Source organism: Paraburkholderia sp. RL17-368-BIF-A (assembly GCF_046054045.1).
In the GTDB taxonomy this organism is placed as follows: Bacteria; Pseudomonadota; Gammaproteobacteria; order Burkholderiales; family Burkholderiaceae; genus Paraburkholderia; species Paraburkholderia graminis.
On sequence record NZ_JARESN010000004.1, the window covers coordinates 344,806 to 460,148 of the forward strand.

The following is a 115,343-nucleotide window of genomic DNA, read 5'->3' on the forward strand; positions in this document are numbered from 1 at the left end:
GAGAACCCCCGCGATGGCCGATTCCTATTTTCCCCGCTGGCGCGCACAGCCAGATGCCGTCGAGGGGCGCATCGTCGGCACCGACGAACGCCTTGCCTGGCCGCAGATGTTCGCGATGGGCGTTCAGCACGTCGTCGCGATGTTCGGCTCCACCGTGCTCGCGCCGTTGCTGATGGGCTTCGATCCCAACCTTTGCATCTTCATGTCGGGCATCGGCACGCTGCTGTTCTTCGTGCTGGTCGGCGGCCGCGTGCCGAGTTATCTCGGCTCGAGCTTCGCGTTCATCGGTCTCGTGATCGCGGTCACGGGCTACGGCGGCCACGGGCCGAACATGAACGTTCCCGTTGCGCTGGGCGGCATCATCGCGTGCGGCGTGGTGTATGCGGTCATCGGACTGATCGTGTCGGCGGTCGGCACGCGCTGGATCGAAACGCTGATGCCGCCAGTCGTGACCGGCGCGATTGTCTGCGTGATCGGTTTGAATCTCGCGCCGATTGCCGTGCGCGGCGTGAGCGGCAGCAACTTCGATTCGTGGATGGCGCTCGTCACCGTGCTGTGCGTCGGCGCGGTCGCGGTGTTTGGCCGCGGCATGCTGCAACGCCTGCTGATTCTCGTTGGCCTGCTGATGGCCTACGTGATCTATGCCATCGTGACGAACGGCCTCGGCATGGGCAAGCCAGTCGACTTCTCGATCGTTGCGAACGCTGCGTGGTTCGGCATGCCGCATTTCACGGCGCCCGTGTTCAACATGCAGGCGATGACGCTGCTCGCGCCGATCGCGGTGATCCTCGTCGCCGAAAATCTCGGCCATATCAAGGCGGTCAGTGCGATGACCGGACAGAACCTCGACCGCTATATCGGCCGCGCTTTTCTCGGCGATGGACTCGCGACCGTCGTTTCCGGTTTTGCCGGCGGTACGGGTGTGACCACCTACGCGGAAAATATCGGCGTGATGGCCGTGACCAAAATCTATTCGACGCTCGTGTTCGTGATCGCCGCGTTGATCGCGCTCGTGCTCGGTTTTTCGCCGAAGTTTGGCGCGGTGATCCAGACCATTCCGGGCCCTGTGCTCGGCGGCGTTTCGATTGTCGTGTTCGGCCTGATCGCGGTGACCGGCGCGCGCATCTGGGTCGTCAACAAAGTGGACTTCTCGGATAACCGCAATCTGATCGTGGCCGCGGTCACGCTCGTGCTCGGCGCCGGCGACTTCTCGCTGAAGCTCGGCGGCTTTGGTCTCGGCGGCATCGGCACGGCGACGTTCGGCGCGATCATTCTTTACGCGCTTCTCAGACGGAAGCCGGCGCAAGGGCCGGTGGCCTGATCGTTTCCAGGAGACGACGTTACTTCCAGCGCGCGGTCAGCGCCGTCTCCGACAAATCCACTTCATGCATGAGCTTGTTGAACGTTTCGTCGTTGATGGTCTGATTGCTGCGCAAGCTGAGCAATACCTGGCGCTCGGCACGCATTGCGGAGAGCTTCATGCGAAATTCCAGTGCGTCCGCGCGCCGCGCCATGTCGCGCGGTTCCTGATCTCCGGCGAGTGCCGTCAGCCTGCGGCGATAAATATCCATGACGCGCGCGGTCACGTCGGCGGCATAGGCCGAGGCCGATTCATCGAGATTCGCGCACTCCTTGTCATGCAGATCGTCGACGGCGCGGATCGCCGCTTGCGCCGCCATCGTGCGCGCGAGCGCTTCTTCCGCGGCGTGCGGGTCCTTGCCGCGGCGCCATCCGCGCAGGAGCAACGGCAACGCAATCACGCCGACGACGAGCGACACGAGAATCACACCCGACGCGATAAAGATCGCGAGGTCGCGCCCAGGCAACGCCGCGCCGTCCGGCAACGTTTCGGGCAACGACAACACGCCGGCAAGCGTCACCGCCCCGCGCACGCCGGCAACTGTCGTAACCGCCACGGTGCGCAGCCCCGGCACCGCGTTGACGAGGCCATGCCGCGCTGCGCCGCGGCTCGAAAACCAGCGCAGCAGCCACACCCACGTAAAGCGCAACGCATACAGCGCCACGGCGACGACCGCGATGTAGCCGATCAGGCGTCCCACTTGCGCGTCGCTCGTCTGATGCGCGTCGAGCAATGCGCGGCCGAGAATGTGCGGGAACTGCAGCCCCAGCAGAATGAACACCATGCCGTTGAAGACGAACTCGATCATCATCCACGTATTGTTTGCGCGCAGGCGCGACGAGACCGATCCCGACGTGGCGAGCGTCGTGTAGTTCATCATCATGCCGGCGGCGACCGCCGCGAGAATGCCTGAGAGCTCGAAACGTTCGGCGATCAGGTAGGCGGCGAACGGAATCAGCAGCGTCATCACGACGCCGGGCGCCGGGTCGCCTTCTTCCGTCAGATTGAGAAAGCGCACGGACACGAAGCTGAACAGCCAGCTCACCGCCGCGCCCGTCGCGAGACCGCCGACGGCGATGATCACGAAACTGATCGACGCATCGCGCAATGAAAACACGCCGGTCAACGCAGCGGCGATCGCGAACTTGAGCGCGACGAGGCCGGACGCGTCGTTCATCAACGCTTCGCCTTCGAGAATATGCATCAGCCTGCCCGGCACCTTGCCTTTGCCGGCGATACCCGAGAGCGCGACGGCATCGGTCGGCGAGAGGACCGCGGCGAGTGCGAACGCGACCGGCAGCGGCATCGACGGCACCAGCGCGTGCACGAAGTAGCCGATGGCCAGCACCGTCATGAACACGAGGCCGAGCGCGAGCATCAGGATCGAGCGGCGCGCCATGAAAAATTCGCGCTTCGGGATGCGCCATCCGTCGGCGAACAGCAGCGGCGGAATGAACAGCATCATGAAGATTTCAGGGTCGAACGTGACATGCAGCCCGAGCTTCGGCCATGCGAGCATCGCGCCCATCGCGATTTGCACGAGCGGCAAAGGCAAGGGCAGCAAGCGGGTCACGACACCCGAGGCTGCCACGGCAAGCAGAAGAATCAATACGGTGAAGACGATATCCATCGGTACAGGGCTTAAAAAGACAACGGGGATTATCCGACGGATCGGCGCATCGGAGCCAGGGCGCGCACACGCACGTCCATCGCACCTTAACGGTGCGCGCTCGCCCTCTGGTGGCGCACGCGCCATACCGTCGGTGCAATCTTTCACGCGAGTTACATCGCTATGTGCGCAAGCGTGCGCATGGAGCTTGCTTAAGCCATATCGATGACGCACATTTTGGAGCAATGGCGCCGTGGGTTGTTCGCATCCGCGTTCTGACCGGCCCGGCTCTCGCGTGAGAGGATTGCATGACGATTGCGCAACAGGAAAGAACGGCCGCCGCGCCTCATGGCTTCGACGTCGAAGTGACGTCGGGCCTCGAACGATTTTCGGTGCAGCACGGCGAGCTGACGCTCACGAGCGTGTTTCAACCCATCTTCAGTCTGTCGCACATGCGGGCTGTCGGCTATGAAGGGCTATTGCGCGCGCACGATATGCTCGACCGGCCGGTGTCGCCGCTCGATGTGTTCGGCGAGGCGGCGCGCGTCGGCGACGTGTTGCAACTCGATCGGCTCGCGCAGACGCTGCATCTGGAAAACTTCAAGGTGCTCGGCGCCGAACGCGAGTGGCTCTTTCTCAACGTGCATCCCGGCGCGTTGACCGATCCGTATCTGTCCGCCGCATTGCTCGCCACGCTCAAGCGTCTCGACTTGCCGCCGCGGCGCATCGTGCTCGAAGTGCTCGAGCAGCGCGCGGAAGACCTCGAGCGTCTCGCGGATGCCGTGCGTCAATTCCGCGAGCGCGGCTTTCTGATTGCACTCGACGACTTCGGCGCGGGACACTCGAACGTCGAGCGCATCTGGCAACTCAACCCGGACATCGTGAAGCTCGACCGCATCATGCTGTCGCACGCCGCGCATCGCGCCGACATGGCGACGATCCTGCCGGGCCTCGTCGCGCTGTTGCACGAAGCGGGCAAGCTCGTGCTGATCGAAGGCGTGGAAACCGAGCACGAAGCGCAGATGGCGCTCGCCTGCAACGCCGACTTCGTGCAAGGCTTTTTCTTTGGCCGCCCGAATCCTGGCGCGGCCGACGCGACGCATGCGGCCAGTTGCATCGGCGAACTCACCGAGCGTTATCGCGACCAGACTGAAGCGGGCGAGCGCCGCAATGCGACTCGCCTCGCGCCGTATCTGCGCGCCTTCGAACGCGCGGCCGAGCGGCTTGCGGCCGGCGAGCCGCTGGAAGAAGTGTGCTGGAATTTTCTCGCGCTCGATCACGCCGCGCGCTGCTTTCTGCTCGACGCGAAAGGGCGGCAAGCGGGTCGCAACGTCGTGCTGCGCGCCGACCGCGCGGCGCATGAAACGCGCTTCTTGCCGCTCGCCGACGCACAAGGCGCGAACTGGCTGCGTCGTCCGTACTTTCGCGATGCGATCAATGCACCTGAGCGCGTGCATGTCACGCGTCCGTATCTGTCGATCAACGAGGCGTTGCCGTGCGTGACGTTGTCGGTGGCCACGCAGGTTGGCGGACAAATCTGCGTGCTGTGCGGAGATATCGACTGGGTGGACGAAGAGCGCTTCTGACATCATGTCGTTTTCAACGACACACGGTTGCGCTCATGTCCGTTCTGCTCGAAGTCATTGCCACTACCGTTGCCGACGCGCGGCTCGCCGCGCAGGCGGGCGCTGACCGTCTCGAACTCGTCACCGCGATGGGCGAGGGCGGGCTCACGCCGAGCATCGGTCTGATCGAAGCCGTGGTGAACGCGGTCTCCATTCCCGTCAACGTGATCGTGCGTCCTCACAGCCGCTCGTTTGTCTACGATGCCGACGATCATGCGCTGATGCTGCATGACGTGCGCGCCGTGAAAGCGGCGGGCGCGAACGGCGTGGTGATCGGCATGTTGAACGTTGACGGCGAGATCGATCGCGAACAACTGGCGCGCGCAATCGACGCCGCCGATGGCCTTGCCGTCACCTTCCATCGCGCGTTCGATGAAGTGCGCGATCAGCGAAAAGCGCTGGACGTGCTGCTCGGTTTCGATGCGGTGACGAACGTGCTGACGTCAGGCGCACAGCCTTCCGTACTGAATGCCGAGGCGACGATTCGCGCGCTCGTGCGCCAGGCGTCGGGATCGCATTGCACGGTGCTCGCGGGCGCGGGTCTGACAGTCGATGCAGTCGCCGGCTTCGTGAGCCGTACACAAGTGCAAGCGGTGCACTTTGGGTCGGGCGTGCGTGTGGGCGGCAACGGACTTGCGCCGATCGACATCGACAAAGTTGCGCGAGTCAGGGCATTGCTGAACGCATAAAAAAGCCGCTTCATGTCGACACATGAAGCGGCTTCATCGTTTGCGCAACAGCAAGCGTTGCGCCGGTTTCTACAACGCGTACTACTTCGCGACCACGACCGGAATGCCGCGCAACTGCCCCGCGCCTTTAACATCCTCCAGCGATTTCTTCACCGACGCTCCCGTCGACGCTTCAATCTGCAAGCGCGCCGCGAGTTCACGTTCGCCACGCTTCACGCCTGCGAGATTCGCGAGCTTCACGTGACCGTAACCGCGCACGCGAGCATGCAGATCGGCGAGCTTCGCGACGTCTTCGAGATTGCCGGCGTCGAGCTTGGCAAGCGCGCGCTGTAACGTGGTTTCGTAGTCGTCGGCGAGTTCGCGCTCCATCTTGCGCTCGAGCGTGCGGCCGAACGGATCGAGCATCGTGCCGCGCAGTCCACGCACTTTTGCCAGCACGCCGAGAACCGGCCACATCCATTGACCGAAGGTTTTCTTGGTCGGATTCCCACCGGAATGCGGGCGCGTGAGCGTCGGCGGCGCGAGGTTGAACTTGATGCCGAAGTCCTTGCCCGCGACGCCTTCGAATTGCGCTTCGAGTGCTTCGCGGAAGGCGGCGTCGGTGTGCAGGCGCGCGACTTCGTATTCGTCCTTCACCGCGAGCAAGCGATAAAACGTCGTCGCCACTGCACGCGTCACGCGTTCGCTGCTTGCATCCACCGCATGTTCGGCGCGACGCGCGGCGTCGACCAGCGCGCGATAACGCTTCACATAGCTCGCGCCGCCGTAAGTTTGCAGACGGCCTTCGCGATGCGCGATCAGTTCATCGAGCGTATCGACGCGCACCGTTTGCTTCGCCGCATGCCGCGCCTGCCACAGCGATTCGAGCGCGGCGGGATCGTCGGCGGCAAGACGGCCGATAGAAAACGCGAGTTGATTCATCTGCACCGCGACGTTGTTCAACTCAATCGCACGCATCAACGCGCCGAACGACACGGGCACGAGGCCGAGTTGCCATGCGAAGCCGAGCATCAGAATGTTCGCGCCGATCGTGTCGCCGAGAAAACGCGTGGCGAGCGCCTGCGCGTCGCAGGCGGACATGCGTTCGGCTCCGGCCGCATGACGCATCTTGTCGATCAGCGCGTCGGCGTGCAGCGTCGCGTCCGGGTTCGTGACGAAGGTCGCGTTCGGAATTGCATGCGTGTTGACGACGATGCGCGTGCGCCCATGACGTACCGTTTGCAGTGCGTCGGCGCTTGCGCCCACCACCATGTCGCAGGCGAGCAGCACGTCGGCCTGCTGCGTGTCGATGCGCACCTGGTTCAGCCATTCGTCGCGCGCCGCGAAGCGCACGAACGACAACACCGAGCCGCCCTTTTGCGCGAAGCCCATGAAGTCGAGCACCGACGCGCTCTTGCCTTCCAGATGCGCAGCCATGCTGATCAATGCGCCGACCGTCACGACGCCCGTACCGCCGACGCCCGTCACGAGAATGTCGTACGGCGCGGCGCCGAGCTGCGTGGCGGGCAGCCGCAATGCGTTCACGCGTTCGGTCAGCGCTTGCGGATCGAACGCGACGCCCGCGGCTTTCTTCAGCTTGCCGCCTTCGACCGTCACGAAGCTCGGGCAAAAGCCGTTCACGCACGAATAATCTTTATTGCACGACGATTGATCGATGCGGCGCTTGCGTCCCAACGCGGTTTCAACGGGCTCCACCGACAAACAGTTCGACTGCACGCCGCAATCGCCGCAGCCTTCGCACACTTCCTCGTTGATAAAGAGCCGCTTGTCCGGATCGGGGAATTCGCCTTTTTTCCGGCGACGCCGTTTTTCGGCGGCGCAGGTCTGGTCGTAGATCAGCACGGTCACGCCGTCGGTGTCGCGCAGTTCGCGCTGCACGGCGTCCATTTCGCTGCGGTGATGGAACGTCGTGCCCTTCGGGAAAAGATCGTGATGGCCGTCGTATTTTCCGGGCTCGTCGCTGACCACGACGAAGCGCGATACGCCTTCGGCTTCCACCTGACGCGCGATCTGCGGCACGGAAATGCTGCCGTCGACCGGCTGGCCGCCCGTCATCGCGACCGCGTCGTTATAGAGAATCTTGTACGTGATGGTGGCTTTCGCCGCGACGGCCTGGCGGATCGCGAGAATGCCCGAATGAAAGTACGTGCCGTCGCCGAGATTCTGGAACACGTGGCGCGTTTTCGTGAACATCGAATGCGATGCCCAGTCCACGCCTTCGCCGCCCATCTGAATGAGACCGGTGGTGTCACGCTCCATCCACGAAGCCATGAAGTGACAGCCGATGCCCGCCTGCGCAATCGAACCTTCAGGCACTTTCGTCGATGTATTGTGCGGGCAGCCCGAGCAGAAATACGGCGTGCGCTTCACGCTGTCGGCGGCGTTCGAAAGAATTTGCGGCGCGACCAGATCGACCACGCGCTCGCGGCGATCAAGCGCAGGCTTGTGCTTCGCGAGCCAGTTCGCGAACACAGGCAGAATGCGCGAAGGCCGCAATTCACCGAGCGACGACAGCAGCATGCTGCCGTCTTCCGCATGCTTGCCGATCACGGCCGGCCGCGCACCTTGCGTGCGGTTGTACAGATAGTCTTTGATCTGCTGCTCGATGACCGGGCCTTTCTCCTCGATCACGAGCACTTCGGAAAGACCGTCGACGAACGTATCGATGCGCGTCATTTCCAGCGGAAACGACAAGCCGACCTTGTAGATGCGCACGCCGGCCGCGTCCAGGTCGGCGACGGTCAGATCGAGGCGGCGCAACGTTTCCATCAAGTCGAGATGCGCCTTGCCGCAGGTGACGATGCCCACGTTCGCATGCGGACTCGGCGCGATCCATTTGTCGATGCTATTGGTTCTGGCGAAATGGCGCACGGCGTCGAGTTTCGCGTGCATCCGCGATTCGATGGTGAGGCTCGGCAAGTCGGGCCAGCGGTTATGCAGGCCGCCTGCCGGCGCTTCGAAATCGTGCGGGACGGTCCAGTCGGTTCGCAGCGCATCGAGATCGACGGTCGAGCCCGATTCGACGGTTTCGGAGATCGCCTTGTAGCCGACCCACGCGCCCGAGAAGCGCGACAGCGCCCAGCCGTATAGCCCGAACTCGAGCATGTCGGCGATGTTCGACGGATTCACGACCGGCATGTGCCACGCCATCATCGCGAAGTCGCTTTGATGCGGCATCGACGACGACACGCAGCCGTGATCGTCGCCGGCCACGACCAGCACGCCGCCATGCGGCGACGAGCCGTACGCGTTGCCGTGCTTGAGCGCGTCGCCCGCGCGGTCGACGCCTGGGCCCTTGCCGTACCACATCGCGAACACGCCTTCGACCGTGCGTTCTGGGTCCGCTTCCACGCGCTGCGTGCCGAGCACGGCGGTGCCGCCGAGTTCTTCGTTGATCGCGGGCAGAAAGCGCACGTCGCTCGCTTCGAGCAGTTTCTTCGCCTTCCACAATTGCTGATCGACCATGCCGAGCGGCGAGCCGCGATAGCCGCTGATGAAGCCGGCGGTGTTCATGCCGCGCGCCTGGTCGAGCGCGCGCTGCATCAACGCGAGGCGCACGAGCGCCTGCGTGCCGGTCAGAAAGATGCGGCCGCGGGTCGCGGTGAGATTGTCGGACAGCTTGTAGTCGGCGAGAGCGGGCGTGCCGTCGATGGGCAGGCGAGCGGTCATGGGTGAGTCTCCGTAATTTTGCATTCGCGCGCGCGATGGGGACCGGTGGGAACCACGAAGCCCGCGCAGCGAAAGAGACTCTATTTTTTAGCGCCAATCAGAGTGGATTTTTTCTACTTTCCGCGCATGCACGCGAAGGCGCGCGAAGAGCGCCGCGTTTTGACGCGGTTTTGAGATGGATATGCCACGCGAAGGATGGCTTCGGGTATGCCCTGGGTGCTTCGCCGGGTTATATCGGGCGATTCTCGCCCGCGCTTCGCGTGTTGCTGCTTTGGCCGTTTATCGCCGCTTACGGCCGCACGCTTGCCGCGACAGGCGCTTCGTCGAGCGGCACGATCTCGTCGAAATGCGAGTAGTCGATATGGCTCACGCCGTCCTGCTCGCTCATGATGTCGACGAAACGGTGATGCCAGAAGATCTCGTCGCACGACCACATATGGCGCGCCTGCATGGTTTGCGACGTCGATTCGTCGACGCCTTCGAGCGTCAGCAGCAGCGAGGTGTCGCGCGCCTTCAACGTTTCGGCGGTTTCGCCAAACAGCGGACTCTCTTCGTCGATCACATGCATCAGACTCCAGCCGAGCTTGAACACCGGATGTTGATCGCGCACGAGCGTCAGGTCATGAAGCCGCCGCAATGTGTAGCCTTCGGCCGTGGTTTCACGCCGCAGAATGCGCAGCCGCGCATGCGCTTCGGCGATCACGTTCTGACGTCCGTTGGCCGAGCGCACGATCAGCGTCATGTGGCCGTCGAGCGGCCGGATGACCGCGTAGCGCGCGAACATGATCTTCGCGTGCGGGCGAGAGAAGCGCGCGAATATCAGCCCCGTTGCCAACGCAATGCTCGACATGCCGACGAAGATTTCGAGCGTGGCGATCCAGTGCGCGTAGACCGTTTGCGGATGCATGTCGCCATAACCGACGGTGGCGAGCGTTTCGACACTGAAGAAAAACGCGCCGCCGAAGCCCGTTGGATACAGGTTGGCAATCGGTGCGTCGCCGAGCATGTAGAGCGCGGCGAAGCTCGTGTTGAGCAGCATGAACAGCACCGCGAGCGAGACGAAAAACGTCGGCCAGCGAACCGTTAGCGCGCGGTGATAGAGATCCTGCCAGAACCGCATCGGCATGCCGTGCGCGACGACCACCTGATCCTCGATACGCAGTTCGCGGCTGCCGCGCAAGCGGCGTTTTCGCGCGCGCTCTTCAGCGTCGCCGATGCCGGGAAAACGGTCGGTCGGTTCGGTAGCCATCGCGTGCTCGAGGAATGAAAACGGCGCAAGCGTAGCACGGCGCCTGGCTCGCCGAACGCGGCTTGTGAGTGCGAAGCGCGGCGCGCCGGAAAGCCGCACGCCGCGCCGCGCTTCGCACTCGCAAGCCTTAATGCCGCTTTATGGAAACGCCCGCGGCTTCGGAATGCCCGCGCCGTGTTCGATGTCCTCGACCGCTTGCTGATGCGCGGCCGCGATCGCCTCGGCGGAGTCGCCATAACCGTTGTCGCCGCCGACGGTCGTCCACGGCTTGACCGCTTTCTCGCGATGCCGGATTTCGTACTCGGCGTCCCAGCGCGCGCCGCTGAGTTCGATCGGGCGCACGTGAATCGAGTACACGCCGTAGAGGAACAGCTGTTCAGCCATGATAGCCTCCAACCATTGCGTTCAGGCGGCGCGGCGCGGATGCACGAGCGCGGGCGCCGGTCTGCCTAGAGTTCGATCTCCCCGAGTATGCGATGAGCGAGCGCCTTCGCTTCTTCCAGTGCCTCGCCTGGCGTGGACGACGTAGCCTCGACTTCGTAGACGGTGGTTTCCTGGTCCTCGCTCGCTTCGCCTTCGTCGCGCGCGAGTGTGACTACGCCTTGCCAGGTGTCCCGATCGAGTTCTCTTACCGACGCAGTGGCCGTGTAGATGCCTTTGGTGTAGGTGATGTCCTCCATGGCGTCGCTCCTCGTTCCAAAGGTTGCCGTGTTTTCATGCTAGCACGGCCATCGCGCATCGGCAGAAGCGGCGGCGTGCCGCAGGGCGCAGGCCGCGCGCAACGACAGCGCAACACCAACATAAACCACCCGCGTTACAACAGCGCGACGACTTCATCCAGCGACGGCGCATGCGCGCCCGCATGCCGGCACGCCGCCGCGCCCGCCGCCAGCGCGAACGCCAGATGCTCGGGCCACGCGCGTTGCGAAGCGGTCATCAGGCTGAACAGCAAGCCGCCGATCGACGCGTCGCCCGCGCCGACCGTATCCACCACCTCAACGCGCGGCGGCCGCGCTTCGACCGTCATCGCGCCGTCGATCAGCAGCGCCGTTTCCGGCCCGCGAGTGACGAGGACCGTGGCGCTCGGGTTCATCGAACGCAACTGGGCGAGTGCTTGCGCTTCGTCGTCGGTCTTGAAGAGCAGGCGCAGGTCTTCGTCGGAGACCTTGATGAGATCGGCGAGCGCGGCCATTTTGCGCAGCGTGGGTTCGTAGCCATGCTCCATCAGGTTGCGGTAGTTCGGATCGAAGCTGATCTTCACGCCGCGCGAGCGCAACTCGGCGGCCAATGCCGCGAGCGTATCGCCAAGCGGTTGACGCACGAGACTGATGCAGCCGAAGTGCGCCCACTTCACGCGCTCCATCCAGCCGGCCGGCAGGTGCGCGGGATCGAACGCGAGATCGGCGCCGTTTTCGCCCATGAAGAAGTAGGCGGGCGGATGCGTGCGATGAACGATCGCGAGCAAAGGCGGGCGCTCGACGCGCTGCATGAAGCGCATGTCGAGGCCGGCCGCGACGCTCGCGTCCCACAGCTCGTCGGAGAAATTGTCGACGCCTAGCGAGCCCGCGCACGCGGTCGGCAAGCCGAGCCGCGCCACGCAGCGCGCCACGTTCCAGCCGGCGCCGCCCGGACGCGACAGCCATTGCGAGGCGCCCGTGCGCACGAGGTCGGTGAGGATGTCGCCTGCCGAAACGAAAACCGGCAGTTCGCTGTTCGTGGTTGCGTTTGCGTTTGCGTTGCTCATTTTGCCTGCTCCGTTTGAACGGTTGCAGTGGCTGCGGCCGCGCCGTCGGGCAGCGCGTGCGCGAGCACCTCGTAGCACGCGCCCATCGTGTGATAGTCGGTCTTGCCGGCCGGGCTCTTTTCGTCGCTGTATTTGCGGTTGTCGCAGGTGAGTATGCGATACCAGGCGCCGTATTTGTGATCGACGAAGTGCGTCCAGCTATAGCGCCAGATCTCGTCGTACCAGTCCCAGAAGCGCTCGTTGCCCGTGCGCTTGCCGAGCAGCGCGGCGGTCGCGAAAGTCTCCGCCTGGACCCAGAAGTATTTGTCGTGATCGCAGACGGTGCCGTCGGGGCCGAAGCCGTAGTAGAGGCCGCCGTGGTCTTCGTCCCATGCGTGCGTCATCGCGGCGTCGAACAGTTCGATTGCGCGCGGCAAGAGCCACGGCAACGGACGGTAGCGCTCGAGAATCAGCAGCAGCTTCGCCCATTCCGTTTGATGCCCCGGCTGGAAGCCCCACGGACGAAAAATGTTCGAGCTGTCTTCCTCGTTGTAGTGCCAGTCCACCGACCAGTCCGCATGAAAGTGCTCCCACACGAGACCCTGCGAGAGTTTCGCCTGACGCAGCGTGATGTTCGACGCGACGCGTTCGGCGCGATCCAGATAGACGAGGTGACCGGTCGCTTCATGCGCGGTCAGCAAAGCCTCGGTGGTGTGCATGTTCGCGTTTTGCCCGCGATAGGAACTCACGCGCCATTCGGGCGATGCTTCGTCGGCATAGAGACCCGCGGCGGCGTCCCAGAAGCGGTGCTCCATCAACTCGAAGGTCGCGCCGATCATCGGCTTGGCTTCCTCGATGCCGGCCATGGCCGCATGCGAATACGCGAGCAGCACGAAGGCCAGGCCGTAGCAATGACGCGTGGCGTCGAGCGTGCGCTTTTTGCCGTCGCGCCACTCGATCTCCCAGTCGTAGCCTTCGTGCTGCGCGTCCCAATGGGCGTCGTGCAAAAAGCGCAGACCGTGGCGCGCGTATTCCAGATGCTTCGGGTCGCCAAACTGGCGATACGCCATCGCGTAGTTGAACACGTAGCGGCAACTGCTCACCAGGTGCCGCGTGGTTTTGTCGTAGACGGAACCGTCGTCGCGGAAAAAGTGGAAGAAGCCGCCGCTCGGATCGAGCACGTTGGGCGCGTAAAAGCGCAGCGTGTCCTCGATATGCGAGAGCAGAAACTCACGGCTTCTGAAGCTGGCGACGGGCGGCACGGCGGGGCCGTTCGCGGAATGAGGCGTGGCGGATTGCATCATGGCGTTTTCACCAAAGTACTGGCACGGGCGATGAGATGGACGGGCAAGCGGACTTCCGTTTCGGCGGGCGCGTCTTCGAGCAGCAATTCGACGCCGCGCCGGCCGAGCGCTTCCTTGTCGACGGAGATAGTGGAGAGCGGCGGCGTGGCATGCGCGGCGGCGGGAATGTCGTCGAAGCCGATCACCGCGATGTCCTCCGGCACGCGCACGCCGCGCGCGAAGCAGGCGCGCAGCGCCGCGAGCGCGGCGGCGTCGTTGTAGGCGAATACCGCGTCCGGACGCGGACCGGGCGCATCGAGCAGTTGCTGCATCGCGCGGGCCGCGCCGCTGTCGGGGTCGAGGCCGGCGTCGATCGTCACTTCCAGCGACGGGTCGAACAGCAGCCCCGCTTCGAAAAACGCGCGCCGGTAGCCGAGCGCGCGCTGCGCGATGCTGAAGTGCGCAAGCGATCCGCCGATGAACGCGACGCGCTTGCGCCCCTGTTCGAACAGATGGCGCATGGCGAGCGCGGCGCCCGCGGCGTTGTCGAGATTGACCGAGCGCAGGCCGGGCGCCCACAGGTCGATCAGCACGAGCGGCCGCTGCATCGCGACGAGCGTGGCAAGCGTCTCGGGCTCGACGAAGCCTGCGATGGCGACGGCGTCCGGCGCATGCAGACGCATCTGCTCAATCACGTCTTCGGTCGGGCCGGCAGTCAGCACGGACGGCACGATGCCGCGCTCGCGGCACGCGTCTTCGACACCATGCAGCACATGCGAGAAGAACGGGCTGACGGCGAAGTTGTTGTGCTGCCGATGCAGCAGGAAGGTCAGGCGGCGAATACGCGGACGCAGTTGCGCGGCGTCGTAGCCGAGTTCGCGCGCGGCCTTGACCACGCGCACGCGGGTGGCCTCGGAAAGCCCTGGCTGGTTTTTCAGTGCGCGCGACACGGTGCCGATCGACACGCTGGCCGCGCGCGCGACGTCGCGAATGGTTATCGCCATCGAAGCAGGCGGCCGTGCAAAGGCGGCCGCGCGGTGTTTGGGTCCGGGCGATTGTATAGTAAAACGTAGCCGAAACAGCCTGAAAAAAGCGCTGACCACACCCGTAAATACCCGCATGTACGGGCTATTTGTGAGTTTTTGGTGTTTAGTAAAACTAGCTAAACACGCCCGGGGAAAAGCATTCCGCGGCGCTCTCGCCTCTATGAGCGCTATCAGTCCGTCAGTCTGCGTGCAGCGCGGCTTCCGACTGTCCGCGTAACAACGCCACGCTTTCCTCGGCGCCGATCAGCACGAAGCCGCTCGCTTCCAGCTTCGCGCGCCGCTTGGCCAGCGCCGCGACCGTGGCGATTGCCTCGCTGTTGTAGAGCGACACGCCGTCGGCGGAATCCGGCTCGACGCGCACGCAGCCAATCGCCATCGTCACGAAGCCGAAGAAGGTCGGATTGCCGCGCCTGTCCTCGCCGTGGATGCCCCCGGCCAGACGGTCCGCGGGCGCATAGAAACGCTGCGCGCCTTCGTTGAACGCATGGATCGCGCGCAGCACACGCTCGCGCCAGTCGTCGCTCTGGAACAGGATCAGGAAGTCGTCGCCGCCGACGTGGCCGAGAAAGTCGCGCGTCGGGTCGCAGACGTCGGCGAGCACGGCAGCGGCGAACTTCAGCACTTCGTCGCCTTGCCAGTAGCCGTATTGATCGTTGAAGGGCTTGAAGTGGTTCAGGTCCACATAGCACGCGTAGAAACCCGCGTGGTTGCCGACGAGCCGCGCAATGTGCGAGCTGATCGGAATGTTGCCGGGCAGGAAAGTCAGCGGGTTCGCATAGCGCGCCGCTTCGATGCGCACTTCGGTGACCGCGCGCACCAGGTTTTCGCCGGTGCCGAGCCCCGCGTACTTGCCGTTTTCGGTGATGACGAAGCCATCGGCGAGATAACGCTGGTCGTCGCTTGCGAGCAGCTTGGCCATTTGCTCGACCGTCATGGATTTCTCGATCACGACCGGCGACGCATTCGCGAACAGCAGGCACGGCCGCTTGCCGAACAGCTCGCGGTGATAGGGCAGCGCGTAGCGGTCCATGAAGCTGCGGCGGTTGATCAGCGCGACCGGCTCGTCGTCTTCGACGACGGCGACCGCGTGCAGTTCGGGCAGCCGGTTGAAGAGTTCGAGCACGTCGTTGTTGGTCGCGTGGCGCGGCAGCGCGGGCGCGTGCACGAGCATCTTTTCCGACGCCATGCCGCCCGATGGCGATGCGCCGCCGAGCGTGCGCGTCGCTTCGGGAAACACGGCGATGTGGCCGGCGCGCAGCGCGTCGCGGGCGTCGTCGGTGACCTTGCTGGCCGGCTGCGCATGCGGACGGCCGAAGAAAAAGCCTTGCCCGCAGCCGATTCCCATATCGCGCACGACGATCAGATCCGCTTCGTTCTCGATGCCTTCGGCGACGAGCCGCGCGCCGCTCGCGCTCGCAAAGTGCTGCATCGCGCGAACAGCTTCGAATTTCAGCGGATCGCAGGCGATGTCGTGAATGAAGAAGCGGTCGATCTTCACGACGTCCGGTTGCAGCCGCACCCACAGATTCATGCTGGCGTTCGCGGTGCCGTAATCGTCGAGCGCGAATTGCGCGCCCGCCGTGCGCAGGCAGGCGATCACGGGCAGAAAGGCGCCGACGTCGGGAATCGTGCTTTGCTCCGTCAACTCGATCACGATGCGCTGCGGGTCCACGCCGCGGTGGCGCAACAGCGCGAGCGTTTCGTCGGGCGCGTCGGCCAGGCGCCGCAGCGCGCCCGCGCTGAAGTTGAGGAACAGCTTGCCGTCGCGGCCGAGCTGCGCGAACGCGTCGATGCACGCGCGCGCGGCGGCCTGCTCGAGCTCGATCGTGCAGCCTTCGGCGAGCGCCTGCGAAAAGAGCGCGAACGGCGCTTCGAGCGGCGTGCCGGCCGGGCCGCGGATCAGGCCTTCGTAGCCGAGAATCGCGCCGTCCTCGAAGTCGATGATGGGCTGGAACACGGCGGACAGCTCACGCCGGGCAATCAGTTCGTCGATGCGCGGCGCGGCGGATCGGGAGGGCGAGCGAAGTTGCATGGCAGGTCGGCGTAGCGATGGACCTGCGGCTTAACGACCGCCCATGCGAAGAATTAAGTGAACTTTTGATGAAGCGTTGCACTTGAGTGGTGCGCGAGCGCTGTCCCAGGAATTTTGCGGAATCGGCCTATGCCATCCGGCCGAGGCGACAACCGCGGCGTTTGCGCGTGAAATAGCAAAAAGCCGCGCAAGGCGGCTTTTCGAAAAACGACGCTCAGGGAGGGCGCTTATGAATGTTCTATTTGCATTGCGCGCGTATTCAACGGCGAACTCAGCGGCGAACTCAGCGGCGAGTTCAACGACGAGCCACGGCGGCGGCAGTTTGCCCGCGCGAGGCGGCGCGCGTTTCGCCGCTCATGTCGCGGGCGCCCCAGCGCTGCGCGAGCGCGGCGCACACCATCAACTGGATCTGATGGAACAGCATGAGCGGGAGAACGACTGCGCCCACGGCCTGCGAGGCGAAGATGACCTTGGCCATCGGCACGCCGGCGGCCAGGCTTTTCTTCGAGCCGCAAAAGATGATGGTGATCTGGTCCGCGCGCGAAAAGCCGAGCCGCTTGCTCACGAGAATGGTGACGCCCAGCGCGAGCGCGAGCAGCACCACGCTGATGAGCAGCACGCCGCCGAGGGCGGAGAGCGGAATCTGGTGCCACAGGCCCTCGGTAACGGACTCGCTGAACGCGCCGTACACCACCAGCAGAATCGAGCCCTGGTCGACGAACTTGAGCACGCTGCGATGCCGCTCGATCCATTTGCCGATCAGCGGGCGCAGCAGTTGCCCCGCCACGAACGGCACCAGCAATTGCAGCACGATATTGCCGACGGTGTGCCAAGGGGAGCTACCGCCCGCCGCCTGATTCGTGACGAGGACGCTGACGAGCGCTGGCGTGACGAAGATGCCGAGCAGACTCGAGGCCGACGCGCTGCAAACGGCGGCCGGCACGTTGCCTTTGGCAATGGACGTGAACGCGATAGAGGACTGAACCGTCGACGGCAGCGTGCAGAGGAAGAGGACCCCGGCATAGAGCGCCGGCGTGACAAGTGGCGAAAGGAGCGGTTTAAGCGCGAGGCCGAGCAGCGGAAACAGCGCGAACGTGCTGAGCAGTACGACTATATGCAGACGCCAGTGCGTGGCGCCCGCAACAATCGCTTCCCGCGAAAGCTTCGCGCCGTGTAGGAAGAACAGCAGGCCGACCGCGACGTTCGTGACCCAGTCGAACCCGACGGCGGCCTGCCCGTGAACCGGCAACAGGCTGGCGAATATCACGGTGCCGACGAGGCACAAGGTGAAGTTGTCGGGAAGCAGTTTCGGGCGGGCCATGTCGGATTCTCGAAATCGGTAATGCGGGACTGCACGCAAGGCGCGTGCGCGAAGCGCCGCGGATCAGCGCCAGGGAAAACCAGTATTGTCCTGCGAAAGCGATTGAAAACGCAAATTCATTTGCCGAATCGATTGATGAGTGATGCGCATTCGGAGCCGCGTGCTGTCCACGGTTGGCCGTGAATTCGCAGGCGGTTGTGCATGCGCGAGGCGCACGGTTTCGGCTTTGTCGGTCCCGACATCATGCGCGCAAACAGACCCTTGCCACCCGGTTTCCGCTACGCGTTCCGCGAATGCCAGGAGCGCGATCCGGCACCGCCATAAGGCGGTTTCCGCAAGGGTTATGTCGTAGAAAAACGTCGCAGTAACAAGGTGTTACAACCGCGGGCGAGGCCTAACACTTTTTGGCTCGACACCCTCTGCCGACGACCATAAATTACCGTTCAAAGGCCGTCGGGAATGCCCCGCGCCGCGAGCTTTTCCGCGGCGCCCGCGCCAGTCCCTCAACAAGTCCGCCGCAGCTCGAACGGTGGGCTTCAGGCAAGTCTTCGGGCAAGTGAGTCACGGGTGGACGGGTTGTCGAGAACGAAGCACTGGCTGTGGGGCGCGCTTGTTGTCGCGCTGTGCTCGTTCGCCTACGCCAAAGGGCCGGGCGTTGCCGGTTTCGCCGTCGACAGCTACGGTCATGGCAATTACGTCAATCGCGACGTGGGCGGCGCCTTCCATCGCTCCGGTGTGCCTGTCTCCAACATTCGCCGTGTCGCCGGACCGGGCTCTTATCCCGGCGAAGGCCGCGGCGGAATTCCGTACCCTGGCGTGATCACGCCCGTCAGCGCTGAATCGCGTCCCGGACAGCGGCCGCAGTCCAACCCGCCGGTTCGCTCGGGCTCGATCCGCGCCGACGTCGCGCGATATAACGAAGAACGCAGCTCCATCCGCTCGATCCAGCGCCAGGGCGACGACAGCCGCCCGCCCGAAGCTTCGCCCTACCGTAACTAACTTGCGCTGACGTTGGCCGCTTGCAGCCGGTTTGGCCCGAGGCGTTTACACGCGCACGTCGCATACGCATACAACGTCCGTTGCTCCACGACGTATCCCGCGCATTTCACAAGCAACTCCGCCTTTCAATCCGCTTCGCATCCGCATTACATCTCAATTCTCTTCTCACAAGCATTGAAACGCCTCCGCTCTAGTTGACGTTTCGACGCCACACTTTTTTGAAAACACTCGGCAGCAGACCGTCTCCCGTCGTCAAATCGGGGCGGTTATGCGGCGCTGCGTCATCGGGATGTCATGTGAAGCGTTATTAACCGGCTGGCGTGCCGCGAGCGCTGCCTGGCGCGATTCATTGCGTCTGCCGCGGCACCGCGAAACGGCTTGCACAACGGTCTTTAACAGGCCGATAAACGACGAACCTAATCAGACCGATATACCGGCAATAACGAGCCATGTTTTTGTTTATAAAAATGGTCCGCAAAGATGGTCCCGCCCAGATTGGCTCGATGATCGGACGGACAACAACAATGGTTCGCGCGAGCTTGCCCTTTCGCACAGCCACACCCTTTTTGACAAAGACTGGAGAATCCATGAAAACAAACATCAGCCGTGCGCTGAAGACCACCCTCAAGGCGACCGCATGTGCTGCTTTGCTGGCCGGCGCATCGTCTGCTTTCGCGCAATCGAGCGTGCAGCTTTATGGCCAGGTCGACGAATGGGTCGGCGCGCAGAAATTCCCCGGCGGCAAGACCGCAGTGGGCGTGTCCGGCGGCGGCATGTCGACCTCGTACTGGGGTTTCAAGGGGGCTGAGGACCTGGGCAACGGCTACAAGGCGATCTTCACACTCGAAGGATTTTTCCGCGCGCAAAACGGCCAGTACGGCCGCTTCACCGGCGACAGCACGTTCTCGCGCAACGCCTACGTCGGTATCGAATCGCCGTACGGCACGGTCACGGCCGGCCGTCTGACCACCCATCTGTTCGTGTCGACGATCCTCTTCAACCCGTTCATCGACTCGTACGTTTTCTCGCCGATGGTCTACCACGTCTATCTCGGGCTCGGCACGTTCCCGACGTACTCGACGGACCAGGGCGTGACCGGCGACTCCGGCTGGAATAATGCGGTGCAGTACCAATCGCCGAATTTCAACGGACTGTCGGCAAGCGCGATGTACGCGCTCGGCAACACGACGCAGAACGGCGCGAAGAAGTGGAGCGGCCAGGTGCTGTATTTCCACGGCCCGTTCGCCGCGACCGCCGTCTACCAGTACGTGAACTTCAACAACACGCCGGGCGATCTGGGCAGCTTCGATTCGTCGGGCGTGCCGGGCCTGAAGGCGCAAAGCGTCGCGCAACTCGGCCTGTCGTACGACCTGAAGTACGTGAAGCTGTTCGGTCAGTACATGTACACGCATAACGACCAGACGCTGACGAGCTGGCATGTGAACACGGCGCAAGGCGGCGTGTCGGTGCCGTTCGGGCCGGGCACGGTGATGGCGTCGTACGCGTACTCGCGCGATGGCGGCGGCTTCGACCAGACCCGTCAGACGGCCGCGGTCGGCTACGACTATCCGCTGTCCAAGCGCACCGATGTTTATGCGGCTTATCTGTACGACCACATCAGCAATCAGTCGAGCGGCAACACGTACGGCGTCGGCTTGCGCGCGAAGTTCTAGGCGCGGCTGAAACGCGGGGCGCGGCGGCTCGCTTGTGTCGCTGCGCGCCGAGCGATGTTCGGCGCAGTTAACGTTGCAGTCGAAGTCGCAGCCAGGCTCGCAGTAACCACAAAGCCCGCGTTCTCACCGAACGCGGGCTTTCGTCGTTTTAGCCATCCCGCATTGCTCGCCCGCCGCCTTTCCCCACCGGCTCTTGATAAACCATGCAAAATGACGCCGATTAATTCCTTGAGCGAGCGATTCGATGGACACCCTCGTCAGCATGAAAGTGTTCCGGCAAGTGGTCGAGGTGGGCAGCTTCGTCGGCGCGGCTGAGCGGATGGAAATGTCGGCGGCGATGGCGAGCAAGCATGTCATGCATCTCGAGCAGCAGCTCGGCGCGCGCTTGCTCAATCGCACGACGCGCCGCGTCGCGCCGACCGAGGCGGGCCGTGAATACTACGAGCGCCTGAGTCAGGTGCTCACCGAACTAGAGGAAGCCGAGCAGGTGGTCGGCGCGGCGAGCGTGGTGCCGCAAGGGCGCTTGCGCGTGTCGTCGTTGTCGGCGTTCGGGCTCAGCCACGTGATGGCCGCCGTCGCCGACTACGCCGCGCAGTATCCGCAGGTCACCGTCGACATCACGTTGTCCGACCGCGTGGTCGAGCTGATCGACGAGGGCTTCGACGTTGCGATTCGCGCTTCGCCGAGCGGCATGAAGTCGTCGTCGCTGATTGCCCGGCCGATCGCGATGGCGCATCTGCTGCTGTGCGCGTCGCCCGATTACTTGCGCCGGCGCGGCACGCCCAAAACAGCCGCCGATCTCGCGCGCCACAACTATCTGCAGTACGCGGGCGTGTCGGCGCTCGACGTCCTGCAAACCACGGGCGAAGCGGCGCGTGTGCGCTTGTCCGGCAATCTGATCGTCAACCATCTCGAGGCGCAACGCGTGATGGTGCTGCATGGCGCGGGCATCGCGCTGCTCGGCACTGAGGTGATCGGCGCCGATCTGGCGGAAGGGCGTCTCGTGCCGCTGCTCGTCGATGAAGTGCCGCCGCGCGAGCTGCCGATCCATGTCGTCTACGCAAGCCGCCGCCATTTGTCGGCGAAAGTCCGGTCGTTCGTGGATTTTCTGGCTGACCGCTTCGCGAACGAATCGCTGTGGCCGTCGCTTGAGCAGATCAAGGCGATGGCGGTGAGGTAGCGCCCCCTTTCGCTATACTGGTTGCCAGCACCCGCACACGCAAACAGCGTAACGATTGGGGGAGACATGACCGATCTGTCCTCGCCGCAGCGCGCCGCCAGCCACGAGCTGCCCGCCGGCCGGCGCTTGCGTTTCGTCACTGCCGCAGCCTTGTTCGACGGCCACGACGCGTCGATCAACATCATGCGGCGCATTCTGCAAGCAAGCGGCGTGGAGGTCATCCACCTGGGCCATAACCGTTCCGTCGATGAAGTCGCGACCGCCGCGCTTCAGGAAGACGCAGACGGCGTCGCGGTGTCGAGCTACCAGGGCGGCCACAACGAATACTTCCGCTATCTCGTCGATCTGCTGCGCGCGCGCGGCGGCGAGCGCATCAAGGTGTTCGGCGGCGGAGGCGGCGTGATCGTCCCCGAGGAAATCGTCGCACTGGAACGATACGGCGTCGAAAAAATCTATTCACCGCACGACGGCCAGCGGCTTGGCCTGCAAGGCATGATCGACGACATGATTGGGCGGTGCGCGGCGCTCGCGCGCGAGAGCGCCGCGGCGCGGGGCGGCGCGGTTGGCGCAGTCGGCGAATGGATCGACGGTTTGATGGCTGGACGCACCGAACAGCCCACCGCCATCGCGTTCCGCCACCTCGCCCAACTCATCAGCGCATTCGAAACCGGCGCCGTCACCGCGGCCGAGCGCAGCAAAATCGCGACCCTGGCGCAAGCCGCGCAGATTCCCGTGCTTGGCATCACCGGCACGGGCGGCGCGGGTAAATCGTCGCTGACGGATGAACTGATCCGCCGCTTCCGCCTCGATTACGGCGACGCGCTCACCATTGCCGTGCTCGCCATCGACCCATCGCGCCGCAAGTCGGGCGGCGCGCTGCTGGGCGACCGCATCCGCATGAACGCGATCGGCGATTGGGACGGCGGCGCGCGTGTCTACATGCGCTCGATGGCGACGCGCGAGGCGTCGAGCGAAATCTCGAACGCGCTGCCCGACGCGCTGATGCTCTGCAAGGCGGCGGGCTTCGACCTGATCGTCGTCGAGACGTCGGGTATCGGTCAGGGCGACGCCGCCATCGTGCCGTTCGTCGACGAATCGCTGTACGTGATGACGCCTGAGTTCGGCGCGGCGAGCCAGCTCGAAAAAATCGACATGCTCGATTTCGCCGACTTCGTCGCGATCAACAAGTTCGACCGCAAGGGCGCCGCCGATGCGCTTCGCGACGTCGCGAAGCAGGTACAGCGCAATCGCGGCGAGTTCGCGAAGCCGCCCGACGCGATGCCGGTGTTCGGCACCATCGCTTCGCGTTTCAACGACGACGGCGTGACCGCGCTCTACGTGCATCTCGCGAACGCGTTGCACAAGCATGGCCTGCGCGCGGACGGCGGCGGACGTCTGTCCGCGCGAGCCGACCTGCGGTTTTCGAGCGGCCGTCATGCAATCGTCCCGCCGGCGCGCGTGCGCTATCTCGCGGAAATCGCGCAGACCGTTCACGTTTATCGCGAGCGCGCCGATGCGCAGGCGCGCATCGCGCGTGAACGCTGGCAACTCATCGAAGCGCGCCGAATGCTCGGCGAAGCCGACACGAATGACAACGACACAAACAACGACACAAACGCCAACGCACCCACAGCCCAACTCGACACACTAATCGAGCAACGCACAGCCGCACTAGGCGAACACGAACGCAAGCTGCTCGACGCCTGGCCGCAAACCGTCGCCGCGTATTCCGGCGATGAACACGTCATCCGCATTCGCGACCGCGAGATCCGCACGGCGCTCACGGTCACCACCTTGTCCGGCACACCGATCCGCAAAGTTGCGCTGCCGAAGTTCGTCGATCACGGCGAGATTTTGCGCTGGCTGATGCTCGAGAATCTGCCTGGCTACTTCCCGTTCGCCGCAGGCGTATTCCCATTCCGCCGCGAAAACGAAGACCCGACGCGTATGTTCGCGGGCGAAGGCGATCCGTCGCGCACCAACCGGCGTTTCAAGCTGCTGTCCGAGGGCATGCCGGCCAAGCGTCTTTCCACTGCTTTCGATTCCGTCACGCTGTACGGCGAGGAGCCGCACGAACGGCCGGACATCTACGGCAAGGTGGGCAATTCGGGCGTGTCGGTCGCGACGCTCGACGACATGCACGCGCTCTACGACGGCTTCGATCTGTGCGCGCCGGAAACCTCAGTGTCGATGACGATCAACGGTCCCGCGCCGACCATCCTCGCGATGTTTTTCAACGTCGCGATCGATCAGCAGATCACGCGCAAGCAACACGAACTAGGCCGCGCACTCACCGACGACGAACTCGCCGCGACGCGCCGCATCGCATTGGAAAACGTGCGCGGCACCGTGCAGGCCGACATCCTCAAGGAAGACCAAGGCCAGAACACCTGCATCTTTTCGACGGAATTCAGCCTGAAAGTGATGGGCGATATTCAGGCGTACTTTGTCGAACACGGCGTGCGCAATTTCTATTCGGTGTCGATCTCCGGCTATCACATTGCCGAGGCCGGCGCGAATCCGATCTCGCAACTCGCCTATACGCTCGCCAACGGCTTCACCTATGTCGAGGCGTACCTCGCACGAGGCATGTCGATAGACGACTTCGCGCCGAACCTGTCGTTCTTCTTTTCGAACGGCATGGACCCGGAATACACGGTGCTCGGCCGCGTCGCGCGACGCATCTGGGCAATCGCGATGCGCGAACGCTACGGCGCGAACGAGCGCAGCCAGAAGCTCAAGTATCACGTGCAGACGTCGGGGCGCAGCCTGCATGCGCAGCAGATCGACTTCAACGACATTCGCACCACGCTGCAAGCGCTGATCGCGATCTACGACAACTGCAACTCGCTGCACACCAATGCCTTCGACGAAGCCATCACCACACCCACCGAAGAGTCGGTGCGTCGCGCGGTGGCGATTCAGTTGATCATCAATCGCGAATGGGGACTCGCGAAGAATCAGAACCCGAATCAGGGCAGTTTTGTGATCGACGAATTGACCGATCTCGTCGAAGAAGCGGTGCTCGCCGAGTTCGACCGGCTCACCGAGCGCGGCGGCGTGCTCGGCGCAATGGAGACGGGTTATCAGCGCGGACGCATTCAGGACGAGTCGATGCTGTACGAGCATCGCAAGCATGACGGCTCGTATCCGATCGTGGGTGTGAATACATTCGTGAGCGCGCATCCGCATGAGGCGCCGCAGCCCATCGCGCTCGCCCGTTCCACCGACGAAGAAAAGCAAAGCCAGCTAAAACGCCTGCGCGATTTTCAGGCGCGGCATCGCGAGGCCGCGCCTGCCGCGCTGGAGCGTCTGAAGCGCGCGGTGATCGACGATGAAAACGTCTTTGCGGTGCTGATGGACGTGGTCCGCGTGTGCTCGCTCGGGCAGATCACGCACGCGCTGTTCGAGGTTGGCGGGCAGTATCGGCGGAACATGTAGGCGGGCGAAGCCTGGCGTCAGCGCGCGATGCCGAGGCGCGCCTTCGCGTCGTCGTATTCCTTCGACAAACGCGCGACCAGTTCGCTCACGCTCGGCACGTCGTCCATCAGGCCGACGCCCTGGCCCGCGCCCCAGATGTCTTTCCACGCCTTGGCCTTTTCGTTGGCAAAGTTCATCTTGGTCTTGTCCGATTCCGGCAGCGCATCCGGATCGAGCCCGGCGTTGACGATGCTCTCGCGAATGTAATTGCCATGCACGCCCGTGAACAGGTTCGTGTAGATGATGTCCGACGCCGACGAGCTCACGATAGCCTGCTTGTAGCTCTCCACCGCGTGCGCCTCTTTGGTCGCGATGAAGCGCGTGCCCATGTACGCGAGGTCTGCGCCCATCGCTTGCGCGGCGAGGATCGAGCCGCCGTTCGCGATCGCGCCGGACAGCACGATCGGGCCGTCGAAAATGCGCCGCACTTCGCCGACCAGCGCAAACGGCGACGTGGTGCCCGCATGACCGCCCGCGCCCGACGCCACCAGGATCAAACCGTCGACGCCCGCTTCAAGCGCCTTCTGCGCGTGACGCAAATTGATCACGTCATGCAGCACGATGCCGCCATAGCTGTGCACGGCGTCGACAATTTCTCGCGCCGGCGCGCGCAGGCTCGTGATGAAGATCGGCACCTTGTGTTCGACGCATACGCGCACGTCGTGCTCGAGCCGCGTATTCGATTGATGAACGATCTGGTTGACGGCAATGGGTCCGATGCGCGCGTCGGGATTCGCAGCGCGATGCTCGGCGAGTTGCGCCTGAATCTGCGTGAGCCATTCGTCGAGCAACTCGGCAGGGCGCGCATTCAGCGCCGGGAACGAACCGACGATGCCGGCCTTGCACTGCGCCAGCACGAGCTCGGGATAGCTGACGATGAACATCGGCGAGGCGACGACAGGCAACGCCAGATTTTGCAGAACGGCGGGCAATGCCATAGTGCGAGTCTCCTGATTGACGAGCCGGTGTGCGCGAGGCGCCCGGCTATTTGATGAGTTTAGCGGCATGCGGCGCGCGCCGCGTTGCAGCCGACAGCATGCATAGATGCTGGAACGTTTAAGAACGGTCGTTCGATTATAGGCGAAGCGCTCGCGCCGCGTTCGCCGCATCGTTTAGAACGGTTGGAAGGAGTGTTCAGGTTCTATGCTTGCGTGGGCTATCCCACCGCGTGCGGACACATTGGGCTTTTACAATGCACGCACTCCAAACGACAAGAGACACGGCCATGGCCTTCGAGAATTTCACGCCCTTTCGCGTCGCCGCGGGCGATGCCGATATCTTTGGAGTGAAGGGCGGAGCGGGGCCGCCGCTTCTGCTGCTGCACGGCCATCCGCAATCGCATCTGATCTGGGCGCGCTGCGCCGAGCGACTGGCTCAGCACTTCACGGTCATCGCCACCGATCTGCGCGGCTACGGCGCATCGGGCAAGCCCGCGAGCGACGCGGCGCACACGCCGTATTCCAAACGCGCGATGGCCGCCGATCAGGTCGCCGTGATGCGCCACTTCGGCTTCGAGCGGTTTCTCGTTTGTGCGCACGATCGCGGCGCGCGCGTCGCGCATCGCATGGCGCTCGATCACGCGGATGCCGTCGAGCGTCTGATGCTGCTCGACATCGCGCCGACGCTCGCGATGTACGAAGCCACCGACCGCACGTTCGCCACGCATTACTTCCACTGGTTCTTCCTGATCCAGCCCGAGCCGCTGCCAGAGACGCTGATCGGCGCCAATCCCGCCGCGTATGTCGATGCGGTGATGGGCAGCCGTCATGCTGGTCTCGCGCCGTTCGAACCGGCCTCGCTCGACGCGTATCGCGCGGCGCTCGCGCAACCCGGCGCGGTGCACGCGATGTGCGAGGACTACCGCGCGTCGGCGAGCATCGATCTCGAACACGACCGCGCCGACATCGAACGCGGGCATAAGATTGCTTGCCCATTGCGTGTGCTGTGGGGCGAGAACGGCGTCATCGAAAAGTGCTTCGACGCGCTCGCCGAATGGCGTCATGTCGCGCGCGACGTGAGCGGGCGTTCGCTGCGGTGCGGCCACTATTTGCCGGAAGAGGCGCCGGACGAATTGCTCGCCGAAATGCTGTCCTTCTTTGAAGCGATAGAGCGGTAAAGCGCGAAGGCGGTTGTGCTTCGCGCGCCTAACCAAGCGGCGGCAGCCGCCGCGCCAAGGGCGTCGACTTGACGATTGCCGTGCTGGTCTCCGCGCGCTCGGTGACCTTCGACAGAATCTCGTCAAGCTGATCGATCGTCCGCAGATAAAGACGGCAGATGAAGCAATCGTCGCCCGTCACCTTGTCGCATTCGACGAACTGCGGAATTCGCCGGATCACTTCTTCCACCAGATGCAACTGCCCCGGCAGCGGCTTGACACGCACGATGGCTTGCAGCGTGAAGCCGAGCGCGCGCGGATCGAGTTGCACCGTGAAGCGCTCGATCACGCCTTGCGCCTCGAGCCTGCGGATGCGCTCGGCCGTGCTCGGCGCCGAAAGTCCGACGAGCCGCGCCAGTTCGCTGACCGGGCGGCGCGCATCTTCGGCGAGCGCGGCGAGTAGCGCGCGATCGGTTTCGTCGAGCGGGACAGGCGCTAACGGAGTAAGGCGTTTCGTCATGACGGCCTTCGAATTTTAGGTGGTATGGCGGTATGGCTTAAGTTTATCCATGTATTCGCTCGACCGGATTATTTACACTGCTTGCCATACAGGAATCCATTCGAGGATCGAATCATGGCTTCAAACGACATCCGCCGCGGCGCGGCGGAGATGAGCGTGGCAATGCTGATGTCGGGCACAATCGGCTGGCTGGTCGTGTCGTCGCAGCAAAGCGCATTTAACGTGGTGTTCTTCCGCTGCATTTTCGGTGGCGCGACGCTCGCGCTCGTATGCGCAGTGCTCGGCTTCTTCAGGCGCAAGCTGTTCTCGTGGAAGATGGTTGGCCTCGCGCTGCTCGGCGGCGCGGCGATCGTCGCCAATTGGGTGCTGCTGTTCGCCGCGTATTCGCGTGCGTCGATCTCGATGGCGACGGCCGTCTACAACACGCAACCTTTCATGCTGGTCGCGCTCGGCGCAATCGTGTTTCGCGAGCGGATCAGCGCGTCGACGGTGCTGTGGCTCGTGCTCGCGTTCATTGGGCTCGTGTTCGTCGTGAAGGTCGAGCCCGCGGTGCTCGCCGTGCCGGGGCAGTATCTGGTCGGCATCGGGTATGCGGTCGGCGCGGCGGCGATGTACGCGGTGTCGTCGATCATCACCAAGCATTTGAAGGGCACGCCGCCGCATCTGATCGCGCTGATCCAGGTGTCGCTCGGCGTGGTGATGCTCGCGCCGCTCGTGCGTTTCGACGCGCTGCCGGCCACGGGCGTTCAGTGGCTCGAGCTGGTCGTGCTGGGCGTCGTCAACACCGGGCTCATGTATGTGCTGCTGTATGGCGCGATCCAGAAGCTGCCGACTTCGATGACCGGCGCGCTGTCGTTCATCTATCCGGTGGTCGCGATCATCGTCGACAGAATCGCGTTCGGACAGACGCTTGCGTGGATTCAGGTGCTGGGCGCGGTGCTGATTCTGCTTGCCGCTGCGGGCGTCAATCTCGGCTGGCGGATCGTGCCGCAAAGACGCGCGCCGTCTGTTTGAATGCGGCGCTTTCCTGTTTCAGCCGGAGGCAGCCGATGCAACCGCCCAAATGCTACGGATTGCAAACGAACCACGTTTGTTCATATCAGCGGACTAATGGTTCGCAACGCTAATGTCGGCGCCGGTTTGCGCGCGCCGGCGTGTATGCGGGTTAACAGCCGCCGTCATGCATCTGTAGGGAAATCACTGATGCGGCCGAAAATCGCGCGCGCGTATCATTCGGGCAGACGCTGATCACGTCCGACAGAATTTCCGCCGCTCGCCTTCACAGGTTGAGCGGCTTTCTTTTTGTGGCGGCGGTTTTTGCGTGAGCGCTGCTGCTGCACGTCGCTGCCTTACTTCACTGCACGACTGCATTCCCGGTTGCAGCACTATCGCGCGACGATCCTTTCACCATCCACCGTAAGCGGCCCGTTCCCGGCAGCCAGCTCGTCGACGATCGCTTTGAGAAGCGCCGGCCACTCGACGCGCGGTCTCAGCATCAAGGCCGCCGCGCGCATTGCCGCTGCGCAGTCGAGCATCTCCAGCAACGCCGCGAAGCTCGTTGCGCGCACATCGAGCAGCTTGAAGACGATCAATACCTTCAGCGCATTCTTTGCATTGCGCGCCGGATCGGCCCGCAGCCACGCGAGCCGCGAGAAAGCGCGCTCCAGCGCCTGCTCGACGTTCGTGAAGGGCGCGCCATGACCGGGGATCACGACGCGCACGTCGAGCGCGGCAATCGCCTCGAGCACCGCCTGCTGCTCGGCAAAGCCGCTGTCGCCTTCGAGCTCCGGAAAGATCACGCCGAAGCCGTTTTCCCACAGCGCGTCGGCGCTGATCAGCACGCGTTCGGCCGCGCAGTACAGCATCAGCGAATGCGGATCGTGGCCGGGCGCGCCGAGCACCTGCCAGTCGAGTGCGCCGAGGCGCAGCATCGCGCCCGGCGCGATCGTTCCGGTGAACACAAAGCGCTCGCAGCTCTGCGCGGTCGCGCGGAAAGTCAGACGCGCTTCGTCCCAGTCGCGCACCGCGCCGGCTTCGCAGGCGGGAATGAGCGTGCGGCACGGCCACGTCGTTTGCAACAACGCGTTGCCGCCGCAATGATCCGAATGCAGATGTGTGTTGACGATCAGATCGAGCGGCCGCTCGCCCAGCGCCTGTTGCACGAGCGCACGCGTTTGCTGCGCATGCGTCGCGTAGCCGGTATCGACGAGCGCGGCGCAGTCGTTGTCGATGAGCAGCACATTGTTCGACGACAGCCAGCCGCGCTCGAACACGCGCACTGATGAGGGCAATGCGATGGGCAATGTGGTGGTCAACTCGGTCATAGCGTGCCCGTGTTGATGCTCGCGTCGACGGACGCTTCGGGCTTCGGCATCACGAGAATGGTCGATGCGCCCACAACGGTCACTTCGCCGCGCTGATTCTTGACCGTGCCTTCCAGATGCGTCAGGTCGCCGTGCAGGCTCGGCTTCCAGTAAGCATCGCGCACACGCCATGTCATCACGAGCGTGTCGCCCGCGTGCGCAGCCTTCTTCAGCTTGATATCGAACTCGAGTCCGAGCGGCTGCGCGTAGGTCGAAAAATGCGTGGCGAGAAGCGCCATGAAATGCGCGGTGGGCTGCGTGCCCGACGCGATGAGACCGCCGAATCGGCTTTGCGCGGCATACGCCTCGTCGTGATGCAGCGGGTTCAGATCGTTGACGAGCGTCGCGAACGTTTTCACCGAATCCGCCGACAGCGCGAGCGTCGCGCTAAACGTCTCGCCAATGGTGACAATGCGCGGCGCCGCATTCATCGTTGCACCTTCGCCTGGCGGGCGATCAATTCGGCGCGGCGCGCTTCGAGCGCGTCCCATACCGCGCGTTTTTCGTCGTCGGCGTAGAGCGACCAGCCGGCGATTTCGTCGATGGTGCGCAGGCACCCTTCGCACCAGCCGCTCGACGCGTCCATCCGGCACACGTTGATGCACGGCGACGGCACGCCGCCGCCTGTCGCTGCGTGATCGATTCGCGCTGTCATCGGATTCAGGCCGTCTCGCGCAGCGCCACGTCGACCACCGGCGCGCCCGTCAACGCAATCAGTTCCTGCGCGGTCAGATTGAACACCGCGTGCGGATGACCCGCGGCGGCCCACAGGCTGTCGAGCGCGAGCAGGTCTTCGTCGATCAGCGTGACGGGTTCGACCGCATGCCCGACCGGACACACGCCGCCGATCGCATAGCCGGTTTTTTCGCGGACGAACTTCGCATCCGCGCGGCCAATCTCGCCGACCTGCGCCGCCACTTTTTTTTCATCGACGCGATTTGCGCCGCTCGCGACCACCAGCACCGGCGCGTCGTCTTCGCGGCGGCGAAACAGAATCGACTTCGCGATCTGCGCGACCGAACAGCCGAGACCCGCGGCGGCCTCGGCCGAAGTCTTGCCGGTTTCCGGCAGCATCACGACCCGTCCCGCGTGACCGCGTTCGCGCAGCAGCAGCGCGACACGGCGTGCGGAATCCGGCAATGCGGTGAGGTCGTCGGAGTCGAGAAAAGCGTGGTCCGTCATCGTTTCAGGTCCTGATGGTTTGAGTATCGGTGTTGCGCCTCAAGCATTGCGTTACGTTCGGCTCACACGCAATTGGCGGCTTCGCTGCGTGCCTTCGCAAGCAACGCCTTGCCCGCGCGCGACACGTTCGGCCGGCCGATTGCCGTCGAAATGAAATCGCCGATGCCCACGACTTGCGCGAGGTCGATGCCAGTTTCGATGCCAAGGCCGTTCATCAAGTACAGCACGTCTTCGGTTGCGACGTTGCCCGTTGCGCCCTTCGCATACGGACAGCCGCCGAGCCCGGCCACCGACGCGTGATAAATCTCGATGCCTTCCTGCAACGCCGCGTAGATATTCGCGAGCGCCTGGCCGTAGGTGTCGTGAAAGTGCCCGGACAGACGCTCGCGCGGAAACACGCGGGTCACGGCTTCGAACACTTCGCGCGTGCGCTTGGGCGTACCCACGCCAATCGTATCGGCGATATCGATCTCGTCGCAACCGAGCGCCGCGAAACGTTGCACCACGTCGACCACCGACGCCACCGGCACTTCGCCCTGATACGGACACCCGAGCGCGCACGACACGCTGCCGCGCATGCGCAAGCCGTACTGCTTCGCCGCCTGCGCGACCGGCGCGAATCGCTCGATACTTTCCGCGATGCTGCAATTGATGTTCTTCTGCGAGAACGCTTCGCTCGCCGCGCCGAAGATCACGATCTCGTCGGCGCGCGCGGCGAGCGCACCTTCGAAGCCGCGCAGATTCGGCGTGAGCACCGAATAGATCGTGCCGGGGCGCCGCTCGATGCCGGCCATCACGTCGGCGCCGTCGGCCATTTGCGGCACCCATTTCGGCGACACGAACGACGCCGCTTCGACGTTGCGAAAACCCGCTGCCGCGAGCCGGTTGATCAACTCGATCTTGATCGCCGTCGGCACGAAATCCTTCTCGTTTTGCAGACCGTCACGCGGACCGACTTCGACGATTTTCACTTGCTGGGGTACGGCCATGTTGTGTCTCCTTGACGTGATTGTGACTCCACGCCGTCAATATCCGCGCTCGATATTCACCACGCCGCCGACGGCTTCGCCGCGTTCGAGCGCGAGCATTTTTTGCGCGATCTGCGCGACGCTTTCTTCGCGCAAGGTCAGCGCCGACATGTGCGGCGTGACGGTGATGCGCGGCTCCTGCCAGAACGGATGATCGGGCGGCAACGGCTCCTCCTGAAACACGTCGAGCGTGGCCGCGGCGAGTTGACCGCTTGCGAGCGCGTCGAGCAGATCGGCTTCCACCAGATGCGCGCCGCGTGCAACGTTGATCAGATACGCGCCGCGTGCGAGCTTCGAAAACGTGCGGGTGTTCAGCACGTTCGCGGTATCGGGCGTATGCGGCAGCAGATTGACGAGCACTTTCACGCCGTCGAGAAACGCGTCGAAACGCGCTTCGCCGGCGAACGTCGTAATGCCTTCCACTTGCTTCGCACTGCGGCTGTAGCCGCGCACCGGCATGCCGAATCGCGCGACCGTTTGCGCGACATGTGCGCCCAGCACGCCGAGCCCGAGCACGCCGACCGTGAACGTGTCTCGCGGATGCGGATCGAGCACTTGCCAGCGGCGCTCGCGCTGCAGCGCTTCGTATTCGTCGAAGCGCCGCAGATAACGCAGCACCGCGTGCGTCACATACTCGGCCATTTGCGGCGCCATGCCGGTGTCTTCGAGACGGATCAACGGCGCGTTGGGCGGCAAGGTGCCGGGCTGCTCGCGTTCGAGCGCGAGAATCGCGTCGACGCCCGCGCCCAGATTGAAGATCGCGCGCAAATCGGCGCGGCCGGCCAGCATCTCGCGCGGTGGTCGCCAGACGACCGCGAAATCGGCGGGCGCGGTGTCGCCGGGTTGCCACTCGCGCAAATCGGCTTGCGGCAGCGCGCGCGCAAAGTCATGCAGCCAGGCTGCGGCTTCGGCGTTCGGCATATAGAAGAGGACTTTCATGCGACCTCACCGTTGCACGCGCAACGGCCCCGGTTCACGCTGCGCGCGCGGTGCGGGCGTGGCGGGCGGCGGGGCGGCTGCAAGGCTCGCGACGGCTGCGGCGCGGCGCGCGACGCTGACGACATGAGGGCTCCTCCTTTTATGGGCAGGCTTCATTCTACTTTTTCGCCGACGATCCCGCGCGCTTGCGCACGACCGTCCGCTTTCGGCTTCGCGATCCGCAGATTCAGTCGATAAACAAAGCACAAAAACTTGGTTCGTCCGCGCGACGGGCGGCGGGACAATGACTACCCGGTTTTCCCTTTGCGAGGGACAGACATGCTTTCATGCACCAGATCGCCGTGGCCGCCGCGGCTCGTGACCGTTCCGGGTCTGCACGGCAGCGAGGGCGCACATTGGCAAACGTGGCTCGAACGCCAGTTCGCGCGCTCGTTGCGCGTCGAGCAGGCCGACTGGGATGCACCGGACGTCGCCGGCTGGGCCAACTCGCTGCGCGAGTTGCTCGCGCGCGAACGCGGGCCGTTCGTGCTCGCCGCGCACAGCTTCGGATGTCTTGCTGCCGCGCACGCGTTGCAGCAGGCGTCGTATGCGAACGAAGTGGTCGGCGTGCTCCTCGTCGCGCCCGCGAGCCCGCAAAAGTTCGCGTTTGCCGGATCGTTCGAGGCGCGACGATTGGGTGTGCCGTCCATTCTGATCGGCAGCGAAACCGATCCGTGGATGCCGCTTGCCGGCGCTCGCGAACTGGCGCAGCGTTTCGGCAGTGCGTTCGTCAATCTCGGCGATGCGGGGCACATCAACACCGCAGCCGGATTCGGACCGTGGCCGCGGGCCAAGTATTTCATCGACACGCTCGTGCATTGCGCGGCGCCGCTGCGCTTTCGCGACGAAGCGCTCGAGATCGGGCAGCACGCGCTGGTTTAACGCGCGGGCTCGAGTGCGTTGCTCGGGCCGGCCCGGCTGGCCGCGTATAGGCGATCCGCTAGAATCCCGCTTGATGCTGCGCGTTCGCGCGGCCACAGGTTTTTATCATCGATAGCGGGGACAAGATGGCAGGCAAGACGGGGACTTCACGCTGGTTGGCGGCCGGCTTCACGGCGCTCACGCTCGGCTTCGGCGCTGGCGGCATAGCGGCGGCGCATGCCGAGACGTCGTTGATGAACGTGTCGTACGACGTGACGCGCGAGCTGTACAAGGACATCAACGCGGGCTTCATCGCCGCGTATAAGCAGAAGAGCGGCGAGACGGTGTCGATTCGCCAGTCGCATGGCGCGTCGAGCGCACAGGCGTTGTCGGTATTGCAGGGCTTGCAGGCCGACGTCGTGACGATGAACCAGCCGAACGACATCGACCTCCTCGCGGAAAAAGGCCAACTGGTGCCCGCCAACTGGCGCACGCGTCTGCCGGACGACAGCGCGCCGTACACGACGACGATGGTGTTCCTCGTGCGCAAGGGCAATCCGAAGCACATCAAGGACTGGGACGATCTCGCGAAGCCCGGCGTGCAAGTGGTGATCGCGAATCCGAAGACGTCCGGCAACGGACGCTACACGTACCTCGCCGCGTGGGGTTATCGCAAGCAGCACGGCGGCACCGATGCGCAGGCGCTCGACTTCGAAAAGGCGCTGTTCAGAAACGTGCCGGTGCTCGACACGGGCGGCCGCGGCGCGACGACGACGTTCACGCAACGCGGTATCGGCGACGTGCTGGTCACGTTCGAAAACGAAGTCGCGCTGATGAACAGCGGCGTGGGCGGCGGCAATTTCGAGGCGGTGTATCCGTCGGTGAGCCTGTTGGCCGCACCGCCGGTGTCGATCGTCGACAAGGTGGTCGACAAGCGCGGCACGCGCAAGGAAGCGCAGGCGTATCTCGACTATCTGTGGTCGCCGGCCGCGCAGGAGATCATCGCGCAACATCATCTGCGTCCGCGCGACAAGAACGTGCTTGCGAAACACGCCGCGGAGTTCAAGCCGATCAAGACCTTCACCGTCGAAGAAATGTTCGGTAGCTGGCAGAAAGCGCAGCAGACGCATTTCTCCGACGGCGGGACTTTCGATCAGATCATCGTCGACAGGAAGTGATGCGCTTTACGCGTGTTCGCAGCCGTGCTCGCAGCCGCTCTTGTCGAGCGGCATCTGCTGCGCGGCTTCGGCGCGAATGCCGAGGCGCGCGAGCAGCTTGCGGTCCGCTTCGGCTTGCGGGTTGCTGGTGGTCAGCAACTGATCGCCGTAGAAAATCGAGTTCGCGCCCGCGAGGAAACACATTGCCTGCAACGCCTCGTCCATCTGCTCGCGGCCGGCGGACAGGCGCACCATCGCGCGCGGCATCGTGATGCGCGCAATCGCGATGGTCCGCACGAATTCGAACGGATCGATCGCTTCCGTGCCGGTCAACGGCGTGCCTTCCACTTGCACCAGATTGTTGATCGGCACCGATTCCGGATACGGCTCCATGTTCGCCAGTTGCGCGATCAGGCCCGCACGCTCGCGGCGCGATTCGCCGAGGCCGACAATGCCGCCGCAGCACACGTTGATGCCCGCATCGCGCACGCGTTCCAGCGTGTCGAGACGATCCTGATACGTGCGCGTCGAAATGATCTGGCCGTAAAACTCCGGCGACGTATCCAGATTGTGGTTGTAGTAGTCGAGGCCGGCCTCGCGCAACGCTTGCGCCTGATGCGTCTCGAGCATGCCGAGCGTCACGCAGGTTTCGAGTCCCATCGCCTTCACGCCGCGGATCATGTCCTTGATCGGCTCGAGATGGCGGTCCTTCGGATTGCGCCATGCGGCGCCCATGCAGAAACGCGTCGCGCCGTTTTCCTTCGCGGCTTTCGCGGCGGCGAGCACTTCGTCGACCGGCATCAGCTTGTCGGCTTGCAGGCCCGTGTCGTGATGCACCGACTGCGGACAGTACGCGCAATCTTCCTCGCAGCCGCCGGTCTTGATCGACAGCAGCGTCGACAGTTGCACGGTATTGGCGTCGAAATGCTCGCGATGCGTTTGCTGCGCGCGAAACATCAGGTCGTTGAACGGCAGTTCGTACAGCGCGACGATGTCGGCGACGCGCCAGCGCGCGAGCTGTTTGCCCGCAGCGTCGGCGTTGACATTGGCGTTGGCATTGGCGTTGTTAAGGGCAGCCGTATCAGCGGATGCAGCAGCGATGTTCAGTTGCGTCATGTGGTCGATCCTCATGAGTGGACGTGATGTTCAATTCAGCGCTGCGCGTCGCGCAGCGTTTGCAATAGCCGGTGAATGTCGAGCCGTTCAGCCGCGAGTTCGGGCGATGCCGGGCTCATATGCGGCACGATGCCGAGCAACGGCGCGTGATGTTCGCGCGCGAGATGCTCGCGGATCGACGCGATGTTTTCGTCGGGAAAAGTCATGTCGGGATCGACGCGATTCGCGACCCAGCCGGCAAGCGTGAGTCCGCGCGCGGCGATGGCCTCGGCGGTTAGCAACGCGTGGTTGATGCAGCCAAGGCGCATGCCGACCACCAGCACAACGGGCAGCTTCAGGGCGACGGCGAGGTCGGCCGTGTCGTGCGTCGCCGTCAACGGCACACGAAAGCCGCCGACGCCTTCCACCACGACGACGTCCGCGCGCGTCAACGCTTCGCTATGACACGCGACGATGTGGTCGATGTCGAATGCGACGTTTTCCAGCGCGGCGGCAATATGCGGCGCGGCCGGTTCCTTCAGCAGATACGGCGTGCGCATCGCAGGCGGCAACAGCACGTTGGAGGCCGCGTCGAGCTGGTCCGCGTCTTCGTTATGCAGTTCGCCGTTCACATCGAACGCACCCGCTGCGATCGGCTTCATCGCGGCCGCTTGCAGTCCCTCGCGAACGAAGCCTCGCAATAATGCCGACGACACGAAGGTCTTGCCGATTTCGGTATCCGTGCCGGTGACGAAGAGTGACAGTGCAGTGTTCGCAGACGTCATGCGCTTTGCTCCCCCGCGGCTTGCAAGCCCGCTTCGAGCCGGTCGAGATCCGCATGCGAATGCGCGGCCGATAGCGAAATGCGCAGGCGCGACGTGCCGGCCGGCACAGTCGGCGGACGAATCGCGGGCACCCACAAACCCGCGCGATCGAGCGACGCGGCAATCCCGAGCGTGGCATCGTTCGCGCCGATGATGAGCGGCTGCACGGCGGTATGCGAATCGACGGGAAGCCACGGCGTGGTCTTGAGCATGGCGCGCGTGCGCTCGATCAATTGCCGAAGATGCGCGCGCCGCTCATCGCCTTCGTCGCCGCCGATAATGCGCAGACTCGCCGACACCGCGTGCGCGGCAGCCGGCACCGAAGCCGTGGTGAAAATGTACGGACGCGCGCGTTGCACGAGCCACTCGATCACGGTCCCGTGCGCCACGACGAATGCGCCCGACACGCCCGCCGCCTTGCCTAGCGTGCCGATGGAAATCAGATTCGGCGATCGCAACGCGGCTTCCGCGATCGCACCGCGGCCTTGCGGACCGAGCACGCCGAAACCGTGCGCATCGTCGACGATCAGCCATGCTCCATGCCGCTCCGCAAGTTCGAGAAGACGCGTCAGCGGCGCGATGTCGCCGTCCATGCTGAACACCGTATCGGAGACGATGACCTTCTCGTCCGCGTCCGACGCGTCGAGCATCGCGCTCAGCGCTTCCATATCGCAGTGCGGGTAGATCTGCACGTCGGCTCGCGACAGACGCGCGCCGTCGATCAGCGAGGCATGGTTGAGCGCATCGGAGAACAGCGTCGTGCCGCGGCCCGCGAGCGCGGTGAGCGTCGCGAGATTCGCCATGTAGCCAGTGCTGAAGTACAGCGCGCGCGGCGCATCGACGAATCCGCCGACGAACTCCGCGAGATCGTCTTCGAGTTGCGCGTGTGCGCGCGAGTGGCCGCCGAGCAGATGCGAACCGCCGCTGCCCGCGCCATAGCGTTGTGCGCCTTCGGCGATGGCCGCGATCAACTGCGGATGCGCGGCGAGTCCGAGATAGTCATTGCTCGCAAAGCCGACGATCTCGCGGCCGTCGACCGTCATATGCGCCGCGCACGGCGTGTCGACGGTGCGGCGGCGACGGCGCAGACCGTGTTCGTCGATCTCCTTGAGTCCCTGCGAAAGTTTGTCGAGCAGATGCATTAGCGCAGCTCCGCGAGCGTGGCGTCGAACGTTTCGCGCGTGCGCGAGGCGAGCAGCGCGATCTCTTCGTCGTCGAGAATGTATGGCGGCATCAGGTACACGGTGGTCGAAATGGGGCGCAACAATAGCTCGCGCTGCAAGGCATTTTCGAAGAAGCGGCGCGAAAAGGTTTTGGCATGCTGCTCGTTTTCGATGACTGCGTCGAACGCGAAAATCGTTCCGCAATGGCGCAGATTGCGCACATTCGCGTGTTCCGCGAGCGGCGCGAGTGCGGCCTTCAGCGTTGCCGACTTTTGGGCGTTGACCGCGAGGACGTTGTCGCTCGCGAACAGGTCGAGCGTTGCCAGCGCCGCGCGGCACGCGAGCGGATTGCCGGTGTACGAATGCGAATGCAGAAAGCCGCGAGCCGTGTCGTCGTGATAGAAGGCTTCGAAGATTTCGTCGCGTGAAAGCACGATGGAAAGCGGCAGATAACCGCCGCTAATGCCCTTCGACAGACACAGGAAATCCGGCCAGATGCCGGCCTGTTCGCAAGCGAAGAAAGTGCCCGTGCGGCCGCAGCCGACGGCGATTTCATCGGCGATCAGATGCACGCCGTACTGATCGCACAGCGCACGCAAACCGGCGATGTACGACGCGTCGTGCATCGCCATGCCGGCTGCGCATTGCACGAGCGGCTCGACGATCAGCGCGGCGATTCTGGTGGCGCGTGCTTCGAAGAGCGAACGCACCGCTTCGAGCGCGCGACGCGCGACATCGGCGGCTGTTTCGCCGGGTTGTGCAAGGCGCGCGTCCGGCGAAGCCACGACGTGAGCGTTGCGGATCAGCGGGTCGTAGGCGTCCTTGAACAACGCGACGTCTGTCACGCCGAGCGCGCCGATCGTCTCGCCGTGGTAACTGTTCGCAATGCAGACGAATTCCTGCTTGTCGGCGAAGCCGCGATTGCGCCACGCGTGGAAGCTCATTTTGAGCGCGATTTCGACGGCGGACGCGCCATCCGATGCAAAGAACGCGTGGCCCAGTGTGTGATCGGTGAGCGCGTTGAGGCGCTCGGCGAGTTCGATTGCGGGCTCGTGCGTGCAACCGGCGAGCATCGCGTGCTCGAGCGTGTCGAGCTGATCCTTCAGCGCCGCGTTGATGCGCGGATTTGCGTGGCCGAACAGGTTGACCCACCACGAGCTGATCGCGTCCAGATAGCGATGACCGGACTGGTCATAGAGCCACGCGCCTTGGCCGCGCGCGACGGGGATCAGGGGCAGACGCTCATGATGCTTCATCTGCGTGCAGGGATGCCAGACCGCGCGCAGGCTTCGGGCGATCCAGTCTTCCGTGGATGTGGGTGATGTTGCTGACATTTCCAAGGCGTACTCCAGGGTGCTTTTTTGCGGCCGCCGTGGGTTCTTTTTGTCAGGTTTTTGGGGCGCGGTGCGTCGTGTTTTTCAGCGATGCGCGACCCTACGGCTAGCGTGCGGGGTCGAGATTAGCGGTTTCTTCGGGGCTTTGCACTAGCGGTTTGGCGGCGAATTTCGGCTGCCGGCACGGGGTTCGGCGCTGTTCGTCGCAGGTGATTTGCGTTTTGCCGTGAAGGGCGCAGAAGGGCGGAATTAGCGACGGAAAAGTATTGGGGGGTAGTGGAGCAAAAGATGGGCGCTCGGGGGCCTCGCAATCAGATATGACCTATTTTGTGGCAATCGTTGTGTCGATGCTGACCTTGACGAATCTTGACACATCTGCCTCGCGCGGTTCGGTACGTTACGGCCTTCTTACCAATCCGCAACAGAAAAAAGATGAACCGCAGGGCATTCAGGCTGGTATTCAGCCGGCTAAGGGCAATGCTGGTTGCCGTCGAGGAATCGGCCACGGCAACAGGCAAGGGTAATGGCGAGACCGCTGCAACGAGGCGCGTGCTCGCGACTCCATCCAGCACGCAACAGCACAGCTTCGCGCTGCGAAGCATCGCACTCGCGGCCCTTGTGCTGCTCGGCGCCCTGCCCGCTTTCACCGTAGCGCAGATCGTGCCGGGCGGCGCGAACGCGCCGGGCGTCGTCACGACGCCGAACGGGCTGAATCAGGTGAACATCAACCGGCCCTCCGGCGCGGGTGTGTCGGTCAACACGTACAACCAGTTCGACGTGCAGCAGCGCGGCGCGATCCTGAACAACTCGCCGACGATCGTGCAGACGCAGCAGGCCGGCATGATAAACGGCAATCCGAACTTCGCGCCGGGACAGTCCGCGCGGATCATCGTCAACCAGGTTAATAGCAGCGCGGCGAGCCAGATCAATGGCTATCTGGAAGTCGCTGGACAGAAGGCACAGGTCGTCATCGCCAACGGCTCGGGGATCAGCGTGAATGGTGGCGGCTTCATCAACACGTCGCGCGCGACGCTCACCACCGGCACGCCGAACTACGGCACGGACGGCAGCCTCACCGGGTTTAACGTGAGCGGCGGCAATATCACCGTGCAGGGCGCAGGGCTGAACGCGGGCGACGTCGATCAGGTCGATCTGATTGCGCGCGCCGTGCAGGCGAATGCCGCGATCTACGCGAAGAACCTGAACGTCGTCACGGGCGCGAATCGTGTCGATTATGGGACGCTGAACGCCACGGCTATCGCGGGTAGTGGCGCTGCGCCGGGTGTTTCCATCGACGTGAGCAGCCTCGGTGGCATGTACGCGAACCGTATCGTTCTGGTGGGCACCGAGAACGGTGTGGGCGTGTCGACGAAGGGCGTGCTCGCTGCGCAGGCGGGTGACGTGACGCTGACCACGCAGGGCAAGCTGGTCCTCGGCGGGCAGACGAACGCGAGCGGCAATATCGCGATCAATGCGCGTGACGGGATCGACAATAGCGGGACCACCTACGCGCAGCAGAATGTCAGTGCGAGCACGGCTGGCACGCTGAGCAATAGCGGCACGTTTGCCGCGCAGCAGAACACCACCGTCAACGCGGGCAGCGTGGCATCGACGGGTACGCTTGGCGCGGGCGTGAACAGCGATGGCACGATAGCGAATGCAGGCGATCTGTCGGTGACGGCGGGCGGTGCCCTCGCGGCAACCGGGCGCAATGCAGCGGGTGGGAATGCGAATCTGCGAGGCGCGTCGGTCAATGTCGCGGGTAGCAGCACGTCGGCGAATGGGAGCATGGCGTTGACCGCAACGGGCGGTGACGTGAATACCGCAGGCGCGACGACAACGGCCGGCAGTACGCTCGCGGTCAAAGCAGCGGGCACGCTGGTCAATGATGGCGGTGTACTGTCGTCAGGTGGCACGCAGACGGTCAATGTGGGCGCGCTCTCGAACAGCAACGGCCAGATCGTTTCGGGCAGTGTTTTAAATGCAAACGTCGTGGGGGCCGTGTCCAACACGGGCGGCACGATGCAGGCCGCAGGCGCGCTGACGGCGAACGCTGGGTCATTCGACAACACCGCGGGCCATATCGCATCGCTCAATACTGACGGCCTGACGCTTTCCGCTGCGGGCACGCTGAATAACGGCGCGGGCGGCACGGGTCTGGGCACCATCGGCGGCAACGGCAATGTGACCGTGCAGGCCGGACAGATCGCGAACGCGGGCTCGATCACCGCGGTGCAGAACCTGACTGCGGCTGCGGCGCAAAGCCTGTTCAGCAACGGCACGTTGGCCGCCAACGGAAACGTGAACGCATCGGCAGGCACGACACTCGCGAACGCCGGCACATTCACGGCCGGCCAGCAGGCAGTGATCAGCGCGGCGACCGTCGATAACAGCGGCGGCTCGACGAGCGCAAACCTGCTCACACTGCACGCGACGAACCTCGTCAATCATCGCGGCACCATCACGCAGACCGGAACCGGCGCGACGACGGTCGATGTATCCGGCACGCTCGACAACACAGGCGGCACGCTTCAGACCAACGCCGCGAGCCTGACGCTCGCGCCTGCTGTCGCGCTCGTCAACGACAACGGCACCATCGCGAATGCCGGGACGGGCGCGCTGACGGTCAGCACCGGCACGCTGTCCAACAGGGGCGGCACGATCGCCAGTAACGGCCAGACCGCGCTTCAGGCCGGAGCGCTCGACAACACGGCTGGCTCGATCATCGGCCAGAACGGTCTCACGGCAAGCGTCGGCGGCACGCTGGACAACGCCAACGGCAAGCTGCTGTCGAATACGGACCTGAGCCTCGCCAGTGGCACGCTGAACAACAACGGCGGCCAGATCGGCGCGGGCGCGAACGAAACCATTCATACCGGCTCGCTGACCAACAGCGGCGGCTCGATTGTCGCGCCGGCCCTGGCGCTCACTATCGGCTCGACACTGGACAACAGGGGCGGCGACATCGAGGCGAACCAGCTTGCGCTGAACGCGACGGACCTGGTGAACCACGGCGGCACGATCACGCAATACGGCGCGTCGTCGATGGGCTTTAACGTCAGCGGCACCTTCGACAATTCAAACGGCGGCACATTCCAGACCAACAGCACCGACCTGACGCTCGCGCCTGGCGCGCTCGTCAACGACGGCGGCGCGATCCTCGACGCCGGCACGGGCACGCTGACGATCGCACCGGGCAATGGCGCGGGTGCCTTCTCGAACGTCGGTGGTCGCATCATCACGGCCGGGCAGCTCACCGCGCAGGCCGGCAGCCTGAACAACGCGAACGGCGTGCTCGCCGCGCAGGGAAATATCGCGGCAAACATCGCGGGCGATGTGAACAATACGCAAGGCTCGGTTCGCTCGCTCTCGTCGCTGACGCTCGCGAGCGGCGGCACGCTGACCAACACCAACGGACAGATCCAGTCCGGCACGGGCGCGGCTGGCGACGCGAGCACGCTCGCGATTCAGGCCGCGTCGGTCAACAACACGAACGGCCTCGTCGGCAATCTCGGCACGGGCGACATGACCGTGCAAGGTGGCAGCCAGACCGTGAACAGCGGCGGCGTCATGACGGGCAACGGCAATGTTGCCGTCGACACGTCGGCGCTCGTCAACACGCAGAACGGTCAGATCAGCGGCGCGGGCGTCACGGTGCGAGGCGATACCGTTGACAACAGCGGCGGCCAGATTGGCAACCTGGCCGGCTCGAATGGCGACGTCTCGATCACGACGACTGGTGCCGTCACGAACACGAACGGGCAGATTGGCGCAACACACAGCCTGGCCGTCAATGCGGCGGCGCTCACCGGCGGTGGCGCATATAGCGCGGCCAACGACGTAGCGGTAAGCGTACACGGCGACTTTACGCCGACGCCCGACCTGCAGTTCGCCGCAGGTCATGACCTCAGTTTCACGATGCCGGGCACGTTCAGCAACGGCGCGACGCTGGAAGCGGCGAACAACCTCGGTATCACGGCGGGCAATATCGCCAACACCGGCGTCATGATGGCGGGCGGCACCCTCACGACGCACTCGAACACGCTGGAGAACACCGGGACGATGGTCGGCGGCAGCGTCTCGCTCAACGCGACGCAATCGCTGACGAACACGGGGCCGACGGCGCTGATTGGCGCAACCGACAGTAACGGCACGCTCGAACTGCTGTCGAACGACATCGAAAACCGCGACGACACCACGGCGACCGACACGCAGGCGACCACCGCGATTTACGGTCTCGGCAAGGTGATACTGGCGGGCGGCAAAAATGCAGACGGCAGCTACACGAACGCGGCCCTGATCCGCAACCAGTCAGCGCTGATCGAATCGGCCGGCGACATGGAACTGCACGCCGCCCAGGTGACGAACACGCGCACGACGATGACGACGACCGGCCTGAACCAGCCGGTCGCCCCGGCGCTGCTCGACGAACTTGGCATCAGCCTGTCCGGCCGCACCGGCCAGGTCGGCATACAGGACCCGAACAGCATCGGTGGCGTCTTTACCGATCCGCCACACGGAGGGCAATGGAATTCGACCTACCAGTACACCACCTACACAGGCGTCGCGCTGGCGAACCTGATCGCAGGTATCAGTCCGCAGGCGCAGATCATCGCGGGCGGCAATCTGGACGCGTCGAAGGTGGGACTGTTCCAGAACTACTGGAGCGCGGTCGCAGCGGTCGGCAACATCGCCGCGCCCATGACGCTCGACCAGAATAGCTGGCAGGGTCAGACGGCTCCCCAGGTGCAGGTCACGTATTCCGGCGAGTACCACTACAACAACTACGACAACAGCGAACACGACTGGCAATTGCCGTTCGGCGATGCGCCGTTCGTCGGCAAGCGGCCAGGCGGCTACACGCAGGCGGCCCCAGCCGACATCCGCTATTACGCGCTGCCGGGTTACGAATCGAGCTTTGTCGCGGGCGGCACGCTCTCGGGCACGGGCATCAGCATCAACAACACGGCGGGCAACGCGGGCATTCCGTCGATCGGTCTCGCACCTGGCCAGGCCATGTCCGGGGTGAATATCAGCGGCCTGAGCGGCAACGCGAGCGGCGCGAAGTCCGGCGCGGCGTCGGTCAACGGTGGCGCGGGCATGGTCAATCCGGTCATCGCGAGTGCGACGGCGCAGACCGTCCTGCAAAACCTGACGGTTCCGCAGGGCGGACTGTTCAGACCGGCGAGCGCACCGGGCGCCGGTTATCTGATCGAAACGAACCCGGCCTTCACGAACCAGAAGACGTTCATTTCGAGCGACTACTATTTGCAACAGCTTGGCGTGAATCCGCAGACGACGGAAAAGCGTCTCGGCGACGGTTTCTACGAGCAGCAGCTCGTGCGCAACCAGGTGACGTCGCTGACTGGCAAGGCCGTGCTTGGTCCTTACACCGATCTCCAGTCGATGTACCAGTCGCTGCTTGCCGCAGGCGCCTCGCTCTCGCAGTCGCTGAACCTGCCGCTCGGCATGAGCCTGTCGCCCGAGCAGGTGACCGCGCTCACCGGCAACGTCGTCATCATGCAGACGGAGATGGTCGACGGCCAGGCCGTGCTCGTGCCGGTCGTCTATCTTGCGAAGGCCAGTCAGCAGAACATGAATGGTCCGCTGATTGCCGCAACCGACATCGACATCCAGAACGCGCAGACCTTCACGAACAGCGGCACGGTGCAGGCAGGCAATACGCTGTCAATCCAGGGCAACCAGATCAGCAACGCATTCGGCACGCTGCAAAGCGGCGGCCTGATGACGCTGAACACAAAGGGCAATATTGACCTCACCTCGGCGACCGTGAATGCGGGCAGTCTTGCGCTGAAGGCGGGCGGCGACCTGCTGCTCAATACGGCGGTCAAGACGGTTGACCAGGTGAGCGCAACCGGCGCCACGCGCACCACAACCACGCTCGGCCCGATTGCGAACCTGAACGTGGCGGGTAACGCCGTCATCGTCACCGGCGGCAACGTCGAGCAGAACGCGGGCAATCTGAACGTCGGCGGCAACCTCGGCATGGTCGTGGGCGGCAACTATGATCTTGGTTCGGTGCAGACCGGCGAACACAAGATTGTCGAGCGCGCGAACGGTGTGTCGAACACCGACTTTAACCAGACGACCGGCAGTTCCATCAAGGTCGGTGGCGTTTCGCAGATTGGCGTCGGCGGCGACCTGACTGCAACCGGCGCAGACATCCGCCTCGCGGGCGGCGGAACGCTCGCTGCGAACGGCAATGTGACCTTGCAGGCTGCAAAAGCCACGTCGACCACGAACAGCAACAGTTCAGGCAGCGATAGCCACGGCAGTTATTCGGAGTCCTTGCACCGGTCGGACGACACGCTTACTGCGACGACGCTTAATGCCGGCAACTCGCTGACGGTCGCGTCAGGCAAGGATATCAACGTCACGGGCAGCGCAATCAGTCTCGACAAGGGAACCGCGACGCTCGCGGCGACAGGCAACGTCAACATCGGCGCGGCGACGGAGACGCACGTCGAAAATTCACAGGAGCAGCACAAGCACAGCAATGTGGTGAGCGGCAAGCAAGTGTCGAGTTCGAGTAACAGCACGACGACGTTGTCGCAGGACAGCACGGTTTCAGCCGATGCCGTGACCATCGCCAGCGGCAACGACATCAACGTAAAAGGCAGCACGATTGTCGGCACGAACGATGTCGCGCTCAGTGCTGCGCACGACGTGAACATCACGACGACGCAGGATACGCAGACTACGTCCAGCAGCTATCGGGAACGTCAGTCCGGTTTCGGCGCGGGCGGCGGCATCGGCATATCGGTTGGCAGCCAGACGCAGACCAATACGGCGAATACGTCACAGGTGACGAACAACGGCAGTACGATCGGCTCGCTGAACGGCAACCTGAACATCGTCGCGGGCAACGATCTGCATGTGACGGGCAGTGACCTGGTCGCGGCGAAGAACGTCACGGGGACGGGTGCAAATGTCATCATCGACGCGGCGGCTGACACCTATCACCACGACGAAAAGCAGACGGTCAGCAAGAGCGGCTTTACGCTTGCAGTGAAGGCACCGGTTATTGATGCGATTACCAGCACGGTCGATCAGGCGCACGCGGCGAGCCACAGTCAGGATGATCGCGCGGCGGCATTGCACGGCATGGCGGCGGCAAGCAGCGCGATTGATTCAGTCGGTGCAGCCGGCGCGGCGTTGGGCTCGCTTGCCAGCGGTGGGACACCGTCGGCGAAGATCGAACTCAGCTACGGAAGCAGCCACAGCGAAAACACCTACATGGAAGACAGCACGACGCATCGCGGTTCGAGCGTCAGCGCGGGCGGCACGGCTGCGTTCGTTGCCACCGGCAACGGCACACCGGGAAGCGGCAACGTGACGATTGCAGGCTCCAACGTGAACGCGAACGATGTGATCCTCGCGGCAAAGAATCAGGTCAATGTCGTGAACACGACCGACACCGATTCGACGCGCAGCACGAACCAGTCGAGCAGCGCGAGCGTCGGTATTTCGTATGGCACGCAGGGTTGGGGCGTGGACGCGTCGATGTCGAAGGCGCACGGCGACAGCAATAGCGATGCGGCCATGCAGAACAACGCACATGTGACGGCGGCGAATACCGCGACGATTATCTCGGGAGGCGATACCAACATCATCGGTTCGAACGTCAATGGCCGTCAGGTGAATGCCGATGTCGGCGGCAACCTGAACATTGCGAGCGTGCAGGACACGATGACGAGCAGCGCGCATCAGGAGAGCACGGGCGGCGGCTTCAGCATCAGCCAGGGTGGCGGCAGCGCGAGTTTCAGTCACACGAATGCGAGTGCGAACGGCAGTTACGCGGGCGTGAACGAACAGGCCGGCATCCAGGCGGGCGATGGAGGGTTCAACGTCAACGTCAAGGGCAATACCGATCTGAAGGGCGCAGTGATTGCGAGCGATGCCGATGCGTCGAAAAACAATCTCGCCACAGGCACGCTGAGCTATAGCGATGTACAGAACTCGTCGAGCTATAACGCGCATACGGGCGGCATCGGCGGAGGCGTGACGGCCGGTGACGGCGGCGCGAACTACGGCACGACCGGCAGCACGTCGGGCCACAACGCAGGCGGCGCTGCGCCGATGCTGAGCCAGAACGACAGCGGCAGCGATAGCGCGACCACGCGTAGCGGCATCAGCGCGGGCACGATCAATGTGACGGATGCGGCTCATCAGACGCAGGACATCGCGAGCCTCAATCGTGATACGTCGAACGCCAACGGCACGGTCGCGAAACTGCCGGACGTGAATAATCTGCTCGACCGTCAGGGGGACATGATGGCGGCAGCGGGCGCGGCGGGTGAGGCGGTGTCCCGGCGGATTGGTGACTATGCAGAATCGAAGTACAAGGAGGCAAAGGCGAACGGCGATCAGGCCGGCATGGATGCGTGGAAGGAAGGCGGCTTAGCGCGCGCCGGAATGCAGGCCGCGGGCGCTGCGCTCGTGACCGGGCTTGCTGGCGGCAATGCAATTGGCGGCGCAGCGGGCGCTGGCATCGCTTCGATCGAGGCGGGCAAGCTGAACGAGCTGAGTGGCGACATTGCCGGTTCGAAGCCGACTGGCAATGCGGATATGAATGAAGCGCTGGGCAATATTGTTGCAAACGCGATTGCTACTGGGGCGGGCGCGGTGGTTGGCGGTAATGCGGGTGCGTTCTCGGGCTACAACGCGGATAGGTTCAACCGGCAGTTGCATCCCGAAGAAAAGGCCGTAGCCAAGCAGCTTGCAGATAAGAGCGGTGGCAAGTACACGGAGGCGCAAATTGAGGACCAGATGCGCATTATGGGCGTAACCGTGAACGGGACCAACGAATCAGGCGCACCGACGACGCTGATTGGCCAGGCGCCCACGGATTCCGGCGCAAAGTGGATATCGGGTGGTACGACGGCGGACGGCAAACCGATTCTGACGCAGGTTACGGCGCAGGCGAATCCGGAGTTGCAGACATACATCCTGTCGAACTATGCCACGGACGTGCCGGGCACAGTTTCATATGATCCGTTGTCCGGCTCAAAGTCATCAACTATAACGGGGCCGTTCACCAAGTTCGACAAGAGCGACGCGGACTTTATGCGTAACACAACGGCAGATGCAGCGGGGATGGTTTCGACTAACGCCGGACGTGTATCGTCACTTGCGGCAGCGGGTGCGTCGATAACACCTTGCTCAGTAGTCTGTGAGGGTATTGCATACGGCGGAACAATCATAGGAATCACCGCAGATGCGGTTGGGCAATTGGCTAAGCCGAATACGGGGCAGTACGTTTTTAATGGTTCTACGTCTATTGCATCGAACTACATTTCAGCGGCATCTCCCCTATTGACCCCTGCCGTGAATGAGTTGGTGAATCAAGTGAACGGTAGTGGCGTGGCTAAGAACGTGCAAGAAAAGATAGATGGCATTTTCGGGCCGCAAACTCCCAAGGGGAAAAAATGAAGATCAGATTCATCGACAACGGCAACCTAGCTTCATGGCTTCGCTTGACGCTAATCGTTATTGGAGTAGGACTTGCCGCTATCGCACTTGAATGTGAACTCCCAGTCCTTTGGGCGAGAGTTTTCTTGTTAGTCGGCTTTCTTTCAGTGCTTGTCGGTGGAATGACCAGTCGGGCCAAATTGCTAAATATCAAGCCCTTCGATAACAGCTACAAGAAAGCACGCGACAGCTACAAAACGAAGGACGACGAAAACGGGAAATAAACCGTTGATGCAGCAGCGGGCTAACGATGCCCGCCGCTGCATGTCGTATCGAATCACGGAATGAAACACCCATGAAAATTCGAAATAGGCTGGCGGTACTCCCGCTCACAGCCCTGGTATCACTCGCGTCCAACGCGCAGCAGGCACCCACGCCCGCGGACACAGCCGCCGCCGCACGCGCCAACGCAGAACAGAACCAGCAACTCCAGCAGCAACGCGACGCGCAGCAGCGCGACGCAACAGTGCAGGCGCCGGCCGTGCGCTCGGAAGTCCCACGCGTGCAAGGCTGGCCCGAACTGCCGGCAGAGCAACCGTGCTTCCGCATCGACTCCCTTTCACTCGACGTGCCGCCCAATCTGCCTGACGCAGTACGCAGTCACGGCGCATCGCAACTGCCGCTCGACCGCTTCGCGTTCGCGCGCGAATGGATTGCGCACTATCGCGGCCAGTGCATCGGCAAGGCCGGGCTCGATGTCCTCACGAAAGGATTGCAGCAAGCCATTTTGAGCGAGGGCTACATCACGACCCGCGTGCTGCTACCCGCGCAAGACCTGTCAACCGGCACCCTGAAATTCGCGCTCGTGCCCGGCGTCATTCGCAAGCTGCGCTATGCCGATCCCGACACGCGCGGCACATGGAAAACCGCATTCCCGGCACGCGATGGCGACCTGCTGAACCTGCGCGATCTTGAGCAAGGTCTGGAACAGTCGAAGCGCGTCGCGAGCCAGGATGTCGATATGAAGATCGAGCCGACCGACATGCCGGGCGAAAGCGACGTGGTCATATCGATGAAACGCGCTAAGCCGTGGAGCGTGGTCGCGTCCGTGGACAACTCGGGTTCGCGCGCAACCGGCAAGCTACAGGGCAACCTTAGCGTCGGCATCGACAACCCGCTCGGCCTGAATGATGTTCTCACGGCGGGCGCCAGTCAGGATCTCGAATTCGGCGACAAGCGCCTGGGCTCGCACGGCTTCAACGGATCGTACTCGCTGCCGTGGGGTTACTGGACGGCCACACTGTCGGGCACTGCGAACACCTATTACCAGAACATTGCGGGCGTGAATCAGACGTTCGTCTCCAGCGGCAATTCGCAGACCGCCGCGCTGAGACTCGCGCGTGTCCTGAGACGCAGCCAGACCGACGTGTTCGGCGTGGAATTCCAGCTATCGAAGCGCTTCGGCGAGAGCTTCATCGACGGCACCGACATTCCAACGCAGCGCCGCAACAACACGTTCATCGAGGCGGGGCTGACCGACCGGCATTACTTTGGCGCGGCACAGTTCGACGGGACGCTCGCGTACCGTCAGGGCATCGGCGGACTGGGTGCGACGCCTGACCCGCACCCGGACGGTCCGACGTACCGTTACCATCTCGCCGTGCTGGACACAAACCTGTCGGTGCCGTTTTCAATCAAGACACAAAACTTCCGCTACGTGACAACCGTTCACGCACAGTTCACGAACGACACGCTGTTCTATTTAGACGACCTGACGATCGGCAGCCGCTACACGGTACGCGGCTTCGACGGCGAGACGATGCTGGCGGCGGAGAAGGGTTTCTACTGGCGCAATGAACTACAGATGCCCCTAGGCCAAACAGGGCAGACGCTCTACACGGGGATCGACTACGGCCACGTATTCGGACCAAACACGGCGTTCCTGGCGGGCACGCAACTGGCCGGCGCGGTAATCGGCCTACGCGGTAGCGTCGGCACGCGGATCGGCGGACTCGCCTATGACGTGTTCGCCGGCACGCCCGTCTACAAACCGGCAGCATTCCCAACCGCGCGTGTCACGCTTGGCTTCCAGGCGACAGCGCAGTTCTAGCGGGAAGGGCCTCACTCCCGACTAGCAATAGCCGGTCGCACGTCACCATCGGAAGACACAGAGGAAGAAGAAACCGAAGAACCAGACCCGCCCGCGCCACTATCCGCCGTCCGCGATCCCTGATCACCCCACACAACGGAGTTATCGACCGCGTACAACCGGCAAGGCGCCGAACTCTGCTTCTGGCAATTCGCAATCGCAACCGACATCGGATCGTCGCCGCCCTCGGCCCACGACCACGCGCCCGTGTCCGACACCGCGAAGGCACGGCTCGGGTACTGGTGCAGGAAGTTGCGATAACCGTTGCGCCCGGCTTCATCGACGTAGGGGACCGCGTCGACGGCATCGACGGAAGCAAAGCCGCTCGCCTTCGGCGCCGAAGGATCGGACACGCGATACTGCACGCCCGTGGGCATGCCCACGCGTGCAAGGAACGACTCCACAGCCGGCCACCAGACATGCACGCCGTCGCGGTCGCCGACGAGCCGGTGCGCGTCGTTCTTATACGTGCCGTAGTCGACCATCTTCGCGCTCGCGCCGTGCGCGACGTACGCCGCGTGCATGCCGGCCACGAGCGGCGCATTCCACACCGAATCGTTGTCGCCGTACATCCACAGCGACGGCACTTTCGTTTTGTCGCCATACGCGCCGAATGCTCGCGTCAGATTGCCCTGCCAGTCGCCGCACGCGTCCTGGCGCAAGCCGCCGGAAAAGTTGATGAGCGCCCGTACGCCGGGCGCTGCTTCGGTGCCGTAGGCCATCGTCGCGAGGCCGCCATGCGACGTGCCTGCCACGACGATATGCGTGGCGTCGACGTAAGGCTGCTTCGACATGTAATCGATCGTCGCCGCGACGTCGCCGGCTTGCGACATGCCGTTGCGTTCGACGTCGCAGCCGTCCTGTTGATAGACGCCGCCCGACTGGCCGAAGCCCTGGCGGTTCGGCGCCACGACCACGTAGCCGCGGCGCACGAATTCACGCGCGAACGGCAGCGGGTCGCTGCGTTCCTGCATACGCGGATCGCCGGGAATCTTGCCGTGATTGAAGACGATCATCGGAAACGGGCCTGGGCCGTCCGGCTTGTAGATCGTCGTTTGAAGGGTGACGTCGCCGTCGGCATCGACGGGTACGCGGATGATCTGTTCGTTCAGCCGCGCGCTCGGCAGATACACGTCGTCCGGCAGTGCGATGCGCGGCACGTGAGCGCGGGCGAGCGGTCCGGGCTGGGCGTCCGCGAGCGGGGTCGCGTGCGCCGCTGCCACAGCGCACGCCGCCGCTGCTGCTGCACACATCGCTGCCCACTTCGTCAGAACCTTGCTCAACGCCATTCACCCACCTGCCTCAAAAAATCTGCCTCGACATCTCGTGTCTGTTCATCGAATCGCGCGGCTGACATTTATCTTTCGCACGCGCGTTTGCGACAAACAAAAACATGCTCACGTACGCATTGCGCGAAGCGCACGCACGCCAATCGAGATCGCACGGGATAAACCCAACGGCCGACGCGACCCCACGCGCCGATGATGAACGCCACCTCCGCTGCCGGACGCCGCTGCCATAACCTCATTAACTGGTTATCGGCAGGCGCCGGCGCAACTTGCGGAACCCTTACCAGCGGGTCCTCGCTTGATGGCGTCACGAAGCAACGGCCTCATCCTGGCACGACAATTTTGTTTTGTGCAATCAAGGAGAACCCCTGACGAAAAAATTGCCGCGTCGCGCGAGAGGCAGAGCGGCAGGCTCGATGAGCAAGACGCGCGGTGAAAACCGGCGCAGGTGTGGGCAATAAAGCCGCGAAAAGGGCCTTAAATCGGCGGATTGGGGCGATGCGTTGGCCGGGCTCGCCTTTGCATCGCGCGATAGCGGGCTGACTGGACTGTCGCGTTGAGCCAACGCCTTGAAGCGGCCCCGCTAAGGGGCCATATGCGATGACGGCGGATTCTCCGTTGACGCTTAAAAAGCTATTCGCTTACATCGCCGTCGACGTAGAGCCAGTGGCCGCGATCATCGCGAATGAAACGGCTTAACTCGTGCAGCCGATGCGCGCGCCCGGCCACCTTGTATCGCGCGACGAACTCGACGGTCGCGTGTTGCGCATCCGTTTCGGCGAAGGCCTTGATCTGCAGTCCGAGCCAACGCAGGGCGTCGGGCGCGGAAGGGTCGGCGTCGAGATCGGCGGGGCAGGTGGCGGGCGCCCACGTGACGCGCAAATAATCCGTTGCGCCGACAACATATGCGCTGTAGCGCGAGCGCATCAGTTCGAGCGCGCGCGGCGCCAGTTCGCCGCCGTCGATATAACGGCCGCAGCACGCCGCGAAACGCGGTGCTTTCGCGGCCGCGGACTGGCGAGGCGCAGCGCCGCCGCAAGGACAGTCGGCGGGCCGCTGTGTGGACGACTCGTGCTTGCTCATCGAACTCCTAACCAAGACCGCGTGCGATCAATATCTTCTGGATGTCGCTCGTGCCTTCGTAAATCTGGCACACGCGCACATCGCGATAAATCCGTTCGACCGGAAAGTCGCTCAGATACCCGTAGCCGCCGTGAATTTGCAGCGCCGCCGAACAGATGCGCTCCGCGGCCTCCGACGCAAACAGTTTTGCCATCGCGGCTTCGGTGAGGCAGGGCTGGCCGGCGTCTTTCAGCGACGCCGCGTGCCAGATCAACTGACGCGCGGCTTCGAGTTGCGTCGCCATATCGGCGAGACGGAACTGCACGGCCTGGTGCGAGAACAGCGGCTGGCCGAAGCTCTCGCGCTCCTTCGCGTAACTCAACGCTGCTTCGAACGCCGCGCGCGCCATGCCGACGCTTTGCGCGGCGATGCCGATGCGCCCGCCTTCGAGCCCCGACAGCGCAATGCGATAACCCTCGCCTTCTGCGCCGATCAGATTCGCGGCGGGCACGCGGCAATCTTCGAAAATGATTTGCGCGGTATCCGACGAATGCTGGCCGAGCTTCTCTTCGAGCCGCGCGACCACATAACCCTTGCTGTCGGTCGGCACGATGAACGCGCTGATGCCGCGCTTGCCGGCCGCCTTGTCGGTGACGGCCATCACGATGGCGACATTCGCGTTCTTGCCGCTCGTGATGAACTGCTTGACGCCGTTGAGCACGTAGGCGTCGCCATCGCGCGTTGCGGTGGTGCGCAGCGCCGACGCGTCGGAACCCGCCTGCGGTTCGGTCAGGCAGAACGCGCCGAGCATCTCGCCGCGCGCGAGCGGCGTGAGCCAGTCGCGCTTTTGCGCGTCGTTGCCGTAACTCAGCAGAATGCTGCACACAGGGCAATTGTTCACGGAGATCGCCGTCGATGTGCCGCCGTCGCCGGCTGCGATTTCCTCGAGAATCAACGCGAGCGCGAGCGCGTCCATGCCGGCGCCGCCGTACTCTTCAGGTACGAGCACGCCGTACGCGCCGAGTTCCGCGAGTTGACTATGCACTTCTTTTGGAAAAGTGCGCTCGCGGTCCCACGCCGCCGCGTGCGGTGTGACGGCTTCGCGCACGAAGGTGCGCAGCGCGTCGCGGACCATCAGGTGATCCTGATCAAGCACCATGAATCTGCCTCCTCACTCTGGCCTCGTGCATAAGGGCCGACCAGACCACTCACGCGCTCGTGCTACCACTCCAGCTGCGTGCCGTCGTATTGATAGAAGCGGCCATTGAACGCGTCGCGCGAGGCCGCTGCCTGCGCGAGCACGTCACGCATGCCGGCGACGCTCGTCGTGGGATCGATTGCCGCGTGCGCGCCGCCCATGTCCGTCTGCACCCAGCCGGGATGCAGCGACACGCACGTCGCGCTCTGTGCTTCGAGCGACGCGAGCTTGAGCGCGTCGTTCAGCGCGGCCTTGCTCACGCGATACAGCCAGCCGCTCGTGCCGCCCGAATCGGCGATGCTGCCCATCTTGCTCGAGATCACCGCCAGCACGCCGCCCGTTTCCTCGACGATCGGCAGCAGGATCGGCATCAGTTGCATCGGGCCGCGCACGTTGGTGTGCATCACATGATCGAAGTCTTCGGCGGTGATGGTTTCAATGCGGTCGCTGCGCGGACCATACACGCCCGACACGACGATGGCGACATCGACATGCTCGCCGTCGAGCTTCCAGCCCAATGCGGCGATGTCCGCGGGCTCGGTCACGTCGACGGAATAGGTTTGCGCGCCGAGTTGCGTGAGGGCGTCGAGCGCGGCGCCGTCGCGCGCGGTGGCGAGCACACGCCAGCCGCTTTGCTTGTACTGCCGGACAAATTCCTGGCCGATGCCACGCGACGCACCGACAATCAACACTGTCTTCATGAATCACCTCCGACTATGTGACGCGCCCGAACATGCGCGCGACGCGTCAAACGAGTTCGATGCCCATTGCCGTCGCTTCGCCGCCGCCGATGCAAAGCGTGGCGACGCCGCGCTTGCCGCCGCGCTTTTTCAGCGCACCGATCAGCGTGACGAGAATGCGCGCACCCGATGCGCCGATCGGATGGCCGAGCGCACACGCGCCGCCGTGCACGTTGACCTTGTCATGCGGAAGCTTGTGCTCCTTCATCGCGGCCATCGTCACGACGGCGAAAGCCTCGTTGACTTCATACAGATCGACTTCGTCCGCGCGCCAGCCGTTTTTGTCGAACAGCTTGCGGATCGCGCCGACCGGCGCGGTGGTGAACTTCGCCGGCTCCTGCGCGAACGTGGAGTGGCCGACCACGCGCGCAAGCGGCGCGACGCCGAGACGCTTCGCCGTCGATTCGCGCATCATGACGAGCGCCGCGGCGCCGTCCGAAATCGACGACGAGTTCGCGGCCGTCACCGTGCCCGTTTTGCTGAACGCGGGCTTGAGCGTCGGAATCTTTTCGAGGTTCGCCTTGTACGGCTGTTCGTCGTGGTCGATGGTCGCTTCGCCCTTGCGGCTTTGCACTTTCACCGGCGCGATTTCCCACGCAAACGAACCGTCTTCGTTCGCACGTTTCGCGCGGTTCAGGGACTCGACGGCGAACGCGTCTTGCGCTTCGCGCGTGAAGTCGAACGAGGCCGCGCATTCTTCCGCGAACGTGCCCATCAAACGGCCTTTTTCGTAGGCGTCTTCGAGGCCGTCGTAGAACATGTGGTCGATGACCTGGCTGTGACCCATGCGCATGCCGCCCCGCGCTTTGGGCAGCAGATACGGCGCGTTCGTCATGCTCTCCATGCCGCCCGCGACGATCACGTCGACGGAACCGGCGGCCAGCATGTCATGCGCGAACATGGCCGCGCGCATGCCCGAGCCGCACATCTTGTTGACTGTCGTGCTGCCCGTCGAAAGCGGCAAGCCGGCGCCGAGCGCGGCTTGCCGCGCGGGCGCCTGGCCGAGGCCCGCGGGCAGCACGCAACCCATCACGACTTCATCGATCTGCTCGGGCTTGAGGCCCGCGCGCTGAACCGCGGCTTCGATCGCGATCGAGCCGAGTTGCGGCGCGGTCAGCGATGCGAAATCGCCCTGAAATGCAGCCATCGGCGTGCGCGCCGCGCTTACGATCACAATCGGATCGGCCGTCATGCCGTTCGTCTCGGTCTTTGTCTTCGTCTCACTCATGTTTTAGCTCCTTGATTACGCCTTGGACTATCGCCGGCACGTCGCCAAGCTGCGCCGCGTCTGACGCGACGACGTCGTTGTCCGCCGTATGCGCGGTGCTCGCCGACACGCCGGCCACGCAACGCCGATAGGTTTCATCGAGCGCGGCCGCGTTGTTGATCGTCATGCCGAGGTCGCGCACCTTGCCGTCGTGCACGCCATACGCCCAGCCGTGCACGGTGAGTTCCTGGCCGCGCGCCCATGCGTCGTTGATGATGGTCGTGCGGCACACGTTCACGACCTGCTCGATGGTGTTCAGTTCGACGAGACGCCGGTGACGTGTCTCGCCAATGGGCCACTCGTCGATCAGTGCGGCATGTTTCGCGCGCACGTCCTGCACGTGATGCAGCCAGTTATCCGCGAGACCCACGCGGCGGCCGTGCAACGCCGCGGCCACGCCCGAGCAGCCGTAGTGGCCGACCACCATGATGTGCTTGACCTTCAGCAGATCGACGGCGAACTGGATCACCGAGAGGCAGTTCAGATCCGTATGCACGACCACGTTCGCGATGTTTCTATGCACGAATACTTCGCCCGGCGGCAGACCGATGATCTGGTTCGCCGGCACGCGCGAATCGGAGCAGCCGATCCACAAATACTCCGGCGTCTGCTGATGCGCGAGGCGCGAGAAGTACTCGGGATCTTCGGACAACTTGCGCGTGACCCACGCGTCGTTGTTATCGAATAGATGCGCGAGCGGATGGGCGGGGTTGGAAGCGTTCATGTTCATGATGCGTCTTGGCGGTTAATCGACGGTTATTCAGTGGTTATCTGGCGGTTAAGCGACCGTTTCAGCGGCCGGTTTCGTTACGTTGGATTCGGTGTGATGCATGCGCTAGGCAACTCTCACGCTGCGCTCGTCGGCCTGCGGTTCAGCGGCGCTGATACCATCTGCTGCGTTCGACTCTGCGGATTCTGCATCGACAAACCGCTCCGGATAGCGAATGCAAAAACGCACGCTGCTGTCATACGGAAAGAAGTCGGGCAGTTCGCCTTTCAGCAGATGATTCTTGTGCTTTTGCCACAGCGCCGGATCGAAGAAGTCCGCGTGATGCTGCATGAACGCGCGGCGCACGCGCGGGTCGCCGAGCAGAAAAGTGCCATACGTCTCCGGGAAAATGTCGTGCGGTCCGACCGAGTACCACGGCTCGCCCGACATCTCGTCTTCTTCGTTGCGCGGCGCGGGCACTGCACGCACGTTGCAGTCGGTCAGATATTCGATCTCGTCGTAATCGTAGAACACCACGCGGCCGTGGCGCGTCACGCCGAAGTTCTTGTACAGCATGTCGCCGGGGAAGATGTTCGCCTGCATCAATTCCTTCACCGCGTTGCCGTATTCCTTGATGCCGTGATCGACGTCGTCGTCGCTGCCGTTTTGCAGGAACAGATTCAGCGGCACCATGCGGCGCTCGATATACATATGGCGGATCACCACGTTGTCGCCGTCGTACTCGAGCAGCGACGGCACTTCTTTCTCCAGTTCACGCATGAGCGCTTCGTCGAGCCGCGAAATGGGCAGCGCGACGCTCGAATATTCGAGCGTGTCAGCCATGCGGCCGAGGCGGTCGTGCCGTTTGACGAGCTGATACTTCTCCTGAATCTTCGCGCGCGTGGTTTCCTTCGGCGGCGGGAAGTTGTCCTTGATGAGCTTGAACACGTACGGAAAAGAGGGCAGCGTGAACACCAGCATCACGAGCCCCTTGATGCCGGGCGCGATGATGAACTGATCGCTCGAATGCGACAGGTGATGCAGCAGATCGCGATAGAACAGATTCTTGCCCTGCTTCTGCAAACCGACCGACGTGTAGATTTCCGCCTTCGGCTTGCCCGGCATGATCATGCCGAGAAATTCGACGTAAGCCGACGGTACTTCCATATCCACAAGAAAGTACGAGTGCGAGAAGCTGAAGATAATCAGCAACTGTTCGCGCGTCAGCAGCACGGTGTCGAGTGCGAGCACGCCGGGCTTCACATGACGCAGCGGCACGGCGAACGGCAGCAGCCTGTCGCCGTTGATGATTCGCCCGACGATATACGCGGACTTGTTGCGAAAGAACAGCGACGAGAGCACATGAATCTGGAAGTTCGGCGCTTCGTCGAAGGTGCCGAACGCGTCGTGAATCGCCTGCATCACGCAGCCGACGTCGCGCGTCAGATCTTCGAACGGCGGCTCGAGTTGAAAATTCGTGACGATGCGCTCGAGCGTCGCGGCGAGGCCGTCCTTGCCGGGGTAATACGCGCGATAAGTCGGCTTCGCCGCGGGCTCGTCGTTCTCGATATATTCGGTCGAGATCGCCGGGCGCACGAAAATGAAGTCGTTGTTGAAATACGAGCGGTGCAGAATCTTGCAGCACACCGAATTGAAAAACGTTTCCGCGCACTCGGGCTGACGGTGCGTGGTGAGAAGGCCAATGTAGTGCAGCTTGATCTGCTGCCACACTTCGCTGTCGATGTTCTCCGCGTCGTACTCGTCTTCGAGCAGCTCGACGCATTCCTGCACGCGGTCGTCGTATGAAGTAATGCGCTCCCGCGCGAGCTTTTGCAGGCCATGCCAGTCGCCGTTCTCGAACAGCGTCTTGGCATGAATCGCCGCGTCGCGAAAGATCCGGTAGTGCCGGTTGAATCCTTCGAGCATGGTTTGCGCGACGTCAAAGCCGATTTGCGACGACAACAGTTTGGGGAAGTGATTCATGTCGACCGTGCATTCGTCTCGTGTCGTGAAGACACCCGTGATTGTATCGTCGGGTGCGCTCGCGACGCATTGCGTCAACCGGCTCGTGCGCCGGCGCCGTGTGAGCGGTGCCGGGCATTTGCGGACTTTTCCGGGCAACTGCGCTCAATGCCCTGGTTCGGCGTTGTTAAACGGCTCAATTTGCGGCAAGAAAAAATTTCGTTCACGACTTTGCTGGGCGCGCATGTCTCGTCATGCGGGCTTGGCTTCGCGCGCTCGTCGCCCTTGTTGCGTTTCTTGCGCTTCCGTCGCTTTGCGTGCTTCGGAAGCCGCATGCTTGCCGCCTTCGAGCAGCGCGCGCGCCTGCGCTTCGTATTGGGCGAGGTCTTCGAGCGTCGCGTTCAGGTCTTCCAGTTGCCGCTCCAGCACCTCGCGATGACGCGCGACCGTGCCGAGAAACGCGTGCAGTTGCGGGACGGTGTCCGTCGGCGATTCGTACACGTCCAGCAGATCGCGAATTTCGGAGAGCGTGAAGCCGAGCCGCTTGCCGCGCAGCGTCAGCTTCAGGCGCGTGCGGTCGCGGCCCGAATAGACGCGCCGCAAGCCGCTCGAACCTTCGCGGCTCGGCGAGAGTAAACCCTGGTCTTCGTAGAAACGTATGGCGCGCGGCGTGACGTCGAATTCCCGCGCGAGTTCGGTGATCGTGTATTGAGTGGTCATCGGGGCATTCACCGGCCGGGCACAAAGTCAGATTGAACGATAGAATCGACGTTTACGTTATCGTCAACTTGGGTTGAATGCAACCTGCGGCAAGTACGCGGAAAGCGTGGAGGAAGACACCGAATGAATGCACTCGAACATCAACTCGACTATCCGTTCAACGACACGCTGCCCGAGCCCGGCCATGCGCAGGAAGTCGCGCCCGGCGTGTTCTGGCTGCGCATGCCGTTGCCGTTCGCGCTCGACCATATCAACCTGTGGCTGCTGCGCGATCAGATCGACGGCGAGGAAGGCTGGACGGTGATCGACTGCGGGATCGCGTCGGACGCGATCCGGGAGAACTGGGAAAAGGTGTTTGAGTCGGTGCTCGATGGTTTGCCGGTGCTGCGCGTGATCGTCACGCATTGCCATCCCGACCACGTCGGTCTCGCGGATTGGGTTTGCAGCGGCGGCGACAAGAAGCGCTGGAACGCGCGCCTGTGGATGACGCTCGGCGAATACATGCAGGCTCGCGTGATGGCGGCCGGCGACGGCTCCAACGCGGGCGGCGAAGCGGCGGCGCGGCACTTCGCGCTGCACGGCGTCACCGACGAGGACTCGCTCGAGAAGCTGCGCAGCCGGCAGAGTTATTACGCGAACCTGGTGCCGTCCGTGCCCGATCAATACCGGCGTTTGCGCGAAGCGGACCGCGTGCGGATCGGCAGAAAAACGTGGCGCGTGGTGACGGGCTACGGCCATTCACCGGAGCACTGTGCGCTGCATTGCGAAGAGATGGGCGTGCTGATTTCCGGCGACATGGTGCTGCCGCGCATTTCGACGAACGTGTCGGTGTTCGCGATGGAGCCCGAAGGCTCGCCGCTTGCGCTTTATCTCGAGTCGCTCGCGCGCTACGAGGTGATGCCTGAGGACACGCTCGTGTTGCCGTCGCACGGCAAGCCGTTTCGCGGCGTGCGTACGCGCGTGAAGCAGTTGCGCGAGCATCACGACGCGCGTCTCGCCGAAGTGCGAGAGGCGTGCGCGCAAAAGCCGCAAAGCGCGGCGGACATCGTGCCGCTGATGTTCAAGCGCGCGCTGGATATTCACCAGATGACATTCGCAATGGGCGAGGCGCTCGCGCATTTGCATCTGCTGTGGCTGGCGGGCGCGTTAAAGCGCACGCACGATGCGGATGGCGTGATGCGGTTTTCGGCGTGAGCCCTTGCTCGATGTCGGTGGCCTACGCATAAAAAAGCCCGGTCGCGCGTTGCACTGCATTGCATTGCGCGACCGGGCTTCTGCTGCTTCGGGTTCGTGCGGTATGTTCGTGCGGTATTACTGCACCGACACCGCCCCGAAGTTCTGCCGCCCAAACGGGCTCACGTGATAACCGCTCACGTTCGTCCGCGTGATAGCTGCCGCCGTCGGATAACCGAGCGGAATCCACAGCGCCTGATCGTGAATGATCTGCTGCGCAGCCTGATACGCTTTCGTGCGCTTGGCCTGGTCCGGCGTGGACTTGCCGTCGGCGATCAGCTTGTCGAGGTCCTGATCGCAGAAGCGCGCGAAGTTGATGCCCGACTTCACCGCATTGCAGCTAAAGAGCGGCGACAGGTAGTTGTCCGGATCGCCGTTGTCGCCCGCCCAGCCCATGAATAGCGAGTCGTGCTGGCCTTGCTTGGCCTGCTTGATCAGCTCGCCCCATTCGATCACCTTCACGTCAGCCTTCACGCCGATCTTCGCGAAGTCCGCTTGCAACAGCTCGGCGCCCGCTTTCGGATTCGGGTTCAGCACGCTGCCGTTCGGACGCACCCAGATGGTCGTTTCAAAGCCGTTCGGGTAGCCCGCATCGGCGAGCAGTTTCTTTGCCTTGGCCGGATCGTACGGCCAGGCCTTCACGGCCTTGTCGTAGCTCCAGGTGTTCGGCGGATACGGATTCACCGCTGCGGTCGCGGTGTTGTCGAAGACGGTCTTCAGATACGTGCCGCGGTCGAACGCCATGTTCAGCGCGGCGCGCACCTTCTGATTGTCGAGCGGCTTCTTCTGCGTGTTCAACGCGACGAACGCCGTCATGAACGCGGGCGTCTGCACGATGGCGAGCGACTTGTCGTTCTTCGCATCCGCGAGATCCTGCGGTTTCGGCGACAGCGCAATCTGGCATTCGCCGGCTTTCACCTTTTGCGCGCGCACGGTGGCGTCGGGCGTGATTGCGTAGATCAGACGGTCGATCTTCGGTTTCGAGCCCCAGTAGGTCGGGTTCACGTCGTAGCGGATCACCGCATCTTTCGTGTAGCTCTTCAACTCGAACGGGCCGGTGCCGACCGGCTTCGAATTCAGATCGACCTGCTTGCCGGCCTTCAGCAACTGGTCCGCGTATTCAGCCGAGTAGATCGACGCGAAGCCCATCGTCAGGATCGATACGAAGGTTGCGTCCGGCGCGTTCAGTTCGAACTTGACGGTGTTGTCGTCGACCTTGCTGATCGCCTTGATGAGCTTGGGCAAGCCCATCGACTGCGCATGCGGAAAGCCGCTCGCGCCCGTCACCTTGTGCCACGGGTTGCTGTCGTTGAGCATGCGGTCGAACGTGAACACGACGTCGTCGGCATTCAGCGGCCGCGTCGGCTTGAAGTAGTCGGTGGTCTGGAACTGCACGTTCGGGCGCAGATGGAACGTGTACGTGAGGCCGTCCGCGCTCACGTCCCACTTGTCGGCCAGCGACGGCACCACTTTCTTCGCGGCCTCATCGTAGGAGACGAGCGAATTGAAAATCACATCCGCCGATGCATTGGTCGTGACGAGCGAGTTGAACTGCACGACATCGAAGCCGTCGGGGCTCGACTCGGTGCAGACGGTCAGCGGTTTGGCGAGCACGAGCGCGGGCGCCGTGAAGAGTACGGCGGCTGCGAGCAGTTTGAAGCGCATAAGATCTCCGATAACAAGCGCAGTCAGGCAGTGCGTCTGGTTGTGTGGTTATTCCGTTGACGAGCGACAGCGACGTTTATGGCCTCGCCGTCGACTTCATTCTGATACCTTTCCGGGGCTCGCGCATGCTCGCCAAAATGCGGACTCACGTGCGCGCCGGCCTTCGCGAAAGCTTATCGAAGGGCAGTTCGCGCGACAACAACATAATCCGCATATCCATATGGGCATCGCATGGAGGCGGCGCCGCATGCGTGTTGGCTTCACGCGGCGCTCGCACGCTGCATCAGATAAGCGATGCCGTCGATCGCGCGCACGCCGTACCACGAGACGATCTCGCCGTCGATCAACTCGATGCGCTTGCCGGCCATGCGCGGATCGCTTTTCAGCGCATCGCAATGCGCCTGCGTGAAGCGATAAGGCTCGCTCGAAAGCAGAATGCGGTCGACGCCGGCAAGCCACGGCGCGCGCTCGGCGTCGTCGAATTCGAACGATGGATAACGGCCCGCGCCTGTCGCGCCGCCTTGCACCTCCGGCAGCGTCTGCCAGTTCACGACGCGCAGCATCGCGGAGATGTAGGTGTCGCGCGCGACGGTCATCCACGGTTCGCGCCAGATCAGATACAGCACGTTTTGCGCGGCGAATGCATGCGCGGCGGCTTCATGCAGACGCGCCTGCAACGCATCTGCGAGACGCTGCGCTTCGTGCTCGCGATCGAAAATCGCGCCCAGCAGCGCGTACAGCGAGAAATTGTCGTGCGGCGTGAGCGGATGAGTCACGACGACATGCGGCACGAAAGCGCGCAGTTGCTCGACGGTATCGCGCTCGTTCTCGTCGATATTGACGATCAGGTGAGTAGGCCGCAGCGCGCGAACGGCGTCGACCTTCACGGCTTTCGTGCCGCCGACCTTGGGCACATTGCGCACCTTGTCGCGCGGATGCACGCAAAAACCGGTACGCCCGACGATCTGGCGTTCTAGACCCAGCGCAAACAGCAGTTCGGTGATGCTCGGCACCAGCGAGACGATGCGCGCGCCGGCACCCGTTTTTTCGTGCGCGACGCCGGCTGCATCGACCGCACAGGCAGACATGATTTACTCGACGACGGCGCGCGGCTTGCGCGGCGCGCGTTCGAACACGCGGTCGTAAAGCCAGCGCGGCACGACGTGCAGCAGCATCGCCACGACACGCATCTGCCACGGAAACACCGCGAAAGCGGTGCGGCGCTCGATGGCCTGCGCGGCTTTCGCGGCGAAGCGGTCGGCGTCCATCAGAAAGGGCATGGTGTAGGGATTGTGCGCGGTCATCGGCGTGCGGATATAGCCGGGCGCGATCGTGACAACGCCCACGTCGTGCGGGCGCATTTCGACGCGCAACGCTTCGAGATACTTGAGCGCCGCCGACTTCGACGCGCTATACGCGCCCGAACCCGGCAAGCCGCGCACGCCCGCGACGCTCGCAATGCCGACGAGCGTGCCGCGTCTTGCGGCAACCATCGCGGCCGCGAACGGCTCGAAGGTGGCGACCATGCCGAAGTAGTTGATGTCCATCACTTCGCGGAAGGTGCGCAGGTCGCCTTCGCCGGTGACCGCGCCGCGGCTTACGCCCGCATTGGCGATCACGATGTCCGGCTGGCCATGTTCCGCGATGAACTGCGCGGCCGCTTCGGCGAGCGCCTCGGCGTCGCGCACGTCGACGCTATAGCAGGAGATGGAGTTTTGCGGATGAGACCGCTTGAAGGCGGCGAGGGCTTCGCCGCGGCGGGCAACGAGGCCGAGCGTCGCGCCGCGCCGCGCGTATTCGGCGGCGAGCGCGAGGCCAATTCCACTCGAAGCGCCGGTAATGAAAACTTTCAACGGTGAGCTCATTCCGGCGCCTCGGGCTTTACATCTTCTTCGCGCGAACCTGCTGGACCAGGTAATCGAGCACCTGGACCGTGCCAGGCAGGCTGTTGGTCGCAGCCGGGCCGGTTTCGTACTTGCCTTGCACGGCGATGGTCGGCACACCGTCGATCTTGTAGTCTTCGAGCAGTTTCTTGTCTTTCTGCAACGCGCTTTGCGTCGAGAATGAGTTGTACGCGTCCATGTACTTCTTCGGATCGACGCCGTTCTTCGCGAGGAATTTGGCCTGATCTTCCGGCGTCAGCAGATAGTTCTTGTTGACGTGAATTTCGTTGAAGACCTTCGGCGTGAGCTGGTTGGCGAGACCGAGCGCGTCGAGCGCGTGATACATCTTCGAGTGCGGAATGAAGTCGTCGCGGAAGGCAACCGGCACGCGCTTGAACACGACGTCCGAACCCTGCTTCTTCACCCATGCTTCGAGGTACGGGTCGAATTCGTTGCAGTGCGGGCAGCCGTACCAGAAGAATTCGGTGACTTCGATCTTGCCGGCGGGCACGTCGGTGGACTGCGCGCTCGGCAACACGGTGTAGTCCTTGCCCGAGACCGGCGCGGTCGGCGATGCGTGCGCCGAGGCCGCGACGAGGCCCAACGAGAGGAACAGAATGCTCAGCAGTTTTTTCATGTTGTCTTGACCCAGGTAGGCGTAAAACAGTGGCGCCACGCAAATGCCCGTCACCGTTTTCAAATCGGCGTTGGACGGCTCTATCGGCCGTCGTGCTCAATCATGCTCAATCGTGCTTACTGTGCTTATCTTGCTTGCGATTCCTGTGACAGGCGCCGCGCGCCGATAGTTCGGCGGCGGCGCCTGCCTGCGGGTCCCGCGCTGCTTATTGTTTGGTGAAGCGGATCACGGCGGTGTCAACGCCCGCGTCCGACAGACGCTGACGGCTCGCGTTCATGTCCTCGAACTTCGAGAACGGCCCGATACGCACGCGATAATACGTGACCCCGCCCGCATCGCGCTGCGTGACCTTCGACTCGAAGCCCTGGAACGCGAGACGCGCGCGTTGCTGTTCGGCGTCCGCAGCGGTTTTGTACGCGCCCACTTGCAGGAAGTAGCCCGTGTTCGCGTCGCCCGGCGCGGGCGCTGCGCCCGAACCCGGCTTGACGTTCGCGACCGCCGCCGACGACGTGCTCTTCGGCGCGGAACCCGCTGTGGTCGCAGCCGGCGCGCTCGTGGCTTGCGGCTTTTTCACCGCGGCGGTGGCGCTGCTGCCGTTATCCGGCGCGGGCTTCGGCGCGACTGCCGTGCCATTGGCATTGCCCGCGGCATTATTGTTCCCGCCGAGGGTCGGCGGCACTTCGATGATTTGCGGCTGCTCGAGCATGCCCGACTGCGTCTGCGAGTTGGTCTGGCCAGGCGCGGTGTTCGGCGGCGCGGGTTGCGCGGCCTGCGGCACCGGCTGACCCGGCGTCTTGCCTTGCAGCGGACGGTTCGGATCGTATTGCGCCTGGCTCGCGCTCGACTCGGACGCCGCGGGCGGCGCGACCTTCGACACGAACGGCGTAGGCGCACGGGTGATATACAGCGCCACCACTACCGCGATCGCGAGGCCGACAATCAGGCCCAGCACGATGCCGAGAAAAGTACCCCCGGTTTGTTTCGATTGCTTTGTTGTGCGGCGTGGTTTTGCCATCGTATGAATCACCTGCAAAAAGAATCCTGGAACGGCCGCCGATTATAACGACGGCCGCATGCATGTTGCGCCGGAGGACTTACATCTTGACGGGAGCGGAGACGCCGATGATCGCAAGACCGTTGGCGAGCACCTGACGCGTGGCTGCGAGCAGCGCGACGCGTGCATTGCGTTCGGCCGCATCGTCGACCAGCACGCGTTCGGCTCTGTCATTGTAGAACGAGTGGAATTCCCCGGCGAGGTCGCGCAGATAGAACGCGACCGCGTGCGGCGCGAGTTCGTCGGCGGCGTGTTGCAGCATGTCCGGGAACTCCGCGAGCTTGTTCAGCAAGGCCATTGAGCGCTCGCTCGACAGCGGCGCGAGGTCCACGCTGTCAAGCGTGCTTTCGTCCGCGCCGTAGCGAGTTTTGCATTCGGCGATGACCGAGCAGATCCGCGCATGCGCATATTGCACGTAGTGCACCGGGTTTTCGTCATTTTGTTTCAACGCGAGGTCGATGTCGAAGACGAACTCCGTATCCGCCTTGCGCGAGATCAGGAAGAAACGCACGGCGTCGCGGCCGCGGCGAATCGTCTCTTCGTCGATCTGATCGACGGCTGCCTCGGTGCCCGGCAGCGCGCCGCCCGACCATTCGATCAGATCGCGCACCGTCACGTAGCTGCCCGCGCGCTTGGAGATTTTCACCTCTTCGCCGTTGCGCATGACCGTGACCATCTTGTGCAGCACGTAGTCGGGATAGCCCTTCGGAATGCCGATGCCGAGACCTTGCAGCCCGGCGCGCACGCGCGCGATCGTGCCGTGGTGGTCGGAGCCCTGAATGTTGATGACCTTGGTGAAGCCGCGCTCCCACTTCGCGACGTGATACGCGACGTCCGGCACGAAGTACGTGTAGGTGCCGTCGGTCTTGCGCATCACGCGGTCCTTGTCGTCGCCGTCGTCGGTTGTGCGCAGCCACAGCGCGCCTTCCTGCTCGTACGTTTTGCCCGCGGCGATGAGCGCCTGCACCGTCTTCTCGACGCGGCCTTCCGTGTAAAGCGACGACTCCAGGTAGTACTGGTCGAACTTCACGCCGAACGCCTGCAAGTCCATGTCCTGCTCGCGGCGCAGATACGCCACCGCGAAGCGGCGGATCGCGTCGAGGTTCTCCACGTCGCGCGCGCCGGTGACCGGCTCGCCGTCGCTCGCCGATACCGTGACGCCGTTCAGATAGTCTTTCGCGATGTCGGCAATGTACTCGCCGTTGTACGCGGAAGCGGGCCAGCCGGCGTCGCCCGGAGCGAGGCCGCGTGCGCGCGCCTGGGTGGACAGCGCGAGCGTGCCGATCTGCACGCCGGCGTCGTTGTAATAGAACTCGCGATGCACGTCCCAGCCTTGCGAGGCCAGCACGTTCGACAGCGCGTCGCCGAGCGCGGCCTGGCGGCCGTGGCCGACGTGCAGCGGGCCGGTCGGATTCGCGGATACGAACTCGATCAACACGTGCTTGCCCGCGTCGCGTTGCGAGCGGCCATACACGTCTTTCTCCGCGAGCACGGCCTTGACCACCGCCTGCTTGGCCGCAGCGGCAAGACGCAGGTTGATGAAGCCGGGGCCCGCGACTTCGGCGGATTCGATCAAGCCTTGCGCCTGCGGCTGCGCGAGCAGCGTGTCGACGATTTGCTGCGCCAACTGGCGCGGATTCGCGCGCAGCGGCTTGGCGAGTTGCATCGCCACATTGCACGCGACGTCGCCGTGCGCGGCGACCTTCGGACGTTCCAGCGCGATGGTGGGCGATACGAAGGCGGCTTCCGTCGCGCCTTGCGTGGCGAGAGCGACCTGCTTCACCGTGTCGGCGAGCAGTGTTTCCAGAGTGTGTTTATGTGCGGGCAGCATGCTTGTTGCGAGTCCAGTGAGGCAATCCGGTGATACGGAGGAAGCGCCGGCCGCCTCGAGCGCGGCCGATTCGGCAGAAGCGTGGAAAGCGGCGGTTGCGCGGCGGCGCGGTCTGTCATGACATATCGGCATGACGAGGCGAGCTGTTGGGCACTTTGCCTGCAATGCAATCAGCGCGCCGTTCGGCCGCGAGGCGAAGGCTTGGCCGCTGCGGCATGCAGGCCGCAACCGGCTGGCCGGCCGCGCCGCTGCGCCTTGCCGCGCGCGGTGCAATGCGGCGCGCTTTTCCGTCCAGACGGATTTTAGCAGGTGCTAATATGTTCAATGAGAAGCCCAGCAAGGGCCGTGGCCGCCGCGTCTGTTCGCGCGGCTAACGGAACATGCGAGAGGCCGCTTTCGGCTCCGCTTGCGCGTGAAGCCAACATAACGAAAAAGGGAATTGTCATGCTGATTACTTTCAAATGCCGAGCTTGTCCAGATGTGATGATGCTCGAGAATCTGGCGCAGTATCTGGTCGGCATTGTCGGCAAGCGCCTCGGTGAGCGCGGTGTGATTACGCACGCCGAAACCGGCGAAGCGATCGCCAAACTCGAAGCGGCCATCAACTTCGACAAGCAGGAACGCGCCGAACACGACGGCCATTTCCACGAAGGCGAAGAGGGCCACGAGCATCACGAGATTCCGCCGGGTCTTGCGCAACGTGCGTATCCGTTCCTCGACATGCTGCGCGCCGCCCAGAAGGAAAACGCGGACATCGTCTGGGGGCTGTAGTCGAGGCAGGTTCGCCGGGACGGCAGCGGCGACTGTCGTGGCCAGGGCGACAAACACGGCCATCGTGGCCGCGGCACTTGCTGTGACTCATGGCCTGTCGCCATGTCCCGTCAATGTATGGCGCCAAAGAATGAGCCCGCTCGAAGCGGGCTCATTTTCTTTGCAAGCCAGAAACGCGAAAGCGGCTTACTGGCTTGCGGCTTCCGGAGCAACCGCGGGAGCTGACGCGCCCTTTTTCATCTTCTGCTTCTTCGGCTTCTTGACGTGTTTCGTCGTGGGCGGCGAATACGAACTGACCGAACTCGATGCGGCCGGAGCGGCGGTTTGTGCGAGCGCCGCCGAAGCGCCCACGGCAAACGAAACTGCGGTCAATAACAGCGCCAGCTTCTTCATATGATTTTCTCTCCGTTGACGGTTGCAATTAGATGAGCCGACGCATTCTGGTTGCGTCTGGCGGGTCAAGCCGCCTCAGTCTACAAAGCCGAAAATTACGTTGCCGCAAATATTCAGTCTTTCTCGCCGGATATAGTGGGTTTCGCGCCACGCCGGCTCGGCTCATCGATGCATTCAACGCTGCCTTGCCGGAACGGCTTATAGCAACGGCGCCAACGCGCGTTCGGCATCCGCCTTCGAGAGCGACATGCGCTGCGCGTAATCTTCCAATTGGTCCTGGCCGATCTTGCCCACCGAGAAATAAGTGCTGTCCGGATGCGCGAGATAGAAACCGGAGACGCTCGCCGCAGGCAGCATCGCGAGCGATTCCGTTACGGTCATGCCGATTTCGTTCGCCTGCAGCACGTCGAACATGTCGCGCTTGACCAGATGGTCGGGGCACGCCGGATAGCCGGGCGCCGGGCGAATGCCGCGATACTTTTCGGCGATGAGTTCGTCGTTCGCAAGCGTCTCGTTGCTCGCGTAGCCCCACAAGTCGCGTCGCACGCGCGCATGCAGCGCTTCGGCGAAGGCTTCTGCGAAACGGTCGGCCAGCGCCTTCAGCATGATCGCGCTGTAGTCGTCGTGATCCTTCTCGAACTGCTTTTCCTTCACGTCGACGCCCAGACCCGCCGTGACCGCGAACATGCCGATGTAGTCGGCCACGCCCGAATCTTTCGGCGCGATGAAGTCGGCAAGCGAGCGGTTCGGCCGCATCACGCCGTCGACCACTGGCCGCACGCTTTGCTGCCGCAGATTGCGCCATGTCAGCGCGACTTCGCTGCGCGAATCGTCGGTATAGATTTCGATGTCGTCGTCGTTCACCGTGTTGGCCGGCAGCAGCGCAATCACGCCGTTCGCTTGCAGCCAGCGGCCCTGGATCAGGCGCGCGAGCATCGACTTGCCGTCCGAAAACACGCGCCGCGCCGATTCGCCGACGATCTCGTCGTTCAGAATCGCGGGGTAGGGACCGGCGAGATCCCACGTCTGGAAGAACGGACCCCAGTCGATATAGTTCGCGAGTTCGCTCAGATCGAAGTTCTTGAACACGCGGCGGCCGATGAACTTCGGCTTGACCGGCTGATAGCTCTTCCAGTCGATCGGCGTCTTGTTCGCGCGGGCTTCGGCGAGCGTGACCATCGGCAGCGCTTTCTTGTTCGCGTGCTGATTGCGAATGCGATCGTAGTCGGCCTTCAGTTCGTCGAGGTACTTGGCCGCGCCTTCGTCGGACAAGAGGCTCGATGCGACCGACACCGAGCGCGACGCGTCCGGCACATACACGACCGGCCCTTCGTAATGCGGCGCGATCTTCACGGCCGTATGCACGCGCGAGGTCGTCGCGCCGCCGATCAGCAACGGAATCTTCTTCACGCGGAAGTAGTCGTCGCGCTGCATTTCAGACGCAACGTAGGCCATTTCCTCGAGACTCGGCGTGATCAAGCCCGACAGTCCGATAATATCCGCGCCTTCCACTTTCGCCCTCGCGAGAATGTCGTTGCACGGGACCATCACGCCCATGTTGACCACTTCGAAGTTATTGCACTGAAGCACCACCGACACAATGTTCTTGCCGATGTCGTGCACGTCGCCCTTCACGGTGGCGATCACGATCTTGCCCTTCGCGCGCACGTCGCCGCCCGCGGCCGCGAGCTGCTTCTTTTCTTCTTCGATGAACGGGATCAGATGCGCGACCGCCTGCTTCATCACGCGCGCCGACTTGACGACTTGCGGCAGGAACATCTTGCCCTGACCGAACAGATCGCCGACGATGTTCATGCCGTCCATCAGCGGGCCTTCGATCACATTGATCGGACGGCCGCCTTGCGCCGCGATCTTCGCGCGCACTTCCTCGGTATCTTCGACGATGAAGTTCGTGATGCCGTGCACGAGCGCATGCGACAGGCGCTTCTCGACCGGCTGATTGCGCCACTCCAGGTTTTCTTCTTTCTTCGCTGCGCCGGTTTTGTATTTGTCGGCGACTTCCAGCAGACGATCGGTGCCGTCCGCGCGGCGATTCAGCACGACGTCTTCGACGCGTTCGCGCAGTTCCGCATCCAGATCCGCATACACGCCGAGCTGGCCCGCATTCACGATGCCCATGTCCATGCCGGCCTGAATCGCGTGATACAGGAACACGGTGTGAATCGCTTCGCGCACCGGATCGTTGCCGCGGAACGAGAACGACACGTTCGACACGCCGCCGCTCACCTTCGCGTACGGCAGGTTCTGCTTGATCCAGCGCGTCGCGTTGATGAAGTCGACCGCGTAGTTGTTGTGTTCTTCGATACCCGTGGCAATCGCGAAGATGTTCGGATCGAAGATGATGTCTTCCGGCGGGAAGCCCACTTCGTTCACGAGAAAGTCATACGAGCGTTTGCAGATCTGCGTCTTGCGCTCGAACGTGTCGGCCTGGCCTTGTTCGTCGAAGGCCATCACCACGGCTGCCGCGCCGTAGCGGCGAATCAGTTTCGCGTGATGGCGGAACGCCTCTTCGCCTTCCTTCAGCGAGATCGAGTTGACGATCGCCTTGCCTTGCACGCATTTCAGGCCCGCTTCGATCACTTCCCACTTCGACGAGTCGATCATGATCGGCACGCGCGCAATGTCCGGCTCCGACGCGATCAGATTCATGAAGCGCACCATCGCCGCTTTCGAATCGAGCATCGCCTCGTCCATGTTGACGTCGATCACCTGCGCGCCGTTCTCGACCTGCTGACGCGCGACGGCAATCGCCTCGTCGAACTGGTCGTTCAGAATCATTCGCGCGAAGGCTTTCGAGCCCGTCACGTTGGTACGTTCGCCAACGTTGATGAAAAGCGTCCCGGACGTGACGTTGAACGGCTCGAGGCCGGCAAGGCGCATGGTGTGATCGGTCATGGCGTAGGTGCGAGTCGAATGCGTGCGTTAGGTGCGGCCTGGGTGCGTCTGATGCGGCTTGAGCGGCGGCTGTTTTTCGATGCCGCTCAGGCGGCGTCGCGGTATTGCGTCGGCCACTTGCGCGGCTTCACTTCGGCAAGCGCGCGGGCGATCGCCGCGATGTGCTCCGGCGTCGTGCCGCAGCAGCCGCCGGCGATATTCACGAGACCCGCTTCGGCAAATTCCTTCAGCAGGCCCGAGGTGTCAGCCGGCAATTCGTCGAAGCCCGTATCGCTCATCGGATTCGGCAAGCCCGCGTTCGGATAGCACGACACGTAGGTGTCGCACAGCTTCGCCAGTTCGGCGATGTACGGGCGCATCAGCGCCGCGCCCAATGCGCAGTTCAGGCCGAACGTAAGCGGCTTCGCGTGGCGCAGCGAGTTCCAGAACGCCTCGACGGTTTGCCCCGAGAGGATGCGCCCCGAGGCGTCCGTGACCGTGCCCGAAATCATGATGGGCAGACGCTCGCCGGTGTCTTCGAACAGTTCGTCGAGCGCGAACAGCGCGGCTTTTGCATTGAGCGTGTCGAAGATCGTTTCGACGAGGAACAGATCGGCGCCGCCGTCGAGCAGCGCCTTCGCCTGCTGGTAGTAGGCGGCGTGCAGTTCGTCGAACGTGACATTGCGCGCGCCCGGATCGTTCACGTCAGGCGAAATGCTCGCGGTCTTCGGCGTCGGTCCGATCGCGCCGGCGACGAAGCGCGGTTTGTCGGGCGTCGAATACTTGTCGCACGCGGCGCGCGCGAGTTTCGCCGACTCCAGATTCATCTCGACTGCAAGCGCTTCCATTCCGTAGTCGGCCTGCGCGACGGTGGTCGCGCCGAACGTGTTGGTTTCGATGATGTCGGCGCCCGCAGCCAGATACTGCTCGTGAATCTCGCTGATGATCTGCGGTTGCGTGATGGACAGCAGTTCGTTGTTGCCCTTGATGTCGCGTCCGTAGTCCGCAAAGCGCTCGCCGCGATAGCGTGCTTCGTCGAGCTTGTAGCGCTGGATCATCGTGCCCATCGCGCCGTCCAGAATCAGGATGCGCGACTTGAGCAGCGCGGGCAGTGTCGCGCCGCGCGTGTAATCGCGCTCGGGACGGATAGGCTTGACGGTTTGGGCAGGCTGGTTCATGGCTGACGATGGCTTGGGCCGGCTTTTCTGGGACCTGTCATTGTAGCCGCAGCCGGACTATCGCGCCGGGCGCGGCACTGGGCGGCACGCGGCGGCGCGGGGCGACACAGCGCGCCCGGCCGCGCGAAACGCGCTTTGCAAAAGAAAACGGTCCAGCACGCCTTAAGCCCGCTGAACCGATTCCATTAAAACCGACCGCCTCGTGAAGCCCGCCCGTGAAGCCGGGCGGCGGCGTCGGCAAATGTCGCCAACAACGTCGAGATGCTCGCAACGCCTAAACTCAGGCGCTTCCTGCACTCCTTGCGGTTAGTGAAGAATGACCGGCTGATGCATCAGGCTGTCGAACTGGCCGAGGAATTCGTCGACCTCATCGAGCGACGGTTCCTCTTCGATCAGCTTTTGCACGCTCTCGCGAAACCGCGCCGCCATTGCACCGTCGATGTAAATCTCGCGCTGCATGTTCTTGTCGACGATCTCATAGCCACCCGATTTCATGGCCAGCGGACCTTCCTGCGGCGGAAATTCGACGACACAATAGTTGGGGCTGTTGTAGATCATTTGCATGGCGACACTCCTTATTTCCGTTGGCTCCTGGCCGTTCCTGCGCCTTACGTGGAGCTTGTGGTCTGGAATTCAAGGGGTGGGTCCGGATTGACGCATGTAAAAGTTCCGAACCTACCGGTTAGACCGGCCTTCAAGAAACGTTTCAAGCAGTGCGGCAAACCGTTGGGACTGCTCGACAGGCGCGAGATGAGCGGCGTCGAGCAATTCGAACTGCGCGCCTTCAATGGCATCTGCTATTGCCTGACTAGCAGCAGGCGCCGTGCCCGTGTCGTGGCGTCCAGCCACCACCAGGGTTGCGCAGCGAATGCTTCCCAGCTTACCCCGTACATCGAAATCGCGCAGCGCTTCGCACGCCAGGGCGTAGCCTTCCGGCAACGTGCGCACGAGCGCCTCGCGGATCGGCTCGACGGCTTCGGGATGCGCGCTGCGAAACTCAGGCGTCAGCCAGCGCTCGAGCGTGGCGGGCGCAAGCGATGCCATGCCGTCCCGGCGCGCGCTCGCGGCGCGTTGATCCCATAGCGGGCGGGCTTCAGGGAGATTGGCGGCGCTGCTGTCAGCAATAGTGAGCGTGTCCACGCGCGAAGGGTGATCGAGCGCGAACTGCTGGGCGATCATGCCGCCCATCGACATGCCCACGAGGTGCGTGCTCGGTGCGCCGAGCGCATCGAGCAGTGTGGCGAGGTCGCCGGCGAGATCGGCAATCGTGAACGGCTCCTTCGACACCGCCGTCTCGCCGTGGCCGCGCACGTCGTAGCGCAGAACCGTGTAGTCGTCGCGGAAATAGCCGGCGAGTTGGTCCCAGACCGACAGATCGCCGCCGAGCTGATGAATGAACGTCAGCCACGGGCCACCACCTTCATTGCTCAGCACGTAGCGTGTCTCGATACCGTTGATGTTCACTTGCATGCAAGCTCCTTCGAGGGGAATGCAGTGGGAGAGTCCGTCGGCGCTTGTTGTTGCATGTCGCTGCCTGGCGTTTGTGCGCAGCGGCCCGCCGAACGATTGCATCAGATGATGAAGAGTCGGCGGCCAGGCGGAAGTTTCGCGGAATGTCAGAGGCACCATTCGGGTGCGGCGCTTGCCTTTGCGCGTTTAGCCGAATGGCATGTCGTTATGGCTTGATGTTGCCGGAAGTGTCGTCGGGAGCGGTCGAATCGACCGGTGCGGGTGGCGCTGGGTCGGGTGCCGCTGGCGGCGCAGCGGAAGGCGAGGTATTGGCGGACCCATCCGGCGAATCGGTGCCGGTGCCCACGCCAGCGCCAGCGCCGTTATCCGCGTTCAGCTTGCCGCGCCACACCAGCTCGAACTGCGTGCCGTTCGGCTCCGTCTGCACGATCCGCGCGGGCAGCCAGCCGAGCGAAGGCGCGAGCCATACGTCGATGCGGCGCTGATCGCCCTCGCGACGCGGCAGGCGTTTGAAATGGCGCGTTTCGAGGTAGCCCTGCGCGGTGCGGATGGTTTCGTCGCCGATGGTCTCGACCGGCCAGTTCTCGCCGCTGTCGCTATCCACCACGAAGAACTGCCGCGTGACGCCCGGCTTGTACGCAGTCGGGTCGCCGCGCACGAGACTCGCCAACTGCATCACCATGCTGAAGCGGTCCTGTGCGCCGTCGGGCAGCGGCAAGGTGGCCGACGTGCGCGTGAAGGCGATTTTCCGGTCGGCGCGGTTGAAGATTGAAATGTCTTCCGCGCGATGGCCGCGTTTTTCCACGTATTGCTCCGGCGCGAGACCGAATGCGTCGATGCGGCCATGACTCGAATAGACGAACGTGCCGACAAAAGGTAAGGGCACCGAAACCACCATTTCGTAGCGCTCGCCGCTGCTCGTCCAATGGATGGTGCCGGGCTGATTGCGCACGCCGTTGTAAAACGTGTCGTATTGAAGATCGCCGGACGGCGGGACAGAGAACTTTGCGCCGGGAGCTGGCTGCGGCGAGTTTGCGTTTGCCGATGCGTTTGACGTTGCGCTCGCATTTGCCGACGCGCCGCTCGCGGAACTCGCTGAACTCGCGGGCATCGCGTTTGCGGCGGCCGCGCTCGCCGCGGCGTCCGATGCAGCGCGCGCCGCTTGCATTGCCGCCCGTTCGGCCGATTGCATTGCCGCCCGTTCGGCCGATTGCATTGCTGTCAGCACATGTTCTCGCGGCTTGCTCGCGGCGGGTTTGCGCGTCGCCGGCTGCGCGGCCGGCGCGGGCGGCACGGCCGCCGGATTCTGCTCGATACGTTCGGGCTTCAGAAGCGCGACCTGCACGGGCACGTGTTCGTCATCCGAAGGATTCAGCGTTGCGCGATGACGCTCGACCCATTGCGCGGCGATCCAGTGAAGCACGCCCACGACGAGCAGCACGACGATCCATCGCCAGATGCGCGAACGGGCGCGCGGCTCATTGGGCGGCGTGACAGTAGCTTCGGCGGAACGTGCGGCGGAAGGGAAGGCCATCGGCGGAAAAATGGGCGAGCGGACGGAAAGCGGCGTGCGCTTTAGCGAGGCGTCGGACTATACCCCAGCTCGTACGACAGCTTGCGCGCGCATTCGCGCAGGGCCGTGTCGATCTCGCCGCCCCAGCTAATGTCGAACGCGCCTTCGTGACCGAGCGCGACGAGGCCGAGCGCGAGTTCGCCGGTCGAGTCGAACACCGGCATGCAGAACGCGTGGATGGTCGGCAGCAGCATGCCTTCGACGCGCGCCGCTTCGTGCTCGCGCACTTCCGCGAGCGCGCGTTCGACTTCCTCGCGCGTGCGCGGCACGCCGATATGCGACGAGCGGCGCGTGTCGGCCAACTCGCGCTCGAGCATCGCTGCGGTTTTGCCTGTGGGCAGATAGGCCGCGAACAGCAAGCCGGTCGCGGAACTGAGGAGCGGCATCACGTCGCCGAGCTTGAGCGACGCTTTTGCCGGGTGGCTCGACTCCATCCAGTGGACCATGGTCGGCCCCTGGTTGCCCCACACGGCGATGCCGACCGTCAGGTCCAGGCGGTCGCGCAATTCGGCGAGCGCGATACGCGCGAGCTTCACGCCGTCGACGCGCGCCAGCCGCGCGAGTCCGAGTTGCAACGCGAAGCCGCCGAGTTCATAGCGCCCCGACAACGGATCCTGCGCGACGACGCCGAGCCGCAAAAAGCTCACCAGATAGCGGTGCGCTTTCGCCGGACTCATGCCCGCGCGCTGCGCGAGGTCGCGCAGCATCATCGCGCGCGGCTCGTGAGTGAGCACGTCGAGCAGCCTGAAGCCGACTTCGATCGACTGGATTCCCGAGCGCAGTTTTTCCTCGCCGGCGTCGGCGGTGTCGTCGTCGGTGTCGGGCGCTTCGGCTGCGTCGAGCGGTTCGGCTGCGGGGTCAGCATCGTGAGCAATGGCGCCGGAGCGGGCAGTGTGCGGCATGAGCAAAAGGCGCTAAGCGCGTTCAAAAGCAATGTAGGAAGAACCGGCTGCGGCGCGCATGCAATGCGCGTCTTGCCGGCCAGGGCGCACCGGACTTGGGCGGCGCCGATTCACCATCGTAGAATAGATTCCCCTTATCGTCACTAACACGGTTCATTCCTCCATGAAACTTGCCACGCTGAAGGACGGCACGCGCGACGGCCAACTGATTGTCGTGTCCCGCGATCTGCATACCGCTGCCGTTGCCGACGCGATCGCGCCCACGTTGCAGCGCGTGCTCGACGACTGGGCCTTCTACGCGCCGCAATTGCTCGACCTGTACGACGCGCTCAATCAGGGCCGCGCGCGCAACACCTTTTCGTTCGACGCGAGCGACTGCATGGCGCCGCTGCCGCGCGCGTTCCAATGGGCCGACGGGTCCGCGTATGTGAATCACGTCGAACTCGTGCGGCGCGCGCGCGGCGCGGAAATGCCGCCGGAATTCTGGACCGACCCGCTGATGTACCAGGGCGGCAGCGACGATTTCATCGGTCCGAAAGACGACGTGGTGTGCGCGTCGGAAGCGTTCGGCATCGACTTCGAGGCGGAAGTTGCCGTCATCACGAGCGACGTGCCGATGGGCGCCACGCCCGACCAGGCGCTCAGAAGCGTGCGCCTCATCACGCTCGTCAACGATGTCTCGCTGCGCAACCTGATTCCCGCCGAACTCGCGAAGGGCTTTGGCTTTTTCCAGAGCAAGCCGGCTACGTCGTTTGCGCCCGTTGCGGTCACGCCCGACGAACTGGGCGAACATTGGCGCGAAGGCCGCGTGCATCGGCCGATGATCGTCCATTGGAACGGCAAGAAAGTCGGCCAGCCGGATGCCGGTACTGACATGGTGTTTCACTTCGGCCAACTGATCGCACACTCGGCGAAAACGCGCAATTTGCGCGCGGGCGCAATTGTCGGCTCGGGCACGGTGTCGAACAAGGACGCGAAGCGCGGCTATTGTTGTATCGCCGAAAAGCGCTGTCTCGAGACCATCGAGCACGGCGCGCCGCAGACCGAGTTCATGAAGTACGGCGACACGGTGAAAATCGAAATGTTCGACGAAGCGGGCAAGTCGATTTTCGGTTCCATCGAGCAGAGCATCGCACCGCTCGACTGACGCGGCACGCGCGCCGGTCCGAAAGGGTTTCGCCCGATGCCGCTGCCATCGCGCGCCGCTACACTGACTGGCGCGGCGGCATCGGCGGATGATTAGAACGAAGCAGAACAAAAACTCATGTGAGGAGACACCATGCGGCGAGCTGGATCGTTGGAAGCGGGGATGGCGGGCGCTTGCGGGCAGCGTGCGCGCGCGGGCATAGGGCGCGTGTTCGGGGAGCGGTTCGCGCAGCAGGTTGCGCGACAGGAGAAGCGGTTCGCGTGGTTCGTGCGCTTGATGCCTCTTGTGCGTCGCCCGGCGATTTTGTTCGCGATGTTTGCCGCACTGTCGCCCGCCGTCGCGCTTGCTCAGGTCAAGATCGGGCTCGTGCTGTCGCTGACAGGACCGGCCGCGTCGCTCGGCATTCCCGCGCGCGACACGGCGAGCTTGCTGCCTAAACAGATCGGCGGGCAGAGCGTCGAATACATCGTGCTCGACGATGCATCGGACACGACGCAGGCCGTGCAGGACACGAAGAAGCTGATCTCCGAAAATCACGTCGACGCGATCATCGGTTCTTCGATCACGCCGAATTCGCTCGCGATGATCGACGTGGTCGCCGACGGAACGACGCCGATGATCTCGCTGGCGTCGTCGGCGAAAATCATCGAGCCCGTGGATGCGAAGCGCCACTGGGTATTCAAGACCCCGCAAACGGACGCGATGATGGCCTCGGCGATTGCCGAGCACGCGAGCACGCGCGGCGTTAAAACGGTCGCGTTCATCGGCCAGGCGGACGCGCTCGGCGAGACTTTTTACAACGAAGTCGCGAAGTTTGCGCAACTGCATCACATGCAGATGGTGGCGAGCGAGCGCTTTAACCGCACCGATCCGAGCGTGACCGGCCAGGTGCTGAAAATCCTCGCGACGCATCCCGATGCCGTCGTGGTCGGCGCGGCCGGCACACCCGCCGCACTGCCGCCGAAGACGCTGCGCGAGCGCGGCTACAAAGGGCTGATCTATCACAATCACGGCGTGGGCAACAACGACTTCCTGCGCGTGTGCGGCGCCGATTGCAACGGCACGTTCCTGCCCGCGAGCCCGGTGCTGGTGGCGGCGCAATTGCCGGCGGATCATCCGGCGAAGCGTCTTGCACTCGATTACATCGCGCGTTTCGAGGCGCTGCGTGGCGCAGGCACGGTGTCGGCGTTCGGCTCCTACACCTGGGACGCGGGCATGCTGCTCAATCATGCCGTGCCGATCGCATTGAAGGCGGCCTCGCCGGGCACGCCGGAATTCCGCCGCGCGTTGCGCGACGCGCTCGAAACCACGCGCGGTCTCGCGGACACCAATGGCGTCGTCAACATGAGCCCCACGGACCACCTCGGTCTCGACCAACGCGCACGCGTGATGGTCGAAATCAGGAACGGCAAGTGGGTTTATCAGCCGCGTTAGCGTTAAATCGACTTACGACGCGCGCCACGCGCGCCTTTACCGACACACGGATCGATCGCCATGTCAGAGCAAGCTCACAGCAACGACGCGTTTTACGCACACTACCGGTCGCTTCGACTGCGTCGCCATCAGCACGGCGTACTTGAAGTGGTGATGAGCGGCGAAGGCGCGAACAAAAGCGCGCTCGCCACCGCGGACGCGCGCATGCATTACGAGCTTGCGGAAATCTGGCGCGACATCGATCGCGATCCCGACACGCGCGTCGCGATTATTCGCGGCGAGGGCAAGGGCTTTTCGGCGGGCGGCGATCTGCAACTCGTCGAAGACATGGCGACCGATTTCGATGTGCGCGCACGCGTGTGGCGCGAGGCTCGCGACCTCGTCTATAACGTGATCAATTGCAGCAAACCGATTGTCTCGGCGATGCATGGTCCGGCGGTCGGTGCTGGGCTGGTGGCTGGACTGCTCGCGGATATTTCGATCGCGTCGAAAACGGCACGCATCATCGACGGGCACACGCGGCTCGGCGTCGCTGCCGGCGATCATGCGGCGATCGTCTGGCCGCTTCTGTGCGGCATGGCGAAGGCCAAGTACTACCTGATGCTGTGCGAGCCGGTGAGCGGCGCCGAGGCGGAGCGCATCGGCCTCGTCTCGCTTGCCGTCGACGAAAACGATCTGCTGCCCAAAGCATTCGAAGTCGCGCAAAGGCTTGCGCACGGCTCGCAGACGGCGATCCGCTGGACCAAGTATGCGTTGAACAACTGGCTGCGCTCGGCCGGCCCGGCGTTCGATACGTCGCTTGCGTTGGAGTTCATGGGCTTCGCGGGGCCCGACGTGCGCGAAGGCGTGAACTCGCTGCGCGAGCGGCGCGCGCCGGATTTCGGCGGCGCCGATCCGTGGCGCGAGCGGTGAGAGCGGCGGCTCGGTCTGACGGCTCCTGCGCGTGATGCTCACCATGAGAGCCGTGGCGTGATTGGGTAGAGGCGGCGCATGGTGAGTACGCTTGGGGCCGCGGCCCGATCTGGCGGCATCAGCGCGTCGCGAAAACGGCGACAGCCACCGTGCGATCAGGCAACGCCGCGCGCGGTATGATCGGATTCAGATGCGTGTGCGCGGTACTCAGCGCGTTTGTGCGCTCTTTGTTCCGTGCTTTTTCAGTTAATGCAGCGAGGCGACAAGCATGACCGACACACCTGGCTCAACGCCGCCGTTTCCTGGCTTCCCTGGTTTTCCGCCCGCCGACATGCTCGAGAGCATGTGGGACATGATGCGCCTGTCGCCGTTCGGCTCCGCGTTTTCGGGCGCGCAGCCGGGCGCGGGCCTCGGCCCATCGCTGTCGATGATGTCCGACATGATGGCGCCGCTCACCAATGTCGAGGAACTCGACAAGCGCATCACCGACATGCGCGCCGTCGAGCAGTGGCTCAAGCTGAACCTGAGCATGCTGCAGTCCGCGATTCAGGCGCTCGAGGTGCAGCGCGCGACGCTTGCGACGCTGCGTGCGTTCGGCGCGTTCGCGCAACAGTCGATGGCGCAGCCTGCGGCGGCGGCCGAGGCGAAGTCGCCGGCGCCCGCGCCGAGCCCGTCGGCGGCGAGCGGCTGGCCGAATTCGCCAGCGTCGGCTTCGGCTTCCAGTTCCGCGGAAAGCGCGAGCGCCGCTGAATCTGCGAGCGATGAGCAAGCCGAGCCCGCCACGCCGAGCTTCGATGCATCGGCATGGTGGAATCTGCTGCAATCGCAATTCAATCAGATCGCCCAGTTCGCGATGACGCAGCCGGCGGCCGGCGCAGCGGGTGCTGCCGGCGCGGCCACGAGCGGCGGCGCGCAGGCGGACTCGGCCGACGACCACCTGGACGAGGCGAGCGAAGCGGTAGGCGGCGCGACGGATGTGCCGCGACCATCGCCGGCGGACGTTGCAGCGGCAGCCGCGGCGTCCGGTGGATCGAGCGGCAGCGCTGAGTCTGCCGCCAAGCGTCCCGCGGCGAAGCGAGCGCCGACCGCGACGAAGCGCACCGCCGCCGGCACCGGCAGCAACGCGTCGAAAGCGCCCAAAAAGTCACTGTAAGCACGCGCGCCGGACGGCGGCGCGCATCGACTGTCGGCGGCAAACAACAGCAGAAATCGCCGACTGTCACCGTTTTGTCCCCGATCGCCCGTCACACTCCGCCGATTGCGCGCCTCATTGAGACACGTCAAGCGGGCACCGGAATTGCGTCTGTCCCCGCGCGGGTTTGGGCAAATCAGCGTGCTATCATTGGAAGGTATTTGTTTGGCTTTTGGGCGTGCGCTGAAAAACAACCAATCCAGCCGCCCTTGCTCAATTCGCCGCCGGCACGACCGGCGCAGGGCTGGACGGTGCGGTTTTCATCGCAGACTGGCTCGACCTCAGGCATAGGGTATCCCTCACCCACGGTTGGCCGCGCAGCGCGTAACGTTGAGCATGCAAATTTTGCGTTAGCCGCTCTTCGCGCAAGCGCCCGGACTTCTTCGCTGCCCGTGCATCCAGGCGGCCGGTTACCGCGTAAAATTGAAGGCTTGGCCGGCGAACGGCGCGCCATTCGGGCACAACGCCCGGTGCACCAGGTTCGTCGTCAGCAAGAGTGCTACACGTAGTAGTGACAGACACACACAGTATGTGCAGAACAGGGGTGGGACTATGAACACCATGCTTTATCCGGAACTTTATAAATCGCTCGAATCCGTTCGATGGGACATGGAGAAAGACATTCCCTGGGACAAGTTCGATGCATCGCTATTGACCGACGAGCAGGCCGCGACGATCAAGATGAACGCGATCACCGAATGGTCGGCGCTGCCCGCCACGGAAATGTTCTTGCGTGACAACCATCACGACAGCGATTTTTCCGCGTTCATGAGCGTGTGGTTCTTCGAAGAGCAAAAGCATTCGCTGGTGCTGATGGAATACCTGCGCCGCTTCAAGCCCGAAATGTGCCCCACCGAAGAAGAACTGCACGCCGTGCGCTTCGAATTCGATCCGGCGCCGCCGCTCGAAACGCTGATGCTGCACTTCTGCGGCGAAATCCGCCTGAATCACTGGTATCGCCGTGCGGCCGAATGGCACACCGAGCCGGTCATCAAGCACATCTACGAAACCATTTCGCGCGACGAAGCGCGGCATGGCGGCGCCTACCTGCGCTACATGAAGAAGGCGATGGTGCAAACCGGCGACATCGCGCGCGCTGCGTTTGCGAAGATCGGTGTGCTGATGGCGTCGGCGCGCCGCACCGAAAAGCCGCTGCATCCCACGAATCTGCACGTCAATCAGGCGCTGTTCCCGCGCGACACGATCCAGTCGCGTCTGCCCGACCCCGAATGGCTCGAGCGCTGGCTCGACGAGCAGATCCGTTTCGACGACGGTTGGGAAAAGAAGGTCGTCGAGCGCATTTTGCACAATCTGTCGCTGCTGTTCGAACGCACGTTCAACACCGCGCAGGAACTGAACCGCTATCGCAAGGAAGTGGTGGCGCGCCTGCAGGCCGACCAGAAATCGGCGGAACAGCCGGCTTAATGGCCGAGCGCTCGTAAGTTCCGGTTCGACGCTTCTGATTCGTAAAAAAGACGGCCCGGCAGGCATCAGCTTGCCGGGCCGTTCCGTTTCATGACTCGGTTCGATCGGCTCTATCTGCGCGGCTTCATCAGGTCCTTTTTGATCGGTTTTGCGTTCTCGATACGGCTCGCGGTGTATCGTGACGGCGCTCCTTCTGTCTCTTCCACATCCTCATGGCTGCCATTTTCGAACGCAAGATTCTCACGCGCGACGCACTCGTCGCATTGCGCCCTTCACTGAAGTCGCCGGTCGTCTTTACGAACGGCGTGTTCGACATCCTGCATCGCGGGCATGTGACCTATCTCGCCGATGCCAAAGCCCAGGGCGCTTGCCTGATTGTCGGCGTGAATAGCGACGCGTCGGTGCGCATGCTCGGCAAGGGCGACGACCGTCCGATCAACAACGAAGCCGACCGCATGGCGCTGCTCGCGGCGCTGGAAAGCGTCGATTACGTCGTTTGCTTCACGGAAAAGACGCCGGTCGATCTTATCTCGGCGGTGCGTCCGGACGTGCTCGTGAAGGGCGGCGATTACGACATGGATGCGTTGCCGGAATCGGCCATCGTGCGTGGCTGGGGCGGTAAGGCGTTGGCGATTCCGTTCGAGCACGATCGCTCGACTACGGCGCTGCTCAACAAGGTTCGCACGCAGGGTTGAATGTGGCGCGCGGTTTCACCGCTATTGCGGTAACGCTGACGCCGCGATCGGCGCAGCCGGGGCCGGCGCGCCGACTACTGCCTGGTCGCCCGCCTCGGCGGCAGTGATCGGGCGCACCTTCAGCCCATCGGGATGCACTTCCCGGCTCAGATGATTGGGTTCCCGTCCGCTTGCGGTGGGCGTCGGACCGAATACGCCGCGCACCGCGACGAATGCCAGAAGGTTGGCTAGAAACAAAATGGCAATCAGCCAGCGCAGCATCGTTTTATTTTCCCATCTATAAGCTGAGTCAGTTTAGCCGCCGGTATCGATCCGCTGCGAATTCGAGTCATGCCGCTGCACCACGACATCGAGCCGTGTCGATCATATTCGACTGTGCTTTAAGCGTCGCGCTCCGAAGCGATCAATGCGAGCCCGGACAAGACCAGCGAATCGTGGCGAGTATGCGGCACTTTCAACGCGCTCGCCACTTCGTCCGCCGCGCCGCCGCCGATCACAAGGCGCACCGGCACCTGCCATTCATCCTGCAAGTCGCGCCACATCCGTTCGACGAGACCCGCTTGCGCGAGCGTGCAACCGGCAGAGAGCGAACGCGGCGTGTCTGTCGCAAAGGACGGCCCGCGACGGGCCGCGTCCCGCGTGCCGCGAGCGTCGTCGTCGAGAAGATCGCGCGCGGCGTCGGCGTCGAGCGTCGGCAATTGCGCCGTGTGCTCGCCGAGCGAGCGCATCATCAAGCTCCAGCCCGGCGCAATCAGTCCGCCGACGAAGCAGCCGTCCGCGCGCAACGCTTCGAGCGTGGTCGCGGTGCCGAACGTCGCGATCAGCAGATGCTCGCCCGGAAACGCCGCGTGCGCGCCGATCATGCCGGCCCAGCGGTCGCTGCCGAGCGCATGCGGCGTCGTATAGCTGTTGGTCACGCCGCATTGGCGTTCGCGTGCGCGGATCGTGGTGAGCGGCAAGCCCGGCCACTGCGTGTGAACGAGTTCGGCGATGCGCGCCGCGACCGCATCGCCGGCGACATTCGATAACCACGCGCCGCCCGGCGCGGGCAGCTTTGACCACTCCGGCGAATCGCCATCCCCATGCGCAAGCGCCCCGGCCGCAATCTGCGCACCGTCCGCCGCCACCAACGCCCATTTGACGCGGCTATTGCCCGCGTCGATCAAAAGATGAGGCGCGCCGCGCGTCATGCGGCACCGTCGGCGAGACGCAGCGACACGTCGCCGGTCGCGATGCTCTGCCGTCCCGCAGCCGTGTCGAGCAGCAACTGACCGCGTTCATCGACGCCCGCAGCCACGCCGCGCGTGACTTCCTGGCCTTGCTCGAGCAGCACGACCTCGCGGCCCGCGTACGCGTGCACCGCGTTCCAGCGCGCCTGGAAGGGCGCGAAACCTTCCGCGCCGAAGCGCTGCAAGGCGGGTTCGAGCGCATTGAGTTCGGCCGCGAGCGTATCGGTGAGATTGGCGTTCGGCAGCGCGCGCTGCAACGCGGTCGGCGCCGTGCCGCGCGCCTGCGGCGGCGCGTCGGCGTTCAGCGCGCCGATCTTCGCGGCGAGTTCGTCGGCGCCCTTCACGTTCGTGCCGATGCCGATCACGACCGCGCTCGCGTGCTCCGTGCTCCACGCGGTTTCGATCAGAATGCCCGCGAGCTTGTCGCCTTCGAGCAGTACGTCGTTCGGCCACTTCAGTGCGATCTGGCCGGGGCCCGCGACCGGCAACGAACGCAATCCGTCGACGAGCGCAACACCCACCGCGAGGCTCAATCCCGCGAGCCCTTCGAGCGGACGCGGCAGCACACAGGCCACCGAAAACAGCAGCGCATTGCCCGGCTCCGCGTACCACGGACGGCCGCGCCGGCCGCGCCCGGCGGTCTGCAGATAAGCGACCCGCACGATCGGCCGCGGCAGCGCGCCCGCTTTGCGCGGCAGCGCCTTCACGCGCGACATGAGGTCGGCATTGGTCGAGCCGGTTTCCTCGACGATTTCGATTGGCCAGTCATGCGCATGCGCGCCGAAAAGCGCGACGGCGCGTTCACGGTCGATGCGCCAGTCAGCTGCGTTCGCGGCAGCGGCCGGACCTTGGGGCGGAGTGCGGGAAGCGTTCATGTCCCATATTGTAACGACAGCGAACCGCGCGAGGCCGCGCGCACGGTCGTTCCGCTGCGCCTTCGCTACAATGGCCGCTAATCCGATAACCAGATTGCAGCGATCCTTGAACTACGACACTCCGCCCGGCCTCGAAGTCGCGGCCGGCAGCCAAGGCAAGATCGTCCGGCTCTCGGGCCAGTGGACGGCGCTCGCGCTCGCGCGCGATCGCGCAACCGGACACGTGATCCCGCAACTGCGCTCGCTCGAGGGCGCCGAAGGCATCGGCCAGTGGGACCTGTCGCGTATCGACCGGATGGACCATGTGGGCGGCCAGGCGCTGTGGCGCGTGTGGGGCCACAGAATGCCGCCCGACACCGAGCTGACCGACACGCAGCGCGACATCTTCGAGCGCATCGCGTTGCTCGACACGGTTCGCGAGACGGCTGAACCTGTCATCAGGTTCGATCCGTTTACGCGGCTCGGCCTCGCGATTTTCTCGTTCTTCGAGCATCTGTACGGCGGCGTCGCGATGCTCGGGCGCGTCGTGCTCGATCTGCTCGCCATCGCGCGCAAGCCGGCCATCACGCCGTGGACGGAAATCTCCGCGAACATCTACAACGCCGGCACGAAGGCGCTGCCGATCACCGCGCTGGTCGCGTTCCTGATCGGCATCGTGTTGAGCTATCTGTCGGCGCAGCAACTGCGGCTCTTCGGCGCGAATCAATACATCGTCAATATTCTCGGGCTTTCGGTGATTCGCGAACTCGGCCCCGTGCTGTCGGCGATTCTCGTGGCCGGCCGCTCGGGCTCGGCGATCACCGCGCAGATCGGCGTGATGCGCGTGACCGAGGAACTCGACGCGATGCGCGTGATGGGCATTCCACACGGCTTGCGGCTGATTCTGCCGCGCGTGATCGCGCTCGGCGTGGCGATGCCGCTGCTCGTGATGTGGACCGACATCATCGCGCTGACGGGCGGCGCAGTCGCCGCGAAGATCGTGCTCGGCATCGACATGAGCTACTTCGCGCGCGCGTTGCCGGGCGTCGTGCCGGTGGCGAATCTGTGGATCGGGCTCGGCAAGGGGGTCGCGTTCGGCATGCTGATCGCGATTGCCGGCTGTCATTTCGGCTTCCGTATCAAGGCGAATTCGCAGAGCCTCGGCGAAGGCACGACGACATCGGTGGTGACGTCGATCACGATCGTGATTCTCGCCGACGCCGTCTTTGCCATCCTGTTCCAGAACGTGGGGCTCGGATGATCGCGCCGCTCACTCAGGCCGTGCGCGGCCAGCCGATGCCTTCGATCGCCGAGCCGGTGATCGAGGTGATCGACGTCACCAAGCGCTATGGCCGCAACATCGTGCATCAGCATCTGAATCTCGACGTGCGGCGCGGCGAAATCCTGTCGATTGTCGGCGGTTCGGGATCGGGCAAGACCACGCTCGTGCGGCAGATTCTCGGCCTGGAGCGGCCGTCGTCGGGAACCATCAAGCTGTTCGGCGAGGACCTCGCGACCATTTCGCCCGAAACCGCGCTGCTGATGCGCAGCCGCTCCGGCATGCTGTTTCAGCGAGGCGCGCTGTTCTCGTCGCTGTCGGTGTTCGACAACGTCGCGCAGCCGGTGCGCGAACTCGGCAAGGTGCCCGAAGACCTGCTGCGCGACATCGTGATGCTGAAGCTGGAGATGGTCGGCTTGCCGTGCAAGCACGCGTCGAAAATGCCGTCGGCGCTGTCGGGCGGAATGATCAAGCGCGTCGGCATTGCGCGCGCGATCGCGCTCGAACCGGAGCTGCTGTTTCTCGACGAGCCGACGGCCGGCCTCGATCCTCAGGCGTCCGATGAGTTCGTCGAACTGATCTCGGCGCTGCATCGCGCGCTCGGCCTGACGGTCGTGATGGTCACGCACGACCTCGATACGATGGTCGCGCTGTCCACGCGCGTCGCGGTGCTGGCGGACCGCAAGGTGCTGGTCGCCGCGCCCGTTGAAGAAGCGGCGGGCGTCGATCATCCGTTTATCCGCGAATATTTTCTGGGCTTGCGCGGACGCCGCGCGTTGCAGGCGCTGCCGCCCGAGCGCCGCGCGAAGCTGCCGCGCGCGGCGCTCGAGCCGGCGTCGTCGGAATTGCCGCTGTGAAATTGCCGCTGTAAATCAGGGAACCTGGTAATGGAAAACAAATCACATGCGTTCTGGGCTGGGCTCTTCACGATCGTGCTGCTCGGCGCGATTGCCACGGCGGCATTTTTGTTCAATGTCGACCGCGCCGTGCGCGTGCCGTACGATCTGATTGCGCGCACCAACGTAACGGGCCTGTTTACCGACGCCGCCGTGCGCTATCGCGGGCTCGACGTCGGCAAGGTGCAGTCCATCAAGTTCGACCGCGCTCATCCTGGGCAGATTGTGATCCGCATTCTCGTCGACACGCATGCGCCGATCACGCATTCCACGTTCGGCAGCCTCGGCTTTCAGGGCGTGACGGGCATTGCGTTCATTCAGCTTGACGACACCGGGCGCGATCCGTCGCCGCTCGCTTCGTCGCCGAAACAGGTTGCGCAGTTGCCGATGCGTCCAGGCTTGCTCGATCAGTTGCAGCAACGCGGCGACGTGCTGCTGAAGAAGCTCGAAAAAGTCACGGACGACGTCGACAATCTGTTGTCGCAGGAAATGGTCGACCAGTTGCACGGCACGGCGGCCAGCATCCAGAAGGCCGCGGACGGCGTCGCCACGCTCACGCAGCAGATGGCGCCGGCGGCCGGCAAGTTGCCCGCGACCATCGACAAGCTGGACAGGACGCTCGTCTCGACCGACCAGTTGATCACGAGCTTGAACCGCCCCGATGGTCCGTTCGAGATGAACCTGAACAAGGTAGGCACCGCCGCACAACAAGCCGGCGACGCGCTGACGCAGATGAACGGCTCGTTGCAGGAACTGTCGGCGCGAGTCGGCTACGACACGCTGCCGCGCGTCAATTCGCTCGCCGAGGACGTGCGCTCGGCGGCGCGCTCGGTCGACCGGGCCGCCGATACGTTCAGCACCAGTCCGCGCAGCGTGTTCTTCGGCGCACCGACTGCGGCGCCTGGGCCCGGCGAGGCCGGCTTTACGTGGCCCGCCACGAGCGCCGGGAAATGAATCTGAAGGTTTGAAGAAAGGAAGATTGTCATGTCACGCTCCATTCACCGGTTGTTGTCCTCGCGCGTCACGCGTGCGGGTGCGGCGTGCGCGGCGCTCGTCGCCGCCGGTCTGCTGGCCGCGGGCTGCACGAGCACGCCGGCGGCGCTGTCGGACATCCGTTATGACTTCGGTCCGCCGAAGCCGGCATCGTCGGCGGGAACACAGCCGGCCGTGAAAGTGCTCGACGTGAGCGCGCCCGAAGTGCTGCGCTCCGACAAGCTCGTGTACCGGATCGGCTATGCGGACTCGCAGCAGGTCGCCGCGTACGCGAACAGCCATTGGACGATGCCGCCATCCGAGCTGCTCACGCAGCGTCTGCGCGGCGCGCTCAGTTCGCGCGGCACGGTGCTGACGGGCGCCGACGGCGTCCCGGCGCCGGTGCTGAAAGTCGATCTGAACGAGTTCGAGCAGGTTTTCGACAGCCAGGCGCAAAGCCATGCGGCGGTGACCGCGCGCGCCACGCTGACGCAGAACGGCAAGGTGATCGGCCAGCGCACTTTCATTTCGCGTGCGCCGTCCCGTTCCGCCGACGCCGCCGGCGGCGCGCAGGCGCTCGCCGCCGCCAGCGACGACCTCGTCGCGCAAATCGGCGCGTGGCTCGGCGTCCAGGCGCTGGTCGCCGCGCAATGACGCCCGCGCAGCGCACGCAACGGAGCGCTGCATGAGCGAACGATCCTGGCTGCGCCGCCCGTCGGTGCTCTCGCGGCAAGCGTTGGTGCTGTACACCGCGCTGATCGTCTACGGTTCGTGGTATCCGTTTTCGGGCTGGCGTTCGCTCGGCCTCGGTCCGTTGGCGTACCTGTCGGACCCGATGCCGCAGTACCTTACGGCGTTCGACGTCGTCACGAATGTGCTCGGCTATATGCCGTTCGGCGCGCTGATGGTGCTCGCGCTTTACCCGCGCTGGCGCGGACCGCTCGCGGTTGCGCTCGCGTTCGTGCTGGGCGGACTGCTGTCGGGCGTGATGGAAGCCGTGCAAACCTATCTGCCGACGCGCGTCGCTTCCAACCTCGATCTCGCGGCCAACGCGCTCGGCGCGCTGCTCGGCGCTGCGATCATGTCGCCCGCCACCGGCGCGCTGCTCGACCGCGGCTTGCTGCGGCGCTTGCGGCTCATGTGGTTCGAGCGCGACAGCGCGGCGCTCGCGTGTCTCGTAACGGCATGGCCGTTTGCGACGATGTATCCGTCGCCGCGTCTGTTCGGACTCGGCAACTGGCCGCGTGCGTTGTGGACACGGTTCGATTCGACGACGCAGGACGCGCTCTTCGCATGGGCGCCGGCCGGCTGGCACGTCGGCGCCTGGCCGGCGTGGGTCGCCGCGTGGTTGCCGGACGACGGCTGGGAAGCGCTCATCACGACGCTCAATCTGTTCGCCGCGCTGGCGCTCGCGTCGCTGACGGTGCGCCGGCATGCGCCGCGCGTGCGGCTGCTGCTGCTGTTCATCGTCGTGGCTTTGGGCGTGAAGGCGGGCGCGACGTTTCTGCAATCGCAATCCGGCCTCGCGTTCGATTGGGCGACGCCCGGCGCGCTCGCGGGGCTCGGCTGCGGCGCGCTGCTCGGGCTTGCCGCGCTGCGTCTCACGCGCAGCGCGCGAGCGGGGCTGGCCGCCAGTGCGCTCGTCGTGACGCTGGTGTTCGTCAATCTGCTGCCGGTGAATCCTTATTTCGACGTCGTGCTGGCCGACTGGCGGCAAGGACGGTATCTGCACTTCAACGGCCTCGCGCGCTGGCTCGCGTGGGTCTGGCCTTATGCGGCGCTGGTGTGGCTCGCGTTTGTCGTCGAACGCGTGTGGTTGGGGCGGCGCACTCGGCGCGCTTGAGGGCGGGGGCGGGATGCGTGTGGCGGGGTGGGGCTTGCCCGCTCGCTATAATTGTTTGCTACGGGCGGTCGGCAAGAGGCTCTCGGTCGTCCGCACGCCAACAGTTACCGCCCGCCGCTACGATCAGCGAACAAAACCTCGCGCCGCTGCGCCGAACGGCGTTCTGCTGCACTATTGCCCTTCCGACAGTCTCCCTCTGCGTACATCATGGATTCCTTCTACAAGTATCACGTCTTCTTTTGCCTGAATCAGCGCGAGCCGGGCGCGGAGCGGCCGAGCTGCGCGAATTGCAACGCGCAGGCCATGCAGGAGCACGCAAAAAAGCGCGTCAAGAAACTCGGCCTCGCGGGGCCCGGCCAGGTGCGCATCAACAAGGCCGGCTGTCTCGACCGCTGCGAGCTGGGTCCGACGCTCGTGGTCTATCCGGAGGGCGTCTGGTACACGTACGTGGATGAAAGCGACATCGACGAAATCGTGGACTCCCATCTCGCGAACGGCAAAATCGTAGAGCGTCTGAAGATCGATCAATAAGCGCCGCCATGAACGTACACACCAAGAAGTATCTGATCGACGGCCCGGTCGGCAAGATCGAGGTCGCGCTGGACCTGCCCGACGAAGCGCGCGAAAACGGCGCCGCGCCGCGCGGCATTGCGCTCGTCGCGCATCCGCATCCGCTCTTCGGCGGAACGATGGACAACAAGGTCGCGCAGACGCTCGCGCGCACGCTCGTCCAGTTGAACTACGTGACGTATCGCTCGAATTTTCGCGGCGTCGGGCAAACGCAAGGTGAACACGACGCCGGCATCGGCGAGCGCGACGATCTGCGCGCCGTGCTCGATCACATGCGCGCGCAGCCGGGGCACGAAGAACTGCCGCTCGTGCTGGCGGGTTTCTCATTCGGCACGTTCGTGCTGTCGCACGTGGCCGCGAAGCTGCGCGACGAAGGCCAGCAAATCGAGCGCATGGTGTTCGTCGGCACCGCGGCGAGCCGCTGGGAAGTCGCGCCGGTGCCGGAAAACACGCTGCTGATTCACGGCGAAACCGACGATACCGTTCCCATTCAATCGGTTTACGACTGGGCGCGGCCGCAGGAATTGCCGGTCGTCGTGATTCCGGGCGCGGAGCATTTCCTGCATCGCAAGCTGCACATTCTGAAGCGGATCATCGTCGACGCATGGCGTTGATGCGGCGGGCGCCGCGCGTTTTCCGGGGTACAGGTACGCGAAAACGCACAATTAATCGCCTGCCACTACGCGAAGTTACCCGAGCAGCGCGCGTATAATGGGCGCTCTTTTTTGGGCGCAGCACGGCTTGTGCGGCAGTTCGCGCGACGCGTAGCTTCTTTTCACGCGCGCAGCGGTGCCGCCTGCAAGTGTGCTGCGCGAACCGATCGCGTGGCCGGAAGTCCAATGGGCGCCCGCGCCGTTACGCTTGATGTTGTTGCGGCCCGACGCTCGCCGACCGGCTCTTCCCACTATGCGCCCTGCGCGTTGTATTTTTCTGCACGAACCGACCCTATGCGTTTTTCGACCTCCGGCCGCCTGTCTTTCCCCTCTGTTGCATCCTTTGTTCCTTCCACGCCAGCCCGCGCATTCGCGCTCGGCGTCGTGCTGCCCGCAACGCTCGTGGCCAGCACCGCGTTCGCGCAAGTGCCGCCGCCGGCGGTGAACGCGCGCTCGTGGGTGCTCGTCGACGCGACCAGCAATCAGGTGCTCGCGTCGGGCAATCCCGACGAACGCGTGGAACCCGCTTCGCTCACAAAGCTGATGACCGCGTATCTCGTCTTCGAAGCATTGCAGACGAAGAAGATCACGATGGACCAGACGGTGACGCCGGGCGAAGCGGTGCGCCGCGTGCGCACGGACGAATCGCGCATGTTCATCGAGGCGAACAAGCCCGTCACCGTGCACGATCTGGTGTACGGCATGATCGTGCAGTCGGGCAACGACGCAGCGATCGCGCTGGCCGAACTGGTCGGCGGCAGCGAGTCGCAGTTCGTCAACATGATGAACACCGAGGCGCAGCGCCTTGGCATGAAGCACACGCATTTCGCCGACGTGAACGGCATGCCTGACCCGCAGCACTACACGACCGCCGGCGACCTCGCGGTGCTGTCGGCGCGTCTGATTCGCGACTTCCCTGACTACTACAACATCTTCTCGGTCAAGGATTTCACGTACAACAAGATCAAGCAGCCGAACCGCAATCGTCTCTTGTGGATCGACCCGACAGTGGACGGCCTGAAGACCGGCCACACGCAGGCCGCCGGCTACTGCCTCATCGCAAGCGCGAAGCGTTCGCTGCCGGGCACGCCCGACGCATCGCGCCGGCTCGTCTCCGTGATGATGGGCGAGACCAAGGAACACGACCGCGTGCAGGACAGCCTGAAGATGCTGAACTACGGCTACTCCGCGTACGACACGGCGCGCCTCTACAAGGCGAATCAGGTGGTCGGCACGCCGCGCGTCTACAAGGGCGCGCAGGACACCGTGCAGATCGGCGTGAAGAGCGATCAGTACATCACCGTGCCGAAGGGCATGGCCGACAAGGTCAAGCCGCAGATCGAGCAGATCGATCCGCTGATCGCGCCGATCGCCAACGGTCAGCAGGTCGGCACCGCCAAGCTGGTTGCCGACGGCAAGGTGCTCGCGCAATTCCCGGTGGTCGCATTGCAGGCCGTGCCGCAGGCCGGCGTGGTGGGCCGCGTGTGGGATTCGCTGATGCTCATGTTCAACAAGAAAAAGTAAAGACCTGACTGCGATGACCGATCTTCCCGATGTTTCGCTCGAACCGATCGTTTATCTGAACGGCGAAGTGGTGCCGTTGTCCGAAGCGCGCGTGCCGGTTCTCGACCGCGGCTTTATTTTCGGCGACGGCATTTACGAAGTCGCGCCGCTGTATGCGCGCGCGAGCGGCCGCTTGGCGTTCCGCTTCGAGCATCACCTGGCGCGCCTTGCGCGTTCGCTCGAGAAGATCGGCATCGTCAATCCGTTGGACAACGCCGGCTGGCGCGCGCTGATCGAGCGCGTGACCGAGGCGAACGAAGCCGAGGCCGGTCTCGCCGCCGACCAGGACGCGATTGCGTACATCCAGATCACGCGCGGCGTCGCGAAGCGCGCTCACGCGTTTCCCGCAGGCATCCAGCCGACGGTGTTCGTGATGGTCACGCCGCTCACTCTGCCGGGCGCCGCACAGCGCGCGGCGGGCGTGCGCTGCGTGAGCGCCGAGGATCGCCGCTGGCTTCATTGCGACATCAAGTCCGTGTCGCTGCTCGGCAACGTGCTGATGGCGCAATACGCGGCCGAAAACGATGCGCTCGAAACCATCCAGTTCCGCGATGGCGTGCTGACCGAAGGGTCGTCGTCGAATGTGTGGGTGGTGAAGAACGGCGTGCTGGCCGCGCCGCCGCGCAGCCACAAGATTCTCGAAGGCATCCGTTATGGGCTGATCGAGGAACTCGCGGCGCAATGCGGCATTCGCTTCGAAGTGCGCGAGATCGCCGAAGCCGAGGTGCGCGCTGCCGACGAAATCCTGATCAGTTCCGCGACCAAGGAAGTGCTGCCCGTCACGCAGCTCGACGGCAAGCCGGTCGGCGACGGCAAGCCGGGCGCGGTGTTTGCGGCGCTGTATGCGGCGTATCAGCGAGCCAAGGCAGAACAGGCGTGAGCGGCAAGGAGCAAGCCATGAATCCGGCGGAAGAATCACTTATTGAGTATCCGTGCGATTTCCCGATCAAGATCATGGGTAAATCGCATCCCGAGTTCGCCGAGACGATCGTCTCGGTGGTCCGGCAGTTCGATAGCGAAGTCGACGCATCGCGCGTCGAAACGCGTCCGTCGAGCGGCGGCAACTACACCGGACTGACGGTGACCGTGCGTGCGATCAGCCGCACGCAGCTTGACGACATTTATCGCGCGCTGACCGGACATCCGATGGTCAAGGTGGTGCTTTAAGTTTTACGCGCCGGTTGGTGCCGCGTTAGGGCGCGACGCGCAATGCGTTCGCGTTCGCCGTCCCGCCGGTGCTTGTTGCGTTTGCGGCACCTTCAGCGCTCTTGCTTGCGACACGCGCCGCCGGCCCGGCCTCGCAGACCTGGTCGAAAAGCAGCTTGAACCGCCCCACCTCCCCGAACACCCAGTCCCGGAACGCCTTCACCCTCGCGGTTTCCAGCATCTGCGGCGTGCAGATGAAGTAGTACTGCCACGGGCTCGGCCCATCCACATCGAAAAGCCGCACGAGGCGGCCCGCAGCGATCTCGTGCATCGCCAGCGAGCGGCGTGTGAGCGCGATGCCCTGACCGTCGATAGCCGCCTGCAACAGATTCGACGAATCCTGATACAGCACGCCCCGTTTCGGCTCCGGCCAGTCGGTGAGTCCGGCGGCGTCGAACCACGGACGCCACAGTTCGTCGTCGGAACGCAGTAGCGGCAGATTGGCCAGATCGGCCGGCGTTTTGGGCAGCTTGCCGCCGTTGAAATTCGGCGCGCAAGCCGGGAAGAAGATTTCCTCGAGCAGCAGCTCGGAATACAGGCCCGCATATTTGCCGTAGCCGAAACGGATTGCCACGTCGACGTCGTCGCGCGCGAAGTCCGTCAACGCGTTGGTGGACAGCAGTTCCAGGTCCCACTGCGGATGCGCCTCGATAAAGCTGCCGATGCGCGGCGTCACCCAGCGCGCGGCAAACGACGACAGCATCGACACCACCAGCCGCCGTTCGCGGTCGCCGGCGCGAATTTCGCGCGTGGCGTCGGACAGCGCGGTAAGCGCCGTGCGCACGTGGCTAGCGTAGCGCCTGCCGGTTTCGGTGAGCCGCACGCGCTTGCCGTCGCGCGCAAAGAGCGACACGCCAAGCTCGGCCTCGAGCGCCCGGATCTGATGGCTGACCGCGCCGTGGGTGACGAAAAGCTCGTCCGCGGCGCGCGAAAAGCTTTCGTGGCGGGCGGCCGCCTCAAAGGCCTTGATCGCATTCAGTGGTGGAAGATGGCGCAGCTCCATCGCAATTTTTCTCACATAGAGGTGAAAATTGATCGTTTTGCGTAAGCCCTTGCTACGCCTACGATTGTAGCCATGAAACGACTTTTGGCGAGGGCATCATGCGAGAAATATCCTCTAGCATCGCGTATGAAATTCGTAGCGGCGAAACGCTGCCCCTGAAGGTGGCGCGCAGCACCAAGCTGGTCGTGCGCGGCGGCGCGGTGTGGGTGACGCGCAGCGACGATACCGAAGACTACTGGCTGCAGCCCGGCCACACGCTGAGATTGCGGCGCGGCGAACGGCTGTGGCTGAGCGCCGAGGGCACGCCCCGCGCGACGGTCGCGTTTTCGGTGCCGACGCGTTGCGACGAGCGCGCGCTGAACTGGTTTGCGCGCATCGGCGAGCGCCTCGCGGCGCGGATGCGCGGAGGCTGGCGCACCGTTTGACGGCGGACGCCGCGGCGTGTCCGCGGCGACGTCGGGCGGGCATTGCCGTATTTCGGTAAACTGCCGGGATCATGTCCGCCTCTCCGGTTTCTTCATCTCTATTGCCCGCCGCGGCGCCGCTCACGCTGCGCTGGCGCGGCAACGAACCCTACGAAGCCAGTTTCGAAGCGATGCGCGCGTTCACCGACGCGCGCACCGCCGACACATCCGACGAAATCTGGCTGGTCGAACATCCGCCCGTCTTCACGCTTGGCCAGGCCGGCGATCCCGCGCACCTGCTGGCTGCCGACAGCGGCATCCCGCTCGTGAGAGTGGACCGCGGCGGCCAGATCACGTATCACGGCCCAGGCCAGGTGGTGGCCTATCTGCTGCTCGATCTGCGGCGCCGCAAACTGATGGTTCGCGAGATGGTCACGCGGATCGAGCAGGCCGTGATCGACACCCTTGCGGCGTATAATCTCGCCGGAGAACGCAAGGCGGGCGCGCCCGGCATTTATGTCGCGCCCGGGCCGCAGGCCGGCTTGCATGCCGGCGCGAAGATTGCCGCGCTCGGCCTCAAAATCCGCAACGGCTGCAGCTATCACGGCGTCAGCCTGAACGTGAAAATGGATTTACGGCCGTTTCTGGCCATCAACCCTTGCGGCTACGCGGGGCTCGAAACAGTCGACATGGCAACGCTCGGCGTTGTGGCCGGCTGGGACGACGTGGCCCGCACCCTTGCAGCACGCCTCACCGCAAACCTCGACGGCAGTCCCGCGGCCGTCGACCAACCGCAGGCCGGTGCGCTCACCGCCTGACTGGATCGAACGAATGACTGACGTTACCGCGAACCTCGCAGCTTCTCCCGCGCCCGAAGGCGTGCCGGCATCCGCTGCTGCCTACGACGCCACGGCGAAGCAGAAGGCTCAAGCCAAAACCGCCCGTATTCCCATCAAGATTGTTCCGATTGAAAAGCTCAAGAAGCCGGACTGGATTCGCGTCAAAGCGGCAACCGGCAACTCGCGCTTCTACGAAATCAAGCAGATCTTGCGCGAGCACAATTTGCATACGGTGTGCGAGGAAGCGAGCTGCCCGAATATCGGCGAATGCTTCGGCAAGGGCACTGCGACCTTCATGATCATGGGCGACAAGTGCACGCGGCGCTGCCCGTTTTGCGACGTCGGACATGGCCGTCCCGATCCGCTCGATGCGGACGAGCCCGCGAACCTGGCGCGCACCATCGCCGCGTTGAAGCTCAAGTACGTCGTGATCACCAGCGTGGATCGCGACGATCTGCGCGACGGCGGCGCGGCGCACTTCGTGGAATGTATCCGTCAGACGCGCGAGCTGTCGCCTGACACGCGCATCGAAATTCTGACACCGGATTTCCGTGGACGTCTCGACCGCGCGCTCGGCATTCTGAACGCCGCTCCGCCCGACGTGATGAATCACAACCTCGAGACCGTGCCGCGTCTGTATAAGGAAGCCCGGCCGGGTTCGGACTACGCGCATTCGCTGAAGCTGCTCAAGGACTTCAAGGCACTGCATCCGGACGTCGCGACCAAATCAGGCCTGATGGTGGGCCTCGGCGAAACCGAAGAAGAGATCTTGCAGGTCATGCGCGATCTGCGTGAGCACGACGTGGATATGCTCACCATCGGTCAGTATTTGCAGCCTTCCGAACACCATCTGCCGGTGCGTTCTTATGTGCACCCGGATACCTTTAAGATGTACGAGGAAGAGGCGTACAAGATGGGCTTCACGCACGCAGCAGTGGGCGCGATGGTGCGCTCCAGCTACCACGCCGATTTGCAGGCGCATGGAGCCGGCGTGGTGTAAGCGCCTCGCGCTTTGCTCCGCCGGTTTGAAGAGTGCCCGCACATGTTGCGGGCATTTTTATTCGCGGTAGGCAAGACGCAAAACGCAAAACGCGAAACGCCGGCCCGCGAGCGCGGCGACTGCGGCGCGCTACCGGTAGTACCGCGCGAGCAACATGCAAATGGATGCGAGCGTGCCGCCGACTATCGAAAACGGAATCGTGAATGCGATAAAGCGGTCGCGCACAGCCGGATTTTCGATGACGTAGTCGATGAGATTGGGCATGTGAGTTCTCCGGTAAGCGTGAGCAAAAAGTATATCTGATCACGTTAAATTTAGTTAGGTTAACGAATAATGCGATGCGGCGAACGACGCGGCGACCACAGCGGTCATGACGAGTGATGGCCACATCAGCGTTCCTTCCTGCTTGCCGTCACGGCGCCGATAGCCAGGGCGGCGTGTGGAATCCACCGCGCCGAACGAAACCAGAATCGACGCGACGACGATAAAGCCGACGTACCACAACAAGCCCGCCAGCATCAGCGCAAGTGTGCCGCGCGTCGGTGCATCGCCCAGCGCGCATCCAATCTCGTAGCAGGCGCTCGCGCACATCGAAATGACGACCCATAAAAGTTGTCCGTCGCGTATCGATCGGACAGCAATTCCCTTCGACGTCTGTCGATACGAACGCGAGAAACTGAGAAGCGGCAGCAGCGCAATCGGACCCAGCGCGGGCACGCCGATATTGAAAAAGAGCCAGCTCGAGCGGCTAAGAAATTCGATCATGAAAGAGGTCAGGCGATGAAGACTCACGCATCATCCCGAACGCATCCTACAAGCGTCAATCAGCCGAATGGCCAGCTTGTTTTAAGGCATCGCAATCGCGCATCATGTGCGGAAGCCGGCGCACTGAGCGTTCGAGCAGCGGCTCGCAACCAACGTAACGTGAAAAGCAATGCTCGAACAGCGTGATTTGCAATCGCGGATTTGTTAGAACCGCATAAGGGCAAACTCCCTATAGTCGAAAGCCTCCCAGACAACATCCGCTACAAGGGGCTTTTGATGAACCGTCTCCGCCGTCCGCTCGCCGCGTTTGCGACGCTGCTCGCCCTGTCCGCGCTGTTCGCTTCCACCGCGCGCGCCGACGCCAAAGAAGTCGTGATTGCGTATCAGGACATGGTGGTGCCGTGGCGCTACGCGCAGGCAACGGGTGAAGTCGAAAAGGCGACGGGCTACAAGGTCACGTATCGCAAACTCGGCAGCGGCGCCGACGTGATTCGCGCGCTCGCCTCAGGCTCGGTGCAACTGGGCGAGGCCGGATCGAGCCCGATCGCGGCGGGCTTGTCGCAAGGTGTCGACATTTCGTTGTTCTGGATTCTGGACAACATCAACGACGCCGAAGCGCTCGTCGCGCGCGACGGCTCGAATGTCGCGAGCATCGCTGCCCTGAAGGGCAAGAAAATCGGCGTGCCGTTCGTGTCGACGTCGCATTTTCATACGCTCGTGGCGCTGCAAAGCGCGGGCGTGAATCCGTCGGATGTGAAGATCGTCAATCTCCGTCCGCCTGAAGTCGCGGCCGCGTGGGAGCGTGGCGACATCGATGCAACGTATATCTGGGACCCGGTGCTCGCGAAGGTCAAGAAGAACGGCAAGGTGCTCATTACTTCGGGCCAGATCGCGCAGCAAACCGGCAAGGCGACGTTCGACGGATTCGTCGTCGATCGCAAGTTCGCGCAGGACAACGCGGAGTTCGTGGCGCGCTTCGTGAAGGTGCTGGCCGCCAACGACGCGAGTTATCGCGATCACACATCGGCGTGGACCGCGGCCTCGCCGCAAGTCCAGGCCGTCGCCAAAGAGTCCGGCGCGAACGCGCAGGAAGTGCCGGCGAGCCTCGCGCTCTATGCGTTTCCGACGCCGGCGCAGCAGGCGTCGAATGCGTGGCTTGGCGGCGGCGCGCAATCGGGCGCAGCGAAGTCGCTTGCGGCAACGGCTGCGTTCCTGAAAACGCAGGGCACGATTCAGAACGTGCTGGCCGATTATTCGGCTGGCGTCGATCCGCGGTTCGTGCAGCGCGCGGCGCAATGACCGCCGCATGAGGCTTCACGTGAGCATGACGAGGTCCGCCCATGAGCGCTCTTGAAATCCGCCGATTGCGCGTCGCCTACGAAGGCGCGCGCGGCGCGGCGCCGCAACTCGCGCTCGACGACGTCGATCTGCATATCGAAAGCGGCGAGTTCGTCGTTGCATTGGGCGCGTCCGGTTGCGGCAAGACGACCTTGCTCAACTGCATCGCCGGCTTCGTTTCGCCGACGCAAGGCGAGGTGCGGTTAAACGGCGAGCGCGTCGTCGGACCCGGCGTGGATCGAGGCGTGGTCTTTCAGAAGTACGCGCTGATGCCGTGGCTTGACGTGCTCGACAACGTCGCGCTCGGTCTGCGTTTTCAGCGCGTGCCGAAGGCGGAGCGCGAGCGCGTCGCGCGTGACATGCTTGCGCTGGTCGGGCTCGAGAAGCACGCGCATTCGCGCGTCCATGCGCTCTCCGGCGGCATGCAGCAGCGCGTGGGCATCGCTCGCGCGCTGGCGAGCGATCCGCAAGTGCTGCTGATGGACGAACCGATGGGCGCGCTCGACGCCATGACGCGCGAGTCGATGCAGGAACTCGTCTTGGATGTTTGGGGGCGCACGCACAAGACGGTGTTCTTCATCACGCACAGCGTGGAGGAAGCGCTTTTTCTCGCGACGCGTCTTGTCGTGATGACGCCGGGTCCCGGCCGCATCGCCGAGAGCTACGAGTTGCCGTTCGCGCGGCGCTTTCTGAAGACGCGCGATGCGCGCGCGGTCAAGTCGTCGGCGGAATTCATCGAATGGCGCGAGCGGCTGGTGCGGCACCTGCATCGGCGCAACGAGGAAGAGGTGAGTCCATGACGGCTTCGCGCGACTCATTGGCCGATGTGCGGCTGGCCGACGCCGCGCAAGGCGAGCGGCGTCGAACGCGGCCGCCGAAAGCCTGGCGTCTGCCGGGCGAAGGGCCGACTGCCACGCTTAGCGCGGCGTCGGTGGCGGGGCTCGCGGCGCTCTGGTGGGTGGCCACGCATCTGCACTGGCTGCCTCCGCTCTTTCTGCCGACACCGGAAGCCATGTGGGCGGCTTTCGTCGATGCGTCTCGCGGACACATTCAGGGCGGCTTGCCGCTCGCGCAGCATCTCGCGTGGAGTGCGCTGCGCGTGTTCGGCGCGTTCGCACTGGCTGCGCTTACCGCGGTGCCGGTCGGCATTCTGATGGGCGTGAGCCGCGTCGCGCGCGGTCTACTCGATCCGCCGCTCGAGTTTTATCGACCGCTTCCTCCACTCGCTTATTTGCCGCTGGTCGTGATCTGGTTTGGTATCGACGAAACGGCGAAGATCGTCGTCATCTATCTTGCCTGCTTCGCACCGATCGCGATGGCGGCGCGCGCCGGCGTGCGCAGTGCGACGACCGAGCAGATTCATGCCGCGTATTCGCTCGGCGGCAGCTTCGGTCAGGTCGTGCGTCACGTGGTATTGCCGGCTGCGCTGCCGGAGATTCTGACCGGTCTGCGGATTGCAATCGGCTTCGGCTGGACGACGCTGGTTGCCGCCGAAATGGTCGCGGCCACCGCTGGGCTCGGTCAGATGGTGCTCAACGCGTCGAGCTTTCTGCGTACCGACGTCGTGGTGATGGGCATTGTGCTGATCGGCTTGATCGCGTGGGTGTTCGACCTGGGCATGCGCGCGCTTGAGAGGTGGCTCGTGCCGTGGAAGGGCCGGGCTTAACAACCCCGCATATGCGTTGAACGGCGCGCTACCGCGTGCGCTATGCAAAAAGCTCAATCACCGGCCAACCCCGCTCGTTTGCGATCGCGCGCAAACGCGCATCGGGATTCGTCGCGACAGGATGCGTGACGCGTTCGAGCAAGGGGACGTCGTTGATCGAATCGCTATAAAACCAGCTCTGCGGAAAATCGTGCAAGCGGTGACCGAGCGACGCCAGCCAGTTCTCGGTGCGCGTGATTTTGCCTTCGCGGAAAGTCGGAATGCCGACCGACGCGCCCGTGAAGCGCGCGAGCGGATCGCCGCCCTCGGTGCCAAGCTCGATTCCAAGCAGATGCTCGAAGCCGAGCGCCTTGCCGATCGGCGCGGTCACGAACACATTCGTCGCGGTGACGATGCAGCACAGATCGCCCGCGTCCCTGTGACGTTGCACGAGCTCGCGCGCGGCCGGCAGGATGGCGGGCGCGATCACCTCCTGCATGAAGCGCGCGTGCCAGAGGTCGAGTTGCTCGCGCGAATGGCGAGCGAGCGGCGCCAGCGTGCGCTCCAGATAGGCCGCCATGTCGAGCGTGCCGGCCACGTATTGCCGGTAATACTCGTCGATGTCCTGCGCATGCCGCGCCGCGCCTTCTATTCCGAGTCCGGCGACGAAGTGAGCCCATGCCTGATCGCTGTCGAGCGGCAGCAGCGTATGGTCCAGGTCGAACAGCGCGAGATTGCGGCTCATCCGGTTGTCCTTGTGATCAGGTGGCCAAAGCGTTAGCGGCGGATGGTTCATATGAGCACGACGTGCGCAGCAAAAAGCCGCCACGCCGCGCTCGACATCGTTGCGCGAGCGTATATTTAAAAGCACAAAATTACAATAAGGCAAAAATGTGCAACACTACTGTCATACGCCCCGGATGCCGTGCGCGGCATGCGGTTCCGGTTACGGCAGCAGAGAACGAGTGCGCAGTGCCTTATGTTGATTCTCCTTAACCTTCTCGCAGGCGTGGCACTGCTCGTGTGGGGCTCGCATATCGTGCGCACGGGCATCCTTCGCGTGCTGGGCGCCGATCTGCGCGGCGTGCTCGGGCGCAGCACGCGCAACCGCTGGCGCGCGTTCCTGTCCGGCGTCGGCGTCACCAGTCTCGTGCAAAGCAGCAACGCCACTGCGGTCATCCTCATGTCGTTCGCGGCCCAAGGGCTGTTGCCGCTCACCAGCGGGCTCGCCATCATGCTCGGCGCCGACGTCGGCACGGCGCTAATGGCGCGGGTTCTCACACTCGATCTCTCGTGGTTGTCGCCTATCCTTATTCTGTTCGGCGTGCCGCTCTTTCTGTCGCGCAAGCAAACACGCGCCGGTCAGGTCGGCCGCACGCTGATCGGTCTCGGCCTGATCCTGCTCGCGCTGCATCTGATCGTCGAGGCCGCGCAGCCGATGATGCAAGGCGCCGGCGTGCGCGTGATGTTCGGCGCATTGACGGGCGACACGATGCTCGACGCGCTGGTGGGCGCCGCGTTCGCCGTCCTGTCGTACTCGAGCCTGGCAGCGGTGCTGCTCACGGCGACGCTAGCGTCGTCCGGCGTGATCTCGTTGAAGGTGGCGCTGTGCCTTGTGATCGGCGCGAATCTCGGCAGCGGTCTCGTCGCCTTGCTCGGCGCGGCCGCGCAGAATTCGGCGGCGCGGCGTCTTGCGCTCGGCAGCTTCACGTTCAAGCTCGCGGGCGCGTTGCTGATCCTGCCGTTCGCGTCCTTGCTCGCGCGCTGGCTGCCGATGCTGATCGCCAATCCACGCGAAGCCACGGTCGGCTTTCACCTGATCTACAACGCGCTGCGCTGCGGCGTATGCCTGTCGCTGATCGATCCGGTCGCGCGTATCTGCGAGCGCGTACTGCCCGACCGGCCCATGCCGAACGGCGAACTGCGGCCACTGCATCTCGATGCAGCCGCGCTGTCCACGCCGACGCTCGCGCTTGCGAATGCCGCGCGCGAAGTGCTGCGTATCGGCGACATCGTGCGGACCATGCTCGACAATGTGGCCGAGCTGATTCATCACAACCGTCTGGACAAGGCGCGCGAAACGGTTCGGATGGACGACGACGTCGACGAACTGTACGCCGCGGTCAAGAACTACCTCACGCTGATTTCACGCGAGCAGCTTGACGAAGCCGATAGCCGCCGTTGGACCGACATCATTTCGCTGACCATCAACCTCGAGCATGCGGGCGACATCATCGAGCGGATCGTGGGCGACATCGAAGAGAAAAAGATCGCGCACCGGCTGTCGTTTTCCGAAGAAGGGCTCGGCGAACTGGACGATTTGCAGACGCGGCTCGTCAGCAATCTGCAGCTTGGCCTGTCAGTGTTCCTTAATAACGATCTGCGTTGCGCCGAGCGGCTTCTCGCGGAGAAAGAGCGCTTTCGCGATCTGGAGCGCGCGTATTCGTATCGGCATCTGGATCGACTCGCCGGGCAGACGCTGCGCAGCATCGAAACCAGCGCGCTGCATCTCGATCTGATCAGCGACATGAAGCGGCTCAATTCGCTGTTTTGCTCGACGGCTTATCCGGTTCTGGATGCCGCGGGCGCGCTGCACGACACGCGCTTGCGCAAGCGTGTGCTCGATACGATGCATGTGAAGGAATGAACCGCGAAGCGCGGCAATGCGCGTGAAGCTTCACGCCAGCACCACTTCTTCTAGCTTCTTTTTCAGCGCACCGAAATCAGCCGCATCCGCGGCCTTCTTATTGGTGACGAGCACGTCGATCTGCTCAACGGGGCAATACGAAATCCGGCTGCGTTGCCCGATCTTGCTGTAGTCGGCGAGGATCACCACACGGTCTGCATTCGCGACCATCGCGCGCGCCACTTCGGTTTCCGCATGATCGTAGTTGGTCGCGCCATGCCGGTGGTCGATGCCGACCGGCGACAGCAGCGCGAGGTCCGCGCGATACCGCTGAATGTCGAGCACGGTGGTCGCGCCGGTGGTCGCCATTGCGCGGTCGCTGATCGTGCCGCCGAGCAGAATCACTTCGTTGCCGGCTTCCGACTGCTCGGCCGCTCCGCGCATTTTCAACGCGACGTCGATTGAATTCGTGACGATGGTCAGATTCGCGAGCTTCGCGAGTTCCTCGGCGAGCGCGGCGGTGGTCGTGCCCGCGTCGATAAAAAGCGTCTGGCCGCTCGCAATCAACCCGATTGCCGCTTTGGCAATGGCCGTTTTCGATTTGACGCGCATGTGGGCGCGCTCGGCGATCGGCGCTTCGTCGGCCGGCTTGATCGCGCCGCCATGCACACGCCGCAGTTCACCGAGCGCTTCGAGATCGAGCAGGTCGCGTCGCACCGTTTCGCGCGACACGCCCAGGTCCGCCATGATCCGTTCGGTCGACACTCTATGGAGCGTCGACAATAACGCGCGTATTCTCTGATGACGGTCTTCCTGCCACATGCATTTTCCTTGGATGCGAAGGCGCTCGCACAACGTGTTTCGACTGACGACATCGTGGACATGAATGTGTGTCGAGACGATGTCAAGCGTACTACTTCAGCCGGATTGTGTTGTATTTTTTTGGTAGCTTGCAAGTTTGTGTATTTGACTTTAGCCTTCGCAAATCGAAGCGCCGCCTGATTCGAACATCGAATCGTCGAAGGCAAAGTTAATCTGTGCTTTCGCGCTTTGTCATGGCGTTTTTTGACAAGACCGTTGGCGCCGGCGCGCGGCGAAACGCGCTTATTCTGAGTGAAAGGTGACGGGACGTGGCAAACGGGATCGATCGTGCATCACCTGCAGACTGGCCGTATCCGCCGCTCGTCGCGCATCGCTGCGGCGGCACGCTTGCGCCGGAGAACACGTTAGCGGGCTTCGACGCCTGCGTGCGTTACGGTTACCGCATGGTCGAATTCGACGCCAAGCTTTCCGTCGACAACCAGCTTTTCCTGCTGCACGACGACACGCTCGAGCGCACCACCAACGGGTATGGCGCGGCGGCGGTCTACACATGGGCGCAGCTTGCGTTGCTCGATGCCGGCGCCTGGTACGGGCCGCAATTCGCGGGCACGCGTTTGCCGACGCTCGCCGATGCGGCCGCGCGTTGCGCGCGCGATGGCATCGCGGCGAACATCGAGATCAAGCCCTGTCCTGGCCGCGATGAGATCACCGGCCAACTCGTCGCGAGCGCCGCGCTCGAGTTGTGGAAAGACCAGACGCCGCCGCTGCTGTCGTCGTTTTCTTTCGACGCGCTCGCGGCCGCGCGCGATGCCGCGCCTTCATTGCGGCGCGGCATGCTGTTCGAGGAAGTGCCCGCGGACTGGCTGCGTATCGTGCGCGAACTGGACTGCGTGTCCTTGCACGCGAGCCATCTTTATCTGACCGAACCGCTCGTCGCGGAAATTCGCGCGGCCGGCTTGCATGTACTCGCTTACACCGTCAACGATCCCGCGCGCGCCGAATTGCTCGCGCAATGGGGCGTCGACATGATTTGTACAGATCGCATCGATAAGCTGTCGCACGACATGCTTTGAGCGCCGCAGCCGGCGCGGGCATGGCGTGGGCACGAAAGCACGAAAGCACCAGCGGACGAGTGCGAGCGAGCTGTGCCCTTGAAGTCGAACCAGCAACTTTCCAAACGCAACAACTTCGGCAGAGGATGGGGAAAACTATGAACCGCACCGTGTTAGCTCGGATACTTTCGATGTCGGCCGTCGCGGGTGTCGCCGCCGCCGGCGTGAGCAGCGCATCGGCCGCGCCGCTCGACGCATTGATTGCCGCCGCGAAGCAGGAAGGCCAGCTCACCGTGATCGCATTGCCGCACGACTGGTGCAACTACGGGCAACTCGTCGCGGGTTTTCAGAAGAAGTACGGCATCAAGATCAACGAACTGAATCCGGACGCGGGCTCGGGCGACGAAGTAGAAGCCATCAAGGCGAACAAGGGCAACAAAGGTCCGCAAGCGCCGGACGTGATCGACGTGGGCCTGTCGTTCGGTCCGACCGCGAAGGCCGACGGGCTGCTGCAACCGTACAAGGTGTCGTCGTGGAACTCGATTCCGAAGGAGTCGAAAGATCCGGACGGCTACTGGTACGGCGATTACTACGGCGTGCTTGCGTTCGAAGTCAACGCGGACATGATCGACAAGGCGCCGTCCGACTGGGGCGATCTGCTCAAGTCCGATTACAAGAACGCGGTGTCGCTCGCGGGCGATCCGCGCTCGGCGAATCAGGCGATCCAGGCGGTCTATGCGGCGGGCCTGTCGCAAAGCAAGGGCGATGCGGCGAAGGCGGATAAAGCCGGCCTCAAGTATTTCGCGGACCTGAACAAGAGCGGCAACTTCGTGCCCGTGATCGGCAAGGCGGCATCGCTTGCGCAAGGCACGACGCCGATCGTCGTCCGTTGGGATTACAACGCGTTGGCCGATCGCGATACGCTGAAGGGCAACCCGAAGGTGCAGGTCGTGATTCCGAAAACGGGCGTCGTCGCAGGCGTCTATGTTCAGGCAATTAGCGCCTACGCGCCGCATCCGAACGCGGCGAAGCTGTGGATGGAGTACCTCTATTCCGACGAAGGCCAGCTTGGCTGGTTGGCCGGCTATTGCCATCCGATGCGCTACAACGAACTCGTGGCCGCGAAGAAAGTGCCGCAAGCGCTGCTCGACAAATTGCCGCCGCCGTCGTCGTATAAGAACGTGGTGTTCCCGACGCTTCAGCAGCAGGACGCGTACAAGGAAACCATCACGAAGCATTGGGACGAAGTGGTCGGCGCGAACGTCAAGTAAGCGCAGCTTTAGAAAGCGCGAAGTCATGTGTGCGCCGCGGCGCCGTTCGCAAAGAGCGGCGTTTGCGGCGTTAGTCATCAAGCCCAAAGGTGAGCTATGAGCGCTTCATCGGATGCTGGATCGGTGCCGCCGGATCTGCTGGTGCCGCCCGTGCCCACGCCGACGCCGCGCGTCGACGGTCCGGGCCGCGCGTCGCAGATGCTTGCGTGGATCGGCGTCGTGCCGTTCTTCACGTTCGCGCTGCTGTTCCTGATTCTGCCCACCGGCTTTCTGATGATCGGCGCGTTCCAGGACGCGCAAGGTCACTTCACGCTCGCCAATCTACGCGATCTGTTTCAGCCGTCGATACTCGACGCCTACTGGATCAGCTTCAAGGTGAGCGCGGCGTCCGCGGCGGGCGGCGCGCTGATCGGCTCGCTGCTCGCGTGGGCGGCGGTGCAGGGCAAGCTGCCCGGCTGGATTCGTCCGACGTTGATGACATTCTCGGGCGTCGCGTCGAACTTCGCGGGTGTGCCGCTCGCGTTCGCGTTCATCTGCACGCTGGGGCGCGTCGGGCTCGTCACCGTGCTGCTGAAGAAATACCTCGGCTTCAATCTTTACTCGACGGGCTTCAGCATTCTCAGCTTTTCGGGGCTCACGCTCACTTACCTCTACTTCCAGATTCCGTTGATGGTGCTGATCGTCACCCCCGCGCTCGACGGCCTGAAACGCGAATGGCGCGAAGCATGCGATTGCCTCGGCGGCACCGCGTATCAATACTGGCGCCACGTCGCGTTGCCCGTGTTGTGGCCTAGCGTGCTGGGCGCGACGCTGCTGCTCTTTGCCAATGCGTTCGGTGCGGTGGCCACGGCTTACGCGCTGACGGGCAGCTCGCTGAACATCGTGCCGATCCTGCTGTTTGCACAAATACGCGGGGACGTCATGCATAACCAGAACCTCGGCTACGCGCTCGCGCTCGGCATGGTGCTCGTGACCGGGCTTTCGAATGGCGGCTACATCTGGCTGCGTTCGCGCGCCGAAAGGGGCCGTCGATGAAAAGCCAATCTCGCGTCGGAGCATGGACCGCGACGGTGATCGGTTCGCTGTACTTTCTGATCCCGCTGATCGCTACTTTCGAATTCAGCTTGCGGATGAAGCGCGGCACCTACAGCTTCGAGGCGTATAGCGTCGTGCTGAGCGATCCGCGCTTTCAGGCTTCGTTCGGTTATTCCATTCTGATGGCGCTGCTGACGATCGTCGTCGGCATATTGCTGGTGGTGCCGACCGCTTACTGGGTGCAATTGCGCTTGCCGAGGCTGCGGCCGGTCGTCGAATTCATCACGCTGCTGCCGCTCGTCGTGCCGGCTATCGTGATCGTGTTCGGCTATCTGCGCATCTACAACAGCAGTTCGATTCTGCCGCTCACGGGCAACGAGCGCGCGACCGATCTGCTGCTCGTATTCGGCTACGTGACGCTCTCCTTGCCCTACATGTACCGCGCGGTCGATGCGGGCCTGCGCGCCGTGGACGTCCGCTCGCTCACCGAAGCCGCCGAATGTCTTGGCGCGAACTGGCCGACCATTCTGTTCAAGGTGATCTTTCCGAATATCCGCTCGGGCATTCTGTCCGGCGCCTTTCTCACCTTTGCGGTCGTGATCGGCGAGTTCACGCTCGCGAGCCTGCTCGACCGTCCCGCGTTCGGTCCGTATCTGCAACTGATCGGCGCGAATCGCGCGTATGAGCCGTCGGCGCTGGCGATTATCGCGTTCATGATCACGTGGGCGTCGATGGGATTGATACAGGTGTTCGGCTCGGCCCGCGCGTTGAGCGGCCAGAAAATCTGACGCACTGAGGCAGCGAACCATGGCATTTCTCGAGATAGAAAATCTGCACAAGTCCTTCGCGTCGAACATCGCGCTGCATCACTTCGACATGAAGATCGAGCGCGGCGAGTTCGTCACGTTCCTCGGGCCGTCCGGTTGCGGCAAGACGACCGTGCTGCGCATGATCGCCGGATTCGAGACGCCGACGCGCGGCATTATCCGGCTCGACAACAAGGACGTCACGCATCTGCGCACGCGGCAGCGCAAGGTCGGCATGGTGTTCCAGTCGTATGCGCTCTTTCCGAACATGACGGTGGCCGAGAACATCGGCTTTGGGCTGAAGATCACGCATCGGCCGCAGGCGGAAATCAATCAGCGCGTCGAAGAGATGCTGCATCTGATCAAGCTGCCGCAGCTCGGCGGGCGTTATCCGTGGCAACTGTCGGGCGGTCAGCAGCAGCGCGTGGCACTCGCTCGCGCGCTCGCGGGCAAGCCGCAGGTATTGCTGCTCGACGAGCCGCTGTCCGCGCTCGACGCAAAAATCCGCATCTCGTTGCGGCAGGACATTCGCGCGTTGCAGCGCGAACTCGGCATCACGTCGATTTTCGTCACGCACGATCAGGAAGAGGCGTTGTCCATTTCCGACCGCATCGTCGTGATGAACGAGGGTCGCGTCGAACAGATCGGCTCGCCATCGGAAATCTACAACTATCCGCGCACGCGTTTTGTCGCGTCGTTCGTCGGCACGCTCAATATTCTGGCCGGGCATGTGATCGATCCGGCGACGGGCAAGATGGCCGTGGACGGTCAGGAGCTCATCACCACGCAGCAACTTCCTTCCGCCGATGCCGGCAAGAAGCGCCTGCTCGCGCTGCGTCCCGAAGCGATCGTGCTCGAACCGGCGGCGCCCGGCCGCAACACGCTGAATGCGACCGTCGAAGAAGTGAATTTTCTCGGCGCGGTAGTGCGCATCAGAACGCGTGTAAAAGACGCAGTGATTTCGCTCGACGTATTCAACGATCCGAATCGCGGTTTACCCGAAAGAGGGCAGCCGGTGTCGCTCGGCTTTTCGCACGACAACCTGCTGGTGCTCGAAGAAGGCAACGCCTGACAATCCGCCGAAGCCCGCCAAAGCCCGCCGAAGCCCGCCGAAGCCCGCCCGCAAAGGCTTCGGGTTTTCCCGAGGGTTTGCGCGGCGGCGAATCCGGGTTTCCCGACGCCGCTCGTCCGGATTTCCGGAATCCCGGAACGCGTGCGCCAGATCTTGCGCGCAAACCCATAAGAATCAAGGGTATGTCTTAGGCATCAAGCTGGCATCGACCTTGCAAAATAGATAACGCGGCCGCAACGGTCCGACAACTAAAGCAAGGAGACAACGATGTCTGATTTCCCTTCCCGGTATTTCTGAATTCGTCGTCTTGTCGCGGCCTAATGCCGTGCAGAGGCGACGTTCATTCGTTCGCATGATGCGCAGCGTGGCAGGCCATGGGCTCACCCACATCGCAGGAAACATCGTGAAGAAACCTATCCACAAAGTGCTGTACGTCCAGGTGATCGTGGCGATCATCATCGGTATCGCGCTCGGCCATTTCTATCCGACCTTCGCCGTCGACATGAAGCCGCTCGGCGATGCGTTCATCAAGCTCATCAAGATGGTGATCGGACCGATCATCTTCTGTACGGTCGTGACCGGCATCGCCGGCATGGAAGACATGAAGAAGGTCGGGCGCGTCGGCGGCAAGGCGCTGCTGTACTTCGAAATCGTCTCGACGTTCGCACTGCTGCTCGGCCTGGCGGCGACGCACCTGCTGCGGCCGGGCGTCGGCTTCAACGTCGATCCGGCTACGCTGAACGGCAAGGAAGTCGCATCGTATGCCGCGAAGGCGCACGGTCAGACGACCGTCGACTTCCTGATGCACATCATTCCGGACACGCTCGTGTCGGCATTCTCGCAAGGCGAAATCCTGCAGATCCTGCTGATCGCGCTGCTGTTCGGGGCGGTGCTCGCGCACATCGGCGAACGCGGCAAGCCGGTGACGAGCTTTATCGAAAGCCTGTCGAGCATCCTCTTCGGCATGGTCGGCATCATCACGAAGCTCGCGCCGATCGGCGCATTCGGCGCGATGGCGTTCACCATCGGCAAGTACGGCATCGGCTCGCTGCTGCCGATGCTCAAGCTGATCGGCACGTTCTATCTGACCGCGATCGTGTTCGTGGTGGTTGTGCTCGGCGCGATTGCGCGTGCGGTGGGCTTCAATATCCTGCGCTTCATCGCGTACATCAAGGAAGAGATGCTGATCGTGCTCGGCACGAGCTCGTCCGAAGCCGCGTTGCCGCAACTCATGCTGAAGCTCGAAAAGCTCGGCTGCTCGCGTTCGGTGGTGGGCCTCGTCGTGCCGACCGGTTATTCGTTCAACCTCGACGGCACCAACATCTACATGACGATGGCCGTGCTGTTCATCGCTCAGGCGACGAACACCGACCTCACGTGGACGCAGCAGCTCACGCTGCTCGCGGTGACGATGCTGACCTCGAAGGGCGCGAGCGGCGTGACCGGCGCGGGCTTCATCACGCTGGCCGCGACGCTGGCCGTGGTGCCGACCATTCCGCTGTCGGGCATGGTGCTGATTCTCGGCATCGACCGCTTCATGAGCGAATGCCGTGCGCTGACCAACATCGTCGGCAATGGCGTGGCGACCGTCGTGGTGTCGGCGTGGGAAAAGGAACTGGACCGCAGCAAGCTGGAAGCCGCGCTGCGCGGCGATGTGCCGGTCGACGAACCGGCCAGCGTCTAAGCCGGACGTCGTCGGGCATCGCCTGAAATAGCGTGATGTTTGCGGCCGCGGACACCAGCCCATGCAACCGGTGAACGCGCGCCCAACCCCAGTGCCGTCGGCCGGGGAAGCGCAGGCCGACGGCGCTTCGCCTTATGCCACAATATCCGATCCCACCCGACCGGATAGTGCCAACGTGACCCGCCGCCTGCTGATTCTCTTCGCGCTCGTCGCCGGGCTCGTTGCGGCGTGCGGGCTCACGTACAGCATCGCGTGGCAAAGCGGCATCGACAGCTTGCGGTTGAATGCCGCGGGGCGCGTCGACCGTACCGCGAGTTCGCTCAAGAGCACGCTCGAGCGCTACGAATCGCTGCCGTATCTGCTCGCCGAACATCCGATCGTGCAGGACGTGCTGGTCGATCCGTCGCCCGCCAACGTGGAGCGCGCGAATCTCTACCTCGAAGACCTGAACCGTCACGCGCGCGCGACGGTCACCTACATCATTCCGCTCGACGGCTACTGCGTGGCCGCGAGCAACTGGCAAGGGCCGGGCAGTTTCATCGGCGCGGGCTATCAGTTCCGGCCGTATTTCGTCGATGCAATCAAGGGCGGCGTGGGCCGCTTCTTCGGCATCGGCACGATCTCGCAGGCGCCGGGCTATTACATTTCGCAGCCGGTGCGGCGCGACGGCAAGATTGTCGGCGCGGCAGTCGTCAAACTCGATCTCGAATGGTTTCAGGGCTCGGACGCGTCCGAGCCGTTGCTCGTCACCGACGATCATGGCGTGATCTTTCTGTCGTCGGTGCCCGCGTGGAAATACCACACGATACGGCCGTTGTCGGGCCAGGTCGCCGATTCGATTTACCAGGCGCGTCAATACGCACAGCAGCCGATCGCGCCGCTGCCGGTGACGATCGAGCGCAAGCTGGAAGGCGACGCGCAGATTGTGCGCGTGGGCGGCGGCCGCTATGCGCCGCGTTATCTCGCGTCGCGGCGCGGCATGGGCGAACCCGATTGGCATCTGATCACGATGGCGCCCGTGAGCCCCGTCGATGCCGACGCGCGCAACGCGACCATCGTCACGGGTTTTGGCTATGTGTCGCTCGTGCTGCTCGCGTTCTACTGGAGAATGCGCCGCTCGCGCGTGCGCGAGGTGATGCGCAGCCGTACGCTGCTGCAAAAGGCGTATGCGGAACTGAATCAGCGCGTCGCGGAACGCACCGCCGATCTGTCGCAGGCGAACGAGCAGTTGCAGAAGGAAGTCGCCGAGCGCACGCGCGCCGAGCAGGAACTGCGCGCCGCGCACGACGAGTTGATCCAGGCCAGCAAGCTCGCCGCGCTCGGTCAGATGGCGGCCGGCATCACGCATGAACTGAATCAGCCGCTCGCTGCGTTGCGCGGTTTTTCCGACAACACGCGCGTGCTGCTCGAGCGCGGCGATCAGGCGTCGGCGCGTGAAAATCTCGAAGCGATCGCGGCGCTCACCGAGCGCATGGGCAAGATCACGAACCAGTTGAAGCTGTTCGTCGGAAGGGCGCGGCCGCGCAGCGCGCGCGCGTCGGCTGTGCGCGCGCTGCGCAATGCGCTCGCGCTGTTGCAGAAGCGCTTTCAGGGCGTCGAACTGCAGCTTGCGCTATTCGATGTCGAAAGCGGTACGCGCACGCCGCTCGATCTTGCCGACGATCATCCCGACCTGATCGCGCATTGCGACGATCTGCGTCTCGAACAGGTGCTGATCAATTTGCTCGGCAATGCGCTCGACGCGACCGCCGGCATGAGCGCGCCGCGCATTTCGGTGCATATCGAGGTGGCCCCGGACAATCTCTCGTTCGCGGTCGGCGACAACGGTCCAGGCATCGCCGAAGACGTGTTGCCGCGCCTGTTCGAACCTTTCTTCACCACCAAGGAAATGGGTCAGGGACTCGGTCTCGGGCTCGCGATTTCATCGTCGATCGCGCGCGATTGCGGCGGCACGCTGGTGGCGCGCAACGCGCCGCAAGGCGGTGCACTCTTCGTGTTGACGCTGCGCCGCGCCCGCGTGCAGACGAGCCCTACCGCGGACCCGCTCACCACCGGTTCCTGATTCCGATGAGAACGACATGCTGAACGACGGCTTGCAAGTGCTGTATATCGAAGACGACGAACTGGTGCGGCGCGCGAGCGTGCAGAGTTTGCAACTGGCGGGCTTCGAGGTGGTGGGCCATGCGTCGGCGGAATCGGCGGCGAAGTCGATCAGTGCGGATTTTTCCGGCGTGATCGTCAGCGATATTCGGCTGCCTGGCGCGAGCGGTCTCGAGTTGCTCGCGCAGTGCCACGAACGCGCGCCGGATGTGCCCGTGATTCTCGTCACCGGTCACGGCGATATTTCGATGGCCGTGCAGGCGATGCGCGACGGCGCCTACGACTTCATCGAAAAGCCGTTCGCCTCCGAGCGGTTGATCGAGACCGTGCGGCGCGCGCTGGAGCGGCGCAAGCTCGTGCTCGAAAATCTCGCGCTGCGCCGCGAACTCGCGGGGCAGAACACGGTGGCGCCGCGGATCATCGGCCGCAGTCCGGCGATCGAGCAGGTGCGGCGGCTCAT

At 63.8% G+C, this 115,343-nt stretch carries 98 protein-coding genes and 1 pseudogene (1 of these 99 running past the window's edge); 48 read left to right on the top strand and 51 right to left on the bottom strand.

Going from position 1 to position 115,343, the window contains the following annotated elements; all coding sequences use genetic code 11:
• Positions 1-13: 13 nt before the first annotated feature.
• A complete protein-coding gene (locus P0D87_RS09860) occupies positions 14-1,321 on the top strand; it encodes a solute carrier family 23 protein (protein ID WP_053857401.1) in 1,308 nt (435 codons plus the stop codon).
• A 19-nt stretch (positions 1,322-1,340) separates the two neighbouring features.
• Here the strand turns inward: P0D87_RS09860 and P0D87_RS09865 are convergent, their stop codons facing one another.
• Complete coding sequence (locus P0D87_RS09865) at positions 1,341-2,990, bottom strand: Na+/H+ antiporter (protein ID WP_029969537.1); 1,650 nt, start codon at positions 2,988-2,990, stop codon at positions 1,341-1,343.
• A 287-nt stretch (positions 2,991-3,277) separates the two neighbouring features.
• Between P0D87_RS09865 and P0D87_RS09870 the strand changes: the two genes are divergently transcribed.
• Together P0D87_RS09870 and P0D87_RS09875 are read left to right on the top strand one after the other, a co-directional pair.
• Complete coding sequence (locus tag P0D87_RS09870; protein WP_006048190.1) at positions 3,278-4,555, top strand: sensor domain-containing phosphodiesterase; 1,278 nt, start codon at positions 3,278-3,280, stop codon at positions 4,553-4,555.
• 35 nt (positions 4,556-4,590) lie between these two features.
• Positions 4,591-5,283: a copper homeostasis protein CutC gene (locus P0D87_RS09875; RefSeq protein WP_053857402.1), complete on the top strand. Its 693-nt coding sequence runs from the start codon at positions 4,591-4,593 to the stop codon at positions 5,281-5,283.
• An 81-nt stretch (positions 5,284-5,364) separates the two neighbouring features.
• On the opposite strand, the gene P0D87_RS09880 is transcribed toward P0D87_RS09875, so the two are convergent.
• The 9 genes from P0D87_RS09880 to P0D87_RS09920 all read right to left on the bottom strand — a co-directional run bounded on the left by P0D87_RS09880 (position 5,365) and on the right by P0D87_RS09920 (position 17,606).
• A complete protein-coding gene (locus tag P0D87_RS09880; protein ID WP_053857403.1) occupies positions 5,365-8,952 on the bottom strand; it encodes an indolepyruvate ferredoxin oxidoreductase family protein in 3,588 nt (1,195 codons plus the stop codon).
• 289 nt (positions 8,953-9,241) lie between these two features.
• On the bottom strand, positions 9,242-10,201 hold the full coding sequence (locus P0D87_RS09885; RefSeq protein ID WP_006048187.1) for an ion channel: 960 nt from the start codon (positions 10,199-10,201) through the stop codon (positions 9,242-9,244).
• Positions 10,202-10,339: 138 nt separating this feature from the next.
• Entirely contained in the window at positions 10,340-10,585 is a 246-nt protein-coding gene (locus P0D87_RS09890; protein WP_006048186.1) for a hypothetical protein, read from the bottom strand.
• A gap of 65 nt (positions 10,586-10,650) precedes the next feature.
• The gene (locus tag P0D87_RS09895; protein WP_006048185.1) at positions 10,651-10,881 is read right to left on the bottom strand and encodes a hypothetical protein; all 231 of its coding nucleotides are present in this window, start codon (positions 10,879-10,881) and stop codon (positions 10,651-10,653) included.
• Positions 10,882-11,015: 134 nt separating this feature from the next.
• The gene (locus P0D87_RS09900; protein WP_053857404.1) at positions 11,016-11,945 is read right to left on the bottom strand and encodes a carbohydrate kinase family protein; all 930 of its coding nucleotides are present in this window, start codon (positions 11,943-11,945) and stop codon (positions 11,016-11,018) included.
• Positions 11,942-13,228 (bottom strand): AGE family epimerase/isomerase, encoded by a 1,287-nt coding sequence (locus P0D87_RS09905; protein ID WP_053857405.1) that lies wholly within the window; start codon positions 13,226-13,228, stop codon positions 11,942-11,944. Before P0D87_RS09905 ends, P0D87_RS09900 begins: the two co-directional genes overlap by 4 nt.
• On the bottom strand, positions 13,225-14,211 hold the full coding sequence (locus P0D87_RS09910) for a LacI family DNA-binding transcriptional regulator (protein ID WP_006048182.1): 987 nt from the start codon (positions 14,209-14,211) through the stop codon (positions 13,225-13,227). Before P0D87_RS09910 ends, P0D87_RS09905 begins: the two co-directional genes overlap by 4 nt.
• Positions 14,212-14,431: 220 nt before the next feature.
• On the bottom strand, positions 14,432-16,285 hold the full coding sequence (locus P0D87_RS09915; RefSeq protein ID WP_053857406.1) for an EAL domain-containing protein: 1,854 nt from the start codon (positions 16,283-16,285) through the stop codon (positions 14,432-14,434).
• A 295-nt stretch (positions 16,286-16,580) separates the two neighbouring features.
• A complete protein-coding gene (locus P0D87_RS09920; protein ID WP_006048180.1) occupies positions 16,581-17,606 on the bottom strand; it encodes a bile acid:sodium symporter family protein in 1,026 nt (341 codons plus the stop codon).
• A 567-nt stretch (positions 17,607-18,173) separates the two neighbouring features.
• On the opposite strand from P0D87_RS09920, the gene P0D87_RS09925 reads away from it, so the two are divergent.
• The 4 genes from P0D87_RS09925 to icmF all read left to right on the top strand — a co-directional run bounded on the left by P0D87_RS09925 (position 18,174) and on the right by icmF (position 24,899).
• Positions 18,174-18,605: a hypothetical protein gene (locus P0D87_RS09925; RefSeq protein ID WP_053857407.1), complete on the top strand. Its 432-nt coding sequence runs from the start codon at positions 18,174-18,176 to the stop codon at positions 18,603-18,605.
• A gap of 587 nt (positions 18,606-19,192) precedes the next feature.
• Positions 19,193-20,278, top strand: a complete 1,086-nt coding sequence (locus P0D87_RS09930) for a porin (protein WP_006048177.1) — start codon at positions 19,193-19,195, stop codon at positions 20,276-20,278.
• A 244-nt stretch (positions 20,279-20,522) separates the two neighbouring features.
• On the top strand, positions 20,523-21,458 hold the full coding sequence (locus P0D87_RS09935) for a LysR family transcriptional regulator (RefSeq protein ID WP_053857408.1): 936 nt from the start codon (positions 20,523-20,525) through the stop codon (positions 21,456-21,458).
• Positions 21,459-21,524: 66 nt separating this feature from the next.
• Positions 21,525-24,899: a fused isobutyryl-CoA mutase/GTPase IcmF gene (gene icmF / locus P0D87_RS09940; protein WP_053857409.1), complete on the top strand. Its 3,375-nt coding sequence runs from the start codon at positions 21,525-21,527 to the stop codon at positions 24,897-24,899.
• A 17-nt stretch (positions 24,900-24,916) separates the two neighbouring features.
• On the opposite strand, the gene P0D87_RS09945 is transcribed toward icmF, so the two are convergent.
• Positions 24,917-25,876, bottom strand: coding sequence for an NAD(P)H-dependent flavin oxidoreductase (locus P0D87_RS09945; protein WP_006048174.1), 960 nt, complete (start codon positions 25,874-25,876; stop codon positions 24,917-24,919).
• Positions 25,877-26,163: 287 nt separating this feature from the next.
• Here P0D87_RS09945 and P0D87_RS09950 point away from each other — a divergent pair, with 287 nt between their 5' ends.
• The gene (locus P0D87_RS09950; RefSeq protein WP_053857410.1) at positions 26,164-27,054 is read left to right on the top strand and encodes an alpha/beta fold hydrolase; all 891 of its coding nucleotides are present in this window, start codon (positions 26,164-26,166) and stop codon (positions 27,052-27,054) included.
• A gap of 28 nt (positions 27,055-27,082) precedes the next feature.
• Here the strand turns inward: P0D87_RS09950 and P0D87_RS09955 are convergent, their stop codons facing one another.
• Positions 27,083-27,553 carry an Lrp/AsnC family transcriptional regulator gene (locus tag P0D87_RS09955; protein WP_053857411.1) on the bottom strand — a complete coding sequence of 157 codons (471 nt, stop codon included), beginning with the start codon at positions 27,551-27,553 and terminating at the stop codon, positions 27,083-27,085.
• A gap of 114 nt (positions 27,554-27,667) precedes the next feature.
• On the opposite strand from P0D87_RS09955, the gene P0D87_RS09960 reads away from it, so the two are divergent.
• The gene (locus tag P0D87_RS09960; protein WP_053857412.1) at positions 27,668-28,567 is read left to right on the top strand and encodes a DMT family transporter; all 900 of its coding nucleotides are present in this window, start codon (positions 27,668-27,670) and stop codon (positions 28,565-28,567) included.
• A gap of 371 nt (positions 28,568-28,938) precedes the next feature.
• Here P0D87_RS09960 and P0D87_RS09965 read toward each other — a convergent pair whose 3' ends face one another.
• From P0D87_RS09965 to P0D87_RS09990, 6 genes are all read right to left on the bottom strand, one after another.
• Positions 28,939-29,877 carry an MBL fold metallo-hydrolase gene (locus P0D87_RS09965; protein ID WP_053857413.1) on the bottom strand — a complete coding sequence of 313 codons (939 nt, stop codon included), beginning with the start codon at positions 29,875-29,877 and terminating at the stop codon, positions 28,939-28,941.
• Positions 29,874-30,347, bottom strand: a complete 474-nt coding sequence (locus P0D87_RS09970; RefSeq protein WP_029969556.1) for a MaoC family dehydratase — start codon at positions 30,345-30,347, stop codon at positions 29,874-29,876. The genes P0D87_RS09965 and P0D87_RS09970 overlap by 4 nt, the downstream gene beginning before the upstream one ends.
• Positions 30,344-30,571 carry a DUF1289 domain-containing protein gene (locus tag P0D87_RS09975; protein ID WP_053857414.1) on the bottom strand — a complete coding sequence of 76 codons (228 nt, stop codon included), beginning with the start codon at positions 30,569-30,571 and terminating at the stop codon, positions 30,344-30,346. The genes P0D87_RS09970 and P0D87_RS09975 overlap by 4 nt, the downstream gene beginning before the upstream one ends.
• Positions 30,572-30,576: 5 nt before the next feature.
• Complete coding sequence (locus P0D87_RS09980) at positions 30,577-31,098, bottom strand: YbaK/EbsC family protein (RefSeq protein WP_006048167.1); 522 nt, start codon at positions 31,096-31,098, stop codon at positions 30,577-30,579.
• A 62-nt stretch (positions 31,099-31,160) separates the two neighbouring features.
• Positions 31,161-32,087 (bottom strand): hydroxymethylglutaryl-CoA lyase, encoded by a 927-nt coding sequence (locus tag P0D87_RS09985; protein ID WP_053857415.1) that lies wholly within the window; start codon positions 32,085-32,087, stop codon positions 31,161-31,163.
• A 36-nt stretch (positions 32,088-32,123) separates the two neighbouring features.
• Positions 32,124-33,065, bottom strand: a complete 942-nt coding sequence (locus tag P0D87_RS09990) for a 2-hydroxyacid dehydrogenase (RefSeq protein WP_053857416.1) — start codon at positions 33,063-33,065, stop codon at positions 32,124-32,126.
• Between the two features lie 318 nt (positions 33,066-33,383).
• Here P0D87_RS09990 and P0D87_RS09995 point away from each other — a divergent pair, with 318 nt between their 5' ends.
• Both P0D87_RS09995 and P0D87_RS10000 read left to right on the top strand, forming a co-directional pair.
• Positions 33,384-33,986, top strand: coding sequence for an RBBP9/YdeN family alpha/beta hydrolase (locus P0D87_RS09995; protein WP_006048164.1), 603 nt, complete (start codon positions 33,384-33,386; stop codon positions 33,984-33,986).
• A gap of 125 nt (positions 33,987-34,111) precedes the next feature.
• On the top strand, positions 34,112-35,143 hold the full coding sequence (locus tag P0D87_RS10000) for a sulfate ABC transporter substrate-binding protein (RefSeq protein WP_053857417.1): 1,032 nt from the start codon (positions 34,112-34,114) through the stop codon (positions 35,141-35,143).
• 6 nt (positions 35,144-35,149) lie between these two features.
• Here the strand turns inward: P0D87_RS10000 and bioB are convergent, their stop codons facing one another.
• The 4 genes from bioB to bioA are packed head-to-tail and all read right to left on the bottom strand — an operon-like array spanning position 35,150 to position 39,544.
• The gene (bioB, locus tag P0D87_RS10005; RefSeq protein WP_053857418.1) at positions 35,150-36,238 is read right to left on the bottom strand and encodes a biotin synthase BioB; all 1,089 of its coding nucleotides are present in this window, start codon (positions 36,236-36,238) and stop codon (positions 35,150-35,152) included.
• A 35-nt stretch (positions 36,239-36,273) separates the two neighbouring features.
• Entirely contained in the window at positions 36,274-37,002 is a 729-nt protein-coding gene (gene bioD, locus P0D87_RS10010; protein ID WP_053857419.1) for a dethiobiotin synthase, read from the bottom strand.
• A complete protein-coding gene (bioF, locus tag P0D87_RS10015; protein WP_053857420.1) occupies positions 36,999-38,183 on the bottom strand; it encodes an 8-amino-7-oxononanoate synthase in 1,185 nt (394 codons plus the stop codon). Before bioF ends, bioD begins: the two co-directional genes overlap by 4 nt.
• Positions 38,183-39,544 carry an adenosylmethionine--8-amino-7-oxononanoate transaminase gene (gene bioA / locus P0D87_RS10020; RefSeq protein ID WP_053857421.1) on the bottom strand — a complete coding sequence of 454 codons (1,362 nt, stop codon included), beginning with the start codon at positions 39,542-39,544 and terminating at the stop codon, positions 38,183-38,185. Before bioA ends, bioF begins: the two co-directional genes overlap by 1 nt.
• Positions 39,545-39,855: 311 nt before the next feature.
• Here bioA and P0D87_RS10025 point away from each other — a divergent pair, with 311 nt between their 5' ends.
• From P0D87_RS10025 to P0D87_RS10040, 4 genes are all read left to right on the top strand, one after another.
• The gene (locus P0D87_RS10025; protein WP_321175768.1) at positions 39,856-40,062 is read left to right on the top strand and encodes a hypothetical protein; all 207 of its coding nucleotides are present in this window, start codon (positions 39,856-39,858) and stop codon (positions 40,060-40,062) included.
• Entirely contained in the window at positions 39,971-48,991 is a 9,021-nt protein-coding gene (locus P0D87_RS10030; protein WP_082366925.1) for a hemagglutinin repeat-containing protein, read from the top strand. The genes P0D87_RS10025 and P0D87_RS10030 overlap by 92 nt, the downstream gene beginning before the upstream one ends.
• The gene (locus P0D87_RS10035) at positions 48,988-49,254 is read left to right on the top strand and encodes a hypothetical protein (protein ID WP_053857423.1); all 267 of its coding nucleotides are present in this window, start codon (positions 48,988-48,990) and stop codon (positions 49,252-49,254) included. The genes P0D87_RS10030 and P0D87_RS10035 overlap by 4 nt, the downstream gene beginning before the upstream one ends.
• A gap of 71 nt (positions 49,255-49,325) precedes the next feature.
• Positions 49,326-51,080 (top strand): ShlB/FhaC/HecB family hemolysin secretion/activation protein, encoded by a 1,755-nt coding sequence (locus P0D87_RS10040; RefSeq protein ID WP_053857424.1) that lies wholly within the window; start codon positions 49,326-49,328, stop codon positions 51,078-51,080.
• Between the two features lie 11 nt (positions 51,081-51,091).
• Here the strand turns inward: P0D87_RS10040 and P0D87_RS10045 are convergent, their stop codons facing one another.
• The 8 genes from P0D87_RS10045 to P0D87_RS10080 form a co-directional block, all read right to left on the bottom strand.
• Positions 51,092-52,408 carry a dienelactone hydrolase family protein gene (locus tag P0D87_RS10045; protein WP_053857425.1) on the bottom strand — a complete coding sequence of 439 codons (1,317 nt, stop codon included), beginning with the start codon at positions 52,406-52,408 and terminating at the stop codon, positions 51,092-51,094.
• 633 nt (positions 52,409-53,041) lie between these two features.
• A complete protein-coding gene (locus tag P0D87_RS10050) occupies positions 53,042-53,491 on the bottom strand; it encodes a YchJ family protein (protein WP_053857426.1) in 450 nt (149 codons plus the stop codon).
• A 7-nt stretch (positions 53,492-53,498) separates the two neighbouring features.
• Complete coding sequence (locus P0D87_RS10055) at positions 53,499-54,629, bottom strand: acyl-CoA dehydrogenase family protein (RefSeq protein WP_053857427.1); 1,131 nt, start codon at positions 54,627-54,629, stop codon at positions 53,499-53,501.
• Positions 54,630-54,691: 62 nt separating this feature from the next.
• Entirely contained in the window at positions 54,692-55,369 is a 678-nt protein-coding gene (locus P0D87_RS10060) for an SDR family oxidoreductase (RefSeq protein WP_053857428.1), read from the bottom strand.
• A gap of 46 nt (positions 55,370-55,415) precedes the next feature.
• Entirely contained in the window at positions 55,416-56,636 is a 1,221-nt protein-coding gene (locus tag P0D87_RS10065; protein WP_053857429.1) for an acetyl-CoA C-acetyltransferase, read from the bottom strand.
• Complete coding sequence (can, locus tag P0D87_RS10070; RefSeq protein ID WP_029969583.1) at positions 56,629-57,405, bottom strand: carbonate dehydratase; 777 nt, start codon at positions 57,403-57,405, stop codon at positions 56,629-56,631. Before can ends, P0D87_RS10065 begins: the two co-directional genes overlap by 8 nt.
• A 105-nt stretch (positions 57,406-57,510) precedes the next feature.
• Positions 57,511-59,367 (bottom strand): bifunctional isocitrate dehydrogenase kinase/phosphatase, encoded by a 1,857-nt coding sequence (aceK, locus tag P0D87_RS10075; protein WP_053858942.1) that lies wholly within the window; start codon positions 59,365-59,367, stop codon positions 57,511-57,513.
• A 231-nt stretch (positions 59,368-59,598) separates the two neighbouring features.
• A complete protein-coding gene (locus P0D87_RS10080; protein WP_053857430.1) occupies positions 59,599-60,066 on the bottom strand; it encodes a MerR family transcriptional regulator in 468 nt (155 codons plus the stop codon).
• 123 nt (positions 60,067-60,189) lie between these two features.
• Here P0D87_RS10080 and P0D87_RS10085 point away from each other — a divergent pair, with 123 nt between their 5' ends.
• A complete protein-coding gene (locus P0D87_RS10085; protein ID WP_053857431.1) occupies positions 60,190-61,260 on the top strand; it encodes an MBL fold metallo-hydrolase in 1,071 nt (356 codons plus the stop codon).
• Between the two features lie 117 nt (positions 61,261-61,377).
• On the opposite strand, the gene P0D87_RS10090 is transcribed toward P0D87_RS10085, so the two are convergent.
• The 6 genes from P0D87_RS10090 to argS all read right to left on the bottom strand — a co-directional run bounded on the left by P0D87_RS10090 (position 61,378) and on the right by argS (position 68,369).
• A complete protein-coding gene (locus tag P0D87_RS10090) occupies positions 61,378-62,964 on the bottom strand; it encodes an ABC transporter substrate-binding protein (RefSeq protein ID WP_006048148.1) in 1,587 nt (528 codons plus the stop codon).
• 260 nt (positions 62,965-63,224) lie between these two features.
• Positions 63,225-64,052, bottom strand: a complete 828-nt coding sequence (locus P0D87_RS10095) for a helical backbone metal receptor (protein ID WP_053857432.1) — start codon at positions 64,050-64,052, stop codon at positions 63,225-63,227.
• Positions 64,053-64,055: 3 nt separating this feature from the next.
• A complete protein-coding gene (locus P0D87_RS10100) occupies positions 64,056-64,829 on the bottom strand; it encodes an SDR family oxidoreductase (protein ID WP_053857433.1) in 774 nt (257 codons plus the stop codon).
• A gap of 16 nt (positions 64,830-64,845) precedes the next feature.
• Positions 64,846-65,484 carry a thiol:disulfide interchange protein DsbA/DsbL gene (locus tag P0D87_RS10105; RefSeq protein WP_053858943.1) on the bottom strand — a complete coding sequence of 213 codons (639 nt, stop codon included), beginning with the start codon at positions 65,482-65,484 and terminating at the stop codon, positions 64,846-64,848.
• Positions 65,485-65,689: 205 nt separating this feature from the next.
• Positions 65,690-66,517 (bottom strand): SPOR domain-containing protein, encoded by an 828-nt coding sequence (locus P0D87_RS10110; protein ID WP_006048144.1) that lies wholly within the window; start codon positions 66,515-66,517, stop codon positions 65,690-65,692.
• 61 nt (positions 66,518-66,578) lie between these two features.
• The gene (gene argS, locus P0D87_RS10115) at positions 66,579-68,369 is read right to left on the bottom strand and encodes an arginine--tRNA ligase (protein ID WP_053857434.1); all 1,791 of its coding nucleotides are present in this window, start codon (positions 68,367-68,369) and stop codon (positions 66,579-66,581) included.
• Between the two features lie 444 nt (positions 68,370-68,813).
• Here argS and P0D87_RS10120 point away from each other — a divergent pair, with 444 nt between their 5' ends.
• Positions 68,814-69,140, top strand: a complete 327-nt coding sequence (locus P0D87_RS10120) for a DUF1840 domain-containing protein (protein WP_006048142.1) — start codon at positions 68,814-68,816, stop codon at positions 69,138-69,140.
• Between the two features lie 186 nt (positions 69,141-69,326).
• Here P0D87_RS10120 and P0D87_RS10125 read toward each other — a convergent pair whose 3' ends face one another.
• From P0D87_RS10125 to P0D87_RS10155, 7 genes and pseudogenes are all read right to left on the bottom strand, one after another.
• On the bottom strand, positions 69,327-69,533 hold the full coding sequence (locus P0D87_RS10125) for a hypothetical protein (protein WP_006048141.1): 207 nt from the start codon (positions 69,531-69,533) through the stop codon (positions 69,327-69,329).
• Positions 69,534-69,731: 198 nt separating this feature from the next.
• Positions 69,732-72,458 (bottom strand): annotated as a pseudogene (gene metH / locus P0D87_RS10130) (methionine synthase); the annotation flags it as partial.
• Between the two features lie 77 nt (positions 72,459-72,535).
• Entirely contained in the window at positions 72,536-73,606 is a 1,071-nt protein-coding gene (locus tag P0D87_RS10135) for a homocysteine S-methyltransferase family protein (RefSeq protein ID WP_006048138.1), read from the bottom strand.
• A 306-nt stretch (positions 73,607-73,912) separates the two neighbouring features.
• Entirely contained in the window at positions 73,913-74,170 is a 258-nt protein-coding gene (locus tag P0D87_RS10140) for a BTH_I0359 family protein (protein WP_006048137.1), read from the bottom strand.
• 111 nt (positions 74,171-74,281) lie between these two features.
• Positions 74,282-75,076, bottom strand: a complete 795-nt coding sequence (locus P0D87_RS10145) for an alpha/beta fold hydrolase (RefSeq protein WP_053857435.1) — start codon at positions 75,074-75,076, stop codon at positions 74,282-74,284.
• Positions 75,077-75,281: 205 nt separating this feature from the next.
• Positions 75,282-76,610, bottom strand: a complete 1,329-nt coding sequence (locus P0D87_RS10150; protein ID WP_053857436.1) for a DUF3108 domain-containing protein — start codon at positions 76,608-76,610, stop codon at positions 75,282-75,284.
• Positions 76,611-76,651: 41 nt separating this feature from the next.
• A complete protein-coding gene (locus tag P0D87_RS10155) occupies positions 76,652-77,551 on the bottom strand; it encodes an IclR family transcriptional regulator (protein ID WP_053857437.1) in 900 nt (299 codons plus the stop codon).
• Positions 77,552-77,714: 163 nt separating this feature from the next.
• Here P0D87_RS10155 and P0D87_RS10160 point away from each other — a divergent pair, with 163 nt between their 5' ends.
• The 6 genes from P0D87_RS10160 (at position 77,715) to rfaE2 (ending at position 84,356) form a co-directional block, all read left to right on the top strand.
• Positions 77,715-78,698, top strand: coding sequence for a fumarylacetoacetate hydrolase family protein (locus tag P0D87_RS10160; protein WP_053857438.1), 984 nt, complete (start codon positions 77,715-77,717; stop codon positions 78,696-78,698).
• Between the two features lie 132 nt (positions 78,699-78,830).
• Positions 78,831-80,132, top strand: coding sequence for an ABC transporter substrate-binding protein (locus tag P0D87_RS10165; protein WP_082366930.1), 1,302 nt, complete (start codon positions 78,831-78,833; stop codon positions 80,130-80,132).
• 60 nt (positions 80,133-80,192) lie between these two features.
• Positions 80,193-81,044 (top strand): enoyl-CoA hydratase/isomerase family protein, encoded by an 852-nt coding sequence (locus P0D87_RS10170; protein WP_029969614.1) that lies wholly within the window; start codon positions 80,193-80,195, stop codon positions 81,042-81,044.
• Positions 81,045-81,312: 268 nt separating this feature from the next.
• Complete coding sequence (locus P0D87_RS10175; RefSeq protein WP_053857439.1) at positions 81,313-82,197, top strand: PhaM family polyhydroxyalkanoate granule multifunctional regulatory protein; 885 nt, start codon at positions 81,313-81,315, stop codon at positions 82,195-82,197.
• 591 nt (positions 82,198-82,788) lie between these two features.
• A complete protein-coding gene (locus P0D87_RS10180; RefSeq protein ID WP_006048129.1) occupies positions 82,789-83,661 on the top strand; it encodes a ferritin family protein in 873 nt (290 codons plus the stop codon).
• Between the two features lie 212 nt (positions 83,662-83,873).
• Complete coding sequence (rfaE2, locus tag P0D87_RS10185; protein ID WP_029969621.1) at positions 83,874-84,356, top strand: D-glycero-beta-D-manno-heptose 1-phosphate adenylyltransferase; 483 nt, start codon at positions 83,874-83,876, stop codon at positions 84,354-84,356.
• 21 nt (positions 84,357-84,377) lie between these two features.
• On the opposite strand, the gene P0D87_RS10190 is transcribed toward rfaE2, so the two are convergent.
• The 3 genes from P0D87_RS10190 to P0D87_RS10200 form a co-directional block, all read right to left on the bottom strand.
• A complete protein-coding gene (locus tag P0D87_RS10190) occupies positions 84,378-84,617 on the bottom strand; it encodes a hypothetical protein (RefSeq protein WP_006048127.1) in 240 nt (79 codons plus the stop codon).
• Between the two features lie 119 nt (positions 84,618-84,736).
• Positions 84,737-85,546, bottom strand: coding sequence for a type III pantothenate kinase (locus P0D87_RS10195; RefSeq protein WP_053857440.1), 810 nt, complete (start codon positions 85,544-85,546; stop codon positions 84,737-84,739).
• On the bottom strand, positions 85,543-86,460 hold the full coding sequence (locus P0D87_RS10200; protein ID WP_006048125.1) for a biotin--[acetyl-CoA-carboxylase] ligase: 918 nt from the start codon (positions 86,458-86,460) through the stop codon (positions 85,543-85,545). Before P0D87_RS10200 ends, P0D87_RS10195 begins: the two co-directional genes overlap by 4 nt.
• Positions 86,461-86,566: 106 nt before the next feature.
• Between P0D87_RS10200 and P0D87_RS10205 the strand changes: the two genes are divergently transcribed.
• The 10 genes from P0D87_RS10205 (at position 86,567) to P0D87_RS10250 (ending at position 95,382) form a co-directional block, all read left to right on the top strand.
• On the top strand, positions 86,567-87,700 hold the full coding sequence (locus P0D87_RS10205) for an MlaE family ABC transporter permease (RefSeq protein ID WP_044020539.1): 1,134 nt from the start codon (positions 86,567-86,569) through the stop codon (positions 87,698-87,700).
• Positions 87,697-88,575 (top strand): ABC transporter ATP-binding protein, encoded by an 879-nt coding sequence (locus tag P0D87_RS10210; protein WP_029969630.1) that lies wholly within the window; start codon positions 87,697-87,699, stop codon positions 88,573-88,575. Before P0D87_RS10205 ends, P0D87_RS10210 begins: the two co-directional genes overlap by 4 nt.
• A 30-nt stretch (positions 88,576-88,605) precedes the next feature.
• Positions 88,606-89,568, top strand: a complete 963-nt coding sequence (locus P0D87_RS10215) for an MlaD family protein (RefSeq protein WP_053857441.1) — start codon at positions 88,606-88,608, stop codon at positions 89,566-89,568.
• A 30-nt stretch (positions 89,569-89,598) separates the two neighbouring features.
• Complete coding sequence (locus P0D87_RS10220) at positions 89,599-90,240, top strand: ABC-type transport auxiliary lipoprotein family protein (RefSeq protein WP_006048120.1); 642 nt, start codon at positions 89,599-89,601, stop codon at positions 90,238-90,240.
• A gap of 31 nt (positions 90,241-90,271) precedes the next feature.
• A complete protein-coding gene (locus P0D87_RS10225; RefSeq protein ID WP_029969634.1) occupies positions 90,272-91,429 on the top strand; it encodes a VanZ family protein in 1,158 nt (385 codons plus the stop codon).
• Between the two features lie 207 nt (positions 91,430-91,636).
• Positions 91,637-91,960, top strand: a complete 324-nt coding sequence (locus P0D87_RS10230) for a (2Fe-2S) ferredoxin domain-containing protein (protein WP_006048118.1) — start codon at positions 91,637-91,639, stop codon at positions 91,958-91,960.
• Positions 91,961-91,968: 8 nt separating this feature from the next.
• Complete coding sequence (locus tag P0D87_RS10235; RefSeq protein WP_053857442.1) at positions 91,969-92,613, top strand: alpha/beta hydrolase; 645 nt, start codon at positions 91,969-91,971, stop codon at positions 92,611-92,613.
• A gap of 333 nt (positions 92,614-92,946) precedes the next feature.
• Positions 92,947-94,176, top strand: coding sequence for a D-alanyl-D-alanine carboxypeptidase family protein (locus P0D87_RS10240; RefSeq protein WP_006048116.1), 1,230 nt, complete (start codon positions 92,947-92,949; stop codon positions 94,174-94,176).
• Between the two features lie 13 nt (positions 94,177-94,189).
• Entirely contained in the window at positions 94,190-95,095 is a 906-nt protein-coding gene (locus P0D87_RS10245) for a D-amino acid aminotransferase (protein ID WP_053857443.1), read from the top strand.
• A gap of 17 nt (positions 95,096-95,112) precedes the next feature.
• Positions 95,113-95,382 carry an HP0495 family protein gene (locus P0D87_RS10250; RefSeq protein ID WP_006048114.1) on the top strand — a complete coding sequence of 90 codons (270 nt, stop codon included), beginning with the start codon at positions 95,113-95,115 and terminating at the stop codon, positions 95,380-95,382.
• Positions 95,383-95,407: 25 nt separating this feature from the next.
• Here P0D87_RS10250 and P0D87_RS10255 read toward each other — a convergent pair whose 3' ends face one another.
• Positions 95,408-96,424 carry a transcriptional regulator GcvA gene (locus P0D87_RS10255; protein WP_029969636.1) on the bottom strand — a complete coding sequence of 339 codons (1,017 nt, stop codon included), beginning with the start codon at positions 96,422-96,424 and terminating at the stop codon, positions 95,408-95,410.
• 98 nt (positions 96,425-96,522) lie between these two features.
• On the opposite strand from P0D87_RS10255, the gene P0D87_RS10260 reads away from it, so the two are divergent.
• The 3 genes from P0D87_RS10260 (at position 96,523) to lipA (ending at position 98,667) form a co-directional block, all read left to right on the top strand.
• Entirely contained in the window at positions 96,523-96,849 is a 327-nt protein-coding gene (locus tag P0D87_RS10260; protein ID WP_053857444.1) for a DUF2917 domain-containing protein, read from the top strand.
• Positions 96,850-96,920: 71 nt separating this feature from the next.
• Complete coding sequence (lipB, locus tag P0D87_RS10265; RefSeq protein ID WP_006048111.1) at positions 96,921-97,646, top strand: lipoyl(octanoyl) transferase LipB; 726 nt, start codon at positions 96,921-96,923, stop codon at positions 97,644-97,646.
• Positions 97,647-97,659: 13 nt separating this feature from the next.
• Entirely contained in the window at positions 97,660-98,667 is a 1,008-nt protein-coding gene (gene lipA, locus P0D87_RS10270; RefSeq protein WP_029969641.1) for a lipoyl synthase, read from the top strand.
• A 129-nt stretch (positions 98,668-98,796) separates the two neighbouring features.
• Here the strand turns inward: lipA and P0D87_RS10275 are convergent, their stop codons facing one another.
• Both P0D87_RS10275 and P0D87_RS10280 read right to left on the bottom strand, forming a co-directional pair.
• Positions 98,797-98,931: a hypothetical protein gene (locus tag P0D87_RS10275; protein WP_321175769.1), complete on the bottom strand. Its 135-nt coding sequence runs from the start codon at positions 98,929-98,931 to the stop codon at positions 98,797-98,799.
• 54 nt (positions 98,932-98,985) lie between these two features.
• The gene (locus tag P0D87_RS10280; RefSeq protein ID WP_029969642.1) at positions 98,986-99,432 is read right to left on the bottom strand and encodes a hypothetical protein; all 447 of its coding nucleotides are present in this window, start codon (positions 99,430-99,432) and stop codon (positions 98,986-98,988) included.
• A gap of 276 nt (positions 99,433-99,708) precedes the next feature.
• Here P0D87_RS10280 and tauA point away from each other — a divergent pair, with 276 nt between their 5' ends.
• Genes tauA through P0D87_RS10295 form a run of 3 tightly spaced genes read left to right on the top strand, consistent with a single transcriptional unit; the run spans position 99,709 to position 102,436 of the window.
• A complete protein-coding gene (gene tauA, locus P0D87_RS10285) occupies positions 99,709-100,731 on the top strand; it encodes a taurine ABC transporter substrate-binding protein (RefSeq protein WP_053858944.1) in 1,023 nt (340 codons plus the stop codon).
• Positions 100,732-100,772: 41 nt separating this feature from the next.
• Positions 100,773-101,570 (top strand): taurine ABC transporter ATP-binding protein, encoded by a 798-nt coding sequence (locus tag P0D87_RS10290; RefSeq protein ID WP_053857445.1) that lies wholly within the window; start codon positions 100,773-100,775, stop codon positions 101,568-101,570.
• Positions 101,567-102,436: an ABC transporter permease subunit gene (locus P0D87_RS10295; RefSeq protein WP_053857446.1), complete on the top strand. Its 870-nt coding sequence runs from the start codon at positions 101,567-101,569 to the stop codon at positions 102,434-102,436. Before P0D87_RS10290 ends, P0D87_RS10295 begins: the two co-directional genes overlap by 4 nt.
• Positions 102,437-102,476: 40 nt before the next feature.
• Here P0D87_RS10295 and P0D87_RS10300 read toward each other — a convergent pair whose 3' ends face one another.
• Positions 102,477-103,160 (bottom strand): histidinol-phosphatase, encoded by a 684-nt coding sequence (locus tag P0D87_RS10300; protein ID WP_053857447.1) that lies wholly within the window; start codon positions 103,158-103,160, stop codon positions 102,477-102,479.
• A 234-nt stretch (positions 103,161-103,394) separates the two neighbouring features.
• On the opposite strand from P0D87_RS10300, the gene P0D87_RS10305 reads away from it, so the two are divergent.
• On the top strand, positions 103,395-105,062 hold the full coding sequence (locus P0D87_RS10305; RefSeq protein ID WP_006048103.1) for a Na/Pi cotransporter family protein: 1,668 nt from the start codon (positions 103,395-103,397) through the stop codon (positions 105,060-105,062).
• 30 nt (positions 105,063-105,092) lie between these two features.
• On the opposite strand, the gene P0D87_RS10310 is transcribed toward P0D87_RS10305, so the two are convergent.
• Positions 105,093-105,863, bottom strand: coding sequence for a DeoR/GlpR family DNA-binding transcription regulator (locus P0D87_RS10310; protein ID WP_006048102.1), 771 nt, complete (start codon positions 105,861-105,863; stop codon positions 105,093-105,095).
• A gap of 308 nt (positions 105,864-106,171) precedes the next feature.
• Here P0D87_RS10310 and ugpQ point away from each other — a divergent pair, with 308 nt between their 5' ends.
• The 8 genes from ugpQ to P0D87_RS10350 all read left to right on the top strand — a co-directional run.
• Positions 106,172-106,936: a glycerophosphodiester phosphodiesterase gene (gene ugpQ, locus P0D87_RS10315; RefSeq protein WP_006048101.1), complete on the top strand. Its 765-nt coding sequence runs from the start codon at positions 106,172-106,174 to the stop codon at positions 106,934-106,936.
• A 137-nt stretch (positions 106,937-107,073) separates the two neighbouring features.
• Positions 107,074-108,186 (top strand): ABC transporter substrate-binding protein, encoded by a 1,113-nt coding sequence (locus tag P0D87_RS10320; RefSeq protein ID WP_053857448.1) that lies wholly within the window; start codon positions 107,074-107,076, stop codon positions 108,184-108,186.
• Between the two features lie 96 nt (positions 108,187-108,282).
• Complete coding sequence (locus P0D87_RS10325; RefSeq protein ID WP_006048099.1) at positions 108,283-109,221, top strand: ABC transporter permease; 939 nt, start codon at positions 108,283-108,285, stop codon at positions 109,219-109,221.
• A complete protein-coding gene (locus P0D87_RS10330; RefSeq protein WP_006048098.1) occupies positions 109,218-110,009 on the top strand; it encodes an ABC transporter permease in 792 nt (263 codons plus the stop codon). The genes P0D87_RS10325 and P0D87_RS10330 overlap by 4 nt, the downstream gene beginning before the upstream one ends.
• A 19-nt stretch (positions 110,010-110,028) precedes the next feature.
• Positions 110,029-111,099, top strand: a complete 1,071-nt coding sequence (locus P0D87_RS10335; RefSeq protein ID WP_006048097.1) for an ABC transporter ATP-binding protein — start codon at positions 110,029-110,031, stop codon at positions 111,097-111,099.
• Between the two features lie 403 nt (positions 111,100-111,502).
• Positions 111,503-112,783, top strand: a complete 1,281-nt coding sequence (locus P0D87_RS10340; RefSeq protein WP_029969651.1) for a dicarboxylate/amino acid:cation symporter — start codon at positions 111,503-111,505, stop codon at positions 112,781-112,783.
• 61 nt (positions 112,784-112,844) lie between these two features.
• A complete protein-coding gene (locus P0D87_RS10345; RefSeq protein WP_053857450.1) occupies positions 112,845-114,845 on the top strand; it encodes a sensor histidine kinase in 2,001 nt (666 codons plus the stop codon).
• 16 nt (positions 114,846-114,861) lie between these two features.
• Positions 114,862-115,343, top strand: the beginning of a protein-coding gene (locus P0D87_RS10350; protein ID WP_321175770.1) for a sigma-54-dependent transcriptional regulator. 871 nt of this gene lie beyond the right edge of the window; only the first 482 of its 1,353 coding nucleotides appear in the window; it begins with the start codon at positions 114,862-114,864; the stop codon falls past the right edge of the window.

Bases quoted from the DNA above. Each gene is read 5' to 3' on its own strand.
- P0D87_RS09860 (WP_053857401.1), top strand. From the start codon at position 14: ATGGCCGATTCCTATTTTCCCCGCTGGCGCGCACAGCCAGATGCCGTC.
- P0D87_RS09865 (WP_029969537.1), bottom strand. From the start codon at position 2,990: ATGGATATCGTCTTCACCGTATTGATTCTTCTGCTTGCCGTGGCAGCC.
- P0D87_RS09870 (WP_006048190.1), top strand. From the start codon at position 3,278: ATGACGATTGCGCAACAGGAAAGAACGGCCGCCGCGCCTCATGGCTTC.
- P0D87_RS09875 (WP_053857402.1), top strand. From the start codon at position 4,591: ATGTCCGTTCTGCTCGAAGTCATTGCCACTACCGTTGCCGACGCGCGG.
- P0D87_RS09880 (WP_053857403.1), bottom strand. From the start codon at position 8,952: ATGACCGCTCGCCTGCCCATCGACGGCACGCCCGCTCTCGCCGACTAC.
- P0D87_RS09885 (WP_006048187.1), bottom strand. From the start codon at position 10,201: ATGGCTACCGAACCGACCGACCGTTTTCCCGGCATCGGCGACGCTGAA.
- P0D87_RS09890 (WP_006048186.1), bottom strand. From the start codon at position 10,585: ATGGCTGAACAGCTGTTCCTCTACGGCGTGTACTCGATTCACGTGCGC.
- P0D87_RS09895 (WP_006048185.1), bottom strand. From the start codon at position 10,881: ATGGAGGACATCACCTACACCAAAGGCATCTACACGGCCACTGCGTCG.
- P0D87_RS09900 (WP_053857404.1), bottom strand. From the start codon at position 11,945: ATGAGCAACGCAAACGCAAACGCAACCACGAACAGCGAACTGCCGGTT.
- P0D87_RS09905 (WP_053857405.1), bottom strand. From the start codon at position 13,228: ATGATGCAATCCGCCACGCCTCATTCCGCGAACGGCCCCGCCGTGCCG.
- P0D87_RS09910 (WP_006048182.1), bottom strand. From the start codon at position 14,211: ATGGCGATAACCATTCGCGACGTCGCGCGCGCGGCCAGCGTGTCGATC.
- P0D87_RS09915 (WP_053857406.1), bottom strand. From the start codon at position 16,285: ATGCAACTTCGCTCGCCCTCCCGATCCGCCGCGCCGCGCATCGACGAA.
- P0D87_RS09920 (WP_006048180.1), bottom strand. From the start codon at position 17,606: ATGGCCCGCCCGAAACTGCTTCCCGACAACTTCACCTTGTGCCTCGTC.
- P0D87_RS09930 (WP_006048177.1), top strand. From the start codon at position 19,193: ATGAAAACAAACATCAGCCGTGCGCTGAAGACCACCCTCAAGGCGACC.
- P0D87_RS09935 (WP_053857408.1), top strand. From the start codon at position 20,523: ATGGACACCCTCGTCAGCATGAAAGTGTTCCGGCAAGTGGTCGAGGTG.
- icmF (WP_053857409.1), top strand. From the start codon at position 21,525: ATGACCGATCTGTCCTCGCCGCAGCGCGCCGCCAGCCACGAGCTGCCC.
- P0D87_RS09945 (WP_006048174.1), bottom strand. From the start codon at position 25,876: ATGGCATTGCCCGCCGTTCTGCAAAATCTGGCGTTGCCTGTCGTCGCC.
- P0D87_RS09950 (WP_053857410.1), top strand. From the start codon at position 26,164: ATGGCCTTCGAGAATTTCACGCCCTTTCGCGTCGCCGCGGGCGATGCC.
- P0D87_RS09955 (WP_053857411.1), bottom strand. From the start codon at position 27,553: ATGACGAAACGCCTTACTCCGTTAGCGCCTGTCCCGCTCGACGAAACC.
- P0D87_RS09960 (WP_053857412.1), top strand. From the start codon at position 27,668: ATGGCTTCAAACGACATCCGCCGCGGCGCGGCGGAGATGAGCGTGGCA.
- P0D87_RS09965 (WP_053857413.1), bottom strand. From the start codon at position 29,877: ATGACCGAGTTGACCACCACATTGCCCATCGCATTGCCCTCATCAGTG.
- P0D87_RS09970 (WP_029969556.1), bottom strand. From the start codon at position 30,347: ATGAATGCGGCGCCGCGCATTGTCACCATTGGCGAGACGTTTAGCGCG.
- P0D87_RS09975 (WP_053857414.1), bottom strand. From the start codon at position 30,571: ATGACAGCGCGAATCGATCACGCAGCGACAGGCGGCGGCGTGCCGTCG.
- P0D87_RS09980 (WP_006048167.1), bottom strand. From the start codon at position 31,098: ATGACGGACCACGCTTTTCTCGACTCCGACGACCTCACCGCATTGCCG.
- P0D87_RS09985 (WP_053857415.1), bottom strand. From the start codon at position 32,087: ATGGCCGTACCCCAGCAAGTGAAAATCGTCGAAGTCGGTCCGCGTGAC.
- P0D87_RS09990 (WP_053857416.1), bottom strand. From the start codon at position 33,065: ATGAAAGTCCTCTTCTATATGCCGAACGCCGAAGCCGCAGCCTGGCTG.
- P0D87_RS09995 (WP_006048164.1), top strand. From the start codon at position 33,384: ATGCTTTCATGCACCAGATCGCCGTGGCCGCCGCGGCTCGTGACCGTT.
- P0D87_RS10000 (WP_053857417.1), top strand. From the start codon at position 34,112: ATGGCAGGCAAGACGGGGACTTCACGCTGGTTGGCGGCCGGCTTCACG.
- bioB (WP_053857418.1), bottom strand. From the start codon at position 36,238: ATGACGCAACTGAACATCGCTGCTGCATCCGCTGATACGGCTGCCCTT.
- bioD (WP_053857419.1), bottom strand. From the start codon at position 37,002: ATGACGTCTGCGAACACTGCACTGTCACTCTTCGTCACCGGCACGGAT.
- bioF (WP_053857420.1), bottom strand. From the start codon at position 38,183: ATGCATCTGCTCGACAAACTTTCGCAGGGACTCAAGGAGATCGACGAA.
- P0D87_RS10025 (WP_321175768.1), top strand. From the start codon at position 39,856: ATGACCTATTTTGTGGCAATCGTTGTGTCGATGCTGACCTTGACGAAT.
- P0D87_RS10030 (WP_082366925.1), top strand. From the start codon at position 39,971: ATGAACCGCAGGGCATTCAGGCTGGTATTCAGCCGGCTAAGGGCAATG.
- P0D87_RS10035 (WP_053857423.1), top strand. From the start codon at position 48,988: ATGAAGATCAGATTCATCGACAACGGCAACCTAGCTTCATGGCTTCGC.
- P0D87_RS10040 (WP_053857424.1), top strand. From the start codon at position 49,326: ATGAAAATTCGAAATAGGCTGGCGGTACTCCCGCTCACAGCCCTGGTA.
- P0D87_RS10045 (WP_053857425.1), bottom strand. From the start codon at position 52,408: ATGGCGTTGAGCAAGGTTCTGACGAAGTGGGCAGCGATGTGTGCAGCA.
- P0D87_RS10050 (WP_053857426.1), bottom strand. From the start codon at position 53,491: ATGAGCAAGCACGAGTCGTCCACACAGCGGCCCGCCGACTGTCCTTGC.
- P0D87_RS10055 (WP_053857427.1), bottom strand. From the start codon at position 54,629: ATGGTGCTTGATCAGGATCACCTGATGGTCCGCGACGCGCTGCGCACC.
- P0D87_RS10060 (WP_053857428.1), bottom strand. From the start codon at position 55,369: ATGAAGACAGTGTTGATTGTCGGTGCGTCGCGTGGCATCGGCCAGGAA.
- P0D87_RS10065 (WP_053857429.1), bottom strand. From the start codon at position 56,636: ATGAGTGAGACGAAGACAAAGACCGAGACGAACGGCATGACGGCCGAT.
- can (WP_029969583.1), bottom strand. From the start codon at position 57,405: ATGAACATGAACGCTTCCAACCCCGCCCATCCGCTCGCGCATCTATTC.
- aceK (WP_053858942.1), bottom strand. From the start codon at position 59,367: ATGAATCACTTCCCCAAACTGTTGTCGTCGCAAATCGGCTTTGACGTC.
- P0D87_RS10080 (WP_053857430.1), bottom strand. From the start codon at position 60,066: ATGACCACTCAATACACGATCACCGAACTCGCGCGGGAATTCGACGTC.
- P0D87_RS10085 (WP_053857431.1), top strand. From the start codon at position 60,190: ATGAATGCACTCGAACATCAACTCGACTATCCGTTCAACGACACGCTG.
- P0D87_RS10090 (WP_006048148.1), bottom strand. From the start codon at position 62,964: ATGCGCTTCAAACTGCTCGCAGCCGCCGTACTCTTCACGGCGCCCGCG.
- P0D87_RS10095 (WP_053857432.1), bottom strand. From the start codon at position 64,052: ATGTCTGCCTGTGCGGTCGATGCAGCCGGCGTCGCGCACGAAAAAACG.
- P0D87_RS10100 (WP_053857433.1), bottom strand. From the start codon at position 64,829: ATGAGCTCACCGTTGAAAGTTTTCATTACCGGCGCTTCGAGTGGAATT.
- P0D87_RS10105 (WP_053858943.1), bottom strand. From the start codon at position 65,484: ATGAAAAAACTGCTGAGCATTCTGTTCCTCTCGTTGGGCCTCGTCGCG.
- argS (WP_053857434.1), bottom strand. From the start codon at position 68,369: ATGCTGCCCGCACATAAACACACTCTGGAAACACTGCTCGCCGACACG.
- P0D87_RS10120 (WP_006048142.1), top strand. From the start codon at position 68,814: ATGCTGATTACTTTCAAATGCCGAGCTTGTCCAGATGTGATGATGCTC.
- P0D87_RS10125 (WP_006048141.1), bottom strand. From the start codon at position 69,533: ATGAAGAAGCTGGCGCTGTTATTGACCGCAGTTTCGTTTGCCGTGGGC.
- P0D87_RS10135 (WP_006048138.1), bottom strand. From the start codon at position 73,606: ATGAACCAGCCTGCCCAAACCGTCAAGCCTATCCGTCCCGAGCGCGAT.
- P0D87_RS10140 (WP_006048137.1), bottom strand. From the start codon at position 74,170: ATGCAAATGATCTACAACAGCCCCAACTATTGTGTCGTCGAATTTCCG.
- P0D87_RS10145 (WP_053857435.1), bottom strand. From the start codon at position 75,076: ATGCAAGTGAACATCAACGGTATCGAGACACGCTACGTGCTGAGCAAT.
- P0D87_RS10150 (WP_053857436.1), bottom strand. From the start codon at position 76,610: ATGGCCTTCCCTTCCGCCGCACGTTCCGCCGAAGCTACTGTCACGCCG.
- P0D87_RS10155 (WP_053857437.1), bottom strand. From the start codon at position 77,551: ATGCCGCACACTGCCCGCTCCGGCGCCATTGCTCACGATGCTGACCCC.
- P0D87_RS10160 (WP_053857438.1), top strand. From the start codon at position 77,715: ATGAAACTTGCCACGCTGAAGGACGGCACGCGCGACGGCCAACTGATT.
- P0D87_RS10165 (WP_082366930.1), top strand. From the start codon at position 78,831: ATGCGGCGAGCTGGATCGTTGGAAGCGGGGATGGCGGGCGCTTGCGGG.
- P0D87_RS10170 (WP_029969614.1), top strand. From the start codon at position 80,193: ATGTCAGAGCAAGCTCACAGCAACGACGCGTTTTACGCACACTACCGG.
- P0D87_RS10175 (WP_053857439.1), top strand. From the start codon at position 81,313: ATGACCGACACACCTGGCTCAACGCCGCCGTTTCCTGGCTTCCCTGGT.
- P0D87_RS10180 (WP_006048129.1), top strand. From the start codon at position 82,789: ATGAACACCATGCTTTATCCGGAACTTTATAAATCGCTCGAATCCGTT.
- rfaE2 (WP_029969621.1), top strand. From the start codon at position 83,874: ATGGCTGCCATTTTCGAACGCAAGATTCTCACGCGCGACGCACTCGTC.
- P0D87_RS10190 (WP_006048127.1), bottom strand. From the start codon at position 84,617: ATGCTGCGCTGGCTGATTGCCATTTTGTTTCTAGCCAACCTTCTGGCA.
- P0D87_RS10195 (WP_053857440.1), bottom strand. From the start codon at position 85,546: ATGACGCGCGGCGCGCCTCATCTTTTGATCGACGCGGGCAATAGCCGC.
- P0D87_RS10200 (WP_006048125.1), bottom strand. From the start codon at position 86,460: ATGAACGCTTCCCGCACTCCGCCCCAAGGTCCGGCCGCTGCCGCGAAC.
- P0D87_RS10210 (WP_029969630.1), top strand. From the start codon at position 87,697: ATGATCGCGCCGCTCACTCAGGCCGTGCGCGGCCAGCCGATGCCTTCG.
- P0D87_RS10215 (WP_053857441.1), top strand. From the start codon at position 88,606: ATGGAAAACAAATCACATGCGTTCTGGGCTGGGCTCTTCACGATCGTG.
- P0D87_RS10220 (WP_006048120.1), top strand. From the start codon at position 89,599: ATGTCACGCTCCATTCACCGGTTGTTGTCCTCGCGCGTCACGCGTGCG.
- P0D87_RS10225 (WP_029969634.1), top strand. From the start codon at position 90,272: ATGAGCGAACGATCCTGGCTGCGCCGCCCGTCGGTGCTCTCGCGGCAA.
- P0D87_RS10230 (WP_006048118.1), top strand. From the start codon at position 91,637: ATGGATTCCTTCTACAAGTATCACGTCTTCTTTTGCCTGAATCAGCGC.
- P0D87_RS10235 (WP_053857442.1), top strand. From the start codon at position 91,969: ATGAACGTACACACCAAGAAGTATCTGATCGACGGCCCGGTCGGCAAG.
- P0D87_RS10240 (WP_006048116.1), top strand. From the start codon at position 92,947: ATGCGTTTTTCGACCTCCGGCCGCCTGTCTTTCCCCTCTGTTGCATCC.
- P0D87_RS10245 (WP_053857443.1), top strand. From the start codon at position 94,190: ATGACCGATCTTCCCGATGTTTCGCTCGAACCGATCGTTTATCTGAAC.
- P0D87_RS10250 (WP_006048114.1), top strand. From the start codon at position 95,113: ATGAATCCGGCGGAAGAATCACTTATTGAGTATCCGTGCGATTTCCCG.
- P0D87_RS10255 (WP_029969636.1), bottom strand. From the start codon at position 96,424: ATGGAGCTGCGCCATCTTCCACCACTGAATGCGATCAAGGCCTTTGAG.
- P0D87_RS10260 (WP_053857444.1), top strand. From the start codon at position 96,523: ATGCGAGAAATATCCTCTAGCATCGCGTATGAAATTCGTAGCGGCGAA.
- lipB (WP_006048111.1), top strand. From the start codon at position 96,921: ATGTCCGCCTCTCCGGTTTCTTCATCTCTATTGCCCGCCGCGGCGCCG.
- lipA (WP_029969641.1), top strand. From the start codon at position 97,660: ATGACTGACGTTACCGCGAACCTCGCAGCTTCTCCCGCGCCCGAAGGC.
- P0D87_RS10275 (WP_321175769.1), bottom strand. From the start codon at position 98,931: ATGCCCAATCTCATCGACTACGTCATCGAAAATCCGGCTGTGCGCGAC.
- P0D87_RS10280 (WP_029969642.1), bottom strand. From the start codon at position 99,432: ATGATCGAATTTCTTAGCCGCTCGAGCTGGCTCTTTTTCAATATCGGC.
- tauA (WP_053858944.1), top strand. From the start codon at position 99,709: ATGAACCGTCTCCGCCGTCCGCTCGCCGCGTTTGCGACGCTGCTCGCC.
- P0D87_RS10290 (WP_053857445.1), top strand. From the start codon at position 100,773: ATGAGCGCTCTTGAAATCCGCCGATTGCGCGTCGCCTACGAAGGCGCG.
- P0D87_RS10295 (WP_053857446.1), top strand. From the start codon at position 101,567: ATGACGGCTTCGCGCGACTCATTGGCCGATGTGCGGCTGGCCGACGCC.
- P0D87_RS10300 (WP_053857447.1), bottom strand. From the start codon at position 103,160: ATGAGCCGCAATCTCGCGCTGTTCGACCTGGACCATACGCTGCTGCCG.
- P0D87_RS10305 (WP_006048103.1), top strand. From the start codon at position 103,395: ATGTTGATTCTCCTTAACCTTCTCGCAGGCGTGGCACTGCTCGTGTGG.
- P0D87_RS10310 (WP_006048102.1), bottom strand. From the start codon at position 105,863: ATGTGGCAGGAAGACCGTCATCAGAGAATACGCGCGTTATTGTCGACG.
- P0D87_RS10320 (WP_053857448.1), top strand. From the start codon at position 107,074: ATGAACCGCACCGTGTTAGCTCGGATACTTTCGATGTCGGCCGTCGCG.
- P0D87_RS10325 (WP_006048099.1), top strand. From the start codon at position 108,283: ATGAGCGCTTCATCGGATGCTGGATCGGTGCCGCCGGATCTGCTGGTG.
- P0D87_RS10330 (WP_006048098.1), top strand. From the start codon at position 109,218: ATGAAAAGCCAATCTCGCGTCGGAGCATGGACCGCGACGGTGATCGGT.
- P0D87_RS10335 (WP_006048097.1), top strand. From the start codon at position 110,029: ATGGCATTTCTCGAGATAGAAAATCTGCACAAGTCCTTCGCGTCGAAC.
- P0D87_RS10345 (WP_053857450.1), top strand. From the start codon at position 112,845: ATGCAACCGGTGAACGCGCGCCCAACCCCAGTGCCGTCGGCCGGGGAA.